Annotated in this window: 106 protein-coding genes and 1 pseudogene (1 of these 107 only partly in view); 50 read left to right on the top strand and 57 right to left on the bottom strand. The window is 64.2% G+C overall.

The window, feature by feature from the left end:
- Positions 1 to 31 precede the first annotated feature (31 nt).
- The 4 genes from ACR64R_RS01310 to ACR64R_RS01325 all read left to right on the top strand — a co-directional run bounded on the left by ACR64R_RS01310 (position 32) and on the right by ACR64R_RS01325 (position 6801).
- The gene (locus tag ACR64R_RS01310; RefSeq protein WP_487359898.1) at positions 32 to 637 is read left to right on the top strand and encodes a TetR/AcrR family transcriptional regulator; all 606 of its coding nucleotides are present in this window, start codon (positions 32 to 34) and stop codon (positions 635 to 637) included.
- Positions 638 to 690: 53 nt separating this feature from the next.
- Positions 691 to 1854 (top strand): efflux RND transporter periplasmic adaptor subunit, encoded by a 1164-nt coding sequence (locus ACR64R_RS01315; protein ID WP_487359899.1) that lies wholly within the window; start codon positions 691 to 693, stop codon positions 1852 to 1854.
- 247 nt (positions 1855 to 2101) lie between these two features.
- Entirely contained in the window at positions 2102 to 5257 is a 3156-nt protein-coding gene (locus ACR64R_RS01320; RefSeq protein ID WP_487359900.1) for an efflux RND transporter permease subunit, read from the top strand.
- A 194-nt stretch (positions 5258 to 5451) separates the two neighbouring features.
- Positions 5452 to 6801: an LLM class flavin-dependent oxidoreductase gene (locus ACR64R_RS01325; protein ID WP_487359901.1), complete on the top strand. Its 1350-nt coding sequence runs from the start codon at positions 5452 to 5454 to the stop codon at positions 6799 to 6801.
- A gap of 52 nt (positions 6802 to 6853) precedes the next feature.
- Here ACR64R_RS01325 and ACR64R_RS01330 read toward each other — a convergent pair whose 3' ends face one another.
- The 16 genes from ACR64R_RS01330 to ACR64R_RS01405 all read right to left on the bottom strand — a co-directional run bounded on the left by ACR64R_RS01330 (position 6854) and on the right by ACR64R_RS01405 (position 24473).
- Positions 6854 to 8563, bottom strand: a complete 1710-nt coding sequence (locus ACR64R_RS01330; protein ID WP_487359902.1) for a trimethylamine N-oxide permease — start codon at positions 8561 to 8563, stop codon at positions 6854 to 6856.
- A 347-nt stretch (positions 8564 to 8910) separates the two neighbouring features.
- Complete coding sequence (locus tag ACR64R_RS01335) at positions 8911 to 11280, bottom strand: trimethylamine N-oxide demethylase (protein WP_487359903.1); 2370 nt, start codon at positions 11278 to 11280, stop codon at positions 8911 to 8913.
- Positions 11281 to 11546: 266 nt separating this feature from the next.
- Positions 11547 to 12170, bottom strand: coding sequence for a sarcosine oxidase subunit gamma (locus ACR64R_RS01340; RefSeq protein WP_487359904.1), 624 nt, complete (start codon positions 12168 to 12170; stop codon positions 11547 to 11549).
- Positions 12163 to 15144, bottom strand: a complete 2982-nt coding sequence (locus tag ACR64R_RS01345) for a sarcosine oxidase subunit alpha (protein ID WP_487359905.1) — start codon at positions 15142 to 15144, stop codon at positions 12163 to 12165. Before ACR64R_RS01345 ends, ACR64R_RS01340 begins: the two co-directional genes overlap by 8 nt.
- Complete coding sequence (locus ACR64R_RS01350; RefSeq protein WP_487359906.1) at positions 15144 to 15419, bottom strand: sarcosine oxidase subunit delta family protein; 276 nt, start codon at positions 15417 to 15419, stop codon at positions 15144 to 15146. Before ACR64R_RS01350 ends, ACR64R_RS01345 begins: the two co-directional genes overlap by 1 nt.
- A 10-nt stretch (positions 15420 to 15429) precedes the next feature.
- Positions 15430 to 16683: a sarcosine oxidase subunit beta family protein gene (locus ACR64R_RS01355; RefSeq protein WP_487359907.1), complete on the bottom strand. Its 1254-nt coding sequence runs from the start codon at positions 16681 to 16683 to the stop codon at positions 15430 to 15432.
- 36 nt (positions 16684 to 16719) lie between these two features.
- Positions 16720 to 18027, bottom strand: a complete 1308-nt coding sequence (glnT, locus tag ACR64R_RS01360; RefSeq protein ID WP_487359908.1) for a type III glutamate--ammonia ligase — start codon at positions 18025 to 18027, stop codon at positions 16720 to 16722.
- Positions 18028 to 18066: 39 nt separating this feature from the next.
- Positions 18067 to 19395, bottom strand: coding sequence for an FMN-binding glutamate synthase family protein (locus ACR64R_RS01365; RefSeq protein ID WP_487359909.1), 1329 nt, complete (start codon positions 19393 to 19395; stop codon positions 18067 to 18069).
- 6 nt (positions 19396 to 19401) lie between these two features.
- On the bottom strand, positions 19402 to 20133 hold the full coding sequence (locus ACR64R_RS01370; protein ID WP_487359910.1) for a GltB/FmdC/FwdC-like GXGXG domain-containing protein: 732 nt from the start codon (positions 20131 to 20133) through the stop codon (positions 19402 to 19404).
- A gap of 4 nt (positions 20134 to 20137) precedes the next feature.
- Positions 20138 to 21034, bottom strand: coding sequence for a class II glutamine amidotransferase (locus ACR64R_RS01375; protein WP_487359911.1), 897 nt, complete (start codon positions 21032 to 21034; stop codon positions 20138 to 20140).
- An 85-nt stretch (positions 21035 to 21119) separates the two neighbouring features.
- The gene (locus tag ACR64R_RS01380) at positions 21120 to 21449 is read right to left on the bottom strand and encodes a hypothetical protein (protein ID WP_487359912.1); all 330 of its coding nucleotides are present in this window, start codon (positions 21447 to 21449) and stop codon (positions 21120 to 21122) included.
- A complete protein-coding gene (locus ACR64R_RS01385; protein WP_487359913.1) occupies positions 21446 to 22135 on the bottom strand; it encodes a hypothetical protein in 690 nt (229 codons plus the stop codon). Before ACR64R_RS01385 ends, ACR64R_RS01380 begins: the two co-directional genes overlap by 4 nt.
- A gap of 46 nt (positions 22136 to 22181) precedes the next feature.
- Positions 22182 to 23588, bottom strand: coding sequence for an APC family permease (locus ACR64R_RS01390; protein WP_487359914.1), 1407 nt, complete (start codon positions 23586 to 23588; stop codon positions 22182 to 22184).
- Positions 23589 to 23601: 13 nt separating this feature from the next.
- On the bottom strand, positions 23602 to 23757 hold the full coding sequence (locus ACR64R_RS01395) for a hypothetical protein (protein WP_487359915.1): 156 nt from the start codon (positions 23755 to 23757) through the stop codon (positions 23602 to 23604).
- Between the two features lie 39 nt (positions 23758 to 23796).
- Positions 23797 to 24174 carry a hypothetical protein gene (locus ACR64R_RS01400; RefSeq protein WP_487359916.1) on the bottom strand — a complete coding sequence of 126 codons (378 nt, stop codon included), beginning with the start codon at positions 24172 to 24174 and terminating at the stop codon, positions 23797 to 23799.
- An 11-nt stretch (positions 24175 to 24185) separates the two neighbouring features.
- The gene (locus ACR64R_RS01405) at positions 24186 to 24473 is read right to left on the bottom strand and encodes a hypothetical protein (protein WP_487359917.1); all 288 of its coding nucleotides are present in this window, start codon (positions 24471 to 24473) and stop codon (positions 24186 to 24188) included.
- A 285-nt stretch (positions 24474 to 24758) separates the two neighbouring features.
- Here ACR64R_RS01405 and ACR64R_RS01410 point away from each other — a divergent pair, with 285 nt between their 5' ends.
- The 4 genes from ACR64R_RS01410 to ACR64R_RS01425 all read left to right on the top strand — a co-directional run bounded on the left by ACR64R_RS01410 (position 24759) and on the right by ACR64R_RS01425 (position 28642).
- The gene (locus tag ACR64R_RS01410) at positions 24759 to 25892 is read left to right on the top strand and encodes an aminomethyl transferase family protein (protein ID WP_487359918.1); all 1134 of its coding nucleotides are present in this window, start codon (positions 24759 to 24761) and stop codon (positions 25890 to 25892) included.
- Positions 25893 to 26033: 141 nt separating this feature from the next.
- Positions 26034 to 26630 carry a dimethylamine monooxygenase subunit DmmA family protein gene (locus ACR64R_RS01415; protein WP_487359919.1) on the top strand — a complete coding sequence of 199 codons (597 nt, stop codon included), beginning with the start codon at positions 26034 to 26036 and terminating at the stop codon, positions 26628 to 26630.
- Positions 26627 to 27592, top strand: coding sequence for a PDR/VanB family oxidoreductase (locus tag ACR64R_RS01420; RefSeq protein WP_487359920.1), 966 nt, complete (start codon positions 26627 to 26629; stop codon positions 27590 to 27592). The genes ACR64R_RS01415 and ACR64R_RS01420 overlap by 4 nt, the downstream gene beginning before the upstream one ends.
- 9 nt (positions 27593 to 27601) lie before the next feature.
- On the top strand, positions 27602 to 28642 hold the full coding sequence (locus tag ACR64R_RS01425; protein WP_487359921.1) for a heme-dependent oxidative N-demethylase family protein: 1041 nt from the start codon (positions 27602 to 27604) through the stop codon (positions 28640 to 28642).
- Between the two features lie 41 nt (positions 28643 to 28683).
- Here ACR64R_RS01425 and ACR64R_RS01430 read toward each other — a convergent pair whose 3' ends face one another.
- Entirely contained in the window at positions 28684 to 29406 is a 723-nt protein-coding gene (locus ACR64R_RS01430) for a helix-turn-helix domain-containing protein (RefSeq protein ID WP_487359922.1), read from the bottom strand.
- 250 nt (positions 29407 to 29656) lie between these two features.
- Between ACR64R_RS01430 and ACR64R_RS01435 the strand changes: the two genes are divergently transcribed.
- On the top strand, positions 29657 to 31015 hold the full coding sequence (locus ACR64R_RS01435; protein WP_487359923.1) for an NAD(P)-binding domain-containing protein: 1359 nt from the start codon (positions 29657 to 29659) through the stop codon (positions 31013 to 31015).
- A gap of 67 nt (positions 31016 to 31082) precedes the next feature.
- On the opposite strand, the gene ACR64R_RS01440 is transcribed toward ACR64R_RS01435, so the two are convergent.
- The 3 genes and pseudogenes from ACR64R_RS01440 to ACR64R_RS01450 form a co-directional block, all read right to left on the bottom strand.
- Positions 31083 to 31847 carry an SDR family oxidoreductase gene (locus tag ACR64R_RS01440; RefSeq protein ID WP_487359924.1) on the bottom strand — a complete coding sequence of 255 codons (765 nt, stop codon included), beginning with the start codon at positions 31845 to 31847 and terminating at the stop codon, positions 31083 to 31085.
- Between the two features lie 91 nt (positions 31848 to 31938).
- Positions 31939 to 32835, bottom strand: a complete 897-nt coding sequence (locus tag ACR64R_RS01445; RefSeq protein ID WP_487359925.1) for a DUF427 domain-containing protein — start codon at positions 32833 to 32835, stop codon at positions 31939 to 31941.
- Positions 32832 to 34489, bottom strand: a pseudogene (locus ACR64R_RS01450) (ABC transporter substrate-binding protein). The gene ACR64R_RS01445 and the pseudogene ACR64R_RS01450 overlap by 4 nt, the downstream one beginning before the upstream one ends.
- Before the next feature lie 124 nt (positions 34490 to 34613).
- Here ACR64R_RS01450 and ACR64R_RS01455 point away from each other — a divergent pair.
- Positions 34614 to 35534, top strand: coding sequence for a LysR family transcriptional regulator (locus tag ACR64R_RS01455; protein WP_487359926.1), 921 nt, complete (start codon positions 34614 to 34616; stop codon positions 35532 to 35534).
- Here the strand turns inward: ACR64R_RS01455 and ACR64R_RS01460 are convergent.
- Both ACR64R_RS01460 and ACR64R_RS01465 read right to left on the bottom strand, forming a co-directional pair.
- On the bottom strand, positions 35529 to 35717 hold the full coding sequence (locus ACR64R_RS01460; protein ID WP_487359927.1) for a helix-turn-helix domain-containing protein: 189 nt from the start codon (positions 35715 to 35717) through the stop codon (positions 35529 to 35531). The genes ACR64R_RS01455 and ACR64R_RS01460 overlap by 6 nt on opposite strands.
- 273 nt (positions 35718 to 35990) lie before the next feature.
- The gene (locus ACR64R_RS01465) at positions 35991 to 36506 is read right to left on the bottom strand and encodes a hypothetical protein (protein WP_487359928.1); all 516 of its coding nucleotides are present in this window, start codon (positions 36504 to 36506) and stop codon (positions 35991 to 35993) included.
- A 201-nt stretch (positions 36507 to 36707) separates the two neighbouring features.
- On the opposite strand from ACR64R_RS01465, the gene ACR64R_RS01470 reads away from it, so the two are divergent.
- A complete protein-coding gene (locus ACR64R_RS01470) occupies positions 36708 to 38072 on the top strand; it encodes an outer membrane protein (RefSeq protein ID WP_487359929.1) in 1365 nt (454 codons plus the stop codon).
- 6 nt (positions 38073 to 38078) lie between these two features.
- Here ACR64R_RS01470 and ACR64R_RS01475 read toward each other — a convergent pair whose 3' ends face one another.
- The 8 genes from ACR64R_RS01475 to ACR64R_RS01510 all read right to left on the bottom strand — a co-directional run bounded on the left by ACR64R_RS01475 (position 38079) and on the right by ACR64R_RS01510 (position 47787).
- On the bottom strand, positions 38079 to 40100 hold the full coding sequence (locus tag ACR64R_RS01475) for an ABC transporter ATP-binding protein (RefSeq protein ID WP_487359930.1): 2022 nt from the start codon (positions 40098 to 40100) through the stop codon (positions 38079 to 38081).
- A complete protein-coding gene (locus ACR64R_RS01480) occupies positions 40093 to 40980 on the bottom strand; it encodes an ABC transporter permease (RefSeq protein WP_487359931.1) in 888 nt (295 codons plus the stop codon). Before ACR64R_RS01480 ends, ACR64R_RS01475 begins: the two co-directional genes overlap by 8 nt.
- Complete coding sequence (locus ACR64R_RS01485) at positions 40977 to 41930, bottom strand: ABC transporter permease (protein ID WP_487362353.1); 954 nt, start codon at positions 41928 to 41930, stop codon at positions 40977 to 40979. Before ACR64R_RS01485 ends, ACR64R_RS01480 begins: the two co-directional genes overlap by 4 nt.
- A 70-nt stretch (positions 41931 to 42000) precedes the next feature.
- Positions 42001 to 43665 (bottom strand): ABC transporter substrate-binding protein, encoded by a 1665-nt coding sequence (locus tag ACR64R_RS01490; RefSeq protein ID WP_487359932.1) that lies wholly within the window; start codon positions 43663 to 43665, stop codon positions 42001 to 42003.
- Between the two features lie 239 nt (positions 43666 to 43904).
- Complete coding sequence (locus ACR64R_RS01495; RefSeq protein ID WP_487359933.1) at positions 43905 to 45089, bottom strand: mandelate racemase/muconate lactonizing enzyme family protein; 1185 nt, start codon at positions 45087 to 45089, stop codon at positions 43905 to 43907.
- A gap of 1 nt (position 45090) precedes the next feature.
- Entirely contained in the window at positions 45091 to 46194 is a 1104-nt protein-coding gene (locus ACR64R_RS01500) for a mandelate racemase/muconate lactonizing enzyme family protein (RefSeq protein WP_487359934.1), read from the bottom strand.
- Between the two features lie 14 nt (positions 46195 to 46208).
- Positions 46209 to 46898 (bottom strand): GntR family transcriptional regulator, encoded by a 690-nt coding sequence (locus tag ACR64R_RS01505; RefSeq protein WP_487359935.1) that lies wholly within the window; start codon positions 46896 to 46898, stop codon positions 46209 to 46211.
- Between the two features lie 97 nt (positions 46899 to 46995).
- The gene (locus ACR64R_RS01510; RefSeq protein ID WP_487359936.1) at positions 46996 to 47787 is read right to left on the bottom strand and encodes a HalD/BesD family halogenase; all 792 of its coding nucleotides are present in this window, start codon (positions 47785 to 47787) and stop codon (positions 46996 to 46998) included.
- 100 nt (positions 47788 to 47887) lie between these two features.
- On the opposite strand from ACR64R_RS01510, the gene ACR64R_RS01515 reads away from it, so the two are divergent.
- Entirely contained in the window at positions 47888 to 48823 is a 936-nt protein-coding gene (locus ACR64R_RS01515) for a LysR substrate-binding domain-containing protein (protein WP_487359937.1), read from the top strand.
- 72 nt (positions 48824 to 48895) lie between these two features.
- On the opposite strand, the gene ACR64R_RS01520 is transcribed toward ACR64R_RS01515, so the two are convergent.
- Genes ACR64R_RS01520 through ACR64R_RS01530 form a run of 3 tightly spaced genes read right to left on the bottom strand, consistent with a single transcriptional unit; the run spans position 48896 to position 53487 of the window.
- Positions 48896 to 50044: an efflux RND transporter periplasmic adaptor subunit gene (locus tag ACR64R_RS01520; RefSeq protein ID WP_487359938.1), complete on the bottom strand. Its 1149-nt coding sequence runs from the start codon at positions 50042 to 50044 to the stop codon at positions 48896 to 48898.
- A 15-nt stretch (positions 50045 to 50059) separates the two neighbouring features.
- Complete coding sequence (locus tag ACR64R_RS01525; RefSeq protein WP_487359939.1) at positions 50060 to 53254, bottom strand: efflux RND transporter permease subunit; 3195 nt, start codon at positions 53252 to 53254, stop codon at positions 50060 to 50062.
- The gene (locus tag ACR64R_RS01530; protein ID WP_487359940.1) at positions 53248 to 53487 is read right to left on the bottom strand and encodes a hypothetical protein; all 240 of its coding nucleotides are present in this window, start codon (positions 53485 to 53487) and stop codon (positions 53248 to 53250) included. The genes ACR64R_RS01525 and ACR64R_RS01530 overlap by 7 nt, the downstream gene beginning before the upstream one ends.
- Before the next feature lie 251 nt (positions 53488 to 53738).
- Between ACR64R_RS01530 and ACR64R_RS01535 the strand changes: the two genes are divergently transcribed.
- Entirely contained in the window at positions 53739 to 54320 is a 582-nt protein-coding gene (locus ACR64R_RS01535; RefSeq protein ID WP_487359941.1) for a TetR/AcrR family transcriptional regulator, read from the top strand.
- Between the two features lie 332 nt (positions 54321 to 54652).
- On the opposite strand, the gene ACR64R_RS01540 is transcribed toward ACR64R_RS01535, so the two are convergent.
- The 5 genes from ACR64R_RS01540 to ACR64R_RS01560 form a co-directional block, all read right to left on the bottom strand.
- Positions 54653 to 55675, bottom strand: coding sequence for a LacI family DNA-binding transcriptional regulator (locus tag ACR64R_RS01540; protein WP_487359942.1), 1023 nt, complete (start codon positions 55673 to 55675; stop codon positions 54653 to 54655).
- Between the two features lie 184 nt (positions 55676 to 55859).
- Positions 55860 to 56654 carry an ATP-binding cassette domain-containing protein gene (locus ACR64R_RS01545; RefSeq protein ID WP_487359943.1) on the bottom strand — a complete coding sequence of 265 codons (795 nt, stop codon included), beginning with the start codon at positions 56652 to 56654 and terminating at the stop codon, positions 55860 to 55862.
- Between the two features lie 4 nt (positions 56655 to 56658).
- Positions 56659 to 57645, bottom strand: a complete 987-nt coding sequence (locus tag ACR64R_RS01550) for an ABC transporter permease (RefSeq protein WP_487359944.1) — start codon at positions 57643 to 57645, stop codon at positions 56659 to 56661.
- A 94-nt stretch (positions 57646 to 57739) separates the two neighbouring features.
- The gene (locus ACR64R_RS01555; protein WP_487359945.1) at positions 57740 to 58672 is read right to left on the bottom strand and encodes a sugar ABC transporter substrate-binding protein; all 933 of its coding nucleotides are present in this window, start codon (positions 58670 to 58672) and stop codon (positions 57740 to 57742) included.
- 261 nt (positions 58673 to 58933) lie between these two features.
- Positions 58934 to 60091 carry a fumarylacetoacetate hydrolase family protein gene (locus ACR64R_RS01560; protein ID WP_487359946.1) on the bottom strand — a complete coding sequence of 386 codons (1158 nt, stop codon included), beginning with the start codon at positions 60089 to 60091 and terminating at the stop codon, positions 58934 to 58936.
- Positions 60092 to 60285: 194 nt separating this feature from the next.
- Between ACR64R_RS01560 and ACR64R_RS01565 the strand changes: the two genes are divergently transcribed.
- From ACR64R_RS01565 to ACR64R_RS01590, 6 genes are all read left to right on the top strand, one after another.
- Positions 60286 to 61569, top strand: a complete 1284-nt coding sequence (locus ACR64R_RS01565) for an NAD(P)/FAD-dependent oxidoreductase (protein WP_487359947.1) — start codon at positions 60286 to 60288, stop codon at positions 61567 to 61569.
- A gap of 89 nt (positions 61570 to 61658) precedes the next feature.
- Complete coding sequence (locus ACR64R_RS01570) at positions 61659 to 62549, top strand: ABC transporter permease (RefSeq protein ID WP_487359948.1); 891 nt, start codon at positions 61659 to 61661, stop codon at positions 62547 to 62549.
- On the top strand, positions 62546 to 63364 hold the full coding sequence (locus ACR64R_RS01575) for an ABC transporter permease (protein WP_487359949.1): 819 nt from the start codon (positions 62546 to 62548) through the stop codon (positions 63362 to 63364). Before ACR64R_RS01570 ends, ACR64R_RS01575 begins: the two co-directional genes overlap by 4 nt.
- Positions 63365 to 63391: 27 nt before the next feature.
- Positions 63392 to 64462: an ABC transporter substrate-binding protein gene (locus ACR64R_RS01580; RefSeq protein ID WP_487359950.1), complete on the top strand. Its 1071-nt coding sequence runs from the start codon at positions 63392 to 63394 to the stop codon at positions 64460 to 64462.
- Positions 64463 to 64671: 209 nt separating this feature from the next.
- On the top strand, positions 64672 to 65280 hold the full coding sequence (locus ACR64R_RS01585) for a cupin domain-containing protein (RefSeq protein WP_487359951.1): 609 nt from the start codon (positions 64672 to 64674) through the stop codon (positions 65278 to 65280).
- Positions 65270 to 66355 carry an ABC transporter ATP-binding protein gene (locus tag ACR64R_RS01590; protein ID WP_487359952.1) on the top strand — a complete coding sequence of 362 codons (1086 nt, stop codon included), beginning with the start codon at positions 65270 to 65272 and terminating at the stop codon, positions 66353 to 66355. Before ACR64R_RS01585 ends, ACR64R_RS01590 begins: the two co-directional genes overlap by 11 nt.
- 18 nt (positions 66356 to 66373) lie before the next feature.
- Here ACR64R_RS01590 and ACR64R_RS01595 read toward each other — a convergent pair whose 3' ends face one another.
- Positions 66374 to 67075 carry a GntR family transcriptional regulator gene (locus ACR64R_RS01595; protein ID WP_487359953.1) on the bottom strand — a complete coding sequence of 234 codons (702 nt, stop codon included), beginning with the start codon at positions 67073 to 67075 and terminating at the stop codon, positions 66374 to 66376.
- Between the two features lie 232 nt (positions 67076 to 67307).
- Here ACR64R_RS01595 and ACR64R_RS01600 point away from each other — a divergent pair, with 232 nt between their 5' ends.
- From ACR64R_RS01600 to ACR64R_RS01635, 8 genes are all read left to right on the top strand, one after another.
- On the top strand, positions 67308 to 68348 hold the full coding sequence (locus ACR64R_RS01600; protein WP_487359954.1) for an ABC transporter substrate-binding protein: 1041 nt from the start codon (positions 67308 to 67310) through the stop codon (positions 68346 to 68348).
- 86 nt (positions 68349 to 68434) lie between these two features.
- Positions 68435 to 69517, top strand: coding sequence for an ABC transporter ATP-binding protein (locus tag ACR64R_RS01605; RefSeq protein WP_487359955.1), 1083 nt, complete (start codon positions 68435 to 68437; stop codon positions 69515 to 69517).
- Complete coding sequence (locus ACR64R_RS01610; protein WP_487359956.1) at positions 69517 to 70434, top strand: ABC transporter permease; 918 nt, start codon at positions 69517 to 69519, stop codon at positions 70432 to 70434. The genes ACR64R_RS01605 and ACR64R_RS01610 overlap by 1 nt, the downstream gene beginning before the upstream one ends.
- The gene (locus ACR64R_RS01615; RefSeq protein ID WP_487359957.1) at positions 70431 to 71231 is read left to right on the top strand and encodes an ABC transporter permease; all 801 of its coding nucleotides are present in this window, start codon (positions 70431 to 70433) and stop codon (positions 71229 to 71231) included. The genes ACR64R_RS01610 and ACR64R_RS01615 overlap by 4 nt, the downstream gene beginning before the upstream one ends.
- Before the next feature lie 22 nt (positions 71232 to 71253).
- A complete protein-coding gene (gene ggt / locus ACR64R_RS01620) occupies positions 71254 to 72840 on the top strand; it encodes a gamma-glutamyltransferase (RefSeq protein WP_487359958.1) in 1587 nt (528 codons plus the stop codon).
- 50 nt (positions 72841 to 72890) lie between these two features.
- Complete coding sequence (locus ACR64R_RS01625; RefSeq protein WP_487359959.1) at positions 72891 to 74420, top strand: acyl--CoA ligase; 1530 nt, start codon at positions 72891 to 72893, stop codon at positions 74418 to 74420.
- A complete protein-coding gene (locus ACR64R_RS01630) occupies positions 74420 to 75406 on the top strand; it encodes a 2-dehydropantoate 2-reductase (protein WP_487359960.1) in 987 nt (328 codons plus the stop codon). The genes ACR64R_RS01625 and ACR64R_RS01630 overlap by 1 nt, the downstream gene beginning before the upstream one ends.
- A 170-nt stretch (positions 75407 to 75576) precedes the next feature.
- Positions 75577 to 75930 (top strand): SnoaL-like domain-containing protein, encoded by a 354-nt coding sequence (locus tag ACR64R_RS01635; protein ID WP_487359961.1) that lies wholly within the window; start codon positions 75577 to 75579, stop codon positions 75928 to 75930.
- Between the two features lie 73 nt (positions 75931 to 76003).
- On the opposite strand, the gene ACR64R_RS01640 is transcribed toward ACR64R_RS01635, so the two are convergent.
- From ACR64R_RS01640 to ACR64R_RS01650, 3 genes are read right to left on the bottom strand one after another with little or no spacing between them, the layout of a single operon-like run.
- Positions 76004 to 76483, bottom strand: a complete 480-nt coding sequence (locus ACR64R_RS01640; protein ID WP_487359962.1) for an SRPBCC family protein — start codon at positions 76481 to 76483, stop codon at positions 76004 to 76006.
- Positions 76480 to 76830 (bottom strand): ArsR/SmtB family transcription factor, encoded by a 351-nt coding sequence (locus tag ACR64R_RS01645; protein WP_487359963.1) that lies wholly within the window; start codon positions 76828 to 76830, stop codon positions 76480 to 76482. Before ACR64R_RS01645 ends, ACR64R_RS01640 begins: the two co-directional genes overlap by 4 nt.
- A 2-nt stretch (positions 76831 to 76832) precedes the next feature.
- Positions 76833 to 77408: a dihydrofolate reductase family protein gene (locus tag ACR64R_RS01650; protein WP_487359964.1), complete on the bottom strand. Its 576-nt coding sequence runs from the start codon at positions 77406 to 77408 to the stop codon at positions 76833 to 76835.
- A 173-nt stretch (positions 77409 to 77581) separates the two neighbouring features.
- Here ACR64R_RS01650 and ACR64R_RS01655 point away from each other — a divergent pair, with 173 nt between their 5' ends.
- On the top strand, positions 77582 to 77917 hold the full coding sequence (locus ACR64R_RS01655) for an ArsC family reductase (protein ID WP_487359965.1): 336 nt from the start codon (positions 77582 to 77584) through the stop codon (positions 77915 to 77917).
- 56 nt (positions 77918 to 77973) lie between these two features.
- Here the strand turns inward: ACR64R_RS01655 and ACR64R_RS01660 are convergent, their stop codons facing one another.
- From ACR64R_RS01660 to ACR64R_RS01670, 3 genes are all read right to left on the bottom strand, one after another.
- The gene (locus ACR64R_RS01660) at positions 77974 to 78327 is read right to left on the bottom strand and encodes a DUF488 domain-containing protein (RefSeq protein ID WP_487359966.1); all 354 of its coding nucleotides are present in this window, start codon (positions 78325 to 78327) and stop codon (positions 77974 to 77976) included.
- Positions 78328 to 78402: 75 nt separating this feature from the next.
- Entirely contained in the window at positions 78403 to 79659 is a 1257-nt protein-coding gene (locus tag ACR64R_RS01665) for an aminopeptidase (protein WP_487359967.1), read from the bottom strand.
- An 85-nt stretch (positions 79660 to 79744) separates the two neighbouring features.
- Positions 79745 to 80659: a LysR substrate-binding domain-containing protein gene (locus ACR64R_RS01670; protein ID WP_487359968.1), complete on the bottom strand. Its 915-nt coding sequence runs from the start codon at positions 80657 to 80659 to the stop codon at positions 79745 to 79747.
- Positions 80660 to 80756: 97 nt separating this feature from the next.
- Here ACR64R_RS01670 and ACR64R_RS01675 point away from each other — a divergent pair, with 97 nt between their 5' ends.
- From ACR64R_RS01675 to sbmA, 3 genes are all read left to right on the top strand, one after another.
- The gene (locus ACR64R_RS01675) at positions 80757 to 80960 is read left to right on the top strand and encodes a hypothetical protein (protein WP_487359969.1); all 204 of its coding nucleotides are present in this window, start codon (positions 80757 to 80759) and stop codon (positions 80958 to 80960) included.
- Between the two features lie 75 nt (positions 80961 to 81035).
- On the top strand, positions 81036 to 82193 hold the full coding sequence (locus ACR64R_RS01680; RefSeq protein ID WP_487359970.1) for a YbfB/YjiJ family MFS transporter: 1158 nt from the start codon (positions 81036 to 81038) through the stop codon (positions 82191 to 82193).
- A gap of 121 nt (positions 82194 to 82314) precedes the next feature.
- Positions 82315 to 83592, top strand: coding sequence for a peptide antibiotic transporter SbmA (gene sbmA, locus ACR64R_RS01685; protein ID WP_487359971.1), 1278 nt, complete (start codon positions 82315 to 82317; stop codon positions 83590 to 83592).
- 20 nt (positions 83593 to 83612) lie between these two features.
- Here the strand turns inward: sbmA and ACR64R_RS01690 are convergent, their stop codons facing one another.
- Entirely contained in the window at positions 83613 to 84623 is a 1011-nt protein-coding gene (locus ACR64R_RS01690; RefSeq protein WP_487359972.1) for a polysaccharide deacetylase family protein, read from the bottom strand.
- 200 nt (positions 84624 to 84823) lie between these two features.
- On the opposite strand from ACR64R_RS01690, the gene ACR64R_RS01695 reads away from it, so the two are divergent.
- Positions 84824 to 85489 (top strand): tetratricopeptide repeat protein, encoded by a 666-nt coding sequence (locus ACR64R_RS01695; RefSeq protein WP_487359973.1) that lies wholly within the window; start codon positions 84824 to 84826, stop codon positions 85487 to 85489.
- Positions 85490 to 85495: 6 nt separating this feature from the next.
- The gene (gene der, locus ACR64R_RS01700) at positions 85496 to 86926 is read left to right on the top strand and encodes a ribosome biogenesis GTPase Der (protein ID WP_487359974.1); all 1431 of its coding nucleotides are present in this window, start codon (positions 85496 to 85498) and stop codon (positions 86924 to 86926) included.
- A gap of 3 nt (positions 86927 to 86929) precedes the next feature.
- On the opposite strand, the gene ACR64R_RS01705 is transcribed toward der, so the two are convergent.
- Complete coding sequence (locus ACR64R_RS01705; RefSeq protein ID WP_487359975.1) at positions 86930 to 87850, bottom strand: LysR substrate-binding domain-containing protein; 921 nt, start codon at positions 87848 to 87850, stop codon at positions 86930 to 86932.
- A gap of 114 nt (positions 87851 to 87964) precedes the next feature.
- On the opposite strand from ACR64R_RS01705, the gene ACR64R_RS01710 reads away from it, so the two are divergent.
- The 7 genes from ACR64R_RS01710 (at position 87965) to ACR64R_RS01740 (ending at position 93549) form a co-directional block, all read left to right on the top strand.
- Positions 87965 to 89254 carry an MFS transporter gene (locus ACR64R_RS01710; RefSeq protein WP_487359976.1) on the top strand — a complete coding sequence of 430 codons (1290 nt, stop codon included), beginning with the start codon at positions 87965 to 87967 and terminating at the stop codon, positions 89252 to 89254.
- Between the two features lie 156 nt (positions 89255 to 89410).
- Positions 89411 to 90592 (top strand): cell wall hydrolase, encoded by a 1182-nt coding sequence (locus tag ACR64R_RS01715; protein WP_487359977.1) that lies wholly within the window; start codon positions 89411 to 89413, stop codon positions 90590 to 90592.
- Positions 90593 to 90879: 287 nt separating this feature from the next.
- Positions 90880 to 91272: an AtpZ/AtpI family protein gene (locus ACR64R_RS01720; RefSeq protein ID WP_487359978.1), complete on the top strand. Its 393-nt coding sequence runs from the start codon at positions 90880 to 90882 to the stop codon at positions 91270 to 91272.
- Positions 91273 to 91336: 64 nt separating this feature from the next.
- Positions 91337 to 92098, top strand: a complete 762-nt coding sequence (locus tag ACR64R_RS01725; RefSeq protein WP_487359979.1) for a F0F1 ATP synthase subunit A — start codon at positions 91337 to 91339, stop codon at positions 92096 to 92098.
- Between the two features lie 79 nt (positions 92099 to 92177).
- Positions 92178 to 92402 carry a F0F1 ATP synthase subunit C gene (locus ACR64R_RS01730; RefSeq protein WP_027164582.1) on the top strand — a complete coding sequence of 75 codons (225 nt, stop codon included), beginning with the start codon at positions 92178 to 92180 and terminating at the stop codon, positions 92400 to 92402.
- A 61-nt stretch (positions 92403 to 92463) separates the two neighbouring features.
- Positions 92464 to 93045, top strand: a complete 582-nt coding sequence (locus ACR64R_RS01735) for a F0F1 ATP synthase subunit B (RefSeq protein WP_487359980.1) — start codon at positions 92464 to 92466, stop codon at positions 93043 to 93045.
- A gap of 12 nt (positions 93046 to 93057) precedes the next feature.
- A complete protein-coding gene (locus ACR64R_RS01740; protein WP_487359981.1) occupies positions 93058 to 93549 on the top strand; it encodes a F0F1 ATP synthase subunit B in 492 nt (163 codons plus the stop codon).
- 317 nt (positions 93550 to 93866) lie between these two features.
- Here ACR64R_RS01740 and rnhB read toward each other — a convergent pair whose 3' ends face one another.
- Together rnhB and ACR64R_RS01750 are read right to left on the bottom strand one after the other, a co-directional pair.
- Positions 93867 to 94565, bottom strand: a complete 699-nt coding sequence (gene rnhB, locus ACR64R_RS01745; RefSeq protein ID WP_487359982.1) for a ribonuclease HII — start codon at positions 94563 to 94565, stop codon at positions 93867 to 93869.
- Between the two features lie 195 nt (positions 94566 to 94760).
- Positions 94761 to 95915, bottom strand: a complete 1155-nt coding sequence (locus ACR64R_RS01750; protein WP_487359983.1) for a PA0069 family radical SAM protein — start codon at positions 95913 to 95915, stop codon at positions 94761 to 94763.
- 149 nt (positions 95916 to 96064) lie between these two features.
- On the opposite strand from ACR64R_RS01750, the gene ACR64R_RS01755 reads away from it, so the two are divergent.
- Together ACR64R_RS01755 and ACR64R_RS01760 are read left to right on the top strand one after the other, a co-directional pair.
- Positions 96065 to 96568 carry a glycosyltransferase gene (locus tag ACR64R_RS01755; RefSeq protein WP_487359984.1) on the top strand — a complete coding sequence of 168 codons (504 nt, stop codon included), beginning with the start codon at positions 96065 to 96067 and terminating at the stop codon, positions 96566 to 96568.
- 196 nt (positions 96569 to 96764) lie between these two features.
- On the top strand, positions 96765 to 97739 hold the full coding sequence (locus tag ACR64R_RS01760; RefSeq protein WP_487359985.1) for a hypothetical protein: 975 nt from the start codon (positions 96765 to 96767) through the stop codon (positions 97737 to 97739).
- Between the two features lie 20 nt (positions 97740 to 97759).
- On the opposite strand, the gene moaB is transcribed toward ACR64R_RS01760, so the two are convergent.
- The 6 genes from moaB to ACR64R_RS01790 all read right to left on the bottom strand — a co-directional run bounded on the left by moaB (position 97760) and on the right by ACR64R_RS01790 (position 101507).
- A complete protein-coding gene (gene moaB, locus ACR64R_RS01765; protein ID WP_487359986.1) occupies positions 97760 to 98317 on the bottom strand; it encodes a molybdenum cofactor biosynthesis protein B in 558 nt (185 codons plus the stop codon).
- Positions 98304 to 99197 carry a 4-(cytidine 5'-diphospho)-2-C-methyl-D-erythritol kinase gene (locus ACR64R_RS01770; RefSeq protein ID WP_487362354.1) on the bottom strand — a complete coding sequence of 298 codons (894 nt, stop codon included), beginning with the start codon at positions 99195 to 99197 and terminating at the stop codon, positions 98304 to 98306. Before ACR64R_RS01770 ends, moaB begins: the two co-directional genes overlap by 14 nt.
- Before the next feature lie 25 nt (positions 99198 to 99222).
- A complete protein-coding gene (locus ACR64R_RS01775; protein WP_487359987.1) occupies positions 99223 to 99408 on the bottom strand; it encodes a hypothetical protein in 186 nt (61 codons plus the stop codon).
- An 82-nt stretch (positions 99409 to 99490) separates the two neighbouring features.
- Positions 99491 to 100348, bottom strand: coding sequence for a S49 family peptidase (locus tag ACR64R_RS01780; RefSeq protein ID WP_487359988.1), 858 nt, complete (start codon positions 100346 to 100348; stop codon positions 99491 to 99493).
- Between the two features lie 137 nt (positions 100349 to 100485).
- Positions 100486 to 101283 (bottom strand): tRNA1(Val) (adenine(37)-N6)-methyltransferase, encoded by a 798-nt coding sequence (locus ACR64R_RS01785; protein WP_487359989.1) that lies wholly within the window; start codon positions 101281 to 101283, stop codon positions 100486 to 100488.
- Positions 101283 to 101507, bottom strand: coding sequence for a putative signal transducing protein (locus ACR64R_RS01790; RefSeq protein ID WP_487359990.1), 225 nt, complete (start codon positions 101505 to 101507; stop codon positions 101283 to 101285). The genes ACR64R_RS01785 and ACR64R_RS01790 overlap by 1 nt, the downstream gene beginning before the upstream one ends.
- 177 nt (positions 101508 to 101684) lie before the next feature.
- Between ACR64R_RS01790 and ACR64R_RS01795 the strand changes: the two genes are divergently transcribed.
- The 6 genes from ACR64R_RS01795 (at position 101685) to ACR64R_RS01820 (ending at position 107877) form a co-directional block, all read left to right on the top strand.
- A complete protein-coding gene (locus ACR64R_RS01795) occupies positions 101685 to 102698 on the top strand; it encodes a polyprenyl synthetase family protein (protein WP_487359991.1) in 1014 nt (337 codons plus the stop codon).
- Between the two features lie 106 nt (positions 102699 to 102804).
- A complete protein-coding gene (locus ACR64R_RS01800) occupies positions 102805 to 103470 on the top strand; it encodes a GntR family transcriptional regulator (RefSeq protein WP_487359992.1) in 666 nt (221 codons plus the stop codon).
- A gap of 173 nt (positions 103471 to 103643) precedes the next feature.
- A complete protein-coding gene (locus tag ACR64R_RS01805; protein WP_487359993.1) occupies positions 103644 to 104234 on the top strand; it encodes a biotin transporter BioY in 591 nt (196 codons plus the stop codon).
- A gap of 30 nt (positions 104235 to 104264) precedes the next feature.
- Entirely contained in the window at positions 104265 to 104681 is a 417-nt protein-coding gene (locus tag ACR64R_RS01810; RefSeq protein WP_487359994.1) for a DUF1284 domain-containing protein, read from the top strand.
- Positions 104682 to 104985: 304 nt separating this feature from the next.
- Positions 104986 to 106761, top strand: a complete 1776-nt coding sequence (locus ACR64R_RS01815; protein ID WP_487359995.1) for a tetratricopeptide repeat protein — start codon at positions 104986 to 104988, stop codon at positions 106759 to 106761.
- A 192-nt stretch (positions 106762 to 106953) separates the two neighbouring features.
- Complete coding sequence (locus ACR64R_RS01820) at positions 106954 to 107877, top strand: glycine--tRNA ligase subunit alpha (RefSeq protein WP_487362355.1); 924 nt, start codon at positions 106954 to 106956, stop codon at positions 107875 to 107877.
- Positions 107878 to 107982: 105 nt separating this feature from the next.
- Here the strand turns inward: ACR64R_RS01820 and ACR64R_RS01825 are convergent, their stop codons facing one another.
- Positions 107983 to 108165, bottom strand: a complete 183-nt coding sequence (locus ACR64R_RS01825; protein ID WP_487359996.1) for a hypothetical protein — start codon at positions 108163 to 108165, stop codon at positions 107983 to 107985.
- Between the two features lie 257 nt (positions 108166 to 108422).
- On the opposite strand from ACR64R_RS01825, the gene glyS reads away from it, so the two are divergent.
- Complete coding sequence (glyS, locus tag ACR64R_RS01830) at positions 108423 to 110576, top strand: glycine--tRNA ligase subunit beta (RefSeq protein WP_487359997.1); 2154 nt, start codon at positions 108423 to 108425, stop codon at positions 110574 to 110576.
- A gap of 222 nt (positions 110577 to 110798) precedes the next feature.
- Positions 110799 to 111119, top strand: a complete 321-nt coding sequence (locus ACR64R_RS01835; RefSeq protein WP_487359998.1) for an ATPase — start codon at positions 110799 to 110801, stop codon at positions 111117 to 111119.
- A 96-nt stretch (positions 111120 to 111215) separates the two neighbouring features.
- Here ACR64R_RS01835 and ACR64R_RS01840 read toward each other — a convergent pair whose 3' ends face one another.
- On the bottom strand, positions 111216 to 111600 hold the 3' portion of the coding sequence (locus tag ACR64R_RS01840; protein WP_487359999.1) for a hypothetical protein. Its footprint extends 5 nt past the window's final position; only the last 385 of its 390 coding nucleotides appear in the window; the start codon falls outside the window, past its right edge — the gene reads right to left on this strand; the stop codon is at positions 111216 to 111218.

Consider the following 111600-nt stretch of genomic DNA (forward strand, 5'->3'; position numbering starts at 1 on the left):
TGAAATTCGTCACTTATCAAACGAAAGTGTCATGTCCGAAGCCGCTAACATCGTGGCCGACCCCGCCAGACAGGAGAATGTGACCCGCATTCTCGATTGTGCCGAGCGGCTGTTCCGCCACTACGGGTATGGCAAGACCAACGTCGCCGACATTGCCCGCGAACTCGGCATGTCGCCGGCCAACATCTACCGCTTCTTTGCCTCCAAGGTCGAAATCCACCAGGCCGTCTGCGGCCGCATGCTCGGCGCCAGCTACAAGATGGCCTATGAGATCATGCACCTGCCCGTCAGCGCCGAGGAACGGCTGCGGCGCTACATCCACGCCCAGTACAAGATGACGCTGGAGGTGATGCTCGACCAGGAGAAGGTCCATGAGATGGTCATCGTTGCGCTGGAGCGCGACTGGGCTGTCATCGACAAGCACGTCAACAGCATCCATGACCTCTATGCCGAAGTGATCCGCGAGGGCATCGAGGCCGGCGAGTTCAGGGAGCAGGATCCGGAGACGGCTTCGCGCTGCTTCGGCGCCGCCACCGTCATCCTCTGCCACCCGCAGATGGTGGCGCAGTGCCTCGCCAAGACCAACCGGGCGATGCCCGACGAACTAATCGACTACGCCATCAGAGCCTTGAAATAGAAGCTGTCCACCGGGTGCGGTCGACAAATCATCTCCAGTCCGGGAGTGCTAAGGTGTCCTTTTCCAGTTCCATCCTACGCAGGCTGCCGGCCTCCGGCCTCCCAGCCGTCGCCGTCGTAGCGGCCGTACTCGGCCTCGCAGGCTGCAGCCAGGAGAAGGCCGAGGTCGTCCAGGAAGTCGTCCGGCCGGTCAAGGTGGTCGAGATCGGCAAGTCTGAGACCACTCGCCAGCTCGACTATTCCGGCTCGGTGCGCGCCCGCACCGAGATGAACCTCGGCTTCCGCATTGCCGGCAAGGTCACGGAGCGCCTGGTCGATATCGGCCAGCATGTGAATGAGGGCGATGTGCTCGCCCGCGTCGATCCTTCCGACTACGAGTTGTCGGTGAAGAGCGCGCAGGCCAGCCTCGACGCCGCCGAGCGCCAGGTCGAGACCGTCGATCTCGCCAGGACGCGCGCCGAGCAGCTCTATGCCAAGAACTTCGCGCCGAAGTCGCAGCTCGACCAGGCACGACTGACCTACGACCAGGCCGTGGCGACGCGCGATTCCGCCCGCTCGACGCTGGCGCAGGCGCAGAACCAGGTCGGCTACACCGATCTAAAGGCCAGCCGGGCCGGCATCGTCACCGCCATCTCCGCGGATGTCGGCCAGGTGGTCGGCGCGGGTACGCCCGTCATGACCGTCGCTGTCGACGGCGAGAAGGAAGTGTCGATCGCCGTGCCCGAAATGGACATCGCCGGCTTCAAGCCCGGCAAGGAGGTCAAGGCAAGCTTCTGGTCGGACGAAGGGTTGAGGCTTGACGGCAAGGTGCGTGAGGTCGCAGGCAGCGCCGATCCTCAGTCGCGTACTTTCGCTGTCCGGGTCTCTCTGCCCAATGATCCGCGCGTGCTGCTCGGCATGACTGCAAATGTCCAGGCGACTGTCGGCAGCAAGGCGCAGCTCGTTTCCATTCCGCTGACCGCCATGGCCGAAAAGGACGGCAAGCAGATCGTCTGGACCGTCGATCGCGCCTCGGACACCGTGCATCCGCGCCCGATCAAGGTCGCCAGTTTCACCGCCGACGGCGTCGCCGTGGCCGATGGACTTAAGCAGGGCGATGTCGTGGTCGCTGCCGGCACCCAGTTCATGACCGAAAACCTGAAGGTCAAGCTTTCCGGCGACGCCCTGCAGTCCGCATCGGCGGAGGATGACGTCGCGACCACCAGCAGCCTGCGTTAGCCAGGCGAAACGGACGCCATTCCCGCTCTCGCTGTGTTGAGCCGCGAGCCGGGGAAGGCATGGGTTCCGGGCGGCGGCGCCCGATCGCGAGATGCCGGCATGTTGGCTTCCCCCGCAGCAGTGCCGCGTCCAGCGCGATTTGCGAGTCTCTCTCCGCTTTGAGGGCCCCGCCGCCCGGAAACCCGACCGAAATTCATGAGCAGCATGGCAAGCGCGGCTTGCCGGCCAACTGGACTGGACTTGCGTCATGACCACCACTAGCGACAGCAGCACTCAAAAGCGGCCCTTCAACCTTTCGCGCTGGGCGATCGGGCATCCGAGCATCGCCCGCTTCCTGTTCGGCCTCATCATCGTGGCCGGCGCGCTCGGCCTGATGCGAATGGGGCAGAAGGAAGATCCGGACTTCACCTTCCGCGTCATGGTCGTGCAGGCGATCTGGCCCGGCGCCTCGATCCAGGACATGGAGGATCAGGTCGTCAACAAGATCGAGCGCAAGCTGCAGGAAACGCCGCATCTCGATTTCGTGCGCTCCTACACCCGCGCCGGCAGCGCCATCATCACGCTGCAGGTGAAGGGCGACACCAATGCCGAGGAGGTGAAGGACGCCTTTTACCAGGTGCGCAAGAAGGTCGGCGACATCGCCAATGAATTGCCGCAAGGCCTACTCGGCCCCTATTTCAACGACGAGTTCGGCGACACCTTCATCACGCTGCATTCGATCAGCGGCGACGGCTTCACCTATCCGGAGCTGAAGAAGTTCGCCATCCAGGCGCGCGACATGCTGCTGACGACGCCTGGCGTCGAAAAGGCCGTCATCATCGGCGACCAGCCGGAGAAGATCTATATCGACGTCTCGTCCAAGGCGCTTGCCGAGCGCGGCCTGACTATTCTCGACCTGCAGAATGCAGTGAAGGGGCAGAACGCCGTCGATCCGGCGGGCTCCGTCGACACCGGCCTGCGCTCGGTGCGCATCTCCGTCGAGGGGGACGTCAGCAAGGCCGCGGATATCCGCGAGCTGAGGCTGCGCTCCGGCAACCAGGTGACGCGCCTTGGCGACATCGCCACCGTCTCTTCCGGTCTCGAGGATTCCTATGAGCGCAAGTATCGCTTCAACGGCCACGAGAGTGTCCAGCTCGGCGTCGTCATGGCCAAGGGCTTCAACGTCAGGGATGTCGGCAAGGATGTCGAGGCGACGTACCAGCGCTTCGAGGCAGGGCTGCCCTACGGCGTTGCGGTCGACCAGATCTCCGACCAGCCTGAGGTCGTGAAGGAGGCGGTGAGCGAATTCATGGAGGCGCTCGGCGAAGCGCTGCTGATCGTGCTTGCCGTTTCGCTGCTGTCGATCGGCTGGCGCTCCGGTCTGGTGATCGCGATAGCCATCCCGCTGGTCCTGGCAGCCACCTTCGCCATCATGTACGAGATCGGCATCGACCTGCAGCGCATCTCGCTCGGCGCACTGATCATCGCGCTAGGTCTGTTGGTCGACGACGCCATGATCGTCGTCGAGATGATGGAGCGAAAGCTGGAAGAGGGGCTGGTCAAGGTCGAGGCGGCGAGCTTCGCCTACACCTCGACCGCCTTCCCGATGCTCACCGGCACGCTGATCACCACGGCGGGTTTCATCCCCGTCGGTTTCGCCGCGTCGACCGCCGGCGAATATGTGCGCACGCTGTTCTACGTCGTCGGCATCGCGCTCGTCGTATCATGGTTCGTCGCGGTCTATTTCACGCCGTGGCTGGGCTACATGATCCTCAAGCAGCGCAAGCACGCCGGCACCCATCACGATGTCTTCGACACCGGCTTTTACCGCCGCCTGCGCGCGACGGTCGCCTGGGCCGTGCGCCACCGCATCATCGTTCTGGCGATGACGCTGGTCACCTTCGCCACCAGCCTGTGGGCCTTTCAGTTCATCCCGCAGAACTTCTTCCCGCAATCCTCGCGGCCGGAAATCCTGGTCGATCTCTGGCTGCCGGAAGGCACCTCGATCAAGGAGGTCGAGAAGCAGGCCCAGGCGCTGGAAGCCAGGATGATGGACGATCCCGACAAGCGCTTCATCGCCACCTATATCGGCGAAGGCGCGCCGCGCTTCTTCCTGCCGCTCGACCAGCAACTGCGCAATCCGAACTTCGCGCAGCTCCTCGTGATGGCCAAGGACGAGCCGGCGCGTGAGCGGCTGATCGTCAAGATGCGCAGGATCCTGGCGCAGGACTTCCCCTCGATCCGTGGCAAGGTCGACCGCCTGTTCCTCGGTCCGCCGACCGGCTGGCCGGTGCAGATGCGCGTCATGGGTCCGGACCGCCAGGAGGTGCGCCGTATCGCCGACGAGGTGAAGGCGCGGTTCCAGGCCAACCCGTTGCTCGGCGCCATCCATGACGATTGGCTGGAGCCGGTGCCGGCGATGAAACTGGTGATCGACCAGGATCGAGCCCGGGCGCTCGGCGTCTCCTCGCAACGCATCCGCCAGATGCTGCAGGCCACCATGTCCGGCGCGCCGCTCGACGACTTCCGCGACGGCGAGGAGACGGTCTCGATCGTCGCCCGCGAACCGGAGGCCACGCGTCACCTGCTCTCGTCGGTCGACTCGGTCTACATCCCGACCGATTTCGGCGGCTCTGTGCCGCTCTCCCAGGTGGCCAAGGTCGTGCCCGTCATGGAACAGGGCATCGAATGGCGGCGCGACCGCCTGCCGACGATCAGCGTGCGCGCCACGCTGCCGGACGGCGTGCAGTCGAACGACGTCGTCACCAAGATGTACAACGACATGAAGGACCTGCGCGCCGGCCTGGCGCCTGGCTACAAGGTCGAGATCCAGGGCGGCGCCGAGGACTCCGCCGAGAGCCAGGCCTCGATCGCAGCCAAGGCGCCGATCATGCTCGCCATCATCGTCGTGCTCCTGATGGTCCAGCTGCAGCATTTCGGCAAGTCTATGCTGGTGCTGGCCACCGGCCCGCTCGGCATCATCGGCGCGGCGGCCGCGCTTCTGATCAGCGGCGCGCCGTTCGGTTTCGTCGCCATCCTCGGCGTCATCGCGCTGCTCGGCATCATCATGCGCAACTCGATCATCCTGGTCGACCAGATCGACCAGGATATCGCAGCCGGCATGGAGCGATCGGAGGCGATCGTGGGTGCGGCCGTGCGCCGCTTCCGGCCGATCATGCTGACGGCACTGACCGCCGTGCTCGCGCTGATCCCGATCTCGCGCGCCGTGTTCTGGGGGCCGCTGGCCTACGCCATGATGGGCGGCATCCTCGTCGCTACGGTGCTCACCATCCTGGTGCTGCCGGCCGGCTACGCCCTGTTCTTCGGTCGCGCGCCGAAGAAGGCGAAGGCCGAAGAGCAGTCGCCAGAGCCGGTGAAGGCCGACGGTATCGAAAAGCCGCAGCTGGCACTGGCCGCGGAATAGAAACGAGGTGGCAACCCTGGATCATCCGCCATTGGCGAAGGCCGGTGGCGGATGATCCGTATCAAGGGGCCGCCGGGTGAAAATGCTCCGCGGCAAGGCTTGCGCAAAACAGAATTCCTTTTCAGTGGCGCGATGCAGGCCGATCCTGCGCGGATATCGCAGCGGCAACGCTCGTCATCACTGGATCATTTCCCATGTCAGAAAAACGGCAGTTACGGCTCGGCGCCTTCATGCGCCCCGTCAGTCTTCACACCGGCGCCTGGCGCTACCCGGGCGCCTACGCGGACGCGAACTTCAACTTTGCGCATCTGAAGCGCTTCGCGCAGACGCTCGAGGCGGCGAAGTTCGACGCCTTCTTCATGGCCGACCATCTGGCTGTGCTCAACATGCCGATCGAGGCGCTGCGGCGCAGCCACACGGTGACGTCCTTCGAGCCGTTCACGCTTTTGTCGGCGCTTGCCGCCGTCACCGATCATATCGGTCTTGTGGCGACCGCATCGACCACCTTCGACGCGGCCTATCACATCGCGCGGCGCTTCGCCTCGCTCGACCATATCAGCGGCGGCCGCGCCGGCTGGAATATCGTCACCACATCCAATCCCGATGCCGCGCTGAATTTCGGTCTCGACGAGCATGTCGAGCATGACGAACGCTACCACCGGGCGCGCGAGTTCTACGACGTCGTGACCGGGTTGTGGGACAGCTTTGCCGACGACGCCTTCATCCGCGATGCGGAGAGCGGGCTCTACCTCGACCCTTCGAAAATGCACGTGCTCGACCACAAGGGCGAGTATCTTTCGGTGCGCGGGCCGCTCAACATCGCCCGGCCGGTACAGGGCTGGCCGGTGATCGTCCAGGCCGGCTCGTCGGAGGCTGGGCGCCAGCTGGCCGCCGAAACGGCGGAGGTGATTTTCGCTGCGCCGCCCGATCTGGCATCGGGACAGCGCTTCCTTGCCGATGTGAAGGGCCGCGCGGAAAGGCTTGGCCGTTCGCGCGACGACATCAAGATACTGCCCGGCGCCTTCGTCATCGTCGGCGATAGCGTCGAGGAAGCACGCGCCAAGCGTGCGAAGCTCGACAGTCTCGTCTATTACGAAAGCGGCATTGCCTCGCTGTCGATCGCCCTCGGCCACGATGCGTCGGGTTTCGACCCGGACGGTCCGTTGCCGGACGTTCCGGACACCAATGCTTCGAAAAGCAGCCGCGAGCGCGTCATAGAACTGGCGCGCGAGGAAAAGCTTACGGTCCGCCAGCTCGCGCAGCGGCTCGGCGGCTATTCGGGCCTCGCCTTCGTCGGCACCGCCAGGTCCATTGCCGACGAAATGGAGGTATGGCTGCTCACCGAAGGCTCCGACGGGTTCAATGTGATGTTCCCCTATCTGCCGGCGGGGCTGGACGACTTCGTCGAGCAGGTTGTGCCCGAGCTGCAGAGGCGCGGAATCTTCCGGCGCGAATATGAAGGATCGACGCTGCGTGAGAATCTCGGCCTGAAGCGACCGTCGAACCGGTTCTTTGAAGAGCCGGCGGTCGGCAAGGCAGGCTGATCGAAATGAAACGGGCGCGCCGAGGCGCGCCCGTCTCTTTCAGGTTGCCATGTCAGATGACGAAGACCCAGTTGGCGATCAGCATCACCACCACGCCGGCGATCAGCGTCAGGTAGGGTAGCATGCCCGCCTTCTTGACCGAGAGGTCGGCTCCCGCCATGCCGAGGTCGGCCAGCATGTGGTCGGGGAACTTGCCGCCGTCCTGGATATAGTGGCGGAAGCAGAACACCGGGATGATCAAGGCAGCGGTGATCAGGCCGGCCCACAGCGCCATCGGATTCCACACCTTGGCGCCGGCGCCCATGAAGACCGCGTTGACATAGGCGAAGACGGCGCCGATGCCGAGCAGCCAGGTCGGCGCCCGCCACGGCCGCGCGATGTGGCCGTTGTCGATGCGGTGGATCCAGCCCGCATTGAGGTTGAGGAAGTTGAAGATGATGTAGCCGCAGTTCGACACGGCGAGGATGAAGAAGAAGCTCGTCGCGTCGGCCGAGGCGATCGCCAGCACGATCAGGTTGAAGCACAGGTCGGTCCACATGGCGCGGGTCGGCGCGCCATGCTCGTTGACGTGGCTGAGATAGCGCGGCAGCCAGCCATCGACAGAACCCTGGTAGAGCGTGCGCGAGGAGCCGGCCATCGCCGTCATGATGCACAGCACCAGCGCCAGGATCATCAGCATGACCAGCAGGCTGTGGATCAGCTTGCCGCCGCCCACCATCCCGGCCAGCGCGTCGGCGACGCCCGAGCCGTCGACGATCGGCGTCGCCAGCATGCCGTTCAGGCCCAGCACGCCCTGGAAGGTGAACGGCACCAGGATGAACAGGAGCATGCAGAGCAGGCCGGAATAGAAGATCGCCTTGAACGTGTCGGTGCCGGGGTTCTTGAACTCCGACGTGTAGCAGACCGCGGTCTCGAAGCCGTAGGTCGACCATGCGGCGATGAACATGCCGCCGAGCACGAGAGTCCAGCCGGCGATGTTCCACGAGCCGGGATCAGGCGCGTAAGCCGTAGCCAGCGGCACCAGAGGCGAGAAGTTGGCATAGTTGATCTGACCGGTGAAGATCGGCACCACGCCGACGATCAGCATCGGGATGATGACCAGAAGGCCGATATATTTTTGCACATTGGCCGTGCCGAGGATGCCGCGATGCTGGATGGCGAAGATGACCAGCATCAGCACCGCGCCGATGAAGAAGGTGGCGTTGAAGGTGAAGGAGACCGGGCCAAGCGTGTGGCCCCACAGCGACCAGGCGCGGATCGCCGGCGTTGCGGCGGCCGTGACCGCGGCTATCGCGTCGGCGGGCGCCGTCCCGGCATGCGCCGCAATGTAGGCGACTACCTCCGGCGAAGCCTCGCTGAAGGCAGGGATCGGCGCCAGCGCGTTGAGGATATAGGCGGCGGCGATCGAGCAGCCGAGCGACAGCACCGGCGACCAGGCGAACCAGTTGCACCACACCGACAGCGGCGCGATGAATTTCGAATAACGCAGCCAGGCGGTAGCGCCGTAGATCGAGGCGCCGCCCGACTTGTTCGGGAACAGGCCGGCGATCTCGGCGTAGGTGAAGGATTGCAGGAAACCCATGATCATGGACACTGTCCAGATCAGGAAGGCCAGCGTCCCGGTCGTGCCGGCAATGCCGCCGATCGAGAACAGGACCAGCGCCGGAACGCCGCTTGCCACCCAGAAGGCGCCACGCCAGTCGATGTGCCTGAGCAGCTTGCTTTCGGCAGGCTGCTCCAGGGCCGTGCTTATCGTGCTCATGTCTTGTGTCTTCCCCTTTTTTCTGTTCCCCGCCGGCGACGCCTCGGCTCTCGCGAAGCTTGCTCCCCGGCAAATTTTCGTCCGATCCTGGTGTTTCCACTCAGTCGTATTTTTTTCTTAAGAGTGAAGATCGATCCGACGCGCTTTCGCGTCAAGCGTTTTGTGGATGTCATGCACATCGCGCTTGCGAAGCAGGCTCTTCCCTTCTCCCCTTGTGAGGGAAGGCGACGGATGGGGGTGTTCCAGCGGAGTGAGGCGTTGGCGTTCCCTGGAACACCCTCATCCGTCTCGGCGCTGCGCGCCAATCCACCTTCTCCCGCAAGGGGAGATGGGAAAGTTCGCCGCTTTCAGGAACGCGGTTTGGTCTTCTGCGGATCGTAATGCGCGAAGGCGACGACTCGCGCCGGCAGCCGCTTGGCGTGGCCGTCGAGCTTGCCGATCTCGACCTCGGTGCCGATATCGGCATGGGTGACGTCGAGCCGTGCCAGCGCAATCGTCTTGCCGAGCACCGGCGAGCGCATGCCGGAGGTGACGACGCCGATCTGGGCGCGGCCGACATGCACGCAGTCGCCATGGCCGACGGCGACATTGGCATCGATGTCGAGGCCGACGAGCTTGTGCTGAGGGTGCTCCTTGCGCCGGATCAGGGCGTCGCGGCCGACAAAATCGTCCGCCTTGGTCTTGAGCGGCACGGTGAAGCCGATACCGGCTTCGAACGGATCGGTCTGGTCGGAGAATTCGTAGCCGGCGAAGATCAGTCCCGCCTCGATGCGCACCATGTCGAGCGCCTGCAGGCCCATCGGCTTCAGCCCGTATGGCTGGCCGGCCTCCCAGACGGCGTCGAACACCTTCTCGGCGTCGCGCGGATGGCACCAGATCTCATAGCCGAGCTCGCCCGTATAGCCGGTGCGCGAGACCACGACCGGCACGCCGTTGCCGCCGCCGATGCGCGCGACCGCGAAGCGGAACCATTCCAGCTCGCCGATCGAGGGCTGCACCGGCGAGGTCCAGACGACTTCCTTCAATATGTCGCGGCTCTTCGGTCCTTGCACGGCGATGTTGTGCATCTGGTCGGTGGAGGAGCGCACCAGAACATTGAGGCCGAGCTTTTTCGCCGTCTCGCGCAGCCATTCGCCGGAAAGATCGTCGCCGCCGACCCAACGGAAATTGTCCTTGCCGAGTCTCAGCAGCGTGCCGTCGTCGATCATGCCGCCATGCTCGTAACACATCGCCGTATAGACCACCTGGCCGACGCCGAGCTTCTTGACGTCGCGGGTCAGCGTGTATTGCAGCAGCGCCTCGGCATCCGGCCCGGTGACCTCGAACTTGCGCAGCGGCGACAGGTCCATGATCACCGCGTGCTGCCGGCAGGTCCAGTATTCGGCAATTGGCCCTTCCTTGGCGAAGGAATTGGCGAGCCAATAGCCCTTGTATTCGACGAAGTCGCGCGTGTACTTGGCAAAGCTCGAATGAAAGGCTGTCTCGCGGGTCATCTTCGGTTCCGAGTCGGGCTTCATGCGTCTGGCGATCGCTCGCGAGAATTTGTGCTGGCCGGAATAGCTGCGCACATGGATGTCTGTCAGGTCCCAGCCATTGGATGGCGTGGTATCGTCCGGGCAGGCCGAGGACACGCAGACGATGTCGGTCAGCGCGCGCAAGAGCACATAGTCGCCCGGGCGCGACCACGGCTCGTCCGACACCATCACGCCATGCGCGTCGATCGCCGTGTTGAAGAAGAAGTTGATCGCCATCCAGCCCGCGCGGGGGTTTACGCCCTTTTCCGATAGCGCCTTGTTGAAATTCTCCGAGCAGTTGGTGTGGCCGGGATAGCCGATGTCATCGTAATATTTGGCGGCGCAAGCCAGCGCGAAGGCGTCGTGCCGGCCGCATGTGTCCTGCACCACCTCGACCAGCGGCTCCATGTCCTGGTCGTAATATTTCGAATGCAGGCCGGGCATCGGATAGGCCGAGCCCATCAGCGTGCGCGTCGTCGTCACATCGAGCGGCAGGTCGCGGCCCTTGTCCAGCTTGCGCGCCGAAAAACACTGAAAGTCGGTGCACTGCCGGCCATCGACATCGATGATTTGCAGATAGTCGCCCGCCTTGACGAAATAGGATTCGGCGGTCGCCGATTTCACGCGAAGATCGAGCACCGGATCGGCGAGCGGATCAGGAAGCCGCGACCGGTTCTTCAGCCGGATCGTGGCGCGGCGCACCAGCACGGTCAGCGGCGTTGCCGTATTGTGGCCGTCGACCAGCATCGGCCCACCGGGTGCCGCGATCAGCAACGCGCCGTCGCGCTGGACGGCAAAACTCTGCTCGGTACCGGCTGGCGTGGCGCCCCCGAACACGCGCACCGCCTTCGGCTGGTCGAACTGCACCTTGCGGCGATCGAGGCTGAGGCGGAGCGCCGCAAGGCTGTCGTCGCCTTCGGCGAGCAGTGCCTTGATGCCGGCGGCATTGCTGTTCGACCGTTCGCCGAAAATGCCGGGATCGGTGACGCCGGATGTGTCCCAGGCCAGCAATTCGCAAGGCTGGCCGCCCTCGACATTGGTCACGCTGACGCTGTCGCCGGCCTCGACATCGATCAGAACGGCGCCAGTGCCTTGCACGGTGTAGCGTTCCACGCCCGGCGGCAGGCTGATCTGGCCCGGCCTCAGGATCAGGCTCGGACGCGGCGGTCCGGACAGGACGGCAGGATAAGGCGATTGGCTCATCTCAAACCCTCCTCCGAGCGAGAAACAAGTTTGCCTGTGTGTAAAATTATTTTCGTCGAGAGAATAGCAGCGGAGATGGATTTGGCAAGGCGGGAGGTGCCGGCTTCCCCTTCTCCCCTTGTGGGAGAAGTGTCGCCGAAGGCGGCGGATGAGGGGTGTTCCAGGGAAGCCGACGTCTCACTCCGCTGGAATACCCCCCGTCCGTCTCGGCGCTTCGCACCGATCCATCTTCTTCCCACAAGGCGATAAGGGGAAGGCGTGCGTCGTTACGCCAGTTCCTCGGAATGGCTGATCGTGACGCCATATTCCGCGGCGGAGTCCAGAACTGTATGCCACAGGCTTTCCGCGAAAGTCGCAAACACCAGCAGATTGAACACCGCCTGTCCGTTGCGATCCTGGCCGCGCCACAGCGTGACACTGGTATGATCCATCGACGTGGCCGCCGCCGCGCCGACTGCGAACATATCCGGATGCAAATCGATCGACGACAGCTTCGCGAGCATAGCGCGCGCCTTGTCGCCGGAAACGCCGATCAGCGCCCGCGCATGCGATTGGTCCGAAAGCGAAGCCGATCCGGCAAAAGCGGGAGCCAGGCTCTCCAAGGTGTGCTTGCCGCCTTTGGACAGAACGAAGAACTGATCCGGTCCCGACCAGATCAGTGTCGCGTCGGCCGCCCCTACCGCCTTCGGAGTTGGCGGCGCAGCATCACCGAAGCGTGCCGTCGCGGCCTTCGCCATATCCGCGGCCTTGCCGCGCCGGGCCATCACCTGCACGAGGTCGAAATTGCGGATTTCGGTCAGCGCCACGCCGGCTTCGCCTTGCGCGCCATATGCGCCGGCGACGAGCGTGCGGTCGAGCGGGCTGCGGACGTCCCAGGAAAAATCAGCCACGCTGGCGCCCTCCATCCGGATCGTAGAAGACGGGATTGCAGAGCTCGACATCGTAATCCTCGCCGCGCAGCGGATCATGCGCGCGCACGATCTCGCCGATGCGCTCGCGGCCGCGCTCGACGAGACCGAGCCCGATCCACTGGTCGAGCACCGGCGAGAAGCAGACCGAGGTGACATAACCCTGGTCATTGTCGGGGCCGGGGGTCTCGCCCTTTGGGATGATATGCGCGCCGGAGCGCAGGCGGCGCGCCTTGTCGGTCGGCTTGATGCCGACGACCACTTGCCGGTTAGGCGCGACCAGCGCCTCGCGGCCGGCCATGACGCGGCCGATGAAATCCTTCTTGGTCGACATCATCTTGCCGAGGCCGAGATCGCCCGCCGTGGTGGTGCCGTTGAGCTCTGGCCCGGCGACATGGCCCTTTTCGATGCGCATCACGCCGAGCGCCTCGGTGCCGTAAGGCGTCACACCGAACGGCTTGCCTGCAATCATCAGATTGCGCGCCATTGCCTCGCCATAGCGCGCCGGCACCGAAATCTCGAACGCCATTTCGCCGGAGAACGAGATGCGGAAGAGCCTCGCCTTGATGCCGCCGCGCAAGGCGACCTCGCGTGCGCCCATGAATGGGAAACCGTCGTTCGACAAATCCTCGGCCGGATCGACGATCTCCTTCAAGAGATCGCGGGTCTTCGGTCCCGCGATCGAGAACTGCGCCCACTGATCCGAAACGGATGTCAATTGCACGTCGAGCTCCGGGAACAGCACTTGGCGGCAGAATTCGAGATGCTGCATCACCAGTCCGGCCTTGGCCGTCGTGGTCGTGAGGAAATAATGGTCCTCGGCCAGCCGCGAGGTCGTGCCGTCGTCGTAGACAATCCCGTCCTCGCGCAGCATCAGGCCGTAGCGCGCCTTGCCGACGGCGAGGCTGGAAAAGACGTTGATGTAGACGCGGTCGAGGAAGACGCCGGCGTCTGGGCCGTGCACGTCGATCTTGCCGAGCGTGGAGACATCGCAGAAGCCGACGCCGCTGCGCACGGCCTTGACCTCGCGCGTCACCGATTCCAGCCAGTCCTTCTCGCCGGCACGCGGATACCACTGCGCGCGCTTCCAAAGGCCCGTGTCGACGAAGACCGCGCCCTGTTCGGCCGCCCAATGATGCGACGGCGTCAGCCGCGTCGCATGGAAATTCTCGTCGCGGTGATGGCCGGCAAAGGCGCCGATGGCGACCGGCACATAAGGCGGCCGGTAGATTGTCGTGCCCGTATCCGGGATCGATTTGCCGCTGACCGCGGCCATGATGGCGAGGCCGGCGACATTCGAGGTCTTGCCCTGGTCAGTTGCCATGCCGAGCGTCGTGTAGCGCTTCAGATGCTCGACCGATTGAAAACCTTCGCGCTGCGCCAGTTCGACATCGGAAGCAGTAACGTCGTGCTGCTGGTCGACGAAGGCCTTGCCCTTGCCGGCGACATGCCAAAGCGGGCTGATCGAGTAGGCTTCGTCGTCGGCGACCGGCATCGATCCGATATTGCCGCTGCGTCCGGCATCGCGTGCCGCGGCGGCGCCGGCTTCGAACCCTTCGCGCAGGCAGGCGCCAAGTCCGAAGGCGCCGTTGGCCGCGCCCGACGCGACCATGCCGGGCGGCGCGCCATCCGGCACGAAGGCTGCGATATCGTCGCGCCATTTCGGCCGGCCGCGGTGATAGGAGGTGAGGCCGACCGCCGGATTCCAGCCGCCCGAGACGGCGAGCCCGTCCGCCTCGACCTCGGCGCGCGCGCCGCCGGTCAGCGAGACGGAAATCTTGCGCACGCCGCCCTTGCCGCCGTCGACACCGCTGACGGCGCCGTGCAGCACCGGGAAGCCGCCCTTGCTGGCCAGCGAGCGATGCGCCTGCAAAACGTCCGGCCGCGCGTCGATCACCGCCGCCACCTGCAGGCCGGCGGCGATCGCCGTCTCGGCGGTGCGCCAGCCATCCTCATTGTTGGTGAACAGCGCGATGCGCCTGGCCGGCGTGGCGGCGTAGCGGTTGATGTAGCTGCGCATGGCCGATGCCATCATCACGCCGGGCGTGTCGTTGCCGGCAAAGACGATGGGACGTTCGATCGCGCCCGCGGCGACCACGCAGCGCTTGGCCACGATGCGCCACAGCCGCTGCCGCACCTGGTGTTCCGGCGGCACCGGCAGATGGTCGTTGACGCGTTCGATCGCGCCATAGGTGCCGCCGTCATAGACGCCGAACAATGTCGCGCGTGTCATGATGCGCACATCCGGGATCGCCGAAAGTTCGGCAACCGCGCGCGCGATCCATTCGGCGGCCGGCAATCCGTCGACCGTGCCGCCATCGGCGAGCAGGCGACCGCCGAGGACGAAATCCTCCTCGCACAGGATCACACGCGCGCCGCTGCGACCTGCGGCAAGGGCAGCGGCGAGACCCGCCGGACCCGAGCCCGCGATCACCACATCGCAATGAGCCCAGGCCTTGTCATAGTGATCCGGGTCGGGGACCTGCGCGGCGCGGCCGAGGCCGGCGGCACGGCGGATCGCCGGCTCGTAGATGGCTTCCCAGAACTTCGCCGGCCACATGAAGGTCTTGTAGTAGAAGCCGGCGACGAAGATCGGCGCGAACAACTGGTTGACCGACATGACGTCGAAATTGAGCGACGGCCAGCGGTTTTGGCTGGCGGCTTCGAGGCCCTCATAGAGCTCGGCCGTCGTCGCCTTGGTATTCGCCTCGCGCCTGGCGCCGCTGCGCAGTTCGACCAGCGCGTTCGGCTCTTCCGAGCCCGCCGTCAGTATGCCGCGCGGGCGGTGATATTTGAACGAGCGGCCGACGAGCTTGACGCCGTTGGCGACCAGCGCGGACGCCAGCGTATCGCCCTTGAAGCCAGAGAATGCCTTGCCGTCGAAGCGGAAATTGAGTGCGGCCGAGCGATCGATGAGACCGCCATTGTTCAGTCGGTTCGCCTGGATGCCAGCCATCACGCACCAACCTTGGCGGCGCCGGCGCCCGCGGCCGGCTCGACGGCCGAGATCTCATGCGTCAGCGTGTTGCGGGTGACCTTCAGCCAGGCCCGGCAGCCGCCGCCATGATACCAGTGCTCGCTCATCACGCCGGCGACGTTGTCGCGCAGATAAACGTAATCGTAGACAGCTTCCTCGCCGGCATCCGCCGCGGGGCGTTGCGGCTTGGCGTCGCCGAGATAGGTGAACTCGCCGAGTTCACGTTCGCCGCAGAAGGGACAGGCTATGCGCATGGTCGGGTCTTCAATGCAGGTTGGGTTGGGCGCCCTGGCCCTTCTCGTCGATCATCGCGCCGCGCTGGAACCGGTCGAGGCGGAAGCGGGCGGCCTCCTTGTGCGATTCATCTCGTGCCAGAAGATAGGCGAAGACGAAGCCGGAGCCGGGCGTCGCCTTGAAGCCGCCATAGCACCAGCCGGCATTGATATAGAGGCCGTCGACCGGGCTCTTGTCGATGATCGGCGTGCCGTCCATCGACATGTCCATGATGCCGCCCCACTGGCGCAGAAGCCGCACGCGGCCGATCATCGGGATCAGCGCCATGCCGCCCTCGCAGACGTCTTCCATCACCGGCAGATTGCCGCGCTGGGCATAGGAGTTGTAGCCGTCGATGTCGCCGCCGAAGACCAGCCCGCCCTTGTCCGACTGGCTGACGTAGAAATGTCCGGCGCCGAACGTCATGACACCGGGGATGAGCGGCTTGATCGCTTCCGAGACGAAGGCCTGCAGCACATGGCTTTCGATTGGGAGCCGCAGTCCCGCCATAGCCGCCACGCGTGACGAGGAACCCGCCACCGCCATGCCGACCTTGCCGGCGCCGATCTTGCCGCGCGAGGTCTCGACGCCCGTAACCTTGCCGTTGGCGTCACGTATGAAGCCGGTGACCTCGCAGTTCTGGATGATGTCCACGCCGAGCGCGCTCGCCGCATGCGCATAGCCCCAGACCACAGCATCGTGACGCGCCGTGCCGCCGCGACGCTGCAGGAGGCCTCCTTGCACGGGGAAGCGTGCATTGTCGAAATTCAGGAACGGCAGCATCTTGCGCAGTGCCGCCTGGTCGAGCAGCTCCGCGTCGATGCCGTTGATGCGCATCGTGTTGCCGCGCCGGGCGAAGGCGTCGCGCTGCGCGTCGGAATGATAGAGGTTCAGCACGCCGCGCTGGCTGACCATCGCGTTGTAGTTGAGATCCTGCTCCATCGTCTCCCACAGCTTCATCGATAATTCGTAGAAGCCGGTGTTGCCGGGCAGGCCGTAATTTGAGCGGATGATGGTCGTGTTGCGGCCGGCATTGCCGGAGCCGATCCAGCCCTTCTCCAGCACCGCGACATTGCGGATGCCGAACTCGCTGGCGAGGAACCAGGCGGTGGCGAGACCGTGGCCGCCGCCGCCGATGATGATCACGTCATAGCGATCCTTAGGCGCCGCGTCGCGCCAGGTCGGCTTCCAATTCTTGTGGCCGGAGAGAGCGGCGCGAGCGAGCGAGAAGATCGAATATTTCATCAGTTCATTCCGAGGTCGCTCGCACCGCGAGGATATCTAGATATCCAGCGTGTGGTCGCGCTCCCATTGCGTGAAGTGCGAGGCATAGGAATTCCATTCCTGGTGCTTCAGCTTTAGATAAGCCGACGAGAATTCCTCACCCAGCGCCCCCTTCAGTGATTTGTCCTTGTCGAACTCGCGCAGCGCATCCAGCAGGTTGAGGGGCAGCTTGGGCGCGCCCTTCACCGTATGGCCGAACTGGTACATGTCTATGTCGTAGCGCTTGCCGGGATCGGCCTTGGAGCGGATGCCGTCGAGACCGGCCGCTATGATCACCGCCTGCAGGAGATAGGGGTTTGCGGCGCCGTCCGGCAGTCGCAGCTCGAAGCGGCCCGGGCCGGGCACGCGCACCATGTGGGTGCGGTTGTTGCCGGTCCAGGTAACCGTGTTCGGCGCCCAGGTCGCGCCCGAAATGGTGCGCGGCGCGTTGATGCGCTTGTAGGAATTGACCGTCGGATTGGTGATCGCCGCAAGCGCGGAAGCATGCTTCATGATGCCGCCGAGGAAGTTCTTGCCCTTGGCGGACAAGCCCAGCTCCATCGAATTGTCGGCGAACACATTGGTCTTGCCGGCCTTGTCCCACACCGAGATATGGACGTGGCAGCCATTGCCGGTCAGGCCCTGGAAGGGTTTCGGCATGAACGTCGCGCGCAGACCATGCTTTTCCGCAATGGACTTGACCATGAACTTGAAGAAGGAGTGCTTGTCGGCCGTGGCCAGGACATCGTCGAAGGCCCAGTTCATCTCGAACTGGCCGTTGGCGTCTTCATGGTCGTTCTGATAGGCGCCCCAGCCCAGCGCCAGCATATGATCGCAGATCTCGGCGATCACGTCGTAGCGGCGCATCACCGCCTGCTGGTCGTAGCAGGGCTTCGAGGCTGTATCGTATTGGTCGGAGATTGTGCTGCCGTCAGACGAGATCAGGAAGAACTCGGCCTCGACGCCTGTCTTGACATGCATGCCGTCGCTGGCGGCCTCGGCGATCAGGCGCTTCAGAGTATTGCGGGGCGCCTGGTCGACGAGCTTGTCTTCCATGACGCAGTTCGCGGCAACCCAGGCGACCTCGGGCTTCCACGGCAGCTGGATGACGGAGTCTGGATCCGGCACCGCAAGCATGTCGGGATGGGCCGGCGTCATGTCGAGCCAGGTGGCGAAGCCGGCAAAGCCAGCGCCGTCCTTCTGCATGTCGGCGATCGCCTGCGCAGGCACCAGCTTGGCACGCTGCCCACCGAACAGGTCGGTGTAGGAGACCATGAAATATTTGACGCCGTTCTCCTTGGCGAATGCGGCGAGATCGTTCCCCATTGTTTTAGTCCCTCGCTTATGTGGTCTGGGTAGTCTGTGTCAGAAGCCGTTCTTCCCCGGTATCCAGTTGGTGCCGGCCAAAGGCACGCCGGCCATGGCGGCGGCTTCGATGGTGAGCGCGACGAGATCCTCGGGCTCGAGATTGTGCAGGCTGTTCTTGCCGCAGGCGCGGGCGATCGTCTGTGCCTCCAGCGTCATCACCTTGAGATAATTGGCCAGCCGCCTTCCGGCGGCGATGGGATCGACCCGCTTCATAAGTTCGGGATCCTGCGTAGTGATGCCGGCAGGGTCACGACCCTCATGCCAGTCGTCATAGGCGCCGGCCGTGGTGCCGAGTTCGTTGTATTCCGCCTCCCAGCGCGGATCGTTGTCGCCGAGCGCGACAAGTGCTGCCGTGCCGATCGAGACGGCGTCGACGCCGAGCGCCAGCGCCTTGGCGACATCGGCGCCGTTACGGATGCCGCCGGAGATGATGAGCTGCACCTTGCGGTGCATGCCGAGGTCCTGCAGCGCCTGCACCGCCGGCCTGATGCAGGCAAGCGTCGGCTGGCCGACATTCTCGATGAACACTTCCTGGGTCGCAGCCGTGCCGCCCTGCATGCCGTCGACCACGACGACATCGGCGCCGGCCTTCACCGCAAGCGCGGTGTCGTAATAGGGGCGGGCGCCGCCGACCTTGACGTAGATCGGCTTTTCCCAGTCGGTGATCTCGCGCAACTCAAGGATCTTGATCTCGAGATCGTCGGGTCCGGTCCAGTCGGGATGGCGCGAGGCCGAACGCTGGTCGATGCCCTTGGGAAGGGTGCGCATCTCGGCGACGCGGTCGGAAATCTTCTGTCCAAGCAGCATGCCGCCGCCGCCGGGCTTGGCGCCTTGGCCGACCACCACTTCGATGGCGTCGGCGCGGCGCAGGTCTCGCGGGTTCATGCCATAGCGCGAGGGCAGATACTGGTAGACCAGCGTCTTCGAATGGCCGCGCTCCTCCTCGGTCATGCCGCCATCGCCGGTGGTGGTCGATGTTCCGGCGATCGTCGCGCCGCGGCCGAGCGCTTCCTTGGCCGGGCCGGAGAGCGAACCGAAACTCATGCCCGCGATGGTGATCGGAATCTTCAGTTCGATCGGCTTCTTGGCATGGCGCGAGCCGAGCACCACAGAAGTGTCGCAGCGCTCGCGATAGCCTTCGAGCGGATAGCGCGAAATCGAGGCACCAAGAAACAAAAGGTCGTCGAAATGAGGCAGCTTGCGCTTGGCGCCGGCGCCGCGGATGTCATAGATGCCGGTCGCGGCCGCGCGGCGGATTTCGGAAAGCGTGTAGTCGTCGAAGGTCGCGGATTTGCGCGGCGTCGTCGGCGGGTTGCGGTACGTCATCTTGCCTCAATACGCGTCGGCGTTATCGATGTTGAAATTATAGAGTTTGCGGGCCGAGCCGTAGCGCTTGAACTCCGACGCCTTGACGCCGGTGACGCCGGCCTTGTCGAGCAGGCCCTGCAGCAATTCGATATGCTCTGGCCGCATCTCCTTGGCGATGCAGTCGGCGCCGAGGCTTTCGACCTTGCCGCGCACGAAAAGCCGCGCCTCATAAATGGAATCGCCCAGCGCATCGCCGGCGTCGCCCAGCACCACAAGGTTGCCGGATTGCGCCATGAAGGCCGACATGTGGCCGATATTGCCGTGCACGACGATGTCGATGCCCTTCATCGAGATGCCGCAGCGCGACGAGGCATTGCCCTCGATGATGAGCAGGCCGCCGCGGCCGGTGGCGCCAGCATACTGACTGGCGTCGCCCTTGATGACGATCGTGCCCGACATCATGTTTTCGCCGACGCCGGGACCGGCCGAGCCGTGCACCGTGATCGTGGCGCCGTCATTCATCCCGGCGCAGTAATAGCCGACACTGCCGCGCACATCGATCGAGACCGGCTGGTCGACGCCGACGGCCACCGAATGGCTGCCCTTCGGGTTGAGCACTTCCCAGGCGGTCTCGTTCGAACCGGGCGTCAGCTTGTGCAGAGCCTGGTTCAACTCGCGCAGCGAATGTTGCGAGAGGTCGAAGACCCTCGCATGGCTCTGGTCGCGCCCAGCCTTCGACATTGTGGTTGCCGGCATCAGCTCAATGCTCCCAGAAATAGACGGTTGCGGGCTCGGGTTCCCAGACCCGCGCATTGTCGATGCCGGGAAGCTTGGTCAGCGCGCGGTATTCGGAGCCGAAGGCGACATACTGGTCGGTCTCGGCCATCACGGCGGGCTTGCAGGCGATCGGGTCGCGCACCACGCCGAAGCCGTTCTTGGTGCCGACGACGAAGGTGAAGAAGCCGTCAAGGTCGGAGAGGGTGCCTTCCAGCGCCTCGCCCAGATTCTTGCCATGCGCCATGCGGTTGGAAAGGTAGGCGGCGGCCACTTCGGTGTCGTTCTCGGTCTCGAATTTCATACCGTCGCGGATCAGCTCGCGGCGCACATTGTTGTGGTTGGAGAGCGAGCCGTTGTGCACCAGGCACTGGTCGGCGCCGGTCGAGAACGGATGCGCGCCCATCGTGGTGACCGCCGATTCCGTTGCCATCCGGGTATGGCCGATGCCGTGCGTGCCGGTCATCGTGCGCACGTGGAAGCGATCGACGACGGTTTCGGGCAGGCCGACTTCCTTGTAGATCTCAACTGCCTCGCCGGCGCCCATGATGCGAATGTCGGGACGCAACGACTGCAGCGCTTCGCGCGCGGCGTCAACCTTGTCCGGTGTGGTCCTGATGACCGCGTGTGTCGAATTAACGGCAATGCTCACCGGCGCGCCGACCGCCTTGGCCAGCTCGGCATCGAGGCCGCGGAAATCGCGCTCCGGCTTGGCCGACTGGATGGTGATCTTGGCCTCGTTCTTGGACGGGGCGCCATAGATGGCGATGCCGGCGCTGTCAGGCCCGCGGTCGCTGAGCGACACCAGCATCTCCGACAGCATCGCGCCGAGCTTCGGCTCCAGCGCCTTGTCCTTCAAGAAAAGTCCGACGATTCCGCACATGCCAGCCTCCGGCGTTTTTGGCTCTCAGATGATGTACTCAATGAGTTTGCAGAATTCAATTGGTATGAAAAAAATTTTCCTGTGGTTATATATTCGATGGCGCGTCGCCCTCGGCACTATCGCCGTCCGGGCGTGACTTGTGAACCCAGATGGCATGGCGGACACGCGCGATTTTGTAGGCGTCGAGAATCGAGAAGGCATAGATCAGGAAAGCGCCGGCGTGGCGGCCGATGAAGCTCGCGTCGGCCGGCGCCAGCTTGGCCGTTATCCAGCCAAGGATCACCATGAAGAACAGGAATTGCAGCCCCCGTACCGGGACGCCGAGCATGACATGGCCGCTTGCCGGCAAGACGACGGCAGCGCCTAGCACGAGATAGGGATTGACGGGAGCAGGGGTGCCGGTTGCGTCGCTCATGCTGCCTGTCTTTCGCGCCGGTTGATCGCATCGCGAATAGCGCATGCCGCCTCGAGCAGCCTTTCGATCAAGGCGGGGTCGATGCTGGCGCCGCCGAATGCGGCCTGCCGGAACACGCCGTAGCGTGCGCGCTCGGCCTCGGCCAGCAGCCAGACGATGCGCACGCCCTTCGGCGTGATAAGCAATTCCTTGGCGCGTCCTTCGGCAAAAATGTCGAGGCGCGAGGCGATCAGGTCCTGTCGAAACGCGACGCCCTTGCGGTCCGTTTTGAGCACTGCCTCCGCAGGAAAGCCGGGCGCCTTCGGCAGCGTGTGCGCAAGATGGTCGAAATTGGAAAAGGTCGTCGCCGAATTCGGCCGCATCATCATGTCGAATACACCCGGCACCGCGACCGGCTCGGTGATTGAAACGCTGAGCCAGCGTGTCGGCAGTTTTCGCGTCGCCAGCGTGTCGACGATGGTGCGAACCTGAACGCGCTGACCGTTCCAGGAACCGGCCCAGGTGGCGACGCCGGCCGTGCCGTCGGAAATATCGGCGGCATCGGCAATGACGCTGCGGACCCTGGCCGTATCGGCGGCCAGGGAAGCCTTCGCCTTGTCGCGGCTGGTGCGAGCGAGCCAGGCAATATGGGCGACGACGCCCAGTGCGATCGCCCCGGCAAGCAATACTGAAGTCAGTTCCGACATCTCGATACGCCACGGCCCGCCGTCGACAGGCGGGCCTTCACTCCACTCAATAACCCTGCGGCTTCGGCCACGGCATGGAGAACTGGTCGCCGCGCCGCACGAACTTGTAGCGGTAGAAATGGAACCACAGCGAAATCAGGAAATAGAAGACCGTCATCGCGATCAGCTGCGAGCCGAAGCCGAGGAAGATGGCGAAGAAAGTGACCATGCACAGGCAGAACAGGACGATCGCCGGCAGCGGATGGAAGGGATGCGTGTAGCCGCGGCGGATCGAGCCCAACGGCCACTTCTTGCGGAACATCATGATGTTGATGCTCATGAAGGTGTATTGCAGCACGCCCGACAGGATCGAGAAGGTGATTGCCTGGTTGAGATCGGCGATAAAGGCGAAAGCCAGCGCGATCGGCAGCAGGAACAGGATGGAGCGATAGGGCGTGCGGTATTTCGGATGCACCGCCGAGAACCAGCTCGGCAGGTAACGGTCGCGGCCGAGCGAGAACCAGGCGCGCGCCGCGTCGTTGATGCAGCCATTGGCCGAGGCGAGCGCGGCGAGTAGCGTCGCGATGAACAGGAGGTTCTCGAGCAACGGGCTGCCGGTGAGCTTGCCGGCGTCCCACAGCGGATAATAGGTGATGCCGAGATACTCCCAGGGCATCAGCGAGGCGCAGACATACCAGGTCATGGCGGCGGCGATCAGAAGCGTGATCATGCCGGCCATCGTACCGTAGGGCAGGGAGCGTGCGGGCGAGCGCACTTCCTCGGCGGCCTGCGTGGTGCCCTCGATGCCGAGATAATACCAGATGCCGAACTGGAAGGCGGCGATCACGCCGATCCAGCCATAGGGCAGCGCGTTGCCGGGCGTCACCAGTTCGTTGAGCTTCAGAACCGCGCCCTGCGTCCAGGGGCTCACCGAGAAGAACAGGATGACGATCGAGACATAGGCGATCGCGGTGATGACGAAGTTCACGTTGAGCGTCATCAGCACGCCGCGATAGTTGAGCCAGGCGAGCACGACGATGGTGGCGGCGATGAAGGAATTGTGCGTCAATCCTTCGACGCCGGCCTTGGCGACGATCGTATCGCCGAGGAGGATGGCGTCCGACACTTCGAGCATTGTGTAGGCGAAGACCAAAAACAGCGCGACGTTGAAGGCCATCAGCGGCCCGACGATGTGCTTGGCCTGCGCATACTGCCCGCCGGCGGCGGCGACGGTCGACGTCACTTCGGAATCGATCATGGCGACCGAGGTATAGAGCAGCCCGACGATCCAGCAGACGATCAGCGCGGCCAGCGCGCCGCCCTTGTCGGCGGCGAAGTTCCAGCCGGTGAATTCGCCGACCAGCACGATGCCGACGCCGAGCGCCCAGACATGGGCAGGGCCGAGCACCCTGAGAAGCGAAACCCTGTCGCCGTGGATCGTCGTCGTTAGTCCCGTTTCAGCCGCAGCGGTCATCGTCAGTCCCCACTCAGATCCGGTGTTTTTCGGAAACGGCTTCAAGCTCGCCTTCGCGCGAGGAGGTCAGCACGCCCTCGGAATAGGTCGTATCGACCTTGAACCAATCGTAGAGCATCCAGAGCGCCAGCAGGATCGAGATGCCCCAGCATGCGTAAGAGACTGTCATCCACATGATCGTGTCCCCGAATTACGTGTCGTCGAAGGATTACTTGTCGTCGAACTTCTCGTTGATGACCTCGCGATATTCCTTGTCGGAGGCTCGGAACAGGAAGACGAAATAGGCGATCAGCACGACCGCCATGATGATGAGCGTCGGCCAGTCGATGATGTAGTGGAAGCGGTTCTGGATGATGTCGTGCGCAGTCTCCGGCGTGTAGCCGAGCTTTTCCCAGATCGAAGCCATGGTAGCGTTCTGGCCGAGGGCATCCCAGGTCTTGGCGTCAAGCGGATCGATGGATTTCGCGGCCCCGGCAAGGCCGAGCTTCAGCGGCAGCCAAAGCGCCACGAAGATGGCCACCACGACGACGGCGATGTCGAGAATCTGGCCGGCCTTGCTCTGTTCCGGCGGGATGTAGCGGGACATGGTCTCTCCCCTCAGGACTTGCGGTTGCGGAACGCGTCGGCGTTCTTGATGTCGAGGCCGTAGATGAAGTCCTTGTCTTCCTTGTAGTGGTTGAGCATCGCCAGGATGGCGGCTGTGTTGAAGATCAGCACAGCGGCAGCCGCGATCACGACCACGACCTTGATCCCGCTGTCGGGGATGTAGGCCCAGGTCATCAGGAGGACGAAGAGGATCGTCGCCCACAGGCAGACGATCAGGAGCACGGATCCACGCACGTCGGAGCGGTACAGCGCTTCGATGCGCTGCTGCATGTCGGACATCGGTTTTCCCCTTCTGGCGACGTCCGGCCCCGAAATCGACCGGGCGTCCACTCTTTCAACAGAGTGAAATTTTTTTCATAAATTCCGTCCGAATACTGGAATTGTCAAGCCGGATTTACGCATCGTAAACCGTTTGTTTCAGGTCACGAAATTTGCCTGACAATGAAATTATTTGCTTCAAGGGGATTGCAGGGCTTCGCCGTTTGCGGTCAATATTCGATCAAGCTCCGCCGTCGAGCAGGAGCAGGGAACAGCAACGACTTAAATCGCACGGAGGACGATCGGATGACGGCATCCTGGAGATTCTCGACCCTGGCGGACCGCCATCGCGCGCTCGGCTCGAAGCTCGAGGACTGGAGCGGGATGGGGACCGCCTGGACCTACGACAAGGATGCCGACGAGGAGTACATCGCGATCCGCACCAAGGCCGGCCTGATGGATGTCTCCGGCTTGAAGAAGGTCCATATCACCGGACCGCACGCCTCGCATCTCATCGACCTTGCCACCACGCGCGACGTGGAAAAAATCTATCCCGGCAAATCAGCCTATGCCTGCATGCTGAACGAGGCCGGCAAGTTCACCGACGACTGCATACTCTACCGCATCAGCCCGAACTCCTGGATGGTGGTGCACGGCTCCGGCACCGGCCATGAGGAGTTGCAGCGGGCGGCGATGGGGCGCGATGTCTCGCTGCGTTTCGACGACAACCTGCATGACCTTTCGCTGCAGGGGCCGACCGCCGTCGACTATCTGGCCAAGCATGTGCCGGGCATCCGCGATCTACCATACTTCCATCACATGCAGACGCAGCTCTTCGGCTTGCCCGTCATGATCTCGCGCACCGGCTACACCGGCGAGCGCGGCTACGAGATCTTCTGCCGAGGCCAGGATGCCGGCACGATCTGGGACCGCATTCTCGAGGAGGGCAAGGGCGCCGGCATCATCCCGTGTCGCTTCACCACGCTCGACATGCTGCGCGTCGAGAGCTACCTGCTGTTCTATCCTTACGACAATTCCCAAAAGTATCCGTTCGAGAACGAAGGCCCGGGCGACACGCTGTGGGAACTCGGCCTCGACTTCACCGTCAGCCCCGGCAAGACCGGTTTCCGCGGGGCGGAGGAACATTACCGGCTGAAGGGCAAGGAACGCTTCAAGATCTTTGGCGTCCTGCTCGACGGCAAGGAGCCGGCCGACGAGGGGGCGCCTGTCTATCGCGACGGCAAAAAGGTCGGCGTGGTCACCTGCGCCATGTATTCGCCGCTGGTCGAGAAATCGATGGGCATCGCCCGTCTCGACGTCGACTGCGCGGTGAAGGACACCAAGCTCGAGATTCGCAACAGAAGCGGCTCGATCAAGGCGACGGCGCAGCCATTGCCGTTCGACGATCCCAAGAAAGCCAAGCGCACCGCTAAGGGTTGAGGCATCATCAGCGGGAGGGATTTCGAGGCACTAGAGCATGATCCCGAAAAGTGGGACCCGGTTTTCGGAAAAGACCATGCTCCAACAAGGAGTTAGATCGCGATGACGTTTCAACGAAGCGCCATGGTGATCTAAGGAAGAATGGCAGCCAAGACGATCATCAGCCGGCCCGTTTACGGAACGCTATCTCCGCAGCCCGGCAAGCATCATCTCTTTATCGCCGATATGGAAGGCGCGCTGGCGATCACCGACATGGCCGGCAAGGCGGCGCCCGGCTTCTTCGATAGTGCCGAGATCGATTTCATTCCAGGTCCCGACGGCAGGCACATCGGCGCCCTCGAAGCGCTGAAGCCGGCGCAACTCCATCTGGCGCCGTCCTTCGCGAGCTTGCTGCCCAGATTGAAGCAAACGCTGACCAACGCGCATATGGGCCTGCGTCTCTATCTCTCGGGCACCGAGGGCCTGATCGGTCAGGCGATGCAGGCCGCGCTCGAAGCCGGCATCGACCACACCGCGATGCAGACCGAGCATCGCGGCTCGCTGGCGCGGCGCATGCAATGCGTGCACTGCAAGGGCATTACCGAGAATGTGACGACGCAGCCGGCGCTCTGCTCGCATTGCGGCCTGCTGCTTCTGGTGCGCGACCACTATTCGCGGCGCCTCGCCGCCTTCCAGGGCGTGTGCATCAACGCCGAGGATCGCTCCGAGATTCCTCCAATGGAGGAGGCCTTCCCGTGAGCACCGGCACCACAAAGCTCGATGTCGTCGTCAGCGACGTCGTCCCTGTCAACGAACTGGTCACCCGCTTCCATTTCCGCCGCCGCGACGGCGGGCTGTTGCCGACCTTTTCCGGGGGCGCGCATGTCGTGGTCGAGATGCGCGACGGCAACCGCACGAGGCTCAATCCCTACTCGCTGATGGGCTCGCCGCTCGACACGCGCGAATACACGATTTCCGTCAGGCGCGACGATCTCGGACGTGGCGGCTCGTTGTTCATGCACCGGCAGGTCAAGCCCGGCCTGGAGATGGTGATCAGTTACCCGGTCAACCTGTTTTCGCTGGATCTCAGGGCCAGGAAACATCTGATGCTGGCCGGCGGCATCGGCATCACCCCGTTCATGGCGCAGACGTCGCAACTGGCGGGCGCCGGCGGCAATTTCGAACTGCACTACACCTGCCGCACCGCCTCGCTCGGAACCTATGCCGACGTGCTGCGAGAGCGATATGGCAACCGGGTCCGGCTCTATCACGACGACCGAGAGGAGCGCATCGATCTCGATCGGCTTCTGTCCTCCCAGCCGCTCGGAACGCATCTCTATGTCTGCGGCCCGGCTGGCATGATCAACTGGGTGCGCGACCGCGCTGCCAGCCTGGGCTGGCCGCCGGAAACCGTGCATTTCGAGCATTTCGCGGCGCCCCAGCCCGGCGCGCCCTTCGACGTCGAGTTGGCCGTCAGCGGCAAGACGATCCATGTCGGCGAACAGCAGAGCCTGCTCGAAGCGATCGAGGCGGCCGGCGTCGATCCGCCCTATCTGTGCCGCGGCGGCGTCTGCGGCCAGTGCGAGACCAATGTGATCTCCTACGACGGCAAGTTCATCCACAACGATCACTGGCTGAGCGAGGAAGACCACCGTTCCGGCTGCAAGATCATGCCTTGCGTCTCGCGTTTCGAGGGCAAGTCGCTGGTCCTGGAAAGATAGGAGGCGTCAATGGGCATCACGTTTCGTAAGGAAACTTTCCGCGACGATTTCACCTTTAGGAACAGTCCCGAGCACATCAGGCGCTTTCCGTTTCCGTTCAACGAAGACGCCTACATGTATGCGGTCAACATCGAGCCGCATGTCGTCGGGCCAAAGGGCAGCGTTCTCGAAAACCTGATCGACGTCGACGAGCACTATGTCGCGGAGATGCAGGATCGCGCGCTGGTGCTGGCCGAGGATCCGCTGCGCTGCCAGTCGCTGCCGCATATGACGCTCGCCGGCTGGGACCTGCTGGAGCTTCTGATGGAGCAGCAGGCGCTCGGCTATCCCGAGCATTTCACGCTGGAGCGCGACGGCGACCGCTGGCGCTGGATCAATCGCCCGCTTGGCATCGACGACACCTTTACCTTCGGCGACACCTCGACGCTGCCCTATGGCCCGATGGAATACATCACGCGCCAGAGCCAGGGCGACTTCTGCATCCTCGATCAGCGTGACGGCAATCTGTGGATGGATGCCGGCATGGTCACCACCCAGGCCGACTGGTCGCTCGATTTCGACATCGGCATGAACTTCTTCGAGTGGCACGCGCCTGTGCCGTTGGCGCATGAAAAGGGAATCTTCACCCGCGCGCTGAAATTCCTCACCAACATCCAGCAGGGCAAGCCCGCCAGGCGCCTAAACTGGACGATGACCATCAATCCGCGCCTCGACACCAGCCCCGAGAATTATCACAAATGGGGACCGGACCGCGCGACGGTGACGCCGGAGAATGTCGGCCAGAAGGTGCATCTGCGCGTCGAGCTGCAAAGCTTCTGGCGGCTGCCGCGCTCCAATGGCATCGTCTTCCCCATCCGCTGCTACCTGATCAAGATGGATGAGCTGGTCACGCAGCCGAAATGGGCGCGCCGCCTGCACCGCGTCATCCGCGACCTGCCGGAGGAGCTCGCCACCTATAAGGGCCTCACCCGGTACAGGCCAACGCTGGTCGAGTGGTTGTCGAAGCTGGATGACGGCAGCCCGACCAGCCCGGGATTCGGGCCGGATTAGAGGCTGCCAATCTCCCCCCGCGAGGGGTGGAGATCAGCCAATCACCCTGCGCTGTTTTGCGGATAGCAGATGATCGACAGGTATCGCATCGGCAATTGCGTAAGCTCTTCCGGCCCATGCGGCGCGTCGGCGTCGAAGAACAGGCTGTCGCCCGGCTTCATCGGATAGAGGTTGTTGCCGTGCCGGTAAACGACCTCGCCCTCGAGCATGTAGAGGAACTCCATGCCCGCATGCTGGAAGGTCGGGAACACATCCGAATTCTCGGTCAGCGTGATAAGATAGGGCTCGACGACGACACCGCTGGTGTTGGCTCCGATATGGCCGAGCAGATTGTACTGGTGGCCGGCACGGGTGCCGCGCCGCTCGACATCGACGCCTTGGCCGGCCTTGACGAAAACGGCGCTGTGCTCTTCCTCGAAACGCCGGAAGAAGGCGGTCACCGGAACGCCGAGTGCCCGCGACAGCGCCTGCAATGTCGTCAGCGACGGCGAGGTGATGCCGTTTTCGATCTTCGACAGCATGCCGAGCGAAATGTCGGTGGCGGCGGCGAGATCGGCGACGGTGATGCCGAGCTTCTTGCGGAAAGCGCGCACCTCGTGGCCGATCGCCACTTCAAGCACCTTTTCGCGCGTATCGCGGATGGCGTGCGGATTCTGTGTCAGCGGCGTGCGGATCGTGCGCCCGTCGACCGAAACGCGCTTCGCCGGCGCCTTGCTCTTGGCGGCGGTATCGGCGGGTTTGGTGCCAGAAGTCTTGTTCGCCATGTCGCCCCCGATTCTCGCGGATCTATTTCACTCCAGGTGAACATATGCGGTGGCGATACAGGAGCGCAACCGCGACGGCAAGCCGCTGGATGTCGCGGCAACTCCCTATGGCGGTTTCGGTTTCCCGCCGAAATCCGTTTGGCGCAAAGCCCTTGCCCTCAGATGTCTGTTGACAGCACCAAAGGGCCAATTACTGTCACTGTCAGTGAAATTTGTTTCGCTGGGGAAATCAAAAAAGAGGAGGCCCGCAATGAAATCTCGTGTCGCCGTCATCGGAGCCGGACCGTCGGGGCTGGCGCAACTGAGGGCCTTCAAATCGGCAGCCGACAAGGGCGCGGAGATCCCGGAAATCGTCTGTTTCGAAAAGCAGAGCGACTGGGGCGGGCTGTGGAACTACACCTGGAGAACCGGCCTCGACGAGCATGGCGATCCGGTGCATGGCTCGATGTACCGCTATCTGTGGTCGAACGGGCCGAAGGAGTGCCTCGAATTCGCCGACTACACCTTCGAGGAGCATTTCGGCCGGCCGATCGCCTCCTATCCGCCCCGCGCTGTCTTGTGGGATTACATCAAGGGCCGCGTCGAGAAATCAGGCCTGCGCGACTGGGTGCGCTTCAACAGCCCGGTGCGCATGGTGACCTATTCCGACGAGACCAAGAAATTCACCGTCACCGCGCATGACCGCACCAACGACGTCACCTACTCGGAAGAGTTCGACAACGTCGTCGTCGCCTCCGGCCATTTCTCGGTGCCCAACGTGCCATATTTCGAGGGTTTTTCCACCTTCAACGGCCGTATCCTGCACAGCCACGACTTCCGCGACGCCATGGAGTTCAAGGGCAAGGACATATTGATCATCGGCCGCTCCTATTCCGCCGAGGATATCGGTTCGCAGTGCTACAAATACGGCGCCAAATCGATCACCTCCAGCTATCGCTCCAAGCCGATGGGCTTCAAGTGGCCGGAGAACTGGAAGGAAGTGCCGCTGCTGCAGAAGGTCGTCGGCAAGACCGCGCATTTCAAGGACGGCACCACCAAGGATGTCGACGCCATCATCCTGTGCACCGGCTACCTGCATTCCTTCCCGTTCCTCACCGACGACCTCAAGCTCAAGACCGCCAACCGCATGTGGCCGCTAGGTCTCTATGAAGGCGTCGTGTGGGAGAAGAACCCGAAACTGTTCTACATCGGCATGCAGGACCAGTTCTACACCTTCAACATGTTCGACGCCCAGGCCTGGTACGCCCGCGACGTGATGCTGGGGCGCATCAAGCTGCCCTCGGCCGAGGCGATGGCCGAGCACAGCGCCAAGTGGCGCGCCCGTGAGGAGACGCTGGAGGACGCCGAGCAGATGATCTGGTTCCAGGGCGACTACACCAAGGAATTGATGGACCAGACGGACTACCCGGGCTTCGACGTCGAGGCGGTCAACCGCACCTTCATGGAGTGGGAGCACCACAAGATGGAAAACATCATGACCTTCCGCGACAACGCCTACCGCTCGCTGATGACCGGCACCATGGCGCCGTTGCACCACACGCCGTGGCTGCAGGCGCTGGACGATTCGATGGAGAGCTATCTCGAGGTGAAAGGCGTCGCGGCCGAGTAGCGCGGCACGCCTCCGAGCCGTTCTTCAAATCAGCAAGGTTGGATGTCCCGCGGGACATACCATCGGCCTACCAGCAGACGTAACCGCCGTCGACGATCAGGTCGAGGCCGGTAACGAAGCTCGACGCGCGGCTGGCCAGGAACACCGTCGGCCCGACCATTTCCTCCGGCGCCGCCATGCGCCCCATCGGCGTGTCGCGTTTGAAGATCCTTATTTCCTCCGCCACTTCGGGCCGCTTGTTCATCGGTGTCAGCGTGTAGCCCGGGCTGACGACATTGACGCGCAAGCCACGGTCCGCCCATTCCATGGCGAGGCTCTTCGACATGTGGATGACGGCGGCCTTGGAAGAATTGTAGTGCGCCTGCGTCAGCCCCCGGTTGACGATGGTGCCCGACATCGAGGCGATGTTGATGATGGAGCCTCTTTGCCGCGTCAGCATCTTGCGGGCTTCCGCCTGGCAGGACAGGAACACGCCCGCCACGTTGACCTCGTGCACCTTGCGCCATTTATCCAGCGGCATCGTCTCGGCCGGTTCCGAGCCGGCAATGCCCGCGTTGTTGACGGCGACGGTCAGCGCGCCGAGTTCAGCCTCGACGCGAGCGATCGCCGTCGCAAGGTCGCTCTCGGATGTCACCGTGCCGGTCAGCGCCAACGCTTTGCGGCCAAGTGCCGTGATCCTATGCGCGGTCTCCTCGAGCCCGCCCTTGGACGCATGGCCGAAACAAGCGACGTCGGCGCCTGCTTCCGCCAGCCCGATCGCGATGGCCTGGCCGATGCCGCTGCCGGCGCCGGTGACCAGCGCGACGTCGCCATTCAGCTTGAAAAGATCCATTGCTAGCCCTCCCTGACTTCCGGGAAGGTATGCGCTGAATTGTACCTCGATCAAGCGGCCTGATCTGGCTGCGCCGGGCGCGCCTCGAAAATCAGAAATAGCCGTCTGAAGCGGCCGTCGCTTCCTTGGGGATTTCCACCCCGTCGACCAGGATCTTGTCGACCAACTCGTGATGGAAGCAGACCAGACCCTTGATGCGCTCGGCCTCGTGGACCGGCTCGGGATAGTACCAGACGAGGTTCTCGTGCCGCTTTTTCGGCGTTGTCACGTGGTAGTAGTTGGAAAGGCCCTTGTAGGGGCAGCGCGAGATGTAGCGGCTGGGCGAAAACATATCGAGCCGCGTATCCGAGATCGGCAGATAGTGGCGCACCGGATGGCCAGTCTCGAACAGGAACACGCCGCGGCGTAAATCGGCGACCTGCTCGCCGTCGAGGATCACCTGCACGCGCCGCGACGAAGGCAGGCAGTCGACACGGCGGAACGGGTCGCGGGCGTGGACGAAGATCTCCTCGTCCTCTTCATACCAGTGGGTCATCTTCGGCCAGTAGAAGGAGATGTAGTCGCCGATCGGCGGGCAACCCTTGACGGGGTCGAGGTAGCGCCAGGCGCCATCCTCGACCAGCGTAATGCCGGTGTTGAGCGAATAGTGCGTGGCGACGCCCTTGAACGGGTCTTCGGTCGTCGTCCGGCTCGGCAGCAGGAACTCCTCGCGCACATCGCTCATCGGGAAGTAATAGACAGGCAGGTGGTCGCTTTCCTGAAACACCAGCGCCTTGGTGGTGTCGGCGACGATCATTGGGCCGACCTGCACCCTGATCCGCTTGGGCGATGGCATGGTAAAGGTGACATAGCCCGGCTCGAACTCGTACTGCACGATGGTGTCGAGTACAGGGAAATGCGGCCCGCGGCCGCGCAGATGGGGCTTGCGAATGGTCGTCGTCCTCTTCTCGTCGTCTGCCGCCAGGTTCTTGCGCGCTGTAATCGTCATGACGCCACCGATACGCGGTCGAGCAAAAGACCAGCAGCGATCGGCGGCACGCCGCTGACATTCTTGCGCACCGGCACCAGGAGGTCCGGGAAATAGCTGAAGATCACCGGCGTCTCATCGAGCAGCAGCTTCTGGATGTCGGAAGCGGCCTTGCGTTGGGAATCGAGGTCGAGTGTCTTGAGATAGCCGGTGACCAGGCCGTCATAGGTGGCATTCTTGAAATGCGCCGCGTTCCACGGACCGTCGCTGACCAGCGGGCTTTTCAGGAAGACGTTCGGCACGCTGCGATGGGCGTAGTCGGTGATGCCGAGCGGGCTGTCCAGCCAGTCCGACTGGCCGAACACCGCCTTGCCGTAATACTTGTCCTGGTCCTCGATGTTGAGCGAGATACGCGCGCCGATCTCCTTGGCGAAATTCTGGAACAGCTGCGCGTAGCCGGGAATGTCGGAATAGCGCAGCGTCGTCAGCGTCATGTCGAAGCCGTTGGCCAGCCCCGCCGCCTCCATCAGCTGCTTGGCCCTGGCGATGTCTTGCGCGCGCTGCGCCACCGACTTGTCGGTGGCCGGGAAAGCCGGCGCGAACGGGCTGTCATTGCCGGTTGCCGCCATGCCGCGGCAGAGGCCGTCGACCAGCTCGGAACGGTCGATACACAAGGCCAGCGCCTGGCGCACGCGCTTGTCGGTAAAGGGCGCCATGTCGCAGCGCATATGCAGTTGGCGATGCGCGGTGGAGGCGACCCGCAGCACGGTGATGTCAGGGTTGCCCAACACGACCTGGCTGACGTCGAGCGGGATCGCGTCGAGCACGTCGACCTCGCCCGCCTGCAGAGCGAGGATGCGCGGCTGCACGTCGCCGTAGAATTTAAATTCGAGCCGGTCGGGCAGGGCCTTCTCGCCCCAGTAGTCGGGATTGCGCACGAAGCTCGCGCCGACCTTCGGCGTGTAGCTTTCGAGCCGGAACGGCCCGGTGCCTTCGAAGGTCTTCTCGTAGTCGCCCTTGTAGCTCGCCGGCAGGATCACGGCGTTGTAATTGTCGATCGACACCGAATAGGGGAAGCTGCCATTCGGCGCATCCAGATGAAACTCGACGGTGTGGTCGTCGACCTTGCGCGTGCCGCCCTTCGACAAGAGGCCCTTGAACACCGAGAGCGCGTTGGAGGTACCGTTCGGATCAGCGAGGCGATCGAAGGTTGCCACGACGTCGTCGGCCTTGAAATCCTCGCCATTGTGGAATTTCACGCCCTTGCGCAGCTTGAAGGTCCAGGTGCTTCCGTCCGCATTGGGCGACCAGCTTTCGGCCAGCACTGGCTTCAGCGTCAAGTCGGGTTGCGTCACGCACAGGAACTCGGCCGTCTGGAAGACGAGCTGGTAGCTGCCGCTGTCATAGAAGGTGACGGGATCGATGGCGCCGCCGGGCACGGCGATGCCGGCGCGCACCGTGCCGCCTGGCTTGCCTTCGGCGCGCGCTGGCGGAGCGCCGAGGCCGACCGCCGAAGCGATGCCGCCGAGGAAGGGCAACGACAGGCCGAGCACGCTGCCATGGCGCAGGAATTCGCGTCGGCCGATCCTGCCGGCGAGCAATTCGTCGATAGCGGAATTTCGATTGCGGTCAGCGTTTTGCGGGCAGCGTCGATCGTCCTGAAATGCTTCGGCATAGCGGCATTCCTCGTTTTGTCCGGGGGCTTCGGCATTTGGCCACTCTTGACCTCGCCCGGAAAGCGATATTTTTTGATTGGCGCCATCGGAAATTTCGATGACGAGCCAGTGAAGGGCGGAGCCATGGATACCGAGAATCTGCGCAGTTTCCTGGAGGTCGCGGCGCATGGCAGCTTCACCATCGCCGCTCACCGGCTGAACCTTGCCCAGTCGACCGTCAGCGCGCGCATTCGCGGCCTGGAGGAGCAACTGGGTCGCAAGCTGTTCGTCCGTGACAGCGACGGCGTCACGTTGACGCCGGCCGGCCGGCAGTTCCTGCCGCATGCCTCCACGATCACCCGCACCTGGGAGCAATCGCGCCAGGACATCACGGTTCCCGATGGTTACGAAACTCTGCTCAGGCTGACCGCGCCGGCCTATCTTTGGGACAGCATCACTTCGCCTTGGATCACCTGGATGCGCGAGAGGCGGCCGAACGTGGCGCTCAGGCTGGAAGGCAGTTTCCCGGATCTGGCGATCGACCAGATGGCCGAAGGCCTGCTCGACATCTGCATCCTGCATCTCCCCAAGCCGCATCCAGGCATCGTCTATGAAACGCTGGCAGTCGATCAGGTTGTCCTCGTCCAACACACCGAGCAGCCCGGATCGTGGACCGACAACTACATCCTGATGGATTGGGGGCTGGAGTTCCGTATCGAGCACGACCGCGCGTTTGCCGGTGTCGTGAAGCCCGCCATCTCGGCCGGGCTGGTATTCATCGGACTGCAGCATGTCCTGTCGCAGAAGGCGGCAGCCTATTTGCCGCTCAGCGCGGTGAGCGCCTATATCGAGCGCGGCGAGCTGACGCGTGTCGAGGGCACGCCCGTATTCCAGCGCCCCATATATCTTGCCTATCCCGCGAATACGGCTTCGTCCGATGCTCTCGACATCGCTTTGACGGGCCTGCGCACGCTCGCCGGGAACCTGTCGAGCGATCAGGCTTTCGCAGAGAGCGACCGCGCCTTCAGCATGGCCGGCGACCCGCTTCAGCTTTCGCCATCATGACTTGGAGCCTGTCGCGTTGCGCAGGTCGGATGGGGTCATGCCGTAGCGGCGGCGAAAGCAGCGGTTGAAATAGGACAGATTGGAAAATCCGACGTGAAAGGCGATGGCGCTGATCGTCCGCATCGCCGGCCCCGTGTCGGAGATGACGAGCTGGTAGGCGCGTGCGAGCCGCTGCTCGAGCACATATCCGGAGAATGTTCCCCCTGGCTTTCGAACAGCATCTGCACATAGCGCGGCGTCACCCGATGGCGTCGCGCAAGCGTCACTACCGAGAGCCCCTCGTCGGCAAGGTGGGCGAGAATATCGGCCTTCAAAGCCGCAAGCCTTGTCGCTTGCAGGCCGCCGGCCTCGGCGAGAACACGCGCATCGCGCGTCGGGCCAATCGCCAGGGCGATAAGGTCGCGCAGATGCGCGGCAACCGTCAGGCGCAGATCGGGCGCGGCCAGGGCTTGCCGGTCAAGCGACGTCAGATAGCTCGTCAGCAGCCGCAAGGCCTCGCTCTACGGCAAGCGGCGCGAGACATTCGCCCCCACGTCGGACAGCAGTGATGTCAGCATGCTGCGCGGCAACCGAAATGCCTGAAAGCGCGCCGGCGCGGGAAAGGTGATGCTGCAGCGGTCGCTCGTATCGAGCAGTACGCCCTCGTAAGGTCGGATCTTCCGCCTCGCGCCCGTGCTGTGCGGCGAATGCGACGCCCTCTGTATTGACGGCGAAAACGAGATCGTCGCAACCATCGGCGATCAGCTCGCTCGTCCGCGATGAGCGGAAGCCCGCGCCGGCGCCGAACATCAGCGATACTCCCGGCAGGCTGCGCAGCGTGGCGCGGTGAAAGAAATCCCGCTCGGGGAGGCGCTCATACTGCGCCCTGACCATGTGACGCCCGAACACTTCGCGCCATACCGCCACACGGTCCCACTCGGGGTAAGCGTCGGTGGAAAAATGCAGGCCATCGGCGGGGGTGGAAACACTCATCCATGGAATCCGTGGCGGGACAGCGGGCGGCTTTCAGTATCCTGTCACTCGACTGCAACACCAGTCACCAATTCGTGACAGGGTTCGCCTGCGTATCAGCCTGATTTCGCTGCTGTATTACCTTACTTCGTCTCAGTACGAGCCGCGATGACGCATGCCCTATAGCGTCCGTTCCCAACGACAATGTCATCGGGGCTTGGAATGATTGCTTATGCCTGTTCACGTTCTGCTGTGGCGCTCGCCGCCAGCGGCATCGTCTGCCTGACGGTGGCCGCATCCGCGGCCGACCTGCCGGCCGAGGCTGCTCCCCCCACGTCGCTGCCGATCGCGTCATGGACCGGATTCTACGCCGGCGCCTGGACCGGCGTGGGCGTGCAGCGCTCGCACGGCACGGACCCGACCGGCAGCGTCGGGCCCGGCACCGACCTCGACTATGTCGGCTCCGGTCTCGCGGGGGGCGGCGCGCTCGGGTACAATTGGCAGTTCGACAGCAACGTCGTCGCCGGCGTCGAGGGCGATTTCGGCTATCTCGGCCTTGGCCGCGAAGTCACGGACTTTCAGGACAACAACACCATCTACAATTCCCGGACGAACTGGCTTGCCACCTTGCGCGGGCGCATCGGCTTGAGCAGTGGACCGAGCCTCTCCTACCTCACCGCCGGCGCCGCTTGGGTGAACTTCGAAGACACCATCCAGAACGGCACGAGCCTGCAGCAAGTCACCAGCAGCAGGACCAAAAGCGGTTACGCTATCGGCGGCGGCACCGAGACCATGCTCGGCGGCAACTGGACGGCCAAAGCCGAATATCTCTTGGTCGATGTCGGGTCTGGCAGCCTCCTGACCAATCCGGGCAACGGCGCGGCCATCGAGGTCGACAAGCACCGCAGCAACCTGATGAAGTTCGGTCTGAACTACATGTTCGAGGGCAAGTCGCAGCCGCCTCTGCCTGAAAACGACTGGGGCGGCTTTTATGCCGGTCTAGTGGGCGGATCAGGCGTCACCCAGGTGCGCGCGCCCGATCCGACCGACCCCACCGACGGCGAGGTCGGAAGCAACGGCCAAGGTCTCACCATTGGCGGCATTGTCGGCTATAACTGGCAATTCTCGCCCCACGTCGTGGCCGGCGTCGAGGGTGATTTCAGCTGGCTCGGCATCAATCATTCGGAGATGAACTGGGACAATCCCGACGTGCTCGGCATCAAGACCAATTGGATGGCCACCGCGCGAGGCCGGCTGGGCTACTCCACCGGGCCCGCGCTCCTCTATCTTACCGGCGGTGGCGCATGGGTCAATGTGCGCGACAGCTGGGCGAACACGACGACTCCTGCCAGCACTTCCAGCACCAGTACACTTTCCGGCTACGCGGTTGGCGGCGGTATCGAGACGGTCCTGTCTCCGGCCTGGCTGCCCGGCAATTGGACCACGCGGACGGAATATCTCTTTGTCGATGTCGGGAACGGCAACACGCTCAGCGTGCCGGAGAGCGGCGGCGCGATCGACACCATTCGGGCCAATCACAAGTTCCACCTCTTCAGGGCCACCCTAACTTACAGGTTTGGCGGCTAGTCAAGACTAGGCCGGCTCCACGACCTTCGGCTTCTGCAACCTTGCCAATTCGGCGTAAGGGATATGGCACCGAATGGTGTGCCCTGCCTGGGCCTCGGTGAGCTCAGGTTCCCGCGTCTCGCAGATTGCGCCGATCTTGCGCGGGCAGCGCGTGTGGAAGACGCAGCCAGTCGGGGGGTTGGCCGCGCTCGGGATTTCGCCGTCGAGACGGATGCGCGAGCTCTCGGTGCGGTCGAGCTTCGGCACGGCCGAAAGCAGCGCCTCGGTATAGGGATGATGCGGGCCGGAAAAGACGTCTTCCGAAGGCCCGAACTCCATGATGCGGCCGAGATAGAGCACGGCGATCTTGTCGGAGAGATAGCGCACCACGCCGAGGTCGTGCGAGATGAAGATGTAGGAGACATCCTGCCTCGACTGCAGGTCGGCCAGCAGGTTTAGGATCGCCGCCTGCACTGAGACGTCGAGCGCCGAGGTCGGCTCGTCGCAGACCACGATGCGCGGATCGCCGGCGAAGGCGCGCGCGATCGCCACGCGCTGCTTCAGGCCGCCCGAGAGCTGGCGCGGCTTGAGGGCGAGATGGCGGTCGGTGAGGCGCACCGAGCGAATAAGCTCCTCGAGCCTCGTGTCCAGTTTCTTGCCGCTGAGCCCGCCCAGCCGTTTCAGGGCGCGGCTCAAGATATGCCGGATCGAATGCGAGCGGTTGAGCGCGGAGTCGGGGTTCTGGAAGACGATCTGCACCGCCTTGACCTGATCTTCCGAGCGGCTGGCGAGACGTGGCGCCAACTGCTTGCCATCAAGCTCGATCGAAGCGCCATCGTCCGGCGCGACGAGGCCGAGCAGGAGCCGGGCGAAAGTGGTCTTGCCGCTGCCGGATTCGCCGACCAGGCCGAGCGTCTCGCCGGGCCTCAAATTGACCGAGACGTCCTTCACCGCCCTGAGCGGGCGACCGTGGCTGGCATAGGTCTTGTTCAGCCCTTCGATCCGCAGCACCGGCGGCGCCTGCCTGGGTGCCGCGGCGATAATCTCGGCGGGCGTGGCGCGCGGCAGCGACTGCGCCTTGTCATGGTAGTGGCAGCGAGACAGGCGGCCGTCGCCCAGATCGTAGAGCGGAGGCGGCTCGCTGCGGCAATGTTCGGTCGCCAGCGCGCAGCGGTCGGCGAAGGCGCAGCCGGCGATATTGGCGCCGATGCCGGGCAGGAAACCCGGGATGGTGTCGAGACGGCCCTGGTCCTTGCGCTGGCCGCCGCGCGGCAGGCAGCGCAGCAGCGCCACCGTGTAGGGATGGCGCGGATCATTGAAGACGTCCTTGGTCGAGCCTTCCTCGACCAGCATGCCGGCATAGAGCACGCCGACGCGGTCGCACATGTTGGAGACGACCGCGAGATTGTGGCTGATGAACAGGATCGAGGCCGACAACTCGCGCCGCAGCTGCCCGATCAGGTCGAGCACTTCCGCTTCGACCGTGGCGTCGAGGCCGGTGGTGGGCTCGTCGAGGATCAGCATCGAGGGGTCGTTGGCCAAAGCCATGGCGATCGCCACGCGCTGCTGCATGCCGCCGGAAAGCTGGTGCGGATAGCGCTGCATGACGCTTGCCGGGTCGGAGATCCGCACGCGGTTCAGCATGGCGAGCGCCTTGTCTTCGGCCGCCTGTCCGGTGACGCCGGCAAGCTCGAAGATCTCGGTCAGCTGGCGGCCGATGCGCAGCGACGGGTTCAGCGCCTTCCCGGGGTCCTGATAGACCATCGAGACGCTGTCGGCCCGGGCCCGCCTGAGCGCTTCGGCGTCGAGCTTCATCACGTCCTTGCCGTCGAGCGCGATCGAGCCGCCGGTGATCGAGCCGTTGCGCGGCAGGTAGCGCACCACCGAAAGCGCCACGGTCGACTTGCCGCAGCCGGATTCGCCGACCAGCCCGTAGGCCTCGCCGGCCTTGATGGTCAGGTTGACGTTGCGCAGCACCGCGCGGTTGCGGCGGCCGACGCGATAGGCGACCGACAGGTCCTTCAATTCGAGCGCGTTCTTCTCAGTCATTGAACGCCCCATGCACGCCGTCGGCCACAAGGTTGACGCCGATCACGAGCGAAGCGATGGCCAAGGCGTCAAACAATACCGTCCACCAGAAGCCGCCGCCGATCATGCCGTAATTCGAGGAGATCGAGAGCCCCCAGTCGGGGGAGGGCGGCTGGATGCCGAAGCCCATGAAGGAGAGTGTTGCCACCGCGAAGATCGCATAGCCAAGCCGCACCGTCGTCTCGACCAGGATCGGCGGAATGACGTTGGGCAGAATCTCGACGAACATCGTGTGCAGCGCGCCTTCGTGGCGCAGCTTTGCCGCCGCGACATAGTCCAGCTCGCGTTCGGCCAGCACCGCCGAGCGCACGGTGCGGGCGATGATCGGCGCGAAGCTGAGCCCTATGACCACGATCACGGTCGCCTTCGACGTGCCGAGCGCAACGATGGCGAGCAGCGCGATGATCACCACAGGGATCGCCATGAACGCTTCCAGCACGCGGCTTACGATATCGTCGACAATGCCCCGGAAATAGCCGATGACGAGGCCGAGCGCGGTGCCGGCTATGGTCGCCAGGATGGTCGCCAGCGGCGCCACCGTGAGGATGTCGCGCGAGCCGACGATGACGCGCGAGAACACGTCGCGGCCGAGCTGGTCGGTGCCGAACCAGTGTTCGGCCGACGGCGGCGCAAGCGTATTGATGATATCGGCGTCGAGAGGGTCATAGGGGACGAAATGTTCCCCGAACACCGCGCAGATCACCCAGAACAAGAGGATGGCAAGCCCGGTCAGGAAAGTGCCGGACCTGAGCAGCGAATGCAGGACTTCGCCCCAAGGGCTGCGCTGTCCCGTATCGGGCGCCGGCGCCGGAAGGCCGGCGGGTGCGTCAGTGGCGCTCATTGCTCTGCTCCCAGCCGGATGCGCGGATTGAGGACGGAGTAGAGGAAGTCGGCGACGAGGGTTGCCACCGCATAGACGATGCCGATGGTGAGGATGCCGGCTTCCAGCATCGGAAAATCCTTGCCGCGCGCGGCGGTGAAGATCAGCGAGCCGATGCCCTGGTAGCGGAACAGCGTCTCGATAACCACCAGGCCGCCGATGAGATAGCCTGTCTGGGTGGCGATGACGGTTATGGTCGGTAGAAGCGCGTTGCGCAGCACATGCCGCCAGATCACCGTGCGCCATGGCAGGCCCTTGAGCACGGCGGTGCGCGTGTAATCTGAATCGAGCGCCTCGATCATGCCGGAGCGCGCCATGCGCGCGATGTAACCGAACAGGACCAGGAACAGCGGCAGCGAGGGCAGGATCAGGTAATAGAGCTGGGTGAAAAAGCCGGCGCCCTTGGGCCAGGCTGCGGCGATCGGCAGCCAGCGCAGCCAGACGCCGAAAATCAGGATCAGGATAATGCCGGTGACGAATTCCGGCAGCACCGTCACCGACAGGCCGCCGAGGCTGATGATGCGGTCGAGCGGACGGTTGAGATTGAGCGCGGCGATGACCCCGCCGAGGATTCCGATCGGAACCACCAGCACGAAGGCGACGAGCGCCAGCTTCATCGAATTGCCCAAGGCGTCGATGACGAAGGGCGCGACCGGCGCGCGGAAGACGTAGGAGGTGCCCATGTCGCCATGCAGGAAGTTCCAGATCCAGGTCCCGTACTGGACGAGCAGCGGACGGTCGACGCCAAGCGAGTGGTTGAGCGCGTCGACGGCGCGCTGGTCGGCGAATGGCCCCAATATGGCGCGACCGACATTGCCCGGCAGCACCTGGCCGCCAAGGAACACCATGACGCTGAGCAGGAACAGCGTGACAAGCGACAAAGCAAGGCGCCGGACGAGGAAGGCGAGGATGGCGAATACTCCTATTGGAGCCGGCTCTCCTTGGAGAGCCGGCTGTTAGGGATAAGCTTGTCCGCTTTCGTCAGGCCTTCGAGGCTTTTTCGAGGAACAGCTGCGACATGGCGGTGGGCTGCACGCCCGCCACGCCTTTCGCCGTCGCCGTCAGATAGTCGTAGAAATAGCCGAAGACCACCGGCGTTTCCTCGAGCAGCAGCTTTTGGATCTTGCCGGCGGTGGCCTTCTGCGCCTCGAGGTCGAGGGCAGCGATATAGCTTGCCGCCATCTGGTCGTAGTCCTTGTTCTTGAAGTGAGCGGCATTCCAGGTGCCGTCGCTCTTCAAAGGCGCCGCCAGATAGACGTTGGGGACACCGCGGTGGCCGTAGTCGGTAATGCCCATAGCCGAATCCAGCCAGTTCGATTTGCCGAACACGGCATCGCCGTAATAGGCGCTCTGGTCGAGAATGTTGAGCTCGAGTTCGATGCCGATTTCCTTGACCCAATTCTGGATGAGCTGGGCGTATTCCGGAATTTCAAGGTAGCGCTCGGTGGTGAGCGTCATCTTGAAGCCCTTGCCTGCGCCGGCGGCTTCCATCAGTTGCTTGGCCTGGGCGATGTCCTGCTTGCGCTGCGGCACGCTGGTGTCGGTCGAAGGGTAGACTGCGGCGAAGGGGCTGTCGTTGCCGAGTGCCGCGCGTCCCTTCATCAGGCCGGCGGCGAGCTTCTCGCGGTCGAGACAGAGCGCGATGGCGCGGCGCACGCGAGCGTCCTTCGTCGGGCCTTCGTCGCAGTGCATATGCAGCTGCTGGTGGGCTGACGATTTCAGGCTGATGATCTCGAAATTCGGATCGTTGAGGAGGGCAACGCCTGCTAGCACGGGCATCTGGTTGATGATGTCGATCTGGCCGCCCTGCAGTGCCAGGATCTGCGGCTGGATATCGGTGAAGAAGGTGAATTCGGTACGGTCTGGCAGGGCCTTTTCGCCCCAGTAATCGTCATTGCGCACGAAGGAGGCGCCGACCTTGGGTGTGTACTTCTCAAGCTTGAACGGCCCGGTGCCGTCGAAACTCTGTTCGTATCCACCCTTGTAGCTCGCTGGGATAATGACGGCGTTGTAATTGTCCGAAGACACCATGTAGGGAAAGTTGCCATTCGGCGCATCGAGATGGAATTCGACGGTATAGTCGTCGACCTTCTTGGTGTTTCCCTTCTGAAGGATGCCGGTGAATACCGACAGCGCGTTGGAAGAGTTCGCCGGGTCGGCGAGCCGGTCAATGCTGGCCACCACGTCCTCGGCCTTCATCTCGCCACCGGAATGGAATTTCACGCCCTTGCGCAGCTTGAAGGTCCACACCGTGCCGTCTTTGTTCGGCGACCAGCTTTCCGCCAGCGCCGGCTTCAGCACGAGGTCCGGGCCGTCGACGCAAAGGAATTCGGCCACTTGCTGCATCACGACCAGACCACCGGCATCGGCGATGGTAACAGGGTCGATCGCTGCGGCCGGCACGCTGCTGCCGACGCGAATAGTGGCGCCCGCGGCGCCTGCGGCACGGGCGAGCGACGGCGCGGCGCCGAAGCCAGCGGCCATGCCGATGCGGCCGAGCAGCGGCAGCGACAGGCCGAGCAGGCTGCCGTGGCGCACGAACTCGCGCCGGCTGATGCGGCCGTCGATCAGGCCGTCAATGAGGTGGTTTTCGAGCGGCGTGCGGCCGCGGCGGAGGAGATCGAGGATGCGGTAGTTCTTGATCATGGGTTTAACCCTTCCCCAGTTGTTTTGGTTGGCGAGTGCATTCGAGTTGACGAGGTCCGTGGAGTTCTCCTGTTCCCGGTCTTCATCACCAGCGGTCGATGGACTGTATCATGCGGTTCCGACCGGTCCATCCGCTCGTTGGGACGGAAAAGTCAGATTTTCTTGATGAATTGTCTCTCGGTCAGGCGACCAAGTGCCGGCTTTTTCCCGATAAGTCCTGCTTGCTTTTCGACGTCCTCCTAATTCAGCGGCAGTCTGCGGTAGGTCCCGGGTCTTTCCGGGTCGTGATATTTGTTGCAGGGGCCGTTTTCAACGAAGTCGCGGTGGCATGCGGCAAGCCTGTCCCGTGACAGTGTGACACCGAGGCCGTGGCCCTCGGGCACCCGCACCGTGTTGTTCTTCGGCGCGAACGGCCCTTCCTCGATGATGTCCATCGGCTGCATGCGAAACAGCGACTGGTTGGGCTCCCTGATCCAGCCGAGCGCGGCGCACAGATGCAGGTAGCACGCGCTGCCGATGCCGGTGTCGCCGCTGTAGCACCAGTAGTCGATGCCGGCATGCTCGCAGGCGCCGACGAAGCGCAGCATCCGGCCGATGCCGCCATGCGCCGTCGGGTTGCCGACGAAGGCGTCCGGCACCTTCGCCTCCATGGCGCGCGCTATGTCGATGTTGTGCGTGGAGAACGGGATCGAGCTGTGCCGGCGCAGCTCCCGCATCTCCTCGATGGTCGCCACCGGATCCTCCCAGTTGCGCACGCCGAGCTCTTCCAGCGGTCGCGCCAGCTGTCTGGCTGTGGCCAGCGAATAGGCCTGGTTGGAATCGATGCGGATCATCGCGTCGTCACCGAGCTTCCTGCGGATCAGCTCGACCATCTTCATCGAGATCTTCGGGTCATGCGTCGAGAACTTGCCTTCGAAGAAGGTGGTGCCGTGGCGCTCGTGGAGCTCGATGCAATAGTCGGCGACTTCTTCGGGCGTCTTCTCGCCTTTGACTGTCGCTCCGTCGCCGCGCAGCGAGAAATAATCGGTGAAGGGGATTTCTTTGCGCACCGCGCCGCCGAGCAACTGGTAGAGCGGCTGCTTCCACGCCTTGCCGCGCAGGTCCCACAGCGCCATCTCGATGGCGCCGAAGGCCATGATGCGGGTACGGTCGTTGATCGACTGCACTCCGCTCCAGAAGGGCAGGCAGACATTCTCCGCCCCTGCGATGTCGAAGGCGTCGCGCCCTGCGAGCCTAGGCGCCAGGACGTCGTTGATGATGGCCGCCGCGCCGGGCGTCGGCGCCTCGCCTATGCCGACAAGCCCGTCCTCGGTCTCGACCTCGACGATGGTCGGCGAGAAGCCGTCGAGCTCGCCGAAGACCCAGACGTAAGGAGCTTCGAGCCTATAGTTGATCGGTGTCGCCGTGACGCGCGTGATCTTCATATCAGCCGACCTCGAAGAAGGGTTCACCGAGCAGGTTCTGATCCACATCGATGCCAAGGCCGGGGCCGTCGGGAATGCCCATGTGGCTGCCGGTTGCCGGTGGCGCGTTCCTGGCCGTGCGCACCGTCACCCATTCATGGAAGGCAATCGCATGCAGCCGGCGCTCCGCCGGCGTCGACAGCGACAGATGCGCCATGGCGGCCGTATCGATCTCGGCGCCGCCAGTGTCCTCCACCGTGATCATGAAGCCGAGATCGACGGCGACGTCGCGGATCAGCCGCGTTTGCGTCACGCCGCCCAGCCGTGAGATCTTCAGCGTCAGCCCGTCGGCGGCACCTTGGCGGTGGATCTCCAGCATCTCGCCCAGTGAGGTGACGGATTCGTCCAGCACCATCGGCTTGTCGAGCATGCGGCGCACCGACATGTTCTCCTCGATCGTCATGCAAGGCTGCTCGAGAGTGTAGTCGATGCCGCGCGTCGCGTCGGCGAATTGCCGCGCCTGGTAGGGCGTCCAGCCGGCATTGGCGTCGCAGAAGATCACCGTGCCCTTCGGGACGGCAGCGGCCACCGCCGCGACCCGTTCGATGTCGTCACCCACATTGCCGCCGACCTTGACTTGCAGCCGGCGGCAGCCATCGGCGATGATCCGTTTGGCAAGTGCGGCCATCTGATCGAGCGTGCCGTGGGTGACGACCCGGTAGGTCTCCGCCATGTCGCTCTCGCGCCCGCCGAGCATGGTCACCAGCGGCACGTCGGCGGCCCGGGCGGCGAGATCCCAGCACGCCATGTCGAGCGCGGACTTGATGTAGGGATGGCCCTTGAACGCCGTGTCCATCAGCCGGCCGATGCCGGCAAACCCGCGCGGATCCTGGCCGATCAGATGCGGCGCGATCTCCGGCACGCCCGCGCGGGTTCCCGCCGGAAACGCGGCCGAATAGAAATTGCCGAGCGGCGCCATCTCGCCCCAGCCGGTCACGCCACTGTCGGAAGTGACGGCGACGATCACCGCGTCGAAGCAGTCGGCGACACGCCCCTTGGACATGCGGTAGGGTCCGTCCACGAAGGGCTGCACGACATGATAGGCCTTGATACTCTCGATCTTCACTTGCTGTCCGCTTTTCAGTTCTTCGATGCGCGCTTCTCGAGGCCGCGCGCGTAGGAAAGAAGCTCTTCGAAGTCGAGGTCGATATGCTCGCGCGCATGGCGCTGGGCGGCGCGCATGTCGGCGCCCTTGAGCAGCGCCACATAGGTCTCGTGCACATCCTCGGCCGGAACCGGCTCGTTGCGGGCGCGCTGGTGCAGGGCGAAATACATCTGCAGCCGGCTGGTCAGCCGCTGCCAGGTCTCCAGCAGCACCGAATTGTCGGCCCATTCGTAGATCAGCCCATGCAACTGCAGCGCGGTCTCGATCTGTCGCGTGGTGTCCAGTGCCCGCGTAGCCTGCTTCACCGCCTCGTGGCGGCGGTCGAGCTCGTCGAAGAAGCGCTGGTCGCGCAACGGCCAGGTCCGCTCGATGGCGAATTCGTCCAGCACCTGATTAAGCGAATAAGCGTCGATGATGTCCTTGGCCGTGACCTCGACGACGAAGGTCCCGGCATAGGGAATGCTGGTCAGGATGCCTTCCTGCACCAATTCGCGCATCGCCTCGCGCAAGGGCGCGCGGCTCACCCGCATCTGCTCCGAAATTCTGAGCTCGTTGAGCTTCTGCCCCGGCTCCAGCTGTCCGGTCAGGATGGCTCGCCTCAGCAGGGCGACGATCTCCGCCCTGCGCGTCGTATCCGCGATCGGACTGAAATCCAGCTTTGCCATGGGTCGACTCCCGGGAGGAATTTCTGCAAGACAAGCAGATTGTCGACAATCTAACAAGAGCCGAGTTCCCCGACCTCGGAAATTTGAACCGGTAGCCTCAAGCTGCCCGGCCGTAAAAACCGATGCGCTCCTCGTCGGTGAACATCACGCCGGGGCGCTCGTAGTATGAGAAAACTGCGATGATGCGTTCACGGTTGCCCTGGACAGTGGTCACACGGTGCGCGGTGTTCTTGCCGCGGAAGACATTCAGCGTGCCTGCCTTGATGCGCAGGATCTTTGCCTCGGGGTCGCGCCCTTCGAGCAGCTTCGCCACGCCGTCATAGTTCGGATCGTCCTCCGAGCGCAGGTCGGTGCGGTACTCGAAGTCGCCGCCGATCTCCGGCGCCTGCAAGAGCAGCGTCGTGGTGAATTCCGACCGGTCGAAATGCCAGTTGAGCGCTTCGCCGGCGCGGTAGCCCATCACATTGGCGCGGGCCAGCGGGTCCTGCATGACATGCAATTGGGGCTTGTCCATCGTCGCCGCCAGGAACCGCACCAGCGGCGCGTATTCGTAGATCGAAAGGACGGTGCTGCCGGGAATCTGGTCGGCGCAGACCGTGTGGCTGATCGTCTCGACCTTGCGCAGCGCCGGGTGGTCCGGAGAAAGCTCGGGGATCGAAGGCTTGAAATAGATGTTGTGCATGCGCTTATGGACATGCGAGCGCGTGTCCATCACCGGCCTGATTTCGGCGACAGCCTTTTCGGCAATGCCGGGGCGCAGAAACCCTTCCAAGTTGAACATGCCATTGGCCGCCAGCGCGGCCTTGGACTCATCAACCAGCCGCTGCCATTCGGGGCTGCCTTCGCGGTCGAGCGGGTGCCGGTCGAGGTCGAGAATGTTTTCGATCATAGCGTCCTCCAAAATCCTGTCGCCACTACACGGCAAGAAAATCTTTCCGGCAACGTGGAAAATTGTTAGGCTCCCCCTAGAAAAACTATCGAGAGGAAACGTGGAAAAGCTCCCGCCATTGAACGCGATGCGTGCATTCGAGGTCGCGGCGCGCGTCGGCAGCTTCACGCTTGCCGCCACCGAGCTCGGCGTGTCGTCGGCCGCGGTCAGCCAGCAGATCCGCAACCTGGAAGACTGGTTCGGCAAGCAGCTCTTCATTCGAAATGGCAATCGCATCGCGCTGACCGATGCCGGCCACGCCATCTATCCCCAGACGGCGCATGCGCTGGGCGAGATCGCGGCGGTGGGCCGGCGCATGCTGGAAGGCGGCTTGCGCACGCGCCTGGTGGTCAGCGTGCCGTTCTCCCTGGCCGAGCTGTGGTTGGCGCCGCGATTGGCGGTGCTGCTTGAGGGCTTTCCGCAAATGGCGATCGATGTCCGCGTCGAGGACGATCCCGTCGACGTGGTGCGCCAGAACATCGACCTGCGCATCTCCTACGGCGATTATCACTATCCGGCGCTGAAAATGGTCAGGCTCGTTCATGACGACGTCCTGCCGGTCGCGTCACCCGAGTTCTGGCGGCGTCACCGCGACGGAGCCGCCGGGCTAGCGGACATGCATGAGAGCCACTTCATCCACACCAATTGGGGGCCGAACTACGCCTCGCATCCGAGCTGGGCGGACTGGTTCGCCGCCGCCGGGGGCAGCCGCGCGCCGGACCCGTCGCATGGCCGCCGCGTCGGCCTGTCCAGCCTGGCGATCGGCGCCGCGCGGCTGGGGCTGGGGATAGCCCTGGGACAAAGGGTGATGGCGAATGCCGACCTGGAGGCGGGCCGATTGATCGCGCTCTCCTCCGTCGCTGTTCGCCTCGGCCAGCCCTATTGCGCCTTCATGCTGCCGGCCAAGGCCGAGCGCGCGGATATCGCCGGATTGGTCGAACTGCTTGCAAGCGATCCCGCGAAGCAGCGCACGGAGCCGGCGCCGGGAGCCTTCTGAAGCCTCATAGCAAAACGGCGCCCTCGACGTGGGGGTCGAGGACGCCGTCGGACCGGAAACTGATGGGGGTTATCAGCTGGCCGGTTTCGATTGCGGCAAGGGAGAAACCGGCATTCCGGGTCCGATTTTCTGCAGATTGCCCGTGATCACCTGGTCGGTTTCGGAGATGCCCGAGGTCACGGAAATCAGGTCGCCGTCGGTCGGCCCAAGCGAGACAAGCTTCTGGTCGACGGTGTTGCCCTTGCCGATGACATAGAGGTACTTGCCGAGCTGGCTTGAGCCCAGCGCCACCTGCGGCACCATCAGCGTGTTCGGCTGTTCCTTCACATGCAGGCGCACCCGCACATATTGTCCCGGCAGCAGCGTGAACTTGGCGTTGCCGATCGTGGCGCGCGCCGTGATCGTTCCAGTCGAGTGGTCGATCGTGTTGTCGATGAAGGTGAGCTCGCCCTTCTGGCTGGGCACCGTCTCGCCGGGCAACAGCACGTCGACGGCGATCGGGCCGTTGGCCTTGGCCTGCTCGATCTGGATGAGGTCGGTCTCGCTCGGATTGAAGGTCACATAGATCGGGTCGAGCTGCACCAGCGTGTTGAGCACCGTGCCGGCGACGCTGACCAGCGTGCCGACCGAGGCCTGGTTGCGGCCGATGCGCCCCGGGAACGGCGCCTTGATATCGGCATAGCCGAGGTTGAGCTCGGCCGTCCGCACCGCCGCCTGGTCGACGGCAAGGGCGGCCTGGGCCGTGCGCAGATTGCTGGTACGCTGGTCGAAGCTGTCCTTGTCGAGGTAGCCGGCTTTGGCGAGATCTGTGCCGCGGCCGAGATTGGACTTTGCATATTCGAGCGTCGCGCTATCGCGCTGCACCTGCGCCTTCGCCTGGTCCAGCGCGGCCTGATAATCATCTGGCGCGATGCGGTAGAGCATGTCGCCCTGCTTGACGTCGCTGCCGTCGGCGGCCGTCTGCTCCTGCAGATAGCCCGGCACGCGGGCCTGCAGCGTGATGCTGCGGATGGATTCCACCCGCGCGGCATAGTCGAGATAGATCGGCAGCGTCTTCTTCACGACATTCACCACCGGCACCGGCATGACGAAGGCTGCCGGCGCGGGTGCCGCGCCTGCCGTGCCGCCGCCGAGGTAGCCCAGGTTCAGCAGGTGAACACTTGCCACCGAGACCGCGCCTATCGCGACGGCGGCGCCGAGAGCGATTTTCCATCTACGCATGATTGATCTCCAATCCTATTCAGCCGCCTGAGCGAGCGGCTGAAGCGCCGGCTCGGCGGTCGGTTCAATTTCTTCCGGGGCAGGGGCGTGGTGTCCCTCGGATGGTTCCTTTTCGCTGCCTTCGCGCAGTTGCTCGATCACCGCGTAGAAGACCGGCACGAAGACGAGCGAAAGGATGGTCGCCGCCACCATGCCGCCAAAAACGGTGGTGCCGATCGACTGCCGGCTGGCGGCGCCTGCACCGGTGGCGAACATCAGCGGCAGCACGCCGAGGATGAAGGCGAAGGCGGTCATCAGGATCGGACGCAGCCTCAGCCTCGCGGCTTCCATCGAGGCCTCGACGATGGTGAGGCCTTCCTCGCGCCTGCGTCTGGCGAACTCGACGATCAGGATCGCGTTCTTCGCCGCCAGGCCGATCAGCATGACGAAGCCGATTTGCGAGTAGACGTCGATCTGCATGCCGCGCAGCATCAGCACCACGAAGGCGCCGAACAGAGCGAGCGGCACGGCGAGCAGCACCATGAAGGGCATCGCCCAGCTTTCATACTGCGCCGCCAGGATCAGGAAGACGAAGACGATCGCCAGCCCGAACACGACGGACGCGATCGATCCGGCCTTCAGCTCCTGATAGGTGATGCCGGTCCATTCATAGCCGAAGTCGCGCGGCAGGACATTCGCCGCCGCCCGCTCCATGGCCGCCACCGCCTGTCCGGACGAGAAACCGGGGGCAGCGCCGCCATTGATGAGGGCCGAGGCGTTGTTGTTGTAATGCGGCACGGTCTCGGGTCCGACGATCGGCACCAGCTTGCCCAGCGTGCTCAGCGGCACCATGCCGCCGGACGCATTGCGCACATAGAGCCGCGAGATGTCGGTGGCGTCGGCGCGCGCGTCCTTGTCGGCCTGGATCGTCACGCGGAAGGTGCGGCCGAACAGGTTGAAGTCGTTGACGTAGAGCGAGCCGAGATAGATCTGCAGCGTGTTGAAGACGTCCGGCAGGTTGAGGCCGAGCAGCTTTGCCTTGCTGCGGTCGAGGTCGTAGTTGAACTGCGGCGTCGAGGTCGAGAAGGACGAGAACAGCTGTTGCGGGTTGAGCTCCGGCTGCTTGCGCGCCTCGGCAATCAGCGCTTGCGTGACGTCGTTGAGCGCGGCACTGCCGCGGCCCGAGAGGTCTTCGACCTGGAACTCGAAGCCGCCGGTGGTGCCGATGCCCGGGATCGAAGGCGGATCGAAGGAGAGCGCGAACGCGTCCGGCATCTGCAGGAGCTTGCCTCGCACCTGCTCGACCAGCTTCGAGGCGCTCTGTTCAGGTCCGCGCTCGTCCCACGGCTTCAAGATGGCGAACTCGACCGCCGAGTTCGACTGCGCGGCGCTGGTGAGGAAATTCAGGCCGCTGATCGAGCCGACGATGTCGACGCCGGGGGTATTCTGCAGGATATCGCGCGCCTTCTGCGCCACCGCGTCGGTGCGCTCGAGCGAAGCGCCGTCCGGCAACTGGATAACGACGAAGAAATAGCCTTGGTCCTCGACCGGCAGGAAGGTCGAAGGCAGTTTCTGCCAGACGAAATAGGTGGCGACGAGGCCGGCCGCGAACAGGCCGAGCATCGCCCAGCGCAGCTTGATCAGGATGCGCACGCCATGCGCATAGGCATGCGACAGCCAGTCGAAGCCGGCGTTGAACCAGCGGAACAGCACGAACTGGGTCTCGCCGCGGTGGCGCAGGAAGGCGGCGCTCAGCGCCGGCGACAGCGTCAGCGAGTTGAAGGCCGAGATGCCGACAGAGATCGCCACGGTCAACGCGAACTGATTGTAGAGCCGGCCGGAGACGCCGGGGATGAAGGCGACCGGGATGAACACCGCCATCAGCACCGCCGTGGTGGCGATGATAGGTCCTGTCACTTCGGCCATCGCCGCGCGCGTCGCGGCAAGCGGCTTGAGCCCGGCCTCCAGCTGTCGCTCGACGTTCTCGACCACGACGATCGCGTCGTCGACGACGAGGCCGATCGCCAGCACCATGCCGAGCAGCGACAGCATGTTGAGCGAGAAGCCGAGCATGTACATGATCGCCAGCGTCGCGATCAGCGAGACGGGAATGGCGATGGTCGGGATGATGGTGGTGCGCCAGCTCTGCAGGAAGATGAACACCACCGCCACGACCAGAACCAGCGCTTCGCCGAGCGTGATCAGTACGTCATGCATCGAGGCCGACACGAAGCGCGTCGTGTCGTAATGCATGGCGTAGTGGACGCCCTTCGGGAAACGCTGCGACAGCTCCTGCATCTTGTCCTTGACCCGCTGCTGCAGGTCGAGCGCGTTGGAGCCGGGCATCTGGTAGACGGCAAGCACCACGGTCGGGTCCTTGCCGAAGAAGGCGGATGACGAATATTGCAGCGCGCCGAGCTCGATGCGGGCGACGTCACGCAGCCTGACCAGCGAGCCGCTCTGAGAGTTGGCGCGCACGACGATGTCGCCGAATTCCTTCGGGTCGCTGAGGCGGCCCACCGCGTTGACCTGCATCTCGAAGGCGGTGCCGGCGGGCGCCGGCGACTGGCCGATCTTCCCGGCCGCCACCTGCACGTTCTGTTCGGCGATCGCATTTTGCACGTCGACGGCGGTGATGCCGAGATTGGCGAGTTTGTCCGGGTCGAGCCAGACGCGCATCGAATAGCGGCGCTCGCCGAAGATCTGCACGTCGCCGACGCCGGGCAGCCGCTTCAGCGGATCGACCACCTGGAGATAGGCGAGGTTGCTCAGCGCCACCGGATCGACCGAGCCGTCCGGCGAGGTGAGGTCGACGATCAGCACGAAATTGGGATTCTGCTTCTTGATCGTCACGCCGCCCTGGTTGACGATGGCCGGCAGGGAGGATGCCGCCTGGCTGACGCGATTCTGCACGTCTACGGCCGCCGTGCTCAGCGGATAGCCGACATCGAAGGTGATGGTGATGGTCGAGGAGCCGTCATTCGAGCTCGTCGACGACATATAGGTCATGCCCTGCACGCCGTTGATCTGCTGCTCGAGCGGCGTGGTGACAGTATCGGCCACGACCTGCGCGCTGGCGCCCGGATAATGGGCGCTGACCACCACTTGCGGGGGCGTGATGTCGGGGAATTGCGAAACCGGCAGCAGGAAATAGGCGATCGCGCCGGCGAGCACCATGATGATGGCGATCGCCGACGCGAAGATCGGGCGGTGGATGAAAAAGTTTACCATGACGCGGACGCCTCGCCGAACGGTCTTGCAACATGGCGCAGGCGCCTGGCCCGGCCGGAGCCGGAGTCCGCCAGGAAGGATGGCGCGATGCCGTCGCCCAGCGCCTGGTCAGCCGCGCGCGAACGCAGCATCCGTTCGAAGGCCTTGGGGTCGATCCCGTCCGCCTTCATCACCAGCCGGATCATCGGATCCCGGATGGCTTCGTCGATCGTCAGGTCTTTGCGCTTTTGCATAGGAGCGGCTCCTTGCGCGGTCCGTATCGCATGATCACGGACCGCCTTTTTCTCGAATTCACCGGCCGAAGCCGCATGACAGGCAGGTTTTGCGACCTATCTCACTCTGGCAGGGCTATCGGAGGGCCTTGTCGTTTGACGGCGAGTGATATAGGTGTTACCAGTAAGTAACATTCTGGAAGTTACAGACCGGTAACACCCTAGTCAAGAGGTGGCGACGGTTTTTTTGGAAACGACGAAAGGAGATCATCATGACTGACGGCGTCGCGGAGCGTTCCCGCCCCCGGGATCGAATCCTGGAGACGGCGCAGGACATGTTCCACAAGCACGGCATCAAGGGCGTGGGCGTCGACGCCATCACCGAGGCTGCCGGCACGAACAAGATGACGCTTTACCGCCACTTCGAATCCAAGGACGAGTTGGTCATCGAATGCCTGCGCGCCACGGCGGCGAAGGCTTCGAGAATATGGGACGAGTTCGAGGCCCGGTATCCCGGCGACAAGCTCGCCCAGTTGCATGCCTGGGTCCAGAAGGCTTCGGAACTGCTCAGCGCCGACAGTCGCGGCTGTGACATGGCCAATGCGGCAGTCGAGCTCACCGAGACCGATCATCCGGCCAGGCGCGTCATCAAGGAACTGAAGGAAGCCCAGCGCGAGAAGCTTGTCGCTCTTTGCCGCGATGCCGGCATCGGCCAGGCGGAGCTTCTCGCCGACACGCTGTCGCTGCTGCTCGAAGGCGCCCGAGTCTCCATGCAGAGCGTCGGCGCCGAAGGCCCGAGCGCGCAATTCGTGCGCATGGCCGAAAGCCTGATCGCTTCGTTCCGGGCTCGCTGACTTTCTTTCCCTCGGAGAGAGGCCGGATTCTCGGGATTGTCCGTGCCGCCCCCTCGGTAATCCGGGTAAGAGGAACCGCGCCTGTTGCGGGCAAAGAAAAAGCCCGCTGCCGGGAGGAGGTGGCAGCGGGCTCGATTTCGAACACGGCACGGGAGGAGGTGCACCGTATTCAGCGTCGGCATCACATCTGGGAGGAGGAGACGGCCGACACCCAGATATCTACGAGTTGCCCAACGATTCGGCAATTGCGAAACGTGCATAGCTGCTGTGCAGATTTGCCGGATCAATCGTCGGACAAATCTGAAGAGCCACGCGCCGGTACCGCCGCCGGTCTACTGCACCGGCACGTTTTCCTTGAAGATCAGCCGCGGCTCGATGAATTTCTTCGTCAGGTAAGGCACCGACGAGGCGATCGAGCCGAGCAGGCGGATCACCGACTGCTCTGCAATCAGCCTTGCGTTCTGGTCGATGACGACGTCGGCGAGATCGTCGACGAGATAGCGGCGCGTTTCCTTGGTCAGGTCGTGACAGATGAAGACCGGCTTTCTGCGCGGCCTGACTTCCAGCAATGCCTTGGCCACGCCGGAGCGTCCGGCGCCGACGCAATAGATGCCGAGCAACTCCGGCTCGTTGTGCAGCGCCTTGATGGTGGCGCTGTAGCTGGCGTCCGGCTCGTCATTGATCTCGACCGCGCTGGAAACAGTGAGGTTGGGGAATTCCTCGGCGAGAACCGAACGAAAGCCCATCTCACGCTCTTCGTGGCCGCGATAGGAGCGCGAGCCGACCACCATGGCCAGATGCCCGGTCCTGCCGCCAATGAAGCGTCCCATCAGAAATGCCGCGGTGCGCCCCGCCACCCGGTTGTCGATGCCGACATAGGCTGAACGCGGTGCCGCCGGGACATCGGAGACCAGTGTGACCAGCCTGATTCCCGCCTCGACCAGCTCGCGCAGGATGTTGCGCGTGCGCGGATGGTCGACGGCGATCACGCCGACGCCGTTGGCCTTGAGCGACAGGTTCTCGACCGAGGCCTGCAGTGCGCCCGGCGAAATGCCGCCAAGGTTGTGGATCCGGCAGGAAGCGACCAGCGGCAGGCGCTGGGCATAATCCTCGATGTGATGCGCGAGGTCGGCCATGAAGGCGTTGCTCCCGATCGGCAGGAAGAATTCGAGATGCGCCGGCTTCGAGGGCAGTACGACCTGGTCGAGCGTCGGCAGGTAGCCGAGTTGCTTTGCCGCCTCCATCACGCGCTGCCGGTTGGCCGCGCTCGCGCCTGGGCGGTTGTTGAGCACCCGGTCGACCGTCGCGGTCGACAGGCCGCAGTTTCTTGCGATGTCGGCTACGGTGGCTTTCATGGGTCGAGTCATAGGGACTGATGCAATCTTGTGCCAGCAAATGCATGTCGCCCAGAAGTGTGCAGCGGTTCTGGGGCATCGACATGCATCAAAACAGAGACCTGAAGCGCGTCGCCTTAATCCGTTTCAGCGCGACGCGCTTTAGAGGCGTGAAGCGGCTGCCGGGCGCCGATGTGGCCAGCAATCAGCCGTGCTGTTGCTGGCCGTCGCTGATGGCGTCGCGGATTTCCTTGTCCGACATGCCGGTGATGACGCGCTCGACTTCGGCGACAGTGGTCTTCTTCGGATCAATGTCGTCGGCCACCACCTTCCCCCGGCGCATCACCACGATGCGGTCGACCACCTGGAAGACGTGGTGGATGTTGTGGGCGATGAAGATGCAGGAGTGCCCGGAATCGCGCGCGCCGCGCACGAAGCTCAGCACGCCTTGCGTCTCTGCGACGCCGAGATTGTTGGTCGGCTCGTCGAGGATGATGAGGTCGCTGTCGAAATGCATGGCGCGCGCAATCGCCACCGCCTGCCGCTCGCCGCCAGACAGCGAGCCGATCGGCGTCGTCGGCGGGATGTTCTTGGAGATGCCGACTTGCTTGAGCAGGTCGCGCGCTACCGCGTTCATCGTCTCCTGGTCCATGCGGTTCAGGAAGCGCGGCGGCTTGATCGGCTCGCGCCCGAGGAACAGGTTGCGGGCGATCGACAATTGTGTGACCAGTGCGGAGTCCTGGTAAATGGTCTCGATGCCGTGTGCGATGGCGTCGCTGGTCGAGCGCAAAATTACCTTCTTGCCTCGAATGAAGATGTCGCCGCTGGTCAGCGGCACGGCGCCCGACAGCACCTTGATCAGCGTCGACTTGCCGGCGCCGTTGTCGCCGAGCAGGCCGACGATCTCCCTTTCGTTGACATGGAAGTTGGCGTCCACCAGCGCCTGCACGCGCCCGTAGGACTTGCGGATGTTTTCCATGCGGATCAGCGGTTCTGCCATGGTTCTAAGTCCCCGCCTGGTGCCGGCGTTCGAGCCATGAATGCAGCGCCATCATGCCGAGGATGATCGCGCCGATGAAGATGTTGTAGGCCAGCCCCGGCACACCGATCAGCACGATGCCGTTGCGCATGACGCGCAGGATCAGGATACCGAGCACCGTGCCGACGATGGTGCCGCGTCCGCCCGTCAGCGCCGTGCCGCCGATCACCACCATGGCGATGACCTCGAGCTCGTATCCGGTCCCGCTGTTGGGATTGGCCGCGGAGGTGCGCAGCGACGAGATCACCCCGGCCAGCGAAGCCATCACCGCCGACAGGATGAACAGGCCGACCTTGACGCGGTTGACGTTGACGCCGCGCGCGCGGGCTGCAAGCGGATTGCCGCCGGCGGCCTGGATCCAGTTGCCGGTGCGGCTCTCAGTCAGCACATAGCCCAGCACGATCGCGGCGCCGATGAACCAGAACAGCGAGGCATAGACGCGGAACGGTCCGACGTAGAAGTCGCCCACCAGAATGTTCGCCAGCCAGCTCCCTTCCGCGCTCCAGGTGCGCTGCGGGAAGCCGTCGGTGATGAACAGTGCCGTGCCGCGCACGACCAGCAGCATGCCGAGCGTCACCAGGAAGGACGGGATTTTCAGCCGGGTGACGAACCAGCCATTGACCAGGCCGACGAGCGCGGCGACCACCAGCGCGATCAGCAGGCCCATCTCCAGTGAGGTGACGCCGCTGTTGTAGAGCGTCCACATCAAGACCGGCGAGAAGCCGAACAGCGAACCGACCGAGAGATCGAACTCTCCGGACGTCATCAGCAGGGTCATCGCCAGCGCGATCAGGCCGAGCTCGACGGTGAAGGCCAGGATGTTGGAGATGTTCTGCGGCGACAGGAAGTCGGGATTGATGCCCCAGAAGACGACGATCTCGACGACGAGAAGCACCAGCGGACCGAATTCCGGCCGCGCGATCAGGCGTTGGATGAGGGAACGGTTTTCCATTGAACCCGCGACGTAGCGCCGCCATCCGATTGGGGCGGCGCGGGGAGAAGGAAAAACGGTCGCGACAGGGACGTCGCGACCGTTCGCTTGAGGGTTATTTGCCGGACAGGATCTTGTCGTAGACGCCGGCGGTGTCCTTCTCATAGAGCGCGCCGGTGATGACGTTGAAGCCTGGGGGGATGCCGCTGGCGGCCATGTTGGCCAGCGAAAGAGCCACATAGCTGGTCGCCTGCGGGTCCTGCCACTGCGCGGCGTTGACATAGCCGTTCAGTACTTCCTGCGTGGTGTCCAGCGAGTTGCCCCACCCGACGACCGGGATTTCACCTGGTTTGACGCCGACCTGATCGAACACCCGCTTGATCGAACCGGTGACCAGGTCACCCAGGCCGATGATCGCCTTCACCTTGCCCTTGTGGGCGGTGAGATAGTCGACCATGCGGTTGATCACTTCGGCCTGGTCGAGCGTCGCTTCGGTCACTTCGTAGGTGATGCCGGCTGGCCCGAACACGCTCTTGATGCCTTCCTCTTCCTGGACGCCATAGGTGGCGCCGGGGATCTCGACCGGCATCCAGACGAAGTCGCCCTTCTTCACCAGGCCCTTGTCGACCAGGTATTGCGCCCAGTGCTTGCCGAAGGTGACATTGTCGCCGCCGACATAGGCGTTGAAGTTGGCCTTCGGATCGGGCGTGTTGAAGTTGATGATCGGGATGTTGGCCGCGCGCGCTTCCTTGGCGAGTTCGATCAGGCTGCCCGGATCGGGACTGGTGGTGACGATGCCGTCGGCCTTGGCCGAGATGGCGGCGCGGATCGCCTCCTGTTGCGACGCGACATCGCCATTGTGGAAGGACGTGTTGACCTTGTTGCCGGTGTCGCTCGCCCATTGCTTGGCGCCGGCGAGGAAGTAGGTCCAGACCGGATCGGCCGGACCGCCATGCGAAATCCAGTAGAACGTCTTGGCCTGCGCCATCGCCGGAATGGCGAGCATGGCTATCAAGCCAAGAACGAGCAGTCTTAGCCGCGAAAGCATTCGATTTCCTCCCATGTTGAAATTCTCCTCCCTCATCCAAGCGCCATGCGGCCTTGGACCGCGTCTCCCGCCAGCGCCGAACGGAACGATCAGAGCATTCCCTTTTTGGGGCTCTGGCAAGCCTCCACAGCCAATGGATGTTGGGTGAGGCCCGCACGCCATCAGCAATCCCATCAGATTGCATCAGTTGCTCGATATTTGCGGGCAAACCCTCGTTTCGCGCCGTCAGCCCGCGGCGATGGGCACAAGCGTCGCCCGCCGCTAGATCAGACCTGCCCTGGCCAGGTCGCGCATCAGGTGGCTGGCTCCGTAGGTCCAATGCGGGCAGTCCGGCGACAGCCGCACCCGGTTGGCGAGCGCGCCAAATTTCTCCGACGAGATGGTGACGATGTCGCCCACCTTGTGGGTAAAGCCCTTGGCCTTCTCGCCGCGATCCTTCGAGGGCACGAACATGGTGCCGAGATAGAGCGCCAGCCCGTCAGGGTACTGGTGATGCGGCCCCATCGCCGCCTTGACCAGCTCTTCCGGCGAGCGGCTGATCTCGGCCATCGAGCTTGCGCCCTCCAGCGAAAAGCCATCCTTGCCCTCGACGCTGAGCCGCACCGTGGCCGTCTTCACGTCGGCGATGGAAAACGTCTCGTCGAAAAGCCGGATGAACGGTCCGAGCGAGGCGGAAGCGTTGTTGTCCTTGGCTTTACCGAGCAGCAGCGCGGAGCGTCCCTCGACGTCGCGCAGATTGACGTCGTTGCCGAGCGTGGCCCCGACGATGCGGCCCGAACTGTCGGCGATCATCGCGATCTCCGGCTCCGGATTGTTCCAGGTCGAGACGGGATGCAGGCCGACATCCGCGCCGAAGCCGACCGAGGCCATCGGCTGGCATTTGGTGAAGATCTCGGCATCGGGGCCGATGCCCACTTCCAGATATTGCGACCAGGCGCCACGCGAAATCAGCTTCGCCTTGATCTCCATCGCTTCCGGCGAGCCGGGCCTGAGCTTCGACAGGTCATGGCCGATCAGCCCGGCGATGTCGGCGCGGATTGCCTCCGCCTTTTCCGCCGAGCCGCGCGCCTGCTCCTCGATGACGCGCTCCAGCAGGCTGACGACGAAAGTGACGCCGGAAGCCTTAACGGCCTGCAGGTCGACGGGCGAAAGCAGTATCGGCATCTTCGCATCGCGTTTTTCTTCGAAGCTGTTCGCCGCTATGTCGGCGAGCGCGCCGATCGCCTTGCCCTTTGCCGAGCGTACATGACCAGCCGGATCGTCCAACTCGCAGACATCGCGCACCGTGGGCGCCGCACTCGAGGTGATGTCGATCAACTCACCCTCGCGCACCGTGACCACAAGCGGATGGGGCACTTCGCCGGTTCTGGCGCGGCCGACGAAAATTCCGTCGGCGGGCAGGTGGGTTGGGTCGGTCATGGTGATGCTTCCTCTCATTCTGCGGGCGGCACTTTTCCCCTATTTCGCGGAAACGTCTATCCCGCCGGCCGCAACATTTATGGCCATCGCTGTGCTGTCATACAGCCATGTGTGGACTGGCCCATCGAAACGCACTTTCAAATTTGTGAAATCGACAATAGGATTTTCACGAACTCCAGCGCGTAGGTGAACTCTTGCCCGCAGCCTTCTCCGTTCCGGTCTGGCAAAAGCCGCAGGACACCCCGGCGTTTCAATCGGACTTGTCGGCGAGTGGGACGCTCGACGTGGTCATCGTAGGCGGCGGCATCATGGGCCTTTCGACTGCGCTGCATGCGGCGCGCGCCGGCCTTTCCGTCCAGGTGCTTGACGCAGGCGCGATCGGGCAGGGCGCTTCGGGTCTCAACGGCGGCCAGGTCATCCCCGGCCTAAAATACGATCCGGAATGGCTCATCGGGCATTTCGGCAAGGAGCGCGGCGGGGCCCTCGTCGACTTCGCCGCTTCCACCGCCGACGCCGTGTTCGATGTGATCCGTGACGAGAAGCTCGCCGTGCCGTTCACGCGCAATGGCTGGATCCAGGCCGCGCACACGGAAACGGCGCTGACGGCGGCGGCCAACCGGGATCGGCAATGGCGCTCGCGCGGCGCCGACGTCCAACTGCTCGACCGGGCCGGGATCGCTGCGATGACCGGCGCCAGGGGCTATCTCGGCGGTTGGCTCGACCGCCGCGCCGGCGTCGTCGATCCACTGTCCTACACGCTTGAGCTCGCCCGCGTCGCCTTGGCTGCCGGGGCGAAAATCGCCGAGCGGCAGAGGGCGGTGAAACTCGCCAAGGAAGCCGGCATATGGCAGGTCTCGATGGAAGGCGGCGCCAAGCTGCGTGCCAAGGCGGTCGTGCTCGCCACCAACGCCTATACGGATGGCCTGATGCCTGGTCTTGGCCAGACGATCGTGCCACTGCATTCCTTCCAGATCGCCACCGCGCCACTGCCGGCGGACCTTGTTGCCAGCATCCTGCCGGATGGGCAGGCGGTTTCGGACTCCCGCCGCATCCTGGTCTACTATCGCCGGAGTCCCGACGGCCGGCTGGTGCTGGGCGGGCGGGGCCGCATGGCGCTGCCTTCAAGCGCCGCGGACTGGGCGCATCTCGAACGCGCGCTCATTCGCCTCTATCCGGCGCTCGGCGGCATCGCGATCGAAAAGCGCTGGTTCGGCCGCGTTGCGCTGACACCGGACCACCTGCCGCACCTGCACGAGCCGGAAAATGGCCTGATTGCCATCGTCGGCTGCCAGGGCAGGGGCGTCGGGCTGATGAGCGCGCTGGGCAGGCGCATGGCGAACTACCTTGCCAGCGGCGACGCAAGGCAATTGCCGTTCCCGCTGTCGCCGGTCAAGCCGATCCCGTTCCACGCTTTCCGCCAGATCGGCGTTGCCGCCGCGATCACTTGGTATCGCATGCTCGACGCCTTCGAGCGCTGATCACGCGTGCGGCGCACAAGCGATTCAACTTGACAGTTTCATGAATATGAAAAAGCATTAGTCAATTTCAGAATCCGATGGAAAGTTCGATGTCGTCGACCATCGTTGCAACACGGCCCTTGCCCGAGAGCCGCATTTCGCCTGTGTTCCGCTTCGCCATGTTGCTGCCGGGCGGGCTAGTCACCTTCTTCCTCATTCTGTTCGCGCTCGGCCTCGTGGTCTTCCTCTCCTTCCGGGGGAATGACGGCTCGCTGCTCGGCGTCGGCCTGACGGTCGCAAACTTCGTCACCGTCGCAACGGATCCGCTCTACTGGTCGGTGACTTTGCGCTCGCTGGTCATTGCCGGCCTTGTGACGCTGGCAACCGTTGTTACTGCCTATCCCGTCGCCTACTATCTCGCCTTTCATGCCGGCCGCCGCCGCAATCTGCTGCTCTTCCTCGTCACGTTGCCTTTCTGGACCAGCTACCTCTTGCGCGTCTTCGCCTGGAAGATCGTGCTTGCCTATAACGGCGTGCTGAATTCGGCTTTCATCGAAAGCGGGATTTGGAAGGAGCCGACGCTGGCCTTTCTCAATACGCCGACGGCCGTGGTGGTGACGCTCGCTCACGCCTACGCGCCTTTCGCCATCCTGCCGATCTATGTGGCGCTGGATACGATCCCGAAATCGCTGCTAGAGGCAGCGTCCGATCTCGGCGCGCGGCCCTTTACATCGTTCCGGCGTGTCGTGTTGCCGAATTCCATGCCAGGCGTGCTGGCCGCCGCGCTGGTCGTCTTCGTGCCGACCGTCGGCGACTATGTCACGCCGGCCATGGTCGGCGGCCCGGCCAGCACCATGATCGGCACGCTGATCCAGTCGCAGTTCGGCAAGGCCAACGACTGGCCGTTCGGTGCGGCGCTCTCTGTCTGCGTCATGCTGGTCATCCTGTGCGTGGTGCTCGTCGCGCGCGGCGCCGACCGCCGGTTCGGCAGCCGCACATGAGCGCGCGTAGAGACACCAATGCGGGCGGCCGCTGGCTCGGCCTCTACGTGCTTGGCTATCTCGTGTTCCTTTATCTGCCGGTGCTTTTGATCCCGCTGTTTTCCTTCAACAACTCCATCCAGGCGGCGTTTCCGCTGCAGGGCTTCACGCTGGAATGGTACCGCACGCTCTACGGAAATCCGGCGCTCTCCGGCGCCTTGGCCAACAGCCTGGTAATCGGCGTCATCGCCGCCTCCGGCGCGACGCTCTGCGGCATCACCGTTTCCTACATGGACCTCTACGGCCGCTCGCCGCTCGCGGTCACGATCAGCGCCATCGCGCGGCTGCCGATCCTAATCCCCGGCGTCATCGTCGGAATTTCGCTGCTGATCCTGGTCAATCTGATCGGCCTTGGCCCGTCGCGTGTTTCCATCGTATTCGGCCACATCCTCGTCGCGCTGCCGACGACGGTCGTGGTGATGCGCAGCCGCTTCGCAGCCATCCCGAAGACCATCCGCGAGGCCGCGCTCGATCTCGGTGCCTCCGACTGGACGACGTTCCGGCGCGTGATGCTGCCGCTCAGTCTGCCTGCCGTGCTGTCGGCCTTCATGCTCGCCTTCCTGATCTCCTTCGACGAGTTCATCGTCGTCTTCTTTCTCGCCGGCACCGAGCCGACACTACCGCTCTACATCTGGAGCCAGCTGCGCTTCCCGCGCTCGCTGCCGACCGTGATGGCGCTCGGCACGATGATCCTCGCTGTCTCCTTCATCATCGCCGGCACCGCCGAAATCCTTCGCCACCGCGGCTTCAGCACCGCGCGACGCAATTCAGCCTGAACCACAACAACGAAGAGGAGAACGAAAATGACCATACACCTGAAATCGATCACTGGCCGCAAAGCCCTGGCGGGTCTCACGGCGCTGGCCATGGCGCTGTCGTCGACGGTTGCTCTGGCCGCCGACAAGCTGCAATATTTCACCTGGTCGGGTTATGAATTGCCCGACTTCAACAAGAGCTTCCTTGCCGCGCATCCCGATGGCGTCGAGGCGACGATCTTCGGCGACGACGACGACGCCTTCACCAAGGTCAAGGCCGGCTTCCGCCCCGACATTGCGCATCCCTGCTATGACAAGGTGGCGCGCTGGAACAAGGAAGGCCTGCTGCAGCCCATCGACACCAAGCGCATCAAGAACTGGGATTCGATCTTCCCGGTGTTCAAGAACCTGCCCGACCTGCAAGCCGGCGACGGCAAGGTCTGGATGGTGCCGTGGGACTGGGGCAACACCTCGATCCTCTACCGCACCGATCTGGTCAAGAACCCAGAGGCGAGCTGGAACCTGTTGTGGGACAAGCAATATGCCGGCCGGATGGCGACCATCGATGCGGTCCATGACACGCCGATCGTCGCGGCGCTGTTGGCCGGCGTGAATCCCTTCGACATGACGCCGGACCAGATGGACAAGGTGGCCGCAAAGCTGCGCGAGCAGCGGCCGCTGCTGTCGAGCTACACCACCGACATGACCTCGGTCGAGCAGGCTTTGGCAAGCGGCCAGCTGGTCGCCGCCATGACCTGGAACGCCTCGGCCACTTCGCTCAAGAAGCAGGGTGTGCCGGTCGAGTTCATGAAGCCGAAGGAAGGCATGCTGACCTGGGCCTGCGGCTTCGTCATGCTCAAGGACGCCAAGAACGTCGATCTCGCCTATGACTTCATCAACAGCCGGCTCGACGCCGAATCGGGCAAGTTCCTGATCCAGTCCTACGGCTATGGCAGTTCGCTCTCGACCGCCTTCGCTGGCGTCTCGAAGGACGAACTGGACAAGCTGCAACTGCCGGCCGATCCGGAGGTGATGTTGAAGACCACCATCTTCACCGGGCCGATGAAGCAGAACGACGATATGGCGAAGATGTTCGAGAAAGTGAAGGCCGGGGGTTGAGCGGCAGGACTCCCCTTCTCCCCTTGTGGGAGAAAATGGATCGGCGCGCAGCGCCGTGACGGGTGAGGGGTGTTGGACGGATCGCCGTCCTCGCCAAGCTGGAGCACCCCTCATCCTTCGCCTTCGGCGACACCTTCTCCCAAAAGGGGAGAAGGGGACGCATGGCGGCGCTGCGCCGCGCCGGTGAAGAGACTAACGAGGATTACTGCATGGACATTCTTGACGAAGCGGCGGCAAAGCCGAAAGACGATGCCGACATCCGCGTCGGCCGGCGCGTGCGGGCGCTGAGATTAGAGCGTAACCTCTCGCTGGCCGAGCTCGCGGCAAAAGCCGGCATCTCCATCGGCGCGCTCAGCCAGATCGAGCGCGGCATGTCCTCGTTGCGCGTCAAGGTGATCTGGCCGCTGGCCGCCGCGCTCGACATCGAACCGTCGGCGCTGATCACCGACGGCAATGATGCGGTCAACGATCTCTATTGCGTGCGCGCCGACAAGCGGCGCGCGATCCCGGTGAAATCGGAAGGCATCGCTAAGGCGCTGCTGTCGCCGCCCGCCGCGACGCTTACCGGCATGCTGGTGACGGTGGAGGCCGGCGGCGGCACGGCGGAAGCCTATGCTCATGCCGGCCACGAATTCGGCTTGGTCATGACCGGCGAGGTAGAGTTGGTGGTCGACGCCACGACCTACGTGCTCAAGGCAGGCGACAGCTTCGCCTTCAAGAGCACGCTGCTGCACGCCTTCCGCAACCCTGGCTCCGAGCGCTGCCAGATACTGTGGGTCAACACGACCAAGCCTTCCGAGGTGCGCGATGGCGCCTGAACCACTCGTTCGGCTGCAGAAAGTCTCGAAAGTTTTCCCGGGCGGCGTGGTCGGCCTCGACGCCGTCGATCTCGATATCGCCCCCGGTGAGTTCCTGACCCTGCTCGGCCCTTCCGGTTGCGGCAAGACGACGAGCCTGCGCGTCATCGCCGGCTTCGAAAGCCCGACCAGCGGCGATGTCCTGCTCGAGGGCCGCGACATCACCGGGCTGCGGCCCTTCGACCGCCCGGTCAACACCGTCTTCCAGGACTATGCGCTGTTCCCGCATATGGATGTCGCGGCCAATGTCGGCTTCGGCCTGTCGCTGCGAAAACTCTCCGGAGCCGAACAGGCCAGACGGGTCCGCGAGGCGCTCGACATGGTCGGGCTCGCCGACAAGCTGCGTGCCCGCGTTTCCGAACTCTCCGGCGGCCAGCGCCAGCGCGTCGCGTTGGCTCGCGCCATCGTCTGCGAGCCGCGCGTGCTCCTGCTCGATGAGCCGCTGTCGGCGCTCGACGCGCATCTGCGCGAACAGATGCAGGTCGAATTGAAGCGGCTGCAGTCGCGGCTCGGCACCACCTTCGTCATGGTCACCCATGACCAGACCGAGGCGCTGTCGATCTCCGACCGCATCGTCGTCATGAACAGGGGTCGCATCGAGCAGACTGCTGCGCCGGCCACGCTTTACGATCGGCCCGCGACGCGCTTCGTCGCCTCCTTCATCGGAACGATGAACATCCTGCAGTCGCGCTTTCTCGGCCGCGACGGCGAGCGCCTGCGCTTTGTCGCCGGCGAATTGCCGCTGGAGGCGACTTCCGAAAGCGGCGAGACGCCGACCGCCGGCGACATGCGTACCATCGGCGTGCGCCCTGAGGATCTTCTGGTGGCCGGCGAGGCGGGCGAGGGAACCGCGCCGGCGCGGGTGAGCGGCGTCGTCTTCCATGGCCGCACGCTGCGCCTTCATGCCGAGCTGGGTGAGGGGACCGAGATCGTCATAGATGCCCCGCGCCGTGCCGACGGTTTTCAGTTCGGCGTCGGCGACGTGGCGCATGTCAGCCTGCGGCGCGGCGCCAATTGTCCCATGCTTGCGAGCTGATGCGATAGACCGCTGCCTTTACGACGCCTTGGCGAAGAATCCCTGATAGTCGGACTTGGCCTGCAGCAGGCGCAGGATATTCTCGCGCGAGCCTCGCACATGGGCGCGCGCGCGCTCGCCGGCCAGCGTGACGTCGCCGGCGCAGATGGCGTCGACGATGCCGGCATGTTCCTCGCGGGTCAGCTTCCATTCGTCCAGCCACAGGAGCTCCGTCCACACATATTGCTGGCACTTGTCGAGGATACCGCAGAGCATGCCGTGGAGCATCTCGTTGCCGCTGATCTCGGCGATTACCCGGTGCAAGTCGATGCCGACCTGCAACTCCTCGAATTTCTCCCTGGTGCTGCGCTCCGGGATCGCCGCCAGCCGCTCGCATTCGGCGAGCATGTCGCGCAGCTTTGCCTTGTCGGCGGCGGTGGCGTTGGCGGCGGCCAACTCGGTAGCGCGCCCGTCGAGCAGTTCGCGGATGTCGAAGGCTTCGCGGAACATTGTCAGGTTGAACTCGGCCACCACATAGCCCTGCCGCGGGCGCCCGATCACCAGCCCGTCGCGCTCTAGCCGGTTGAAGGCCTCGCGTACCGGCGTGCGGCTGACCTTCAGGCGCTCGGCGATGTCGTTTTCGGTCACGCGGCCGCCCGGCGGGATCTGGCCAGTGATGATCAACGCCTTGAGCTTCTCGAATACCGAGTCGCGCAGCGTGTTTTTTCTCTCCTTGGTCAAGCGTCCAGCCTCCAACGGTCAGTCATGGAATCGCAGTCTAGTGCTTTTTGGCGCCTGCTTGAAACTGCGCGCTTTCGGCAGGGACAAACGCGCCGAGCCGAGCCCTGATGCGTCCCCACCAAAAACCACATATCTCATGTTGACAACGGCTTCCGGTAAATTACACTCGAAATTGTATACAAATTCGCATACCAAATCAACGATAACGGGAACACCGGTTGGAGAAGCGAAAATGACGAAGAGACTTTGTATTCATGGCATCGCCGTCACCGGCCTGCTCGCCTCGGTCGCCGTTCCGGCGTCGGCCGCCGACACCATCACCGTCGCCTCATGGGGCGGCACCTATCAGGAGGCGCAGACCAAGGCCTTCTTCGATCCGACGGCCAAGGAACTCGGCATCACCATCAAGCAGGACACCACCAACGGCCTCGATGATGTGCGCCTGCAGGTGACGGGCAACGCAGTCAAATGGGACATCACCGAGCTTGGCGCCGACGAATGTGCGCGTGGCGCCAAGGAAGGCCTGTTCGAGAAGCTCGACTACAATGTCATCGACAAGAGCGGCATTGACCCAAAGCTCGTGCATGACGATTGGGTCGGCATTTCCTACACCTCCGTCGTGCTGATTTACCGTACGGACGTCTTCGGCGACAAAGGCCCCAAGACCTGGGCCGATTTCTGGAACGTCGAGAAATTCCCGGGCCGCCGCGCGCTCTCCGGCAGCCAGGCGACCGAGACACTGAGTGTCGCCGCCTTGGCCAAGGGCATCCCGATCGACAAGGTCTATCCGGTCGATATCGACGGAGCGCTGCAATCCGTCGACAAGATCAAGGGCCATATCGATGCCTGGTGGACCTCCGGCGCTCAGGCCATGCAGCTCGTCAAGGACGGCGAGGTCGATATGGCGAGCATTTGGAACGGTCGCGCCGGCACGCTGAAGAAGCAAGGCGCGCCGGTGAGCTTCTCCTTCGACCAGGGCGTGCTCACCGCCGACTGCATGGTCATCCCGAAGGGCTCGAAGAACAAGGACATCGCCATGAAGGCGCTGGCCAAGTTCGTCAGTCCCGATCTCCAGGCCAACCTGCCCCTCTATGTCGACAACGGCCCGGCCAATCAGAAGGCATTCGAGACCGGCAAGATCCCGCCGGAGCGCATCAAGGACATCAACTCCGCGCCCGAGAACGTCAAGAAGCAGGTGCTGCAGGATCCGGCGTTCTGGCGCGACAACCTCGTCGATGCGACCGAGAAGTTCAACAACCTGATCCAGCAATAGACGGATCGCCCTCGCCGGGGCGGCACCTCGCGGTGCGGCTTCGGCGGTTTCCGCCATGGAATGATCCGGAGCCCAAGGAGATGCTTTTGTCTATTGCGCGGTCCGCGCTTCCGATCGTCATCGGCGGTATCGAGAAGCGCTTCGGCAGCGTGTCGGTGCTGCACGATCTCGGCCTGGATGTCGCCGCGGGCGAATTCCTGACGCTGCTCGGTCCATCGGGCTCGGGGAAGACGACGCTCCTGATGATACTGGCCGGTTTCGTGCGGGCCAATGCCGGCTCCATCAAGGTCGGCGGCGAGGAGATCATCGCCATGCCGCCGCACAGGCGCAACATAGGCATGGTGTTCCAGAACTATGCGCTGTTCCCGCACATGAACGTCTTCCACAACATCGCCTTTCCGCTGAAGCAGCGGCGCGTATCGGCGGCGGAAACCGCTGAACGCGTCGGGAGGGCGCTGGACCTGGTACAACTGAAAGGCCTCGGCGAGCGTCGCGTCGATCAGCTCTCCGGCGGCCAGCGCCAGCGAGTGGCTTTGGCCCGCGCCGTCGTCTTCGAGCCCCGCATCGTTTTGATGGACGAGCCGCTGTCGGCACTCGACAAAAGCCTGCGCGAGCACATGCAGATCGAGCTGCGCAACCTGCATCGAAGGCTCGGCATGACGACGGTCTACGTCACCCACGACCAGCGCGAGGCGATCACCATGTCGGACCGCATCGCCGTGATGAATGCCGGGCGCATCGAGCAGATCGACCGGCCGGAAGTGCTCTACGCCAGTCCCAAGACACGCTTCGTCGCCGGCTTTATCGGTGATTCCAGTTTCATTCCGGTCGAATGCCGCGATGGCAGCGTCTGGTATCAAGACAGGAAGATACGCATGACGGCCGCGGCGCCGTCCTCCGGCAGTCATCTGATGGTGGCGCGGCCCGAAAAGCTGCATCTGGTCTCCGATGGAGAGACGGCGGGCAAAGCCAACGTCATCCCGGCAACGGTCGGCGACGTCATTTACCAGGGCGACAGCTTCACCTGCTACGCCATTCTGCGCGATGGCCGTCAGGTGGCGCTGCGTGACTATTGCCGCTCCGACGCGTTGGCGAAGCTGCCGAGGCCCGGCGAGCCTGTCAATCTCGGCATCGATGCCGATGACGTGGTGCTGGTGGCGGCGGACTGATGAGCATGCGATCCGCAAGTCTCCAGGACGACGTCGGCGCGACGCTCAATGCCGATGCGCTGCGTGCCGATGCGCGCCGGGAATCCTTCGGGCTGCTGGCGCTGCTGTCGCCGGGCCTTGTGCTCGTCCTCGCCGTCATCATCGTGCCGATCGGCTGGCTGTTCTGGCTCTCGCTTTTTGATGAAGCTGGGCAAATGAGTGCCGCCAACTATGCGCGCTTCTTCGAGCAGGCTTCCTACATCAAGACCTTCGTCACCACCTTCAAGGTTGCCTTCACGGTCACGGGCGCCTGCGTCGTGCTCGGTTATCCGCTGGCCTATATGCTGTCGCAGCTGCCGCGCCGCGCCGCCTCGATCTGCCTGATCTTCGTCATCCTGCCGTTCTGGACGTCGGTGCTGGTGCGCACCTATGCCTGGCTGGTCATCCTGCAGCGCAAGGGCCTGGTGAACACGTGGCTGATGGATCTCGGCGTCATCTCGCAGCCGCTGCCGCTCGCCAACAATTTCGCCGGCGTCGTCATCGGCATGACCCACATCATGCTGCCTTTCCTGGTGCTGCCGCTCTACGCCTCGATGAAGAGCATCGACACCGACTGCCTGCGCGCCGGCATGAATCTCGGCGCCAGCCCGGCCGCCACCTTCCGGCAGATATTCCTGCCGCTGTCGCTGCCCGGCCTCGCCTCGGGCGTGGTCATCGTCTTCGTGCTGTGCCTCGGTTTTTTCGTCACCCCGGCGCTAATGGGCGGCGGCAAGGTGATCATGTGGGCGATGCGCATGGAGCAGACCACAAGCCTCTATTCCAACTGGGGCGCGGGCGCGGCGCTCGGCGTGGTGCTGCTTGGCGTCACGCTGGCGCTGCTTGGCCTCTTTCAATGGCTGCTCGGCGCCCGCGCCACCGGTGTGTGGAGCCAGCGATGAGCATGGAAAACAGCCTGCCCATCTCGCATCGGCAACGCCTCTGGCTCTATGCGCTTGGCGGGCTCGTCATGCTGTTCCTGATCGCCCCTTCGGTGATCATCGTCATCATGTCCTTCTCCGGCTCGAGCCTGCTGCAGTTTCCGCCGCAGGAATGGTCGCTGCGGTGGTACGAAAGCTATTTCGGCTCGCTCGAATGGCGCGACGCCACCATCGTGTCCGTCAAGGTGGCGGTGATGACGGCGATCGTGGCGTCGCTGCTCGGCACCGCAGCGGCCTACGCCATCAACGCCCGCACGCTCAGGCTGACCGGCGCCATCAACGCGCTGCTTACGGCTTCGCTGATCATCCCGGTCATCCTGATCGGCATCGGCACTTTCTTTCTCTATGCCCGCGTCGGCCTCAACAACACGCTGACCGGCCTCGTCATCGCGCACACGGTGCAGGCGCTGCCGCTGGTCGTGTTGACCGTGCTCTCGGGCCTGCGCTCCTATGACATGAACCAGGAGATGGTAGCGCGCAGCCTCGGCGCCGACCGTTTCTCGGCCTTCTTCCAGGTGACGATGCCGCAGATACGTTTCTCGATCGTCTCCGGAGCGCTGTTTGCGTTCATCACCTCTTTCGACGAGGTGGTGGTCTCGCTGTTCATCTCCGGCGGCGAGACCACAACGCTGACGCGGCGCATGTTCAATGCCCTGCGCGACCAGATCGATCCGACGATCGCCGCCATTTCCACTTGCCTGATCGTGCTATCGATCGTCTTGTTGTCCGCCGCGCAGCTTTTCGGCCGCGGACGTTGATTTGGGGGATACCAGAACCAGCATGCGTGACTTCCAGCTTCCAGGCCGCTCGGCCGTCCGCGCCACCGAGGCGATGGCCGCGACCTCGCATCCGCTCTCCACCCTTGCCGCGATCGACATGTTGCGCTCGGGCGGCAACGCCATGGACGCCGCGGTCTGCGCGGCCGCCGTCCAGGCCGTGGTCGAGCCGCAATCGACCGGCATCGGCGGTGACTGCTTTGTCCTTTATTGTCCGAAGGGTGACGGCAAGGTTCTTGCCTTCAATGGCTCGGGACGCGCCCCCAACGCCGCGACGGTCGACTGGTATCTGGGCCAGGGATTCACCGAACTGCCGCTGCATGGCCCGCACGCGGTCACCATTCCTGGCGCCGTCGATGCCTGGTGCCGTTTGCTCGAGGATCACGGCTGCAAGGGCCTGGCCGACGCACTCGCTCCGGCCATCCACTACGCGGAAAATGGCTATGTCGTGCATGACCGAGTCGCCTTCGACTGGGAGGATCCGGAGACCGACCTGTCTGCCGACGAGGTGGCTACGCGCATCTTCCTTCCGGGCGGCAAGCCGCCGAAGCCAGGCGATATCCACCGCCAGCCGGAGCTGGCGGAGACGCTGCGCATCATCGCCAGGAAAGGGCGTGCGGGTTTCTATGAGGGCGAGGTGGCGGACGATCTGGTCGGACGACTTCGCGCGCTTGGCGGCCTTCACACGCTCGACGATTTCGCCGCCACGAAGGGCGATTACCGGACCCCCGTAAGCACCTCCTATCGCGCTCACGAAATCCACCAGATGCCGCCCAACAACCAGGGCCTCACCGCGCTTTTGATGCTGAACATGCTCTCGGGCTTCGATCTGGGCAAGCTCGATCCCGCCGGCGCCGAACGTCTGCATCTGGAGATCGAGGCGGGCCGGCTGGCCTATCAGGATCGCGACGCGTTTCTCGCCGACCAGGACCACGTCGACGTGCCGGTGAAGGCCCTGCTTTCCGGCGCCTATGCCGCCCGGCTGCGTTCCGCGATCGATCCTCAGCGCGCCATGACCGACCTGCCGCGCCTCGATCTTCCCGGCAGCGACACGGTCTATATCAGTGTCGTCGACCGCGACCGCAACGCGGTGAGCTTCATCAACTCCACCTACTATTCCTTCGGCAGCGGCGTCGTCGGCCCGAAGACCGGGGTCGTGCTGCAGAACCGTGGCTCCAGCTTTCGCCTCGATCCGAAGCACCCGAACGCGATCGCGCCCGGCAAGCGGCCGATGCACACGATCATGCCGGGCATGATGACCAAGGATGGCCGCGCAGTGATGCCCTTCGGCGTCATGGGTGGCGGCTACCAGCCCTTTGGCCATGTGCATGTCGTGACCAACATGATCGATTTCGGCATGGATCCGCAGCAGGCGATCGACGCGGCGCGGGTGTTCTACAACCACGACGTCGTCGAGGCCGAACGAGGCGTGCGCACCGAGACGATCGCAGGCCTGCGCCGGCTTGGCCACAAGGTGGTTGAGTCCGGTCATCCGCTGGGTGGCGGCCAGGCCGTGCTGATCGATTGGGAAAAGGGCACGCTGACCGGCGCTTCCGATCCGCGCAAGGACGGCCTGGCGCTCGGATATTGAGCAACCATTTGCTCGACATAGGCCGATCGTTCGAAACATAGTCTGGAACCATGAAAAACAACGAAAACGCCTCCGATCTTCCTCATCGCCTCGCACCAGGCGCCAACGACGCGCCGGCCATCGCCGCGCCTGAGCGAGCGGACCTCTCGCATGGCGGGTTGCGCTGCCTGATCGGCGACACCGTGGCGCGGCTCAACGCGCTCGGCATCGGCCGCGGCGACCGCGTCGCCATCGTGCTGCCCAACGGCCCGGAAATGGCAACGGCCTTCATCGCCGTGGCAGCGGCCGCGTCCACCGCGCCGCTCAATCCGGCTTACCGGGCCGACGAACTGGACTTCTATCTGAGCGATATCGGCGTCAAGGCGATCCTCGTCGGCAAGAGTGAGACAGGTCCTTCGGTCCAAGTTGCCGAGCGCCTCGGCATCCCTGTGCTGCGGCTTCTGGTGCCGGAAGGCGCGCCGGCCGGCGTCTTCACGATCGAGGGCGAGCCGGTCGGATCACCGGTCTCAGCGGGATTGGCTGAGGATGGCGATGTCGCGCTCCTGCTGCACACCTCCGGCACGACGTCGCGTCCAAAACTGGTGCCGCTCAGCCATGCAAACCTTGCGGCGTCGGCAAAGAATATCGGCACGACGCTCGGCCTGACTCCAGCCGACCGCTGCCTCAACATCATGCCACTGTTCCATATCCATGGGCTGATCGCGGCGGTGCTGTCCTCGCTCGCCGCCGGCGGCAGCGTATTCTGCACGCCGGGCTTCAACGCGCTGCGCTTCTTCCAGTGGCTCTCCGAAGCGAAACCAAGCTGGTATACCGCAGTGCCCACAATGCACCAGGCGATCCTGCCGCGTGCCGCCCGCAATCCCGAGCAGCTTGCCGAGGCGCGGCTGCGCTTTATCCGCTCGTCGTCGGCCTCATTGCCTGCGCAGGTGATGGCTGAGCTGGAAGCGACCTTCGGCTGCCCGGTGATCGAGGCCTATGGCATGACCGAGGCCGCGCACCAGATGGCGTCGAACCGCTTGCCGCCCGGGCTGCGCAAGCCCGGCAGCGTCGGCGCGTCGGCCGGACCGGAAGTTGCCGTCATGGCGCCGGACGGGCGGTTGCTCAAACCCGGCGAGACCGGCGAGATCGTCATTCGCGGACCGAACGTCACCGCAGGCTATGAGAAGAACCCGGAGGCCAATGGCAGCGCCTTCGCCCATGGCTGGTTCCACACCGGCGACCAGGGCATCCTCGACGAGGACAATTACCTGCGCGTCACTGGCCGGCTGAAGGAGATCATCAATCGCGGCGGCGAAAAGATATCGCCGCTCGAGGTCGACGACGTGCTGATGGATCATCCGGCGGTGGCGCAGGTCGTCACCTTCGCCATGCCGCATGACAAGCTGGGTGAAGAGGTGGCGTCCGCCGTCGTGCTGCGCGAGGGGCAGAGCGCCAGCGAGGCCGACATCCGCGGTTTTGCCGCCACCCGGCTCGCCGATTTCAAGGTTCCGCGCAAGGTGGTCATCCTCGACGAGATTCCGAAGGGGGCGACCGGCAAGCTGCAGCGGATCGGTCTCGCGGCCAAGCTCGGGCTCGGCTGATGCGCATCACGGTCTTCGGCGCCGGCGCGATCGGCGGATATCTCGCCGCGAAGCTTGCGATCGCCGGCTCGGCCGATCTGTCGATCGTGGCGCGCGGCGCGCATCTGGAAGCCATCAAGGCCGACGGCCTTCGTCTGGTCGAGGGCGGCAAGGAAACGGTGGCGCAGGTGAAGGCGGCAGAGCGCGCGGAAGAGCTCGGCGTGCAGGATTATGTCGTGCTGGCGTTGAAGGCGCATTCGCTGGCGCCGGCGCTTGATCAGATCGCGCCGCTGCTGGGCAAGGGGACGGCCGTCGTCACCATGCAGAACGGCGTGCCCTGGTGGTATTTTTACAAGGCGGGCGGCGCGCTCGAAGGCACGCGGCTCGACGCGGTCGATCCAGGCGGCACGATCTGGCAGCGCATCGGCCCGGAGCGGGTCATCGGCTCCGTCGTCTACCCGGCCGTCGAGGTCGACGCGCCTGGCCTCATCCGCCATGTCGAGGGCACGCGCTTTTCACTGGGCGAACCTTCGGGCGAAAAGAGCGAGCGAGCCGCTGCGCTGGCCCGCGAAATGGTCAAGGCCGGGTTGCAGGCGCCGGTACGCGAGGACATCCGATCGGAGATCTGGGTGAAGTTGTGGGGCAATCTTTCCTTCAACCCGATCTCGGCGCTGACCGGCAGCACACTTGCGGCAATCGTCGCCGACGAAGCCACACGCGCAGTCGCCCGCGCCATGATGCTGGAAGCTCAGGCGATCGGTGAGCGCCTCGGCGTGCGCTTCCTCATCCCGGTCGACCGGCGCATCAAGGGCGCCGGCGATGTCGGCGAACACAAGACCTCGATGCTGCAGGATCTCGAACGCGGCCGACCGATGGAGATCGACGCGCTGGTCACGGCAGTGCAGGAGCTCGGCCGCCTGACCGCCCAGCCGACACCGACGATCGACACCGTGCTGGCGCTGGTGCGGCGCCTGGCGATCGAGCGCGGGTGTTATTCGCCCTTGTAATCCCTGCGGCGGGCCACGCGCTCCACTGTCATGCCATCGCCTCGGACGATGGCTATAAGTCACCGGCCGGGCGCCTGCATCCTGACATGAATTGTCACCTTGGAGCGGCGAGCGGGTGGCAGCCAAACAGTCTGCCCCCTACCTGCAGATCGTCTGAACAGGAGGAAATCATGACCACTGCCGAAATTGCCAAGGATTTCACCGACCTTCTCAAGCAGGGCGACCATGATGGCGCCGCCGCGAAGTACAATGCCGACGACATTGTCAGCTACGAAGCCATGGAGGGGCCGATGGCCGTTTGCCGTGGCAAGGATGCCCTCAAGCAGAAGAGCCAGTGGTGGCAGGAAAACCATGAGGTCCACGGCGGCTCGGTCGAAGGGCCTTATCTCAACGGCGACCAGTTCGCGGTCCGCTTCAGCTTCGACATAACCCCCAAGTCGACCGGCCAGCGCGTCACCATGGACGAGGTCGGACTTTACACAGTCAGGAACGGCAAGATCAGCGAAGAGCGGTTCTACTATTGAGGCCTGGCGGTCTTCGCCGAGCCCTTCGCAGCATGAATTGGCGGTCAGGACACCCTGACCGCCACATGGCTTCTCAAATCGACTTCACATACTCCGCCAGTTGGTCGGCCACCGTGCCCCAGCCGTCGAAGAACCCCATCTCCTCGTGGCTGTTGCGGGTCGCCTCGTCGCGGTGGATGGCGGTGGCGGTGTAGCGCGTACCTTTGCCTTCGGGCGTCAGCGCGATGACCGCGGTGATGAAGGGTTCGCCGGATGGCCGGTAGCCCGGCAGCAGCGCGTCGGTCCATACAAGCCGCTCGTTCGGCTCGATTTCCAGATAGCAGCAATGGCGGTCGCTCACCTCCTTGCCGTCCGGCGACTGCATGCGCGTGCGGAACAGCCCGCCGGGCCTGAGGTCGATTTCGCAGTCGGTGATGCTCCAGGGCTTCGGCGTGAACCACTGCTTGACATGCTCCGGCGTCGTCCAGGCGCGCCACAGCAACTCGCGCGGCGCGTCGAGGAAGCGCTCCAGCGTCAGGTCCAGTTTCGGGTTCGGCTTGAGCGGATAGGTCACTTTTCATTCTCCTTGAGGCTCATCACATAGGCGTCGAACTGGTCGAGGCGGCGCTCCCACAGCGCGCGTTGTTCGGCGAGCCAGTTTTCCGCGAGTTTCAGGGGCTCGGCCGAAAGACTGTAAGTCCTGACCCGGCCGGCCTTTTGCGACCGCACCAGCCCGCAGCCTTCCAGAACTTTCAGGTGCTCGACGAAGGAGGGAAGGGCCATGCCGAAGGGCTCCGCCAGTTCGCTGACCGAAGCCGGGCTCCTGTTCAGCCGCTCCACGACCCGCCGTCGGGTGGGGTCGGCCAGCGCGCGGAAGATGCCGTCGATTGGCGGAGTCTGCGCAACACTTTGCAGGCCCATCGTCAAATCTCCTCGCCGCGAAGCACCTGATAGGTGAGTTCGACCGCGCCGTTCGCGAAAGAATGCGTGGCGGTCAGCCTCAGATTCGTCGCGTCCTCCGTTCGGTCGAAGAACTGCGCGCCGCTGCCCAGGATGACGGGAAACACCATCAGCCGGTATTCGTCGACAAGCCCGCGCCGGTGAAGCGCGTTGGCCAATGTGCGGCTGCCTTCGACGAGAATATCGCCCTTGAGACTCTGCTTGAGCCTGGCGACGGCCGCCATAGGCTCGCCCTGCAGCACGCTCGTGTTGTTCCAGCTTGGGTTGTTCAGCGTGGAGGAGACGACATATTTTGGCATCCCGTTCATGCGGTCGGCGAACGGACCCTCATAGGTTGGCCAGGCGTCCGCGAAGCTTTCATAGGTTACCCTGCCGAGCAGCAACGCCTCGTGATCGAGCACTTCCTGGAATTTGTGCTCGATCTGCCTGGCCTCGTGGCGCTTGCCGACCCAATTGGTGTGCCGGTAGCCCGGCTCGCCGCCGGGCGCCTCGCTCACACCGTCGATCGATATCAATTCGGCAACGACAAGCCTGCCCATGTTTTTCCTTTTCGGATCGTTGGATCTCAGATCGATACATTACTTAGGAAAAAACCTTAGTATTGGCAAGGCCCAAACCGCGGCGAAGCAAAGCGCTGGCAAAGCGGGCAGGGCGAGCCTAGGGTTTTTCGGATTCGCAACTCCATCCGACCGAGGCTGCCTTGACCATCACCATGTACGGCATCACCGCCTGCGACACGATCAGGAAGGCGCGCGTCTGGCTGGAGAGCCAGGGCGTGGCGTATCGTTTTCATGACTACCGGGCCGAGGGGATCGAGGCGGAAAAGCTGAACGGTTGGGTCGGCAAGGTCGGCTGGGAAAAGCTGCTCAACAAAGGCAGCACGACGTTTCGCGAGCTGCCGGAGGCGGACAAGGCCACGCTGGACGAGAAAAAGGCGAAGAAGCTCATGCTCGCCAAGCCGACAATGATCAAGCGCCCGGTGCTGGAAGTGGGTGACCGGATTTTGGTGGGGTTCAAGCCGGATGTCTATGAGGAGGCGGTGAAGTAGGAAGTAGGGACGGCGAAGCTGCCAATCTCCCCTGAAAGCCTACGTGAGGAGATGCATCACGCCCTTCGCAAATAGTCCGCCAGCGCCACTGCATTGTTATGCGCTTCGTCATGCGCGCCATAGAGCAGCGTCACCTTGCCTTCGCGCAACAGGCTGCGCAGTTCCGCCACCGCTTCGCTATTTGCATCGAGCTCGGCCCGATACCGCTTCTGGAACTCCGCCCAACGCTCGGGCTCGTGCCCGAACCATTTGCGCAACGCGTCGCTCGGCGCGATCTCCTTCAGCCATACCGCCAGTTCGGCGTTCTTCTTGCTGACGCCGCGCGGCCAGAGACGGTCGACCAGCACCCGTTGGCCGTCGGCTTTCGCCGGCGGCTCGTAGACGCGCTTCACCGCAATGTCGAAGGCCATCATACCTCCGTACCAAGCAATTCCAGGAAAAGTGTGCAGCGGTTTTCCGTCCGGAATTGCGTCAATAAAAGCGCCTCAGGCCCACTCGCCCTTGCGCATCACCGGCACGCGGCTGCCGTCCTTGGCGACGCCGTCGATGTCGATCTTGTCCGAGCCGATCATCCAGTCGATATGGATGAAGCTCTTGTTGCCGCCGCGCGCCGCGATCTCGTCCTGGCTGAGGGAGGCGCCGTTGACGAAGCACTTCGAATAGCACTGCCCAAGCGCGATGTGGCAGGCGGCGTTCTCGTCGAACAGCGTGTTGAAGAACAATAGCCCGCTCTTCGAGATCGGCGAGGAATGCGGCACCAGCGCCACTTCGCCGAGCCGGCGCGCGCCCTCGTCGGTGTCGAGCACCTTCTTCAGCACGTCCTCGCCCTTCGCGGCCTTGGCCTCGACGATCCGCCCGCCCTCGAAGCGCACGGAAATCTCGTCGATCAGCGTGCCCTGGTAGGAGAGCGGCTTGGTCGAGGAGACGTGGCCCTCGACGCGCCTTGCATGCGGCGTCGTGAAGACTTCCTCGGTCGGGATGTTCGGATTGCAGGTGACGCCGTTCTTAGCCGTCGAGGCGCCGCCCATCCATTCATGGCCTTCCGCCAGTCCGACGGTCAGGTCGGTGCCCGGCCCGGTGAAATGTAGCGCGTGGAAATTATGCCCGTTCAGCCATCTCGTGCGCTCGGCCAGTGCGGCATTGTGCGCCTTCCAATTGCCGATCGGGTCATCGACGTCCACCCGCGAGGCCGAGAAGATGGCGTCGGCGAGCTTCACCACCGCGACGTCGTCCGGCTCGCCCGGAAACACTTGGCGAGCCCATGCAAGGTCGGGATAGGCGACGATGTTCCAGTTGATGTCGAAGCCGGTGATCTTCTCCAGTGCCGGCTGGTAGGCCATCGAGTTGGCCTTGTTGGCGCGCGCCACCTTGGCCGGGTCTTGCGCGGAAAGCAGCGACGGGTCCTCGCCGCGCACCGCGAGTCGCGCTGCATTGTTCGAGAAGGCCTTCGCCATGCCTTCATAGAGCCAGCCCGCGGCGCGGTCGAAACCGGCGTCGGCGCCGTAGCGGAAGCGCGCCAGCGTGATCTCGTCGTCGTTGAAGATCGGCGTCACCAGTCCGGCGCCGGCCTTGTAGGCGTGCTCGACGATGCGGCGCGTCAGCGGCAGCGCCGCGATCGAGGAGGTCAGCACCAAATCCTGGCCTGGCTGCAGCTGCAGCCCGACCTTGATGGCGACTTCCGCCAGCCTGTCGAGCTTCACCGGGTCGATGCTTGCTGAAACGCCGCGCGAATGTGTGGTCATGATCCTGCCTGTCGTGATGTTTGGGGTCTGGTTCTTACATAGACCGCCGCGGTTGGCCTTTCCACCGCGATCGAATAGGCCTGTTTCAGGCAGCGCTTTCCAGCGCCCGGAACTGCGCCATGGTCGCCTCGATCTCCTCGCGGATCCAGGCCTTGAAGTCGCGCACCTTGCGGCTTTCGCTTTTGGTGGCGGAGGTCACCAGCCAGTAGCCCAGCCCGCTCGCGGCCCTGATCCCGAAGGGCGCGACCAGTCTTCCGTCGGCCAGCGCGTCGGCGGTTAGCAATTGCCAGGCCAGCATCACGCCGTGGCCGGCGATCGCCGATTCCAGGCAAAGCATCGGATCGGTGAAGCGCGCACCTTTCTGGAAGGTGACCGGCTCGACGCCGGCCGCCTGGAACCAGCCGTCCCAACTGAACATCGCCCGCTCGTCGGTGATCGCGCAGGTCCGCGCCAGGTCGTCGATAGAGTGCAGCCTGGCCGCGATCGAGGGCGCGCAGACCGGAAACACTTCCTGGGCAAGCAGGAGCTCGGCGCGCGCGCCAGGCCATTTGCCGTCGCCCAGGCGGATGGCGATATCGATGTCGGACCGGTCGAGGTCGGCGACCCGTGCCGAGGCGTCGATGCGCAGCAGCACGTTCGGATGCCGCGCGAAATGTCGCGACAGCCTGGGCAGCAGCCATTTCGAGGCGAAGGCCGGCGCCACCGCGACGACCAGCGTGCACTCGTTGGCCTCGTCGGCCAACGCCACCGCTTGCGCGAGTTCGCGGAAGCCGGCACTGAGGCGCGCCGTGAAGGTGGCGCCGAATTCCGTCGGCACAAGCCCGCCCGGCGTCCGCTCGAACAGCGCCTGTCCAAGCTGTTTTTCCGTGCGTTTCACCTGCTGGCTGACTGCGCTGACCGAGACGTTGAGCTCCCCGGCCGCTCCCGCCAGAGATCCCAGGCGGGCAACGGCCTCCACGGCGCGCAAGCCGTTGAGATGGACGCGATTCAGCATAGCCATTCAGTTTTTCTAAAGTGAACGGACGGAAATCTCAATTGAAACCTGACTGAAAAGGCCGGAATTTGGCCGGAGTAGCCATGCCCCCGGAGGATTTCCGATGAAGATTTTATCTTTTCTGACATCGCCTTCCGGCGCCAGGATGGGCCCGCGTGACGACGGCGAAGTCGCCCGCTGGGTCGCCGATCCGCTATCCCATCCCGCGCTCGACACCATGTCGGAGCGCGAGCTCGGTGACATGCCCTTCCGCCTGACGGCCCGCCGTACAGCATATGAAGCGGACTGCCGCTCGACGAGGACCTAAAACCGAGCAAACCGGCCGCGCTGGCCCAACGCAAGCGCATTGTTTCGCGAACGCGCATTCTTATTGTGCGCCGCAATGAACGCCTCGCCATCCCCTCTGCGCCTCGCTCTTGCCGGTATGGTCGCGCTTGCCGTAGCGCAAGGCATAGGCCGCTTCGTCTACACGCCGATCTTGCCCGGCATGATGGAGGGATTGCATCTAACGCCGGCCGATGCCGGCTGGATCGCGTCAGCCAATTATCTTGGCTATCTCATCGGCGCCCTTGCCGCGGCCGGAGGCTGGGCGCATGGCCACGAGCGCAGGTTGATGTTCGCGGGCCTCGCGGCCAGCGCCGTGCTCGCGGGTCTCATGGGGCTCAACGAGACGATGGCCGCCTTTCTCGTCACCCGTTTCCTCGCCGGTCTCGCCAGCGCCTTCGTCATGGTCTTCATGGCCTCGATCGTCTTCAGCCATCTGGCGGAGACCGGCCGCGGCGATTTGCAGGCGCTGCATTTCGGCGGCGTCGGCCTGGGCATTGCCGCATCCTCCGCGCTGCTCGCAATCCTGGTTTCCGAACATGCCGGCTGGGCCGCGGGCTGGCTTTGGTCCGGAGTGCTCTCAGCGGTTGGCCTGGTCATCGTCATGCTGCTCGCCGGCTCGGCCACCCCGGCCAACGGCGTCGACGGGCGCGAGCCGGCGCTGCCGAAGGACCGGGCCCTGGTGAAGATGATCGTCGCCTACGGGCTGTTCGGCTTCGGCTATGTGGTGACGGCCACATTCCTCGTCGCCATAGTGCGCCAGGGTGGTGGCGGGCGCGTCTTCGAGGCCGTCGTCTGGATGGTCGCCGGCCTTGCCGGCTTTCCGTCGACCTGGTTCTGGCAGAAGCTCGCCGCCCGGATCGGGCTCTATGCCGCTTATGCCGCGACCTGCCTGATCGAGGTGGTAGGCGTCGCCGCCAGCGTCGTGGTCAAGGGGGCCGCCGGACCGCTGATCGCCGGCGTCCTGCTCGGCGGCACCTTCATCGCCATCACGGCGCTGGGGATACAGATGGGCAGGCTGCTCGCGCCGCGGGCGCCGCGCCGCATCTTCGCGGTGATGACGGCGGCCTTCGGGCTCGGCCAGATCGTCGGGCCGGTCGCCGCCGGCCTGCTCGCCCAGGCCTCGGGCAATTATACGCTCGCCTCCCTGATGGCGGCGGCGGCATTGCTCGCCTCCGGCGTCATTGCCTGGTCGGCCGCGCCAAAATCGCCATGATTTGCGGCCTTGTTCGGCGCCGGGCATCGGGCAGGGCATTTTCTTTGCCGCTAATGTGTGACTTTATGCCCGCCAAACAGCAACGCCGCTGATTTGCGGTCAGACGAGGAAACCCGCCACAGTGTTCGTATCCTTCTTCCCGCAGCCGAAGCTCTTCTTCACCTCGGCCGCCGTCTGGAGCCTTGCGGCGATCCTGTTCTGGTTTTTCGGTGGTGAGCAATTGGGCGCTGTCTTCGGCCTGCCGCCGGCAGCGGCGGGCACGCCGCCCATCATCGGCATTGCGGTGCTGTGGTCGAAGCCGTTCCTATGGTTCTATATCTACTTCGCGGCGTGCGTAGCGATCTTCTACGCGTTCTGGAGTTGGTACGCCCCGCACCCGTGGCAGAACTGGTCGATCCTGATGACCGCTGTCATCCTGTTCTTCATCTATTTCAACGTTCAAATCTCGGTCGCGGTCAACAACTGGTACGGTCCTTTCTTCGACTACGTTCAGGGTCTTATGTCCGGAACGACTCCCTCGACCAATACGGAGTTCTACAAGGGGTTGGCCGATTTCTCCTGGCTGGCGCTGGTCGGCATGAACGTGCAGGTGGTCAATGCCTTCATCGTCAGCCACTGGATCTTCCGCTGGCGCACCGCGATGAACGATTACTTCATGGCCAACTGGGGCCGGCTGCGCCACATCGAGGGCGCCTCGCAGCGTATCCAGGAAGACACGATGCGCTTTTCGCAGATCATGGAGGACCTCGGCTCGACCTTCGTCCAGTCGATCATGACCCTGATCGCCTTCCTGCCGGTCTTGATTCAACTGCAGGCTCACATCACCGAACTGCCGATCATCGGCACGGTCCCGCAGCCGCTGGTCGTTGCCGCATTGGGCTGGTGTCTGTTCGGAACGATTTCCGTCATGATCGCCGGTCTCAAATTGCCCGGCCTGCAGTTCCGCAATCAGCGTGTCGAGGCAGCCTATCGTAAGGAGCTTGTGTACGGTGAAGATCATGCCGACCGGGCTCAGCCGGCGACGACGAAACAATTGTTCACCAATGTGCGCCGCAATTATTTCAAGCTATATTTCCACTACATCTATTTCAACGTTGTTCGTTACACCTACCTGCAGGCCGACAACATTTTCTCTCTGCTGATCCTCGGGCCTTCGCTGGTTGCGCACAAGATCACGTTCGGCGCGCTGAACCAGATATCGAACGCATTCGGCAAGGTGACGAACTCGCTTCAGTTCCTGTTGAATTCCTGGTCGACGATTGTCGAACTGCAGTCTGTGCACAAACGTTTGCGTGCCTTCGAGGCGACGCTGCAAGGCGAACAGCTGCCGGTTATCGATCAGCATTATCTAGAACGCGAGCGGGCTGGCATGCGCCCCGAAGATCAGCCGGTAAGTTAAAGCGCGGCTATGTCCGGTTGTCAGCCGCCCGCGACTGCCTGCCTTTGCCCGGCGCGCTGCCGCTCAACGTAGTCGCGGAAGCTGATGCACTCGACATCCGCCTTCACGCAGACTTCGCCGGCGAAGCGCTCCAGCGCGTTCCAGTAGGCGCCGTTGTTCATGAGCGTGAAGTGGAAGCCTAGTTCCAGCGGCAGGCGCTTGCCGTCGTACTGGGCATCGAAGGCTGCGTGGAACGCCTGGTAGGCGCGCTCGGTGAACTCGCCCGCCATCGCCGGCCTTTCGGTGCCGCCCGAGTGGCGGACATAGAGATTGTAGTCCATGGCAACCACGGGCTTCGCCTTCGGTCCTTCCGGGATAAGCGGCAGGCCAAAACGGGTCGTGCCATTGAGGGTTGGCGGCACGGTCGGACCGTTCGAAACGCTGCTCGCATCGTATTGGAAGCCCGCCTCGGGCAGCGCCTCGTAGAGCGCCTTGTTTGTCGAAAGATAGGGCGCGCGGAACCCGACCAGCGCATGATGCGCGAAATCGTGCCACTCCGCCGGTTCCGGGATGCCGTTGATCGCATAGGCGTTCTCGAAGATGCGCCGCATGGAGGCGAACTCGGCCAGCCAGTCGGCCTTGCTCCACGCCTTGCCATCGAAATGGCCGCAGGCATGGCTACCGATGTCGTGGCCTTCGGTGGCCGCCAGCCTGACCTGGTCGAGCCGGTCCGCGACGTCCTGCTTCGACGCGCCGAAGCCGACATTGGATTTGCCGGAGGCCTTGCCGGGGCCGGCATAGTCCTGCCGCGTGTCCGGCGAGAGCAGGAAGACGCAGGACAGGAAATAGGTGAAATGCGCGCCCGTGCGCTTTGCCAGCGCCCGGCTGCGCTGCCATTGCGAGATCTCACGGGCAGCATCGAACGAGATCAGCACGACCTGCTTGGGTTTTGCAGGCGAGGCGGCCGGCGATTTCGGCGGATCGGCGAAGGCTGTATTGACGCAGGCAAGCGAGGCGAGGCTGAACGCAAGGACGCGGTACGAACGAAGCATAGGCACCTTCTGGCGGGGACGTCTCCGGCTGATCGGAAGCCGGCTATCGCGCAAATGTGGCGCGGTTGCGTTCGGGCAAGCCCTGCGGCGCCGGGCATTGTCAGCCGATTTTCCGGCCAGCCCCCTTCCATGCCGACGAAATTTCGCTAAAACGCGGGCTCAAGAAGCGCCCCGCCCCGGGCCGCAATGGTTTTTGATTGATGTCGGACGACAGTTTTATCCGCGAAGTGAACGAAGAGATTCGTCGCGAGCAGGCGCAGGCGCTGTGGGACCGCTTTGGCCCGGCCATTCTCGGCATCGCCATCCTCATCGTGCTGGGAACCGCCGCCGTCGTTGGCTACCGTTACTGGGACGAGACCCGCGCCAACCGTTCGGGCGATGCCTTCTCGGCCGCACTCAAGCTCGCCAATGACGGCAAGAACGACGAGGCGATCGCGGCGCTCGATCAACTGGAAAAGGACGGCTACGGCGCCTATCCGCTGCTGGCCCGCATGCGCGCAGCTACCGTCAAGGCCGACAAGGGCGATGCGGACGGCGCGGTCAAGGATTTCGACCAGGCCGCCGCCGACAACGCCATTCCCGCCGGCATCCGCGACATGGCGAGGCTGAGGGCGGCGCTGCTGCTCGTCGACCACGGCTCCTTCGCCGATGTCTCAAGCCGGGTCGAGGCTCTCACCGCCGACACCAACCCGCTGCGCCACTCTGCGCGCGAGGCGCTTGGCCTAGCCGCCTGGAAGGACGGCAAGTCGGCGGACGCGCTCAAACTGTTCGACCAGATCTCTTCGGATGACGGCGCCCCGCGCAATGTGCGCCAGCGGGCGCAACTGATGTCCGAGCTGATCCGCGGGTCGGGCAACGCGTCGTGATCTTGGATGGGCTTCAAAGTCGCCATCATCGGCCGTCCTAACGTCGGCAAATCGACTCTTTTCAATCGGCTGGTCGGAAGGAAGCTCGCGCTCGTCGACGACACGCCTGGCGTGACGCGCGACCGCCGCGTTCACGCGGCAAAGCTCTACGATCTCCATTTCGACGTCATCGACACCGCCGGCTTCGAGGATGCGGCGGCTTCGACGCTGCCCGGCCGCATGCGCCAGCAGACCGAGATCGCCATCCGCGAAGCCGACCTCATCTTCTTCACCGTCGACGCCAAATCCGGCCTGATGCCGGACGACCGCACCTTCGCCGAAGTGGTGCGCAAGTCGGGCAAGCCGGTGGTGCTCGTCGCCAACAAGGCTGAGGCGCGCGGCGCTCAAGGCGGCATGCTGGAGGCCTGGGAGCTCGGTCTCGGCGAGCCGATCCCGGTGTCGGCCGAACACGGCCAGGGCATGCCGGACCTGCGCGACGCGGTGGTCGAAGCCTTGGGCCAAGAGCGTGTCTTCGGCAAGGACGAGGAGGAAGACAGCGACGAGATCGCCGCCAGCGAGGTGCTGATCGGCGAGGACATCGCCGATCCCGACGCCGAACCCGCATATGACGATACGAAGCCGCTGCGAATCGCCGTCGTCGGCCGCCCAAACGCCGGCAAGTCGACGCTGATCAATGCGCTGATCGGCGAGGAGCGGTTGCTCACCGGTCCGGAGGCCGGCATCACCCGCGATTCGATCTCGGTCGATTGGGACTGGCGCGGCCGCCGCATCAAGCTGTTCGACACCGCCGGCATGCGTCGTAAGTCGAAGGTGCAGGAGAAGCTCGAGAAGCTCTCGGTGCAGGACGGTCTGCGCGCCATCCGTTTCGCCGAGATCGTCATCATCGTGCTCGACGCCACCATCCCATTCGAGAAGCAGGACCTGCAGATCGCCGACCTCATCATCCGCGAGGGCAGGGCGCCGGTCATCGCCTTCAACAAATGGGACCTGATCGACAACCCGCAGGAACTGCTGGCCGAGCTGCGCGAAAAGACCGGGCGGCTCTTGCCGCAGGTGCGCGGCATCCAGGCCGTGACGGTGTCGGCCGAGACCGGCCGCGGTCTCGACAAGCTGATGGAAAGCGTCATCAAGACCCACAAGGTCTGGAACAGCCGCGTCTCCACCGGCAAGCTCAACCGCTGGCTGGAAGGCATCCTGGCGCATCATCCGCCGCCCGCCGTCGCCGGCCGCCGGCTGAAGATCAAATATGTCACGCAGGCCAAGACCCGCCCGCCGGGCTTCGTCGTCTCCTGCTCGCGTCCGGACGCAATGCCGCAATCCTACGTCCGCTACCTGACCAACAGCCTGCGCGAAGCCTTCGACATGCCTGGCGTGCCGATCCGCATGGCGCTGCGCGCCTCGGACAATCCGTTCGCGGGCAGGGCGAAGAAGCGGTGAGGCTCAGGCGACCTTCCTGACCGCGTCATAGGCCTGCGCTCCCTCCGGCAGCGTCTCCACCGCCGCCTGCAGCAAGATCTCGGCCAGCCGCGCCGCCACCGGATCGAGTTCGGCGTCTTTCTGGTGCAGATGCAGCGCCATCTTGGGCAAGGCCGGCAAATCGAGCACGCCCGGCGGGATCGCCCTGACATTGGCGGGCAGGCCGATATCGGTGCGGATCGTCAGGCCGAGTCCGGCCGCCACCGCCGCCCAGATGCCGCCGAGGCTGGGGCTGGAGAAGGCCATGCGCCAGGGCATCCCTGCGCGGTCTAGCGCTTCCGTCGCGACCGTGCGCAAGAGGCAAGGGGCTTCGAACACCACCAGCGGCAGCGGCTCGCCATTGCGCGGGCCCGCCTCGATCGGCTTCGCCGGGCCGATCCAGCGCGCCTGCACATCGGCGACATGGCGGCTGTAGGGCAAGGTCATGCCGTCATGCCAGGCAAGCGCGATGTCGAGATTGCCGGAAAGGACGCGCTCGGCCAGGTCGTGACTGCGCCCGATCCGTGCCTCGATCCGGACCTTGGGATGTGCACGGGCGAAGCGCCCGAGTACGTCGGGCAGCACGGCCTCGCCGAAATCCTCCTGCAGGCCGAGCCGCACCCAGCCTTCCAGTTCGACATCGCGAATGGCGGCAGCCGCCTCATCGTTAAGCTCGATCAGCCGCCGCGCATAGCCGAGCATCGTCTCTCCGGCCTCGGTGAGCGCCAGGCCGCGCCCTGCCTTGCGGAAGACCGGCGTATCCGCCTGCTCCTCCAGTTTCTTCAGTTGCGCGCTGACGGCGGACGTCGAGCGCCCGAGCCGTTCGGCCGCCTTGGCGAAGGTTCCCACCTCCATGCCGGTGACGAAGGTCCTGAGGACATCGAGGTCGAAAGTGGCGCGCCGCATGGATCGTCCTGATTTTCAGGATTATTGATCAAAAAATTCCTGATTTTGTGGATTAACCTATGGCGCTACATCCCGTTCGTCAAGCCGCCCGCCGGGCGTTATGGGAATCGAATCATGTCCGCCATCGTCGCGCCAAACGACCGCCAACAGCCAAAGGGGGACACTGGCGCACTCGTGCGTCGCCCCTTCGGCCCCAACCATCGCTGGAAGGTTCTGGGCATCGGCGTTGCCGCCAATGCCGGCTTCTCCGCCACCTTCTCCGGCATTCCGGCAACCGCGGTGGCGATGCGCCAGGGCTACCACCTCGACAATGCCTCGCTCGGCCTCGCGCTCGGGCTTCTCGGCCTCGGCGTGGCGCTGAGCGAATTGCCCTGGGGCGTGCTCACCGACCGCTGGGGCGACCGCCGCGTGCTCCTGACCGGGCTCGGCGCGACGGCGGCATGGCTTCTCGTCATGGCACTGCTCGTCGTGCCTACGAAAACAGCCTTTCCCAGCGTCGCGCTGCTCTCGCCAAGCCTGCTCGTCGCCGGCCTCCTCGGCGGCAGCGTCAACGGCTCCAGCGGCCGCGCCATCATGGGCTGGTTCGCGGAGGGCGAGCGCGGCTTCGCCATGAGCATCCGGCAGACGGCGGTGCCGCTTGGCGGCGGGCTGGGCGCGCTCGTCCTGCCGTCGCTGGCGCAGGCTTTGGGTTTTGGCGCGGTCTTCGGCCTGCTTGCGGCCGTCTCCGCGCTTTCGGCCTGTTTTGCCTGGCGCTGGTTGCACGAACCGCCTGTCGAAGGCGGCGGTCACGCCGCCGCCGCGACAAGCGGCCCGGCGCCCTTGCGCAACATCGCGGTGTGGCGCATCTCGACCGCGATCGGGCTGCTATGCTTTCCGCAGGTCGCGGTGCTCACCTTCGCCACGGTCTTCCTGCATGATTTTGCCGGCATGGGCACATGGGTGACCAGCGCCAGCCTCGCCGCCGTGCAGATCGGCGCCATGGTGATGCGCGTCTGGAGCGGTCGCTTCACCGACCGACACGGCAACCGCCGTCCATTTCTCCAACTCTGCAGCGCGCTGAGCGCAATGGCTTTCTTGGTGCTCTGCCTGCTGGCGACCGGCGCCGCCGCACTTCCGGCCTTGCTTCCGCTGCTCCCACTGACGGTCGTCGTCGCAGGCATATCCGTGTCGGCCTGGCATGGCGTCGCCTACACCGAGCTTGCCACGCTTGCCGGCGCCGGCCATGTCGGCACGGCACTCAGCCTGGCCAACAGTTTTGTGTTCGTCGGCTTCTGCCTTGTGCCGATCGCCATTCCTTGGCTGCTGCTTGTCTTCGCATGGCCGGGCGTGTGGCTGGCGGCCGCGATCTGCGCGGCGCTCGCCTGGCCGGTCTTCCTGCGCCCCGCCTCATTCAACCGAACCTGATGCGCCGCACCCAGGCCTGGTCCTTGATCGGGCGCAGTGGAACCGGCAAGCCGGTTGCCTCAAACACGAAAAGAACACGATCGATGTCGTTAACCCCGCATCAAGGTTAATGCTTCATTTTGGCTCTCTGGGGTCAGTAGCGTTCTGGAGAGTTCCGTGCACCGACGCGTTTCAATGCGGCTTGCCGCCGCCGCCGTTGCGAAAAGACGTTCCTTCCTTCCCCCCTTGGTTCTGGGGCTCGGCATCTGGATCGGCTTTCCGTCGGTCGTCGCTTATCAGGATATGACCAGCCTGATCTCCGGTCTGGAGGCGCCCAACGTCCGCTGGAACGCCTATATCGAGACATCCGCCGCCGGCTCGGTGCATGCCGCCGAGATGCCGTTCATCGATTCCACCACCACCGGCTCGATCTCCGGCTCCGGCGTGAACCTGCCGGGCGTGGGCACCGTCGCCTTCCGCGGCAAGGGCAGCGCCGCGGGCGCCACGCCCGATGAGGATCGTGTCGTGCGCGCTGACAAGAAGGGCCGCCTCGTTCAGATCTCGCCCGTCGCGCCGCCCAAGAACTTCAGCGCCGGCTCGATCTTCGAGCGCACCTCCTCGCTGCTGCGCCCGAGCATGGACAGCGGCCTGAAGCTCACCTTCGCCAAGCCCGGCATCAAGGGCAAGGAAGTCCAGATCGCCCAGGCCTTCCATATTCGCGAGGACAAGAAGCCTGATCCGGCCCTGCCGGCGGCACTTGTCGCCCTCGTCAACAACGACAAGCCGGATATCCTCGCCACGGCCTATGCCCAGTCCGCGCCCGACTACGCAAAAGCCTCGCCCTTCGAGGCGCTGCTGCAGGATGACCCCAACGATGGCCGCTTCATCCCGCCGATGGGCAAGGGCGATCATGCCTGGATGCAGAACCCGCTGCCGGCCAGCGTCTTTTCCAAGCCTGAGCAGGCCTGCCTTGCCAAGGGCATCTATTTCGAAGCGCGCAGCGAGCCGGTTCGCGGCCAGGCGGCGGTCGCGCAAGTGATCCTGAACCGCGTCCGCAACCCGGCCTATCCGAAGACGATCTGCGGCGTCGTCTACCAGAACGACGACTGGTTCAACCGCTGCCAGTTCTCCTTTGCCTGCGACGGCAGGAAGAAGATCATCACCGACCAGGCTTCCTACAAGACAGCGCAGGAGGTTGCCATGGCGGTGACCGCCGGCAAGATCTTCATTCCCGAGGTCGGCTCCTCGACGCATTACTACGCCAACTACGTCCATCCCGGCTGGGCACGAGCCATGCAGCGCATGACAAGGATCGGCCTGCATATTTTCTATCGCACCTATGGCGGCGGCTGGAGCTGAGCCGCCGGACGGCTTGAACTGACCCGCTTGACGACGCCTCCGGCAAGCTCCCCGGCGGCCTTCCGCCCGGGCCGATTGGCGCCGCTTGCCGCGCGGATTCGCGCCGTCACCTCACGCGGGCGTGAAGGGCACGATGTCGCACCTCAATAACCCATTGATTTTATTTCCGAAAATACATCGCTTGGAAGTTCGGCCCGTGGCTTGACGGGCGCGGACCCTCTAACTATGTTGCCGGCGACTTTAGAAGCGGACGGACAGCGATCGTCTGCCCGGGCAGGGGGGTTGCGATGGCCGACAAAACCGGGCCAGACGGGACCGGAGAAACCGGCCGCGGCAGGCAGCCAGAAGCCACCATCCGCGACGACGAACTTGAGCGCCGCCGGCGCGATCTTGAAGCATCGCTTGCGACGAGACGCACGGACAGGCTCGAGGGGAAAGACGAAGCGAGAGCTGCGACCGGTTACGGTCAGGCGCTGAAACTATCCAGCGAGTTCATCGCCGGGGTGGTGGTCGGTGTCGGCTTGGGCTGGATCATCGACCGCCTGGCGGGAACAACGCCCTGGGGTCTGATCGTCGGCCTGTTGCTGGGCTTTGGCGCCGGTATACTCAATGTCCTGCGCTCGGCGGGACTGGCATCCGAATTCGGCCAGAGCGGCAAGCCGCCGGAGCCGAAAAAATGAAGTGGGGCGCCGCAAGGCGCTGAAGTGAACTTAAGAAGCCGTGTGGCTTTGACGGGGATTTAAAGTGGCTGCTGCTGACAAGGTCGATCCGATCCACCAGTTCCAGATCCATCCGATCATCCCGCTGCATATCGGCGGCTACGACGTTTCGTTCACCAACTCCTCGCTGTTCATGGTCGTCACGATCGTTCTCGCGTCGGGCTTCCTCTACATGAGCACGGCCGGCCGCGCACTGATCCCCGGCCGCCTGCAGTCGATTTCCGAAATGGCCTACGAATTCGTCGGCAACATGCTGCGCGACGCCGCCGGCAAGCAGGGGATGCAGTTCTTCCCGCTGGTGTTCTCGCTGTTCATGTTCGTGTTGGTCGCCAATTTGATCGGCCTGTTCCCCTATTTCTTCACCGTTACCAGCCACATCATCGTGACCTTCACGCTGGCGATCCTCGTCATCGGCACGGTCGTCGTCTACGGCTTCGCCAAGCACGGATTGGGCTTCCTCAAGCTGTTCGTGCCGCATGGCGTGCCGGGCCTTCTCCTGCCGCTGGTGGTGGCGATCGAAGTCATCTCCTTCGTCTCGCGTCCCGTCAGCCTCTCGGTTCGTCTTTTCGCCAACATGCTGGCCGGCCACATCACGCTGAAAGTGTTCTCCGGCTTCGTCGTCAGTCTCAGCGCGCTTGGCGCCGTCGGCATCGCCGGCTCGGTGCTGCCTTTGGCCATGGCTGTCGCGCTGACCGCTCTCGAGCTGCTGGTCGCCTTCCTGCAGGCCTATGTCTTTGCGGTGCTGACCTGCATGTACCTCAACGACGCGCTGCACCCGAGCCACTGATTGATTTTCACCGGCGCCCCGGCGTCAGCATACCCAACGTACCAACTGCAACGAACAAGCAAACCACAGGAGTTTTGAAATGGACGCAACTGCAGCAGCTGCTATCGGCGCTGGTATCGCCTGCATCGGCATGGGCGGCGCGGGCATCGGCCTCGGCAACATCTTTGGCAGCTACCTCTCGGGCGCGCTCCGCAACCCGTCGGCTGCGGACGGCCAGTTCGGCCGCCTGATCTTCGGCTTCGCCGTGACCGAAGCTCTGGGCATCTTCTCGCTCCTGATCGCTCTGCTCCTGGTCTTCAAGTAAGATTGAGAGCTGACGAAACGGGCCGCATGGTGCGGCCCCGTTCCATGGACAGGGGAATGAGATGTTCGTGACATCTGCCTATGCGCAAGAAGCAGCGCCGGCCGCGGCCGAGGGCGATACGCATGCGGGCACCGCCGTGCCTGCTGCGGAGCATGAAGCGTTCCCGCCGTTCGATGCCAAGACGTTCCCGTCGCAGATCCTGTGGCTGGTCATCACCTTCGGGCTCTTCTACCTGTTCCTCAAGCGGGTTGTGATGCCGCGTCTCGGCGCCATCATCGATGTCCGCAACGATCGCATCACCCAGGATCTCGACCACGCCGCAAGGCTGAAGAGCGAGGCCGATGCCGCCGTTGCCGCCTATGAGCAGGAACTGGCGGAAGCCAAGGCCAACGCCAACAAGATCGGCCAGCAGGCGAACGACGCAGCCAAGGCGGACGCCGAGAGCACGCGCAAGAAGCTTGAGGCCGAGCTTGAGAAGAAGCTCGGCGAGGCCGAGGCGAGCATCGCCTCGATCAAGGCCAAGGCGATGAAGGAAGTCGGCACGATCGCCGAGGACACCACGTCGGCCATCGTCGAGGCGCTTGCCGGCGGCAAGGCCGACAAGTCTGAGATCGCGGCCGCGGTCAAATCCGCGAGCCGGTGAGGGAGCGGGATCATGGACGCCACATCACTCGCCACGCTCTGGGCCACCATCGCCCTGATCATCTTCCTCGGCGCCATCATCTATCTGAAGGTGCCGGGCATGCTCACCAAGTCGCTCGACGCCCGCGCGGTCAAGATCAGCGCCGAGCTCGAGGAGGCACGCAAGCTTCGTGAAGAGGCGCAGCAACTGCTTGGCCAGTACCAGCAGAAGCGCAAGGAAGCCGAGAAGGAGGCCGCCGACATCGTCGCCGCCGCCAGGCGCGAGGCCGAGTTGCTTGCCTCCGAGGCGGCCAAGAAGACCGAGGAATACGTCGCCCGCCGCACCGCGCTTGCCGAGCAGAAGATCGGCCAGGCCGAGCGCGAGGCTGTGAGCGAAGTGCGTGCCAGCGCCGTCGACATCGCTGTCGAGGCCGCCCGCGCGCTGCTTGCCGCCAAGGTCGACGCCAAGGCCGGCGCCGATCTGTTCAAGTCGGCGCTCGACGACGTGAAGGCCAAGCTGAACTGAGCTGACCACAGTTACGAATGAGAAAGCCGCCTGGGCAACCCGGCGGCTTTTTTGTTTGGCGAGGGAAGCGCGACGACGACGCTGCGGATCTCCCCCCTTCTGGGGCCCGGCAGGGCAGAAGGGGGGTGAGGATCCCGGCGCTGCAGGGTCAAGGCTCCTCGCCCCACGAATGTGGGGAGAGGTGGCTCGGCGAAGCCGCGACGGAGAGGGGAGCGCCGTACGAACGCCCCTCTCCGAGGAACCCAAGCATTGTTACGTCGGCGGGACAGCGCTCCCCTCTGGGCTGCCGGCTATCTCCGCACAAGGGGAGAGATCAGCTACTGGTCCAACCCGGCCAGGCTCTCTTCCTCAACCGCCTCGGCTCCGCCCAGGCGGAACGGCGCGAACGAGGTCCGGTGCAGCCTTGCTACTGGCCCATGCGCCTCGATCGCTGTGCGGTGGCGGACAGTCGCATAACCCATATGCACCTCGAAGCCGTAATGCTCGTGATGGCCGCCGCAGCCGCACATCATTCGGTCCCGCATCACCTTGGCAACGATCGAGGCGGCCGCGATCGACTGCGAGCGCTGGTCACCCTTGACGAGCGCCCTGCCTTCGCAGGTGAGACCGGGAGGAACGTCCCGGCCGTCGGCCAGAGCAAGTTTCGGCTGCAGCGACAGGCCGGCGACCGCGCGGCGCATCGCTTCCAGGCTCGCTTTCAGGATGTTGCTGTTGTCGATGCCTTCGGCGCTGATCGAGGCCATCGAGATGCTGAGCGCCGAGCCGAGAATTTTGAGGAACAGCGCTTCGCGCTGCAAATGGGTGAGGCGTTTGGAATCGTCGAGGCCTTCCGGGATACTGGCGGGGTTGAGCACCACAGCGGCGGCCACTACCGGTCCAGCGAGCGGCCCGCGGCCAGCTTCGTCCATGCCGGCGACCGGCCACAGCCCGTCGGCCATTGCCTTCGTCTCGATCGAGAAGTCGGGCTTCTCGACCATTTCAAAGAGTAGCGGAGAATCGGAACGCGCGCGAGCCATGGTGCGGCGAGGTTCGCATCGGCTCCGATTCTCCGCAAGTCCCTCCGGGTCGGGTGGGGCGCCGGACCGGGAGGGCACCGTCTCACGGCCGGGGGACAGGGGCCGGACGGATTCTTCAAAAGGACCGCAATTCCAGACGGAAAACCGCTTTGCCTGGAACTGCTTGGTGCCGGCCAGCTATCGCCGGCACCCAGGTTAAAGCAGCATCAGCTGCTCGCCGGCGCCGGAGCCTGCGACGAATTGATCGATGCGAAGCTGCCGCCGTTCTGCGTTTAGGCCGAGACGCTTGGCCGCGATCTCAAAGCGCCGGCCGATCTGCCAGGCATAGGGACCGGCGCCCTTCATGCGCTTGCCCCATTCGGAATCGTAGTCCTTGCCGTCGCGCATCGAACGGATCAGCGACATCACATGCCGGTAGCGGTCCGGATAATGGCGCAGCAGCCAGTCCTTGAAAATCGGCGCCACTTCGAGCGGCAGGCGAAGGATGACATAGCCTGCCTCCCGGGCACCCGCGGCTCTCGCCGAGTCGAGGATGCGTTCCATCTCCGGATCGTTGAGGCCGGGAATGACCGGCGCCACCATCACCGATGCCGGAATGCCGGCATCCGAGAGCTGCCTGATCGCCTCCAGCCGCTTGGTCGGCGTCGACGCGCGAGGCTCCATCGTTCTGGCCAGCATACGGTCCATCGTCGTCACCGAGAGCGCAACCTTGGCCAGGCCACGCTCCGCCATGCGCGACAGGATGTCGATGTCGCGCGTAACGAGCGCCGACTTGGTGACGATCCCGACAGGATGGCCGCGCGCCTCCAGAACTTCCAGGATCTCGCGTACGATACGGTACTGCTTCTCGATCGGCTGGTAGGGATCGGTGTTGGTGCCGATGGCAATCGTGCGCGGCTGGTAGCCGGGCTTCGACAATTCCCTGTCCAGCATGCGCGCCGCATCCGGCTTGGCGAACAGCTTCGATTCGAAATCCAACCCCGGCGACAGGCCCATGAAGGCATGCGTCGGCCTGGCGAAGCAGTAGACGCAGCCATGCTCGCAGCCGCGATAGGGGTTGATCGAACGGTCAAAGGAAATGTCGGGCGATTCGTTGCGGGTGATGATGGTGCGTGGCTTCTCGACCTGCACCTCCGTCTTGAAGGGCGGCAACTCTTCCAGCGAGTTCCAGCCATCGTCGAACACATGCCGGCTGACCGGCTCGAAACGGCCGGAGGGGTTGATGCCGGCCGAGCGGCCGCGATTGCGGTCGGGCCGCACGCGCATGCCGCTCTGTTCGATCATCGCGTTTGCCATTTCGGCTCTGCCTGCTCCGAAAGCAGCAATGTCGGCGCGCACGATCTGTTCCATCTTCGCCCTCTCCCAGGGACTGTCGGCAGGCTGTCGAATCGCTCGGTTCATGAAACTATTCCTATTTGGCCGATGAGAACAAAGCAAGAACTTTTTGAACCTGAAAGCGTAACTGGCGCAAGAGGCGGCTTTCCGCTATTCGGCTAGGGATGCTCAGCGTTCTCATCGAGACCCGCAATGACGAAGAGGGGCTTGCCCGCACGCTCGCCTCGCTGGTCGGCGGCGCGGTCGAAGGCGTTGTGCGCGACGTCATCGTCTGTGATGCCGGCTCGACAGATCAAACGCATCGGGTGGCCGAGCACGCCGGCTGCCATTATGTGACAGGCGGGATCGGCGCTGGCATCGGCCAGGCCAAGGGCGATTGGCTGCTGCTTCTCGAGCCCGGCGCGCGGCTTGCCGAGGGATGGATCGACGAGGTCGTCGCGCATACGGCAAAGCAGACCATGCCGGCCCGTTTCTCGCGCGCCCGGGCCGACCGAGCGCCTTTTCTGGCTCGTGTCTTTTCAGGCAACCGCGCGCTGGCCGAGGGTCTCGTCATCAGCAAGCGGCAGGCCTCGGCCCTGGCAAAGAACGCGCGCAGCGCCGAGGCCCTGGCGCGCGGACTTGCCACCAGAAGGCTGGACGCCGAGATCCGGGTGGCTCCGCTGAAGTAAGTTCAAACTCTTCGCGCCTCGCGGGACGAGTCTCCATCGTCGCCGTAAGTGTGGGAAAATTCACCACGAGCATATGATTGTGCATTGCACAAAATCTGCCGCGTTAGTAGCATCCTTGATGCGGGACAAACGGGGTTGGGCAAGACCGAATTCAAAGGCGGCTGTCGCTTGGGATGCCCAATAGCTAGAGGACCCGATGAACCTCGGTAACCCAGACAACTCAGCCGCGGCCAGTCTGGAGGCGATCGCCCGCGACGGCAGCTTGTTCAAGCGCATGGCCGTGCGCATCCCGACCTATCTGACGGACCTGCGCGAAAATCCGGCCTGGCTGCCGATGTTCGTGTTGGCGCGCACCATGCCGGGGCGTCGCATGCACTGGCTGGCCGCCAGGCGAGCCCGTCCGCCCGAGGATACGGCGGAGACAATGTTTACCGGCGTTGATCGCCAAGCGGTGGTCAAGGCCTTGCGCTCGGATGGCTTGTTCCCGGGCCTCGTTCTTCCCCGGGCGATCCACGAGGAGATCGCCGCTTTCGCGCGGCGCACACCCTGTTTCGGCAATTTCGACCGTCGTCTCGAATTCATGCCGAGCGAGCATCTCGATGCCGAGAAGCGCCTCGGTCGCTCGCTGCTCAGCGGCCATTATTTCGAACGCATCCTGGATTGCCCCGCGGCCCTCGCCATCCAGAAGGACCCACTGCTTCTCGACGTCGCCCGGCATTATCTCGGCGGTCAGGCGAAGCTGATCACCACCCGCGTCTGGTGGAGCTTCCCGACGGGCAAGGCTTCCGATGCGGACAAGAACCTTGCCTCGCTCGGCAAGTACCATTTCGACCTCGACGACTGGCGCATGCTGAAGTTCTTCTTCTACCTGGAGTCGGTCGATCAAGGCGCTGGCCCGCATGTCTATGTCCGGGGCAGCCACAAACGCCGCGCGCTCAAGCATCAGCTGACGCTTCTGGTGGGCCATCCGGCGGGGGAGGTGCTCGCCGTCTACGGCCCGCAAAGCCCGGTCATGTTGACCGGCGAGGCGGGGTTCGGCTTCGTCGAGGATCCGTTCGGCTTCCACATGGGCACCGTGCCGGCACACACGCCGCGGCTGATGATGGAGATCGGCTTCGGCGTCTCCAAGCCGTCGCGCCGCCGTTTTCACGGCGAGCCGGTCATCCGCTGAGCAGGGTCGGACTGGCTTTTTTAGCCGCTGGCCCTGCCGCCGCGCCGGAGATGCTCGTCGAGCCGCGGCATGATCTCGACGAAGTTGCACGGCATGTGCCGGTAGTCGAGCTGCGCCTTGATGATGCCGTCCCAGGCGTCCTTGCAGGCGCCGGGCGACCCGGGCAGCACGAAGACGAAGGTGGCGTTGACGACGCCGCCGGTCGCCCGGCTCTGGATCGTCGAGGTGCCGATCTTGTCATAGGAGATGCGGTGGAAGACTTCGGAAAAGCCGTCCATGCGCTTCTCGAAGATCGGCTCCAGCGCCTCCGGCGTCACGTCGCGGCCGGTGAAGCCGGTGCCGCCGGTGGTGATCACGACATCGATGTTTTCGTCCTTCGACCAGCCGAGAACCTTGTCGCGGATCTTTTCGCGGTCGTCGGTGACGATGTCGCGGGCGGCAAGGGTATGGCCGGCTTCGGTGATGCGGTCGGCCAGCGTCTGGCCGGACTTGTCGTCGGCAAGGCTGCGCGTATCCGACACGGTAAGCACCGCGATGCGTACCGGGATGAAAGGCCGGCTCTCGTCAAGCTTCGCCATCGCTCACCTCCATGCTGCGCGTCGCGGCGACGAACCATTCGGGATGGCGGGCGCGGATCTCGATCGCCGCGCGCTTGGCGACATTGCCGGTCTCGAACAGGCCGAAGCAGGTGGCGCCCGAGCCGGACATGCGCGCGAAGGCGGCGTCGGCGCGCTTGAGCGCCTTGAGCGCCTCGCCGATCGCCGGCTGGATCGAACGGGCGGCGACCTCGAGGTCGTTGCGCGTCGCCTCCAGCCAGCCTCGGATGGCGTGGAAGTCGAGGCGTCCCGGCAGCGGCGGCAGCGCCTCGTTGTCGCGGCTGGAGAGCGCCTTGAACACGTCCGGCGTCGAGACCGCGACGCCCGGATTGACCAGGACCAGGCCAAGCGCCGGAAATGCGGAGAGCGGCGATACCTCATCGCCGATGCCGCGCGCGACCAGCGGTTTTGACTTGAGGCACATCGGCAGGTCGGCGCCGAGCGACAGCCCGATCCGGGCCAACGAACCATCGTCGATATCGAGGTCCCAGAGCCGCGCCAGGCCGTTGAGCGCGGCCGCCGCGTCGCTGGAGCCGCCGCCGACGCCCGAGGCGACCGGCAGGTTCTTTTCCAGCCTGATGGCCACTGGCGGCGTGCGTTGCGCGCCGGCTTCCCGGCGCAAGGCATCGCGCGCCTTCACCACCAGGTTGCCGTCGTCGAGCGGCAGGCCCGCGGCATAGCGCCCCGACACCGAGAACTCATCCTGCTCCGCCGGCTCGATCTCGAGCCGGTCGCCGAAACGGGTGAAGACGGCAAGGCTGTCGATGAGATGGTAGCCATCGGCGCGCCGTCCCGTGACATGCAGCGCCAGGTTGATCTTGGCAGGCGCGAGCCACGTCCGGACCTTTGTGCCGGGCTCCAGGATGTCGGCTGCTGGCAGGATGGCTTCAGTCCTTGGCGAGACGATATTCGCCGGTCTTGGGATCCTTGACCAGCGTGCCCATCGTGCCGTTCGCCGCCTGTTTCTCGGTGCGCCGGATCTTGGCCGTCACGCGTTCGGCCTCGCGCACGAAAGCGCGGTAGCCGAAGTAAGCGGCGGCGCCGACAACAGCGAAGAAAATGACCTGCGGCATCTCACAATTCCTCCCGCGTCCTCGCGGCAAGGCCGGCCGGATAGGCCGGTCACCTGTTATGGTAGACGCAATCATGGCTTTTTCAAAGCCCGAAGCGTGCCCACAGCGCGCGCTCTTCCGCCGCATCGATGACGCCGCCGACCGCGGCTGCGGCGATGTCGGGCACCGATACGCGCGAGCCGAACAGGCCGAAACGACCGATGAGACCGCGCGGCGCGGTGATCAGCTTGAGTTGTGTCTTGTCGCCGAAACGCGTCTTGAGCACACCGCGCATATCGCCAAGGGCGTCCACAAGGCCGAGCTCGAGGCCTCGCCTGGCGGTCCAGAACAGCCCGGTGAACAGGTCCGGGTCGTCCTTGAGCTTTGTGCCGCGCCGCTCCTTGACGAGGTCGATGAAGGTCTCGTGCACTTCGAGCTGCAGCGCCTTCAGCCGCTCGACGTCCTCCTTCTTCTCCGGCTTGAACGGATCGAGCACGGCCTTGTTCTGTCCGGCCGTATGGACGCGACGCTCGACGCCGATCTTCTTCATCAGTTCCGGGAAGCCGAAGGAAGCGGAGACCACGCCGATCGAGCCGACGATCGACGAGGGATCGGCGAAGATCTCGTCGCCGGCGATCGCGATCATGTAGCCCCCCGAAGCCGCGACGTCCTCGACGAAGACCAGCACCTTCTTGTTCTTTTCCACGGCGAGATCGCGGATGCGCTTGAAGATCAGCCGCGACTGCACCGGCGAACCCCCCGGCGAATTGATCGAGATTGCGACAGCCGGCGCGTCGAAGCCGAACGCCTTCTCGATGAGGCCGGCCGTCGACGCGAGCGACAGGCTTGGCCGGAACTGGCCGCCGCCGGCCATGATGGTGCCTTGCAGCCGTATGACCGGAATGGTGACGGCTGTCGAGCGCCAGGATTTCGGCAGCAGGCGATTGAAGAGGCGTTTCACGAACTGGTGTCTCCGGATAGAATGCAAGGGAGCAGGCCGAGGTCAGGCAAGTCGGTAATGTCTCTCGGGCGCGACGTCATCTGCCTGCCATGTAGGCATTCGCCCGCCAAGGGCAATGCCGCATCGCCGGCCCGGGATCAATCGCCGAACAGCGATGCCAGCCCATTGTTGATCATTTCCGTCCGCTCCGTCGGCTCGTTGCCTGAGGCCCCGTGCAACGCGAGGGGCGGGCGGATCGACAGTTTCCCGCGCGCGCCAAGCACTGCCCTGACGACGATGCGGATAGCGGCCGCGTCCGGCCGAGGATGCACGCACAGCAGTTCGGCATCGCCGAAGCGCCCCTCGACCGCATCGAGGATGGCAACCAGTTGCTCGGGCCGTGCGATGACGGCCAGCCCGCCGCGTGGCCTCGCTACGGCGGCGGCGCTCCTGATCCAGCGCTCGAACAGCCCTTCCTCGACGACATGCGCCTCTCTGCGCAATGCGTCCGGCGTGGAACGATCTTCGGCCGCGTTGAAAGGCGGGTTCATGATGACGAAGTCGAAGGAATTGTCGGCAAGCCCGGCTTCCGCGCGCGCGCGGCCGGTCAGCGTCACGTCGGCCGTCAGCACCGAGGCGCGGTCGCCGAGATGCGCATTGCCGGGATGCGAAAGCGTGGCGGCGGCGAACCCGGCCATTTCGGCCGAGCGTTCGACGAGCACGGCCCGTGCCGCCGGGCAGCGCGACAGCACGGCAAGGGCGGCGGCGCCGGCGCCCGCGCCGAAATCGGCAAGCCGCCCGGAAAAGCCGGACGGCACGGCGGCCGCCAGCATCATGGCGTCCATGCCGGCGCGATGAGCGCCCCTGCTCGGCTGCACCAGCCAGAAGCGTCCGCGATGGAAGGCATCCACCGTGTGTGCCGGCGTATCCGGGGCGGGGGCGGTGCGGGTTGCCATTACTTCTTGCGGATCTCGTTTTCGATGCCGGCGTCCTTGAGGATGCGCCGCGCCGCATCGACCTTCTCGGCGTCGACCATCACGCGCCGGGGCAGGATGCCGAGCGAACCGTCGAGCACGCTCATATTCTGGTCGGCGACGAAACAGGCGATGCCGGCGTCGCGCATCAGCAATTCGACAAAGGAGATCACGACGGCGTCGTTGGTGCGGACAAGCTCGATCATGGAACGAAAATCGCAGGTTGCGGCGTTCGTGTAAACGTGCGGGTGGACACACCGTCGGCGGAGCGCGCTAATTCGCCTCTTGCCGTGCCCGGTTGTGCCGCCCTAGAGTCGGCGCGAGATCAAGGGTGCCGTCGTGCGCGTCAACTCGCGCGCGTCAAATAGACGGGAGTTTTTGTGGTGGGTGTCGTTCTCAACATCGAAGGCAAGCGCGAACCCGCTTCCATCAAGGACCTGATCGATCTGACGGCAGCCGACATGGGGCGGGTCAACGAGTTGATCCTGTCCAAGGCCGGCTCCGACGTCGAGATGATCCCGGAGATCGCCAACCACCTGATCTCGTCGGGCGGCAAGCGGCTGAGGCCGATGCTCACGCTCGCCGCCTCGCAGATGTTCGGCTATTCCGGGGAGGGCCATGTCAAGCTCGCCACGGCGGTCGAATTCATGCACACGGCGACGCTTCTGCATGACGACGTGGTCGACGAGAGCGCGCTGCGCCGCGGCAAGAAGACGGCGCGCATGATCTGGGGCAACCAGGCAAGCGTGCTCGTCGGCGATTTCCTGCTCGGCCAGGCTTTCCGAATGATGGTCGAGGTCGGCTCGCTGGAAGCGTTGGACATCCTGTCGGCCGCCGCCTCCATCATCGCCGAGGGCGAGGTGATGCAGCTTTCCGCCGCCAAGAACCTCGAAACCACCGAGGACGAGCATTTCGCCGTCATCAAGGCCAAGACCGCTGCGCTGTTCTCGGCCGCCGCGGAAGTCGGGCCGGTGATCGCCCAGGCCTCGCGTAACGATCGCGCGGCGCTGCGTTCCTACGGCATGAATCTCGGCCTTGCCTTCCAACTCATCGACGACGCTCTGGATTACGGCGGCTCGAGCAAGGATCTCGGCAAGAATGTCGGCGACGATTTCCGCGAGGGCAAGGTGACGCTGCCGGTGATCCTCGCCTACCGGCGCGGCACCAAGGCCGAGCGTACTTTCTGGAAGCGCGCCATCGAGGAGAACGTCACCGACGATGCCGGACTGGAAAAGGCGATCGGCCTGATGGCCCGCCACGGCGCCATAGCCGACACGATCGGCCGCGCCCGCCATTTCGGCGAGATCGCTCGAGACGCGCTGGCGCCGCTAGAAGCGACGCCGCAGAAATCGGCCCTGATCGACGTCATCGATTTCTGCATCAGCCGCGTCAACTGAGCCTGCTTGGCGTCCCTGGGCTGGCTTGGCATCGGCCGGTGGTGTGCCTATGAATCCCGCGGCAGCCGTCTCGACAAAGGGCGGCCCGGCAAATTATCTATAAAATATGGCCAGCACAGAAGACACGATCGCCGTCCGCATCAGCAAGGAACTGGCGGATCGCATCATTTCGGGCGCGATCGAGCCCGGATCGCGGCTGCGCCAGGACCATGTCGCCGAAGAATTCAACACCAGCCATGTCCCGGTGCGCGAGGCTTTCCGCCGCCTGGAGGCTCAAGGCCTGGCGATCAGCGAGCCGCGTCGCGGCGTGCGCGTCGCCTCCTTCGATCTCGGCGAGGTCAGGGAAGTGGCCGAGATGCGGGCGGCGCTCGAAGTGCTGGCGCTGCGCCACGCCGCGCCGCATCTGACGGCGTCGATCCTCGACCTGGCCGAGGAGGCGACCAAGGCCGGAGACAAGTCACGCGACGTACGCTCCTGGGAAGAGGCCAATCGCACCTTCCACCGGCTGATCCTGGCGCCCTGCAACATGCCTCGTCTGCTCTCCACCATCGACGACCTGCACGCCGCCAGCGCGCGTTTCCTGTTCGCGGCCTGGCGCTCCGAATGGGAGACCCGCACCGACCAGGATCATCGGGCGATCCTGAGCGCGTTGAGACAAGGCAATACAGAATCGGCCGCCGCGACGCTCGGCCGCCACGTGCAGTGGATCGGCCAGAAACCGGTCAAGACAGCTTCCGGCACGACCCGCGACGCCTTCGCTATCGTCGGTTAGCGCATGCGATTGGTCGGGGCCCCGGCTTCGTGATGTATGGACAGCCCCTCTTGGGCAAGAGGCAATAGCGGGCGCCGGTTGGCTGGGGCTTGCCATGCTCGCGAAAATATGGATTCGATAATAGATGAAGTTCAAGAATTATCTATAATTTCGATCCAGCCAAGGAAGACACCGTGACCAACGCAGCAGCTTCGACCTACAAGCCATCCTTCAGCCCGCTTCGGCTGCACAACCGTTCGCTTGCCTGGCAGATCGGCGCCGTCATTCTCGGTTCGCTGTTTCTGGCGCTGTCCTCCTATATCGAGGTGCCGATGGTGCCGGTGCCGGTGACCATGCAGACTTTCGCCGTCACACTGGTCGGCGCCCTCTATGGCTGGCGTTTCGGCGCGCTTACGATTGCCGCCTGGCTGGTTGAAGGCGCGGCAGGGTTTCCGGTGCTGGCGGGCGGGGCGGCCGGCATGCAGCATTTCGTCGGCCCGACCGGTGGCTACCTCTTCGCGTTCCCGGTCGTCGGCGCCGTCGTCGGCTGCCTGGCCGAGCGCGGCTGGAACGGCAACCGCGTCATGCTCGCCTTCGCCGCCATGCTCATCGGTAACCTGCTTTGCCTGGTTCTCGGCACCGCCTGGCTTGCGGTAATGATCGGCGCCGGGAAGGCTATCACCTTCGGCTTCCTGCCTTTCATCGTCGGCGGACTGCTCAAGTCGGCGCTGGGGGCCGCGACGCTGAAGCTGTTTTCGGGCAACCGGCCGGCCGGTCCCCGATAATCGGTCCCGGTAATCGATCGCCGACACCAGATGACCGTCAGGCTGCGCGCCCATCATCTGCTTTGCCTGCTGACCTATGTCGGCAAGGGATATTCGCCCGCCTTTACCGCCAACTACGACAAGGTGATCAAGCGGCTGCAGGAGGGCGAGGGGGTGGTGATCGTTTCCGGTCCGGACGACATCTGCGCACCGCTGCTCGCAGAGCCGGACGTCCATTGCCTGCGCGAAAGCGCCGCTGATCGCGACCGCCTCGCCGCCCGCGACGTGGGGGCCTTCCTCGGCCGGCCGATCCAGGATGGCGACCGGTTCGCGTTGGACGCCTCCAGCCTGGCAGGGATGCGCAAGGCCTTTTCCGCCGGACAGACACGCCAGGCGTGCTCTGGCTGCGAATGGTCCGGCCTGTGCGATACGGTCGCGGCCGGCGGATTCGGCGAAACGCCGCTTTAGAGCATGATCCCGAGAAGCGGGACCCGGTTGTCCGAAAAAATTATGCGGCGGCAAGCAGTTGGATCAGGTTGACGATTCAATGAATGTCGTCCTGATCCAGGCGGTCCGATTTCGGCATACGGACGTTCCTGGCCTTCACGGGAGTTTTTTCGGCCGCGCGGCATCGTTTTTTAAGCCGGATGATTGCATTGTGATTCGCGCTGGATTGAAGCCCGACCCCAAAAAGGCCATGCTTTGACCGGAAAAGATCGAGTCTAAGGGCGGCCTGCCAAGGGTGGGATCGCGTCTGGCTGAAAGGAATACGATGCGGCAACGACGTGCGCGCTGGCTGAAGAGGCTGGCATTTCTGACCGGTGTGGCGCTCTGGGTGCTGCCGGTCCAGGCCAAGGAAGCAGGCCAACCGCTCCAGATCACGTCTTTTTCGGGCGCCTATCTCGCTGCCCATATCGCCGAAAGCGACAACGACCTCGACGACGCGATCGCCTATTACAAGCAGGCGCTGGCCTTCGCGCCTGACGACAAGGACCTGCAGCAGAGCCTGATGCTGGCCCTGGTCTCGCAGGGCCGGTTCGAGGAATCGCTGGTCTATGCCGACAAGCTGAAGGAAGTACCCGATGTCGAGCGCTTCTCGCGACTGGCACTGGCCATCGATTCCTTTCACAAGAAGGACTACGCCAAGGCACAGTACTGGCTGAAGCTGTCGCTCGAATCCGATCTCGACAGGCTGCTCTCGGGCGTCATGGATGGCTGGGCCAAGGAAGGCGCCGGCAACGCGTCCGAGGCGATGGAGTCCATCGAGAAGCTCAAGGGCCCGGATTGGTTCGGCTTGTTCAAGTCGTTCCACCGCGCGCTGATCGCCGACGCAGCCGGGCTGAACGACAAGGCCGAGTCGATCTACGCCGCCACCCTGGCCGATACCACGGCGGGCGGTTCCGCGCCCGAAACCTGGATGCGCAATGCCCAGGCCTATGCCTCGTTCCTGGCCCGCAAGGGCGACAAGTCGAAGGCGCTGGCGGTTTTGAACCAGGCCGAGGCCTTCGCGCCGGGCAAGCTCGAGATCACCACGCTGCGCGACCGTATCGCTAAGGGCGACAAGATCGAGCCGCTCGTCGCCGGTCCGGCCGACGGCGCGTCCGAAATCCTGCTCGACCTTGCCACGGCGCTCAACCGCGGCGGCGGCGAGCCTTTCGTGCGGCTCTATCTGCAATACGCGCTGGCGCTGAAACCCGATAGCGACGCGGCTCTGGTGCAGCTTGCCGCCGTTGCTGAGCAGCTTAAGGACGGGGAGGGCGCAGTCGCGCTTTACCGCCGCGTTCCGGCGTCCTCGCCGCTGAAGGAGCTTTCCGACCTGCAGATCGGCCTGAACCTCGCCGACCTCGACAAGCATGACGAGGCGATCGCCCACCTCAAGGCCTATCTCGAAAAGCATCCGGACGATATGCGCGCCTATCTGGCGCTTGGCGGCGTCTATGGCTCCAAGGAAGATTTCCGCTCCGCTGCCAATCTCTACGACAAAGCCGTCGAGCAGCTGAAGACGCCGACCGCGGCCAACTGGAACATCTTCTACCAGCGCGGCATCGCCTATGAGCGGCTGAAGGAATGGCCGAAGGCCGAACCCAATTTCCGCAAGGCGCTGGAGTTGCAGCCCGACCAGCCGCAAGTCATGAACTATCTCGGCTATTCCTGGGTCGATATGAACATGAATCTCAAGGAAGGCCTGGCGATGATCCAGAAGGCCGTGGATCTGCGGCCGAACGACGGCTACATCGTCGATTCGCTTGGCTGGGCTTACTTCCGCATGGGCCGCTTCGACGACGCCGTGCGCGAGATGGAGCGCGCCGTCTCGCTGAAGCCGGAGGATCCGGTCCTCAACGACCATCTCGGCGATGCCTACTGGCGCGTGGGCCGCAAGCTGGAGGCCACCTATCAGTGGACCCAGGCGCGCGACCTGAAGCCCGATCCGGATGTGCTCGCCACCTTGCAGCAGAAGCTGCTCAAGGGCCTGCCGCCGATCGAATCCAACACCGCGCAGGAAACCCCGAAGGTGAAGCCGGAGCCGGCGCCTGTGCCGAAAGGCTGAGACCTGCAGCAGCGCTTCCAGGAAACGGGGCTCCTTTGGGCCCCGTTTGCGTTTCAGCCCGGCCCAGCGACGCACAGCCGTTCAACCATCGCGGGTTTAGCCTGGCCGCCTTGACGCCTGCCGGCCCGGCAACTAGGGAAGCGTCATCCTGCGCTTTCCGAGGCCGCCGTGACCATCGAGATCCCCGCCCATATGCATCCCAGCCGCTCCTTCCAGGGGCTGATCCTCACCTTGCACAATTACTGGGCGGACTATGGTTGCGTCATCCTGCAGCCCTACGACATGGAGGTCGGCGCCGGCACCTTCCATCCGGCGACCACCTTGCGGGCGCTGGGCCCCCTGCGCTGGAACGCAGCCTACGTGCAGCCCTCGCGCCGGCCGAAGGACGGCCGCTACGGCGAGAACCCGAACCGCCTGCAGCACTATTATCAGTACCAGGTGATCCTGAAGCCCAATCCGCCGAACCTGCAGGAGCTCTATCTCGGCTCGCTCGCGGCGATCGGCGTCGATCCGCTACTGCACGACATCCGCTTCGTCGAGGACGACTGGGAAAGCCCGACGCTGGGCGCCTGGGGGCTCGGTTGGGAATGCTGGTGCGACGGCATGGAGGTCTCGCAATTCACCTATTTCCAGCAGGTCTGCGGCATCGAGTGCGCGCCGGTGGCGGGCGAACTGACCTACGGGCTGGAGCGGCTCGCCATGTTTGTGCAGGGCGTAGACAATGTCTACGACCTGAACTTCAATGGCCGCGAAGGCGCCGAGAAGGTCACCTACGGCGAGGTCTTCCTGCAGGCCGAGCAGGAATATTCGCGCCACAATTTCGAATTCGCCAACACCGCCATGCTGTTGAGACATTTCGAGGACGCCGAGGCCGAGTGCAAGGCGCTGCTCGATGCCGGCACGCCGAAGCCGAGCGACAATCTGGCGATGCACCGCATGGTCTTTCCAGCCTACGACCAGTGCATCAAGGCAAGCCATGTCTTCAACCTGCTCGACGCGCGCGGCGTGATCTCGGTCACCGAGCGCCAGAGCTACATCCTGCGCGTGCGCAATCTGGCCAAGGCTTGCGGCGAGGCGTTCCTGAAGACGCGGGCTGGCGGGCTGGCGGCGGCTTAGAGCAATTCCAGGAAACGTGCATAGCGGTTTTCCGTCCGGAATTGCGTCAAAACAAAGAGCTATAGCCAGAGCGAATCTGCCGTTTCCGAGAAACGGTGGATCGCTCTAAGCCGATACGGCTTTCACGGTCAGGGCGGCGGTGCCGGCCGGCAACACGATCTGCGCGGATGCGCCGTCGATCGTGCGGAGGGCCTGCCTGATCCCCGGCATCGCGATCGCGCCATGCATCTGGGCGGCGAAGCAGGCGCTGAGCGCCAGGATCTGCAGGGTTCTCGATGTCGTCTTCATCGTCGTTCAGCCAATAGGTCTCTGCCTGAGCGTGTGTCGCTTCAGCGCAGCATTCGGTTCATGGGAAGTTCAGCTCCAAGGACGGGTAGGTTCGCTTCGCCCCGACAGCGGGTCGAACGATTCAGCGAAATCGATCGAAACGGTGATCCGCTTGCGGGGTGACAGCGGCCGGCCGAGTTGCTATTTCCCGCCGCATCCGTGACACCGGCGCTATGCGCCGACCTTCCCCGTCCAGGGGAGGGTGAGGAGTTCAATTTATGCCCGACCTGCTTTTGGAACTTCGCTCCGAGGAAATTCCAGCCCGCATGCAGCGCAAGGCTGCCGGCGACCTCAGGAAGATGCTGACCGACGGTCTGGTCGAGGCGGGTTTGACCTATGAGGCGGCGCGCGAATATTGGACGCCGCGGCGCCTGGCGCTCGACATAAGGGGCTTGACCGCGCGCTCCAAGGATATCCGCGAGGAGATCAAGGGTCCCTCGACCACGGCGCCCGAGCAGGCGGTGCAGGGTTTCCTGCGCAAGGCCGGGCTTTCATCGATCGCCGAGGCGCATGTCCATTCCGACCCGAAGAAGGGCGACTTCTACGTCGCCCATATCTCCAAGCCGGGCAGGGCGGCGGAAGAGATCATCGCCGACCTGGTGCCGGGCATCATTCGCGCCTTCCCCTGGCCGAAGTCGATGCGCTGGGGACCGGCCTCGGCCAAGCCCGGCTCGCTGCGCTGGGTGCGGCCGCTGCAGTCGATCGTCTGCACCTTCGGCCCGGAGACCGAGGAGCCGGTGGTGGTCGATTTCGAGATCGACGGCATCCGCGCCGGCAACGTCACCTATGGCCACCGCTTCCACGCGCCGGGCGCCATCACCGTGCGCCGCTTCGACGACTATGTGTCGAAGCTCGAGGCGGCCAAGGTCGTGCTCGACGCCGACCGGCGCAAGGAGATCATCCTGCACGACGCCCGCAATCTCGCCTTCGCCAATGGCCTCGATCTCGTCGAGGACGAGGGCTTGCTGGAGGAAGTTTCCGGCCTGGTCGAATGGCCGGTCGTGCTGATGGGCGAGTTCGAGCAGGATTTCCTCACCATTCCGGGCGAAGTCATCCGCCTCACCATCCGCGCCAACCAGAAGTGTTTCGTCACCCGGCCGCAGGGCGCGGGCGAGGACCTGTCGAACCGCTTCATCCTCGTCGCCAACATCGAGGCGAACGACGGCGGCAAGGAGATCGCCTACGGCAACGGCAAGGTGGTGCGCGCGCGTCTGTCAGACGCGATCTATTTCTGGAAGACCGACCAGAGCGACCTGCCGGACCTCGACCAGCTTGGGGATTCGGCGGCGAAGTTCGACCTTGATTTGAAGAAGCCGCTCGACCAGCGCATGGCGCGGCTCGACCATCTGAACGTCACCTTCCACGCCAAGCTTGGCACGCAAGGGCAGCGCGTCGAGCGTATCAAGCGGCTGGCGGAAGAACTGTCGCCAGTCGCCGGGACCGATCCCGCGCTCGCCGCCCGTGCGGCGGTGCTCGCCAAGGCCGATCTGCAGACCGAGGTGGTTGGCGAGTTTCCGGAACTGCAAGGCGCCATGGGCCGCAAATACGCGCTGCTTCAGGGCGAGCATCCGTCGGTCGCCGCCGCCGCGGAAGACCACTACAAGCCGCAAGGCCCGTCCGATCGCGTGCCGACTGATCCGGTCTCCATTGTGGTTGCGCTGGCCGACAAGCTCGATACGCTTACCGGATTTTGGGCCATTGACGAGAAGCCAACGGGCTCAAAGGATCCGTTCGCCCTGCGGCGAGCCGCGCTTGGCGTGGTCAGGATACTCATCGAGAACCGGATTCGCCTGGCGCTGTCGTCTGTTTTCGCCAAGGCTTTCGCAAACTTCAAAGGTGGCGCGGATCAGTCGTCCGACCTTCTCGCCTTCTTCCACGATCGCCTGAAAATCTATCTCCGTGACCAGGGCGCGCGGCACGATCTGATCGACGCCGTCATCACGCCGCGGTCCGACGACCTGCTGCAGATCGTGCGTCGCGTCGAGGCGCTGGGCTCCCTGCTCGATACCGAGGAGGGCAAGAACCTGCTCGCCGGGACCAAGCGCGCCGCCAACATCCTGGCCGCTGAAGAGAAGAAGAAAACGGCGATCGCCGAGACTGTTGAGCCGGCTCTGTTCCGCGAGGGCGCGGAAAACAAGCTCTATGCCGCGGTGAATCAGGCCGAGAAGGAAGCCGGCCAAGCGATTCAAAACGAAGATTTTTCCGCCGCCATGCTGGCGCTTAGCGTGTTGCGTGAACCGGTTGATTCATTCTTTGAGGGCGTTCTCGTGAATGATGAGGACCAGGCTGTGCGCGCCAACCGCCTGGCGCTCCTCGCCCGCATTCGCGCCGCCACCGGCCAGGTCGCGGATTTTTCGAAAATCGCCGGCTGAAGGCGCAGGTATCGCGCCTTCTGCAACTGCCCGCATCCGCCAGGCTCCCGGCACGCTTGGACAATTTGCCGTTCGAAATTTAATGCGCCGGAGCCGGCTTACAGTCATACGGCGATGACCTCCGCGTGGGAGAACCGATGCATGTCGCCCGGAAGTGCGCAGCGGTTCTGGGACTACGACATGCATCAGACAAAAGACGTTCCCAAACCACGGAGGCATGCCATGAATTCCGTTGACGATATCGACCTGATCGAAGAGGCCCCGGCCGCCGCCGAGGCCATCGAATCCGCTTCGGACAACCTCCTCGACCGCGCCGCCGCCGCGGCGGTCGAATCCGCCGATCCGTCCGAAGACAATGAGGACGAAGAAGACGAGGACGCCACCGCCTCGGACGACGATGCGTCGGACGAGGACGAAGACGGCGACGACGAAGAAGCCAAAGCCTCGGCCGAGGATGAGTCCGATGACGAGGATGAAGATGGCGACGAGGATGAAGACGACGCCGATGAGTCCGACGATGACGACAGGGAAGAAGCGGCCTGAGCCGTCTCCCGTCGCCGGAAGCATAAGGGGCGGCGCGTAACGCGTCGCCCTCTTTCGTCAGGCTAGCCTCGTCAATCTTCCAGGAAGATTGACCAGTCAATCTTCTATGATGCTGACCCGCACGCTGTCCGGATAAACATCGACCTCGATCAGCGGCTCGCCGTTGACGATCGCGCGCCGTGTGGCGGTGTTCATGGCGCCGCCGCGCTCCAGCATGCGCTGCAGGTCGGCGCGCGAGCCGTCGCTGCGGAACCAGGGGTCGCCCTGGTCGTCGCTGTCGCGCCGGTTGAATTTGTGCCAGTTGGCGCGGTCCTGCCGCACCATCTGCGCCGCGCTGCTGAGCGGATAGCCGTCGCTGGCGCGATGATCGCGATCTGAAATCCGCGCCACGTAAGAGCCGAGCATGTCGTCGGCCCGCGCCGTGCCCGCGCCCAGCGCGGTTGCCGCCATCAGCCCGGCAACGGCCATTGCTTTCGAAACA

This window comes from Mesorhizobium sp. MC2-1-1 (assembly GCF_057597255.1).

Excerpts from the sequence above, each read along its gene's own strand:
- ACR64R_RS01655 (WP_487359965.1), top strand. The coding sequence starts at position 77,582 with ATGTACGGCATCACCGCCTGCGACACGATCAGGAAGGCGCGCGTCTGG.
- ACR64R_RS01330 (WP_487359902.1), bottom strand. The coding sequence starts at position 8,563 with ATGAGCACGATAAGCACGGCCCTGGAGCAGCCTGCCGAAAGCAAGCTG.
- ACR64R_RS01590 (WP_487359952.1), top strand. The coding sequence starts at position 65,270 with ATGGCGCCTGAACCACTCGTTCGGCTGCAGAAAGTCTCGAAAGTTTTC.
- ACR64R_RS01600 (WP_487359954.1), top strand. The coding sequence starts at position 67,308 with ATGACGAAGAGACTTTGTATTCATGGCATCGCCGTCACCGGCCTGCTC.
- ACR64R_RS01820 (WP_487362355.1), top strand. The coding sequence starts at position 106,954 with ATGCATCCCAGCCGCTCCTTCCAGGGGCTGATCCTCACCTTGCACAAT.
- ACR64R_RS01760 (WP_487359985.1), top strand. The coding sequence starts at position 96,765 with ATGAACCTCGGTAACCCAGACAACTCAGCCGCGGCCAGTCTGGAGGCG.
- ACR64R_RS01335 (WP_487359903.1), bottom strand. The coding sequence starts at position 11,280 with ATGAGCCAATCGCCTTATCCTGCCGTCCTGTCCGGACCGCCGCGTCCG.
- ACR64R_RS01570 (WP_487359948.1), top strand. The coding sequence starts at position 61,659 with ATGTCGTCGACCATCGTTGCAACACGGCCCTTGCCCGAGAGCCGCATT.
- ACR64R_RS01350 (WP_487359906.1), bottom strand. The coding sequence starts at position 15,419 with ATGCGCATAGCCTGTCCCTTCTGCGGCGAACGTGAACTCGGCGAGTTC.
- ACR64R_RS01615 (WP_487359957.1), top strand. The coding sequence starts at position 70,431 with ATGAGCATGGAAAACAGCCTGCCCATCTCGCATCGGCAACGCCTCTGG.
- ACR64R_RS01425 (WP_487359921.1), top strand. The coding sequence starts at position 27,602 with ATGGGCATCACGTTTCGTAAGGAAACTTTCCGCGACGATTTCACCTTT.
- ACR64R_RS01345 (WP_487359905.1), bottom strand. The coding sequence starts at position 15,144 with ATGGCTGGCATCCAGGCGAACCGACTGAACAATGGCGGTCTCATCGAT.
- ACR64R_RS01800 (WP_487359992.1), top strand. The coding sequence starts at position 102,805 with ATGGCCAGCACAGAAGACACGATCGCCGTCCGCATCAGCAAGGAACTG.
- ACR64R_RS01530 (WP_487359940.1), bottom strand. The coding sequence starts at position 53,487 with ATGCAAAAGCGCAAAGACCTGACGATCGACGAAGCCATCCGGGATCCG.
- ACR64R_RS01635 (WP_487359961.1), top strand. The coding sequence starts at position 75,577 with ATGACCACTGCCGAAATTGCCAAGGATTTCACCGACCTTCTCAAGCAG.
- ACR64R_RS01755 (WP_487359984.1), top strand. The coding sequence starts at position 96,065 with ATGCTCAGCGTTCTCATCGAGACCCGCAATGACGAAGAGGGGCTTGCC.
- ACR64R_RS01455 (WP_487359926.1), top strand. The coding sequence starts at position 34,614 with ATGGATACCGAGAATCTGCGCAGTTTCCTGGAGGTCGCGGCGCATGGC.
- ACR64R_RS01370 (WP_487359910.1), bottom strand. The coding sequence starts at position 20,133 with ATGCCGGCAACCACAATGTCGAAGGCTGGGCGCGACCAGAGCCATGCG.
- ACR64R_RS01680 (WP_487359970.1), top strand. The coding sequence starts at position 81,036 with ATGAACGCCTCGCCATCCCCTCTGCGCCTCGCTCTTGCCGGTATGGTC.
- ACR64R_RS01730 (WP_027164582.1), top strand. The coding sequence starts at position 92,178 with ATGGACGCAACTGCAGCAGCTGCTATCGGCGCTGGTATCGCCTGCATC.
- ACR64R_RS01525 (WP_487359939.1), bottom strand. The coding sequence starts at position 53,254 with ATGGTAAACTTTTTCATCCACCGCCCGATCTTCGCGTCGGCGATCGCC.
- ACR64R_RS01545 (WP_487359943.1), bottom strand. The coding sequence starts at position 56,654 with ATGGCAGAACCGCTGATCCGCATGGAAAACATCCGCAAGTCCTACGGG.
- ACR64R_RS01390 (WP_487359914.1), bottom strand. The coding sequence starts at position 23,588 with ATGACCGCTGCGGCTGAAACGGGACTAACGACGACGATCCACGGCGAC.
- glyS (WP_487359997.1), top strand. The coding sequence starts at position 108,423 with ATGCCCGACCTGCTTTTGGAACTTCGCTCCGAGGAAATTCCAGCCCGC.
- ACR64R_RS01320 (WP_487359900.1), top strand. The coding sequence starts at position 2,102 with ATGACCACCACTAGCGACAGCAGCACTCAAAAGCGGCCCTTCAACCTT.
- ACR64R_RS01740 (WP_487359981.1), top strand. The coding sequence starts at position 93,058 with ATGGACGCCACATCACTCGCCACGCTCTGGGCCACCATCGCCCTGATC.
- ACR64R_RS01405 (WP_487359917.1), bottom strand. The coding sequence starts at position 24,473 with ATGTCCGACATGCAGCAGCGCATCGAAGCGCTGTACCGCTCCGACGTG.
- rnhB (WP_487359982.1), bottom strand. The coding sequence starts at position 94,565 with ATGGCTCGCGCGCGTTCCGATTCTCCGCTACTCTTTGAAATGGTCGAG.
- ACR64R_RS01310 (WP_487359898.1), top strand. The coding sequence starts at position 32 with ATGTCCGAAGCCGCTAACATCGTGGCCGACCCCGCCAGACAGGAGAAT.
- ACR64R_RS01815 (WP_487359995.1), top strand. The coding sequence starts at position 104,986 with ATGCGGCAACGACGTGCGCGCTGGCTGAAGAGGCTGGCATTTCTGACC.
- ACR64R_RS01705 (WP_487359975.1), bottom strand. The coding sequence starts at position 87,850 with ATGCGGCGCGCCACTTTCGACCTCGATGTCCTCAGGACCTTCGTCACC.
- moaB (WP_487359986.1), bottom strand. The coding sequence starts at position 98,317 with ATGGCGAAGCTTGACGAGAGCCGGCCTTTCATCCCGGTACGCATCGCG.
- ACR64R_RS01710 (WP_487359976.1), top strand. The coding sequence starts at position 87,965 with ATGTCCGCCATCGTCGCGCCAAACGACCGCCAACAGCCAAAGGGGGAC.
- ACR64R_RS01475 (WP_487359930.1), bottom strand. The coding sequence starts at position 40,100 with ATGACTGAGAAGAACGCGCTCGAATTGAAGGACCTGTCGGTCGCCTAT.
- ACR64R_RS01415 (WP_487359919.1), top strand. The coding sequence starts at position 26,034 with ATGGCAGCCAAGACGATCATCAGCCGGCCCGTTTACGGAACGCTATCT.
- ACR64R_RS01410 (WP_487359918.1), top strand. The coding sequence starts at position 24,759 with ATGACGGCATCCTGGAGATTCTCGACCCTGGCGGACCGCCATCGCGCG.
- ACR64R_RS01540 (WP_487359942.1), bottom strand. The coding sequence starts at position 55,675 with ATGAAAGCCACCGTAGCCGACATCGCAAGAAACTGCGGCCTGTCGACC.
- ACR64R_RS01645 (WP_487359963.1), bottom strand. The coding sequence starts at position 76,830 with ATGGGCCTGCAAAGTGTTGCGCAGACTCCGCCAATCGACGGCATCTTC.
- ACR64R_RS01535 (WP_487359941.1), top strand. The coding sequence starts at position 53,739 with ATGACTGACGGCGTCGCGGAGCGTTCCCGCCCCCGGGATCGAATCCTG.
- ACR64R_RS01790 (WP_487359990.1), bottom strand. The coding sequence starts at position 101,507 with ATGATCGAGCTTGTCCGCACCAACGACGCCGTCGTGATCTCCTTTGTC.
- ACR64R_RS01400 (WP_487359916.1), bottom strand. The coding sequence starts at position 24,174 with ATGTCCCGCTACATCCCGCCGGAACAGAGCAAGGCCGGCCAGATTCTC.
- ACR64R_RS01550 (WP_487359944.1), bottom strand. The coding sequence starts at position 57,645 with ATGGAAAACCGTTCCCTCATCCAACGCCTGATCGCGCGGCCGGAATTC.
- ACR64R_RS01610 (WP_487359956.1), top strand. The coding sequence starts at position 69,517 with ATGAGCATGCGATCCGCAAGTCTCCAGGACGACGTCGGCGCGACGCTC.
- ACR64R_RS01575 (WP_487359949.1), top strand. The coding sequence starts at position 62,546 with ATGAGCGCGCGTAGAGACACCAATGCGGGCGGCCGCTGGCTCGGCCTC.
- ACR64R_RS01825 (WP_487359996.1), bottom strand. The coding sequence starts at position 108,165 with ATGAAGACGACATCGAGAACCCTGCAGATCCTGGCGCTCAGCGCCTGC.
- ACR64R_RS01520 (WP_487359938.1), bottom strand. The coding sequence starts at position 50,044 with ATGCGTAGATGGAAAATCGCTCTCGGCGCCGCCGTCGCGATAGGCGCG.
- ACR64R_RS01650 (WP_487359964.1), bottom strand. The coding sequence starts at position 77,408 with ATGGGCAGGCTTGTCGTTGCCGAATTGATATCGATCGACGGTGTGAGC.
- ACR64R_RS01580 (WP_487359950.1), top strand. The coding sequence starts at position 63,392 with ATGACCATACACCTGAAATCGATCACTGGCCGCAAAGCCCTGGCGGGT.
- ACR64R_RS01465 (WP_487359928.1), bottom strand. The coding sequence starts at position 36,506 with ATGAGTGTTTCCACCCCCGCCGATGGCCTGCATTTTTCCACCGACGCT.
- ACR64R_RS01560 (WP_487359946.1), bottom strand. The coding sequence starts at position 60,091 with ATGACCGACCCAACCCACCTGCCCGCCGACGGAATTTTCGTCGGCCGC.
- ACR64R_RS01785 (WP_487359989.1), bottom strand. The coding sequence starts at position 101,283 with ATGGCAACCCGCACCGCCCCCGCCCCGGATACGCCGGCACACACGGTG.
- ACR64R_RS01375 (WP_487359911.1), bottom strand. The coding sequence starts at position 21,034 with ATGTGCGGAATCGTCGGACTTTTCTTGAAGGACAAGGCGCTGGAGCCG.
- ACR64R_RS01440 (WP_487359924.1), bottom strand. The coding sequence starts at position 31,847 with ATGGATCTTTTCAAGCTGAATGGCGACGTCGCGCTGGTCACCGGCGCC.
- ACR64R_RS01505 (WP_487359935.1), bottom strand. The coding sequence starts at position 46,898 with ATGGCAAAGCTGGATTTCAGTCCGATCGCGGATACGACGCGCAGGGCG.
- der (WP_487359974.1), top strand. The coding sequence starts at position 85,496 with ATGGGCTTCAAAGTCGCCATCATCGGCCGTCCTAACGTCGGCAAATCG.
- ACR64R_RS01630 (WP_487359960.1), top strand. The coding sequence starts at position 74,420 with ATGCGCATCACGGTCTTCGGCGCCGGCGCGATCGGCGGATATCTCGCC.
- ACR64R_RS01495 (WP_487359933.1), bottom strand. The coding sequence starts at position 45,089 with ATGAAGATCACGCGCGTCACGGCGACACCGATCAACTATAGGCTCGAA.
- ACR64R_RS01735 (WP_487359980.1), top strand. The coding sequence starts at position 92,464 with ATGTTCGTGACATCTGCCTATGCGCAAGAAGCAGCGCCGGCCGCGGCC.
- ACR64R_RS01355 (WP_487359907.1), bottom strand. The coding sequence starts at position 16,683 with ATGAAATATTCGATCTTCTCGCTCGCTCGCGCCGCTCTCTCCGGCCAC.
- ggt (WP_487359958.1), top strand. The coding sequence starts at position 71,254 with ATGCGTGACTTCCAGCTTCCAGGCCGCTCGGCCGTCCGCGCCACCGAG.
- ACR64R_RS01365 (WP_487359909.1), bottom strand. The coding sequence starts at position 19,395 with ATGACGTACCGCAACCCGCCGACGACGCCGCGCAAATCCGCGACCTTC.
- ACR64R_RS01435 (WP_487359923.1), top strand. The coding sequence starts at position 29,657 with ATGAAATCTCGTGTCGCCGTCATCGGAGCCGGACCGTCGGGGCTGGCG.
- ACR64R_RS01695 (WP_487359973.1), top strand. The coding sequence starts at position 84,824 with ATGTCGGACGACAGTTTTATCCGCGAAGTGAACGAAGAGATTCGTCGC.
- ACR64R_RS01675 (WP_487359969.1), top strand. The coding sequence starts at position 80,757 with ATGAAGATTTTATCTTTTCTGACATCGCCTTCCGGCGCCAGGATGGGC.
- ACR64R_RS01325 (WP_487359901.1), top strand. The coding sequence starts at position 5,452 with ATGTCAGAAAAACGGCAGTTACGGCTCGGCGCCTTCATGCGCCCCGTC.
- ACR64R_RS01430 (WP_487359922.1), bottom strand. The coding sequence starts at position 29,406 with ATGGCGAACAAGACTTCTGGCACCAAACCCGCCGATACCGCCGCCAAG.
- ACR64R_RS01555 (WP_487359945.1), bottom strand. The coding sequence starts at position 58,672 with ATGCTTTCGCGGCTAAGACTGCTCGTTCTTGGCTTGATAGCCATGCTC.
- glnT (WP_487359908.1), bottom strand. The coding sequence starts at position 18,027 with ATGGGGAACGATCTCGCCGCATTCGCCAAGGAGAACGGCGTCAAATAT.
- ACR64R_RS01660 (WP_487359966.1), bottom strand. The coding sequence starts at position 78,327 with ATGGCCTTCGACATTGCGGTGAAGCGCGTCTACGAGCCGCCGGCGAAA.
- ACR64R_RS01395 (WP_487359915.1), bottom strand. The coding sequence starts at position 23,757 with ATGACAGTCTCTTACGCATGCTGGGGCATCTCGATCCTGCTGGCGCTC.
- ACR64R_RS01625 (WP_487359959.1), top strand. The coding sequence starts at position 72,891 with ATGAAAAACAACGAAAACGCCTCCGATCTTCCTCATCGCCTCGCACCA.
- ACR64R_RS01490 (WP_487359932.1), bottom strand. The coding sequence starts at position 43,665 with ATGATCAAGAACTACCGCATCCTCGATCTCCTCCGCCGCGGCCGCACG.
- ACR64R_RS01385 (WP_487359913.1), bottom strand. The coding sequence starts at position 22,135 with ATGTCGGAACTGACTTCAGTATTGCTTGCCGGGGCGATCGCACTGGGC.
- ACR64R_RS01470 (WP_487359929.1), top strand. The coding sequence starts at position 36,708 with ATGATTGCTTATGCCTGTTCACGTTCTGCTGTGGCGCTCGCCGCCAGC.
- ACR64R_RS01510 (WP_487359936.1), bottom strand. The coding sequence starts at position 47,787 with ATGATCGAAAACATTCTCGACCTCGACCGGCACCCGCTCGACCGCGAA.
- ACR64R_RS01670 (WP_487359968.1), bottom strand. The coding sequence starts at position 80,659 with ATGGCTATGCTGAATCGCGTCCATCTCAACGGCTTGCGCGCCGTGGAG.
- ACR64R_RS01835 (WP_487359998.1), top strand. The coding sequence starts at position 110,799 with ATGAATTCCGTTGACGATATCGACCTGATCGAAGAGGCCCCGGCCGCC.
- ACR64R_RS01750 (WP_487359983.1), bottom strand. The coding sequence starts at position 95,915 with ATGGAACAGATCGTGCGCGCCGACATTGCTGCTTTCGGAGCAGGCAGA.
- ACR64R_RS01665 (WP_487359967.1), bottom strand. The coding sequence starts at position 79,659 with ATGACCACACATTCGCGCGGCGTTTCAGCAAGCATCGACCCGGTGAAG.
- ACR64R_RS01585 (WP_487359951.1), top strand. The coding sequence starts at position 64,672 with ATGGACATTCTTGACGAAGCGGCGGCAAAGCCGAAAGACGATGCCGAC.
- ACR64R_RS01445 (WP_487359925.1), bottom strand. The coding sequence starts at position 32,835 with ATGACGATTACAGCGCGCAAGAACCTGGCGGCAGACGACGAGAAGAGG.
- ACR64R_RS01720 (WP_487359978.1), top strand. The coding sequence starts at position 90,880 with ATGGCCGACAAAACCGGGCCAGACGGGACCGGAGAAACCGGCCGCGGC.
- ACR64R_RS01380 (WP_487359912.1), bottom strand. The coding sequence starts at position 21,449 with ATGAGCGACGCAACCGGCACCCCTGCTCCCGTCAATCCCTATCTCGTG.
- ACR64R_RS01480 (WP_487359931.1), bottom strand. The coding sequence starts at position 40,980 with ATGAGCGCCACTGACGCACCCGCCGGCCTTCCGGCGCCGGCGCCCGAT.
- ACR64R_RS01775 (WP_487359987.1), bottom strand. The coding sequence starts at position 99,408 with ATGCCGCAGGTCATTTTCTTCGCTGTTGTCGGCGCCGCCGCTTACTTC.
- ACR64R_RS01810 (WP_487359994.1), top strand. The coding sequence starts at position 104,265 with ATGACCGTCAGGCTGCGCGCCCATCATCTGCTTTGCCTGCTGACCTAT.
- ACR64R_RS01690 (WP_487359972.1), bottom strand. The coding sequence starts at position 84,623 with ATGCTTCGTTCGTACCGCGTCCTTGCGTTCAGCCTCGCCTCGCTTGCC.